The following is a 115343-nucleotide window of genomic DNA, read 5'->3' as shown; positions in this document are numbered from 1 at the left end:
ATAGCTGTCGTAGGCGCGGAAGCGCTCGACGCGGGTCTGGGCCTTGCCATTGACATATTCCGTGGTGACGGCCTCGGCCACCTTGCCCTTCCAGTCGGGGCCGGCCTTGATGCCGAACAGGTTGTGGCTGTTGCTGCCGTCGCGGCCCTTGATCTCGCGCTTGCCCCAGCCGCTCTCGAGCGCCGCCTGGCCCAGCATGAACTTGGCCGGGATGCCGGTGGCGCGGCTCGCTTCCTCGGCGTGCGCGCCCAGCCTGGCCTGGAAGCTGCGCACGTGGGACGGGGCGCCGCCCTTGGCCACGTCCGCCGTGCCATCGGTGCCGCTGGCACTGGCCGGCGCGCCGGCCCCGCCGGCGGCCGCGATGGCCCGCTGCAGCAGGGCCGGGTCGAAACGGCTGGTGGGCGCGGGCGCGGCCGTGGTGGAGCCGTCCGTGGCCGCGCCGTCGCCGCCGATGGCCAGCGCCTGGGTGTTGCTGGCTTGCTGCGACAGTTGACGGATCAGCACGTCGGCCAGGCCGATGCCTTTCTTGGCGATGCTCTGGCTGGTCTGCTGGTCCAGCATGGTGGTAAACATCTTGCTCTGCTGGCTGTCGAGCATGCCATCCTGGGGCGTGGCGTCGCGCATGCTCTTCATCATCATGTTGACGAACATGGCCTCGAACTGGGTGGCCGCGCTTTTCAGCGCCTCCGGCGAGCCGGCCTTGGCCGACTGGCGCAGCGCGCCCATGCCCTGCACGTCGAGCGCCAGCTTGCCGGTCAGGTCGTTCTGGGTGTTCATGGGCATGTCCTTAAATGATTTCCAGCTCGGCCCGCAGGGCGCCGGCCGCCTTCATCGCCTGCAGGATGGCCAGCAAGTCTTGCGGCGTGGCGCCGATCGCGTTGAGCGCCTTGACCACATCGGCCAGCGAGGCGCCGCCCTTGACCAGCATCACCTTGCCGCTGTCCTTCTTGATATCGACCTGGGTGTTCTGGGTCACGGTGGTGCGCCCGCCCGACAAGGCATTGGGCTGGCTCACCTGGGGCTCGGCCGTGACGGCGATCGACAGGTTGCCGTGCGAAATGGCGCAGGTGTCGAGCGTGACGGCCCGGTTCATCACCACCGAGCCCGTGCGGGCGTTCATGATCACCTTGGCCGGCTGCTCGGCCGGGTTCACCTGCATCTCCTGCAAGGTGCCGATGAAGCTCACGCGCTGGTCGCTGCTGCTGGGCGCCTGCACCCGGATCACGCGACCGTCGAGCGCGTAGGCGATGCCGGGGCCGTATTTATCGTTGATGGCCTCGACGATGCGGCTGGCCGTCGAGAAATCCGTGTTGTTGAGCTCGAGCTTGATCATGTTGTTCTCGCCCAGCGCCGAGGCCACGGCCCGCTCCACGGTGGCGCCACCGGAAATCTTGCCCACGCTCAGGTGGTTGACCTGCAGCGAATTGCCGCCGGCAGCCACGCCCACGCCGCCCACCAGCACATTGCCCTGGGCCATGCCGTAGACCTGGCCATCGGCGCCCTTGAGCGGCGTCATCAGCAAGGTGCCGCCGCGCAAGCTCTTGGCGTTGCCCATGGACGAGACCGTGATGTCCAGCGTCTGGCCCGGCTGGGCGAACGGCGGCAGCGAAGCCGTGACCATGACGGCCGCCACGTTCTTCAGTTGCAGGCTGGAGGCAGCCGGCAAGTTCACGCCCAGCTGCTGCAGCATGGAGACCACGCTTTGCACCGTGAACGGGGTTTGCGTGGTCTGGTCGCCGCTGCCGTCCAGGCCCACGACGAGGCCATAGCCGATCAGCTGGTTCTGGCGCACGCCGGCGATGCTGACCAGGTCCTTCAGGCGTTCGGCGCTGGCCAGCGGCGCGGCCAGCACGGCGGCGCACAAGCCCAGCACGGTGGCGGCGCGGCGAATAAGGGAGAAAGTGTTCATGATCAGAATGGCAGCAAGCTCTGGAAGAAGCGCGACGCCATCGACGTCATTTCAGCGCGGTCGATCTGGCTGTTGGTGCGGTACTCGACGCGCGCGTCGGCCACGGCCGTGGAGGCCACCGTGTTGCCGGTGGCGATGTTGTCGGGATTGACCATGCCGGAGAAGCGGATGAATTCCGTGCCCTTGTTCATGGCGATCTGCTTTTCGCCGGCCACGATCAGGTTGCCGTTGGCCAGCACTTCGACCACCGTCACGCCCATCGTGCCCGTGAAGGTATTGCTGGCCGACTGGTTGTCGCCGTCCGCATACTTGCTCGCGCTGTTGGCGGCCGCCGTGGCGCCGAAGGTGCCTTGCAGCGGGTGGGGAATGCTGGCGCTGACGCTGCCGGACTTGTTGCCCGAGCTGGCGCCGGCCTTGACGGCGGAGGTTTTTTCCGTGATGACCAGGGTCAGCACATCGCCCACGTGGCGCGCGCGGCGGTCCTCGAAGATGGGACGGAACGCGGCCGGCTGGTAGATGGCGCCGTTGTTGGCCACCGTTTGTTCGGCGGCCAGCGGACGCGAAGTCAGCGGCGTCTGCACGATGGTGGTGGGGATGGCGGTGCAGCCGGCCAGCGCGGCCGCGCTCAACATCACAGCCAGGGGAGCGTAGGTTTTCATGGCGCGTCCTTACATCTGCGTCAGTTTTTGCAGCATCTGGTCGGAAGTGGTGATGGCCTTGCTGTTGATCTCGTAGGCCCGCTGGGTCTGGATCATATTGACCATCTCCTCCACCACGCTCACGTTCGACGTTTCCACGTAGCCTTGCATGATGGAGCCGGTGCCGTTGGTGCCGGGCGTATTGGTCTGCGCGTTGCCCGAGGCGCCCGTCTCCACGTACAGGTTCTCGCCCTTCGATTCGAGCCCGGTGGGATTGATGAAGGTCGACAGCTGGATCGAGCCGATCTGCGACGGCGCCGTCTGGCCCGGCAGCGTGACGGACACGGTGCCGTCGCGGCCCACGGTGATGCTGGTGGCGTTGACGGGGATGGTGATGGCCGGCTGCAGCACATAGCCGCTGGAGGTGACCATCTGGCCATTGTTGTCGCGCTGGAAGGAACCGTCGCGGGTGTAGGCCGTGGTGCCGTCGGGCAGCAGCACGTTGAAGAAGCCGTTGCCGTTGACCATCAGGTCCTTGTCGTTGCCCGTCGATTGCGGATTGCCCTGGGTGAAGATGCGCTCCACGGCCACGGGCCGCACGCCGGTACCGATCTGCATGCCCGACGGCAAATTGGTCTGCTGGGACGACTGGGCGCCCGGCTGGCGCACATTCTGGTACAGCAAGTCCTCGAACACGGCGCGCGATTTCTTGAAACCGTTGGTGCTGACGTTGGCCAGATTATTGGACGTCACGTCCATCTGCGTCTGCTGCGCCTCCATGCCAGTCTTGGCAATCCAAAGTGAACGTATCATGTGCTTCTCCCAGTCGCTTGGCGCGCAGCGGCCGGTACGACCACTGCTTATCCCATGCCACCATTATGGAGGAGCAACACTCAACTCAAAGCGAGGATCTGGGTGGCTTTTGCGGCGTTATTCTCGGCGTTCTTCAGCAAGCTCATTTGCATCTCGAACTGGCGCGCCAGGCTGATCATGTTGACCATGGAATCGACGGCGTTGACATTGCTGCCTTCGAGCGCGCCATCGACCAGGCGCACGGACGGGTCGTTGTCGGCCGCCACGCCGCTGTTCAGGCGGAACAGGCCGTCGTCGCCGCGCACCAGGGCCTTGGGGTCGGGATTGACCAGCTTGATGCGACCCAGCACATTGGCCGGCCCCGGCTTGAATTCGGTCGAGATGGTGCTCACCGTGCCATCGCTGGCGATGGACACGGTGGTGTCGGGCGGCACGGCGATCGGGCCGCCGTCGCCCTGCAAGGTCTGGCCGCTGGACGTTTGCAGCAAGCCATTCTCGCTCACCTTCAGGCTGCCGTTGCGGGTGTAGGCTTCCGAACCGTCGGCCGATTGCACGGCGATCCAGCCCTCGCCGCGCAGCGCCACGTCGAGCGCGCGGCCGGTGGTCTGGATCGGGCCGGCGCGCATGTCGGCGCCGGCCGTCGTGTCGACCACGAAGGTGCGGGTGGGCAAGCCTTCCGACATCACGGGCACGGCCCGGAACGCGTCGAGCTGGGCCCGGAAGCCGGTGGTGGTGGCGTTGGCCAGGTTGTTCGACACGGTGGCCTGCTGGTCCAGCACGTGGCGCGCGCCAGTCATGGCGGTATAGACGAGACGGTCCATGGTGTTCGGTCACTCCGGTTAGGGGATGGGCGCGGCCGGCTGGCCGCGCCCTAGGCGTCAAGCCAGGCTTAGCGCAGGTTGACCAGGGTTTGCAGCACCGAGTCCTCGGTCTTGATGGTCTGGGCGTTGGCCTGGTAGACGCGCTGGGCCGTGATCATGTTGACCAGCTCGGCCGTCAGGTCCACGTTCGAGGTTTCCACCGAACTGGCGCGCAACTGGCCCAGGCTGCCCGTGCCCGGCACGCCGATCTGCGGCACGCCCGAGTTCGAGCTTTCGGCCCAGGCGTTGTTGCCCAGCGGCGTGAGGCCGTTGACGTTGGAGAAATTGGCCAGCACCACCTGCGCCAGCGGGCGCGACTTGCCGTTGCTGTACTGGCCCAGGATCACGCCGTCGGCGCCGGCCGCGAAGCGCTCCAGGTGGCCCGACGAATAACCATCCTGGGTCGAAGCCTTCTCGCTGGTGCTGCTGCCGTACTGCGTGGTGCCGACCCAGTTGGCCTTGATGGTCAGCGGCTGCAGCGAGCCCGTGTCCGGGAAGATGGGCAGGCTGATCGTCAGCGGCAGCGTTTGCGGGGTGGGCAGGTTGGCCATGGCGGCCGCGCTCAGCGCGCCGTTGTTGTTGAACACCAGGCTGCCCACCTTGACGGCCGGCACGCTGACGGCGGCCGCCAGCGCGGCGTCGATCTGGTCCAGGTTGGTGCCGGTCTTGGTGCCGGCGCCGTTGACGGGGTCGAAGGCGGCCGTCAGCGCGTCGATCTGGGCCTGGCTGGCGCCGGCGGCCGTGGCCGCCGCCACCATCACGGGACCGGCCGCCTGGGCGTAGGCCAGCGCGTCGGCGTCGATGGTGGCCTGCACGGGCGGCAAGGCGTTCACGTCGGTCTGGTATTGCAGGCGCGCCGCCTGCACGCCGGGGTCGGCCAGGATGGAGGTGGCCACGGCCTTGGCCGTAATCTCGGTGCCATCCACGCCCGCGTACACGTCCCAGTTGTTGGCGCCCGTCTTCACGTAGTAGGTCGACATGGTGTGGGCGTTGCCCAGGCTGTCGTACACGTCCAGCACGGTCTGCTTGTTGTAGGTGAGCGGATCGTTGGCGTCGAACGGTACCTTGGTGGGCGCCAGCGTGTTGGAATTGAGGTTGAGCGAGAAGTTGGCCTGGGTGGTGGCCACCGGCGTCAGGTCGGACGAATCGATGGTGATGGGCACGGGCGCGCCCTGCAGGATCACGCCCTGGGAATTGGTCAGGTAGCCCGTCACCTGGGCGCCCTGGGCATTGATCAGGGTGCCGTTCTTGTCCATCTGGAACTGGCCATTACGCGAATACTGGATCGCGCCATCGGTCGTGGTGGTACGGAAGAAGCCGCCACCATTGATGGAGATGTCGAGCGGGTTGTTGCTCGTCTCGATATTGCCTTGGGTGAACTGCTGGGCGATCTGGGACACGGACACACCGATACCGGCGTTGTTGCCGCTCACGCCGTTGAGCGAGTTGGCGTACAAGTCGGCGAACTGGGCCTGGGAACCTTTGAAGCCTACCGTACTGGCGTTGGCGATGTTGTTGCCGATCACGTCGAGCGATTTAGACGCGCCATTCAGGCCGCTGAGTCCTTGTTGGAACATGGTATTCCCCTATCTGATGAGGTGGCTTACAAAACCGGTTGAACGTTGAGGTTGTTTCAAAATGACCGTGGCGAGGCGTGGCGGCGAAGACAGTGCGCTGGCACGGCGAGGCGCCACAACGACGCCACGGGCTTGTTGAAACGACCTCCTTACAGTACTTGTTTGATGTCGGCCATGGTCAGCTGGCCGATCGCGGGCACGTTGAGCTTGACCCCGGCGCTGCCGGTGGACACGCTGGCCACCGTGCCGAAGGTGAGCGCGGTGGCATCCTTGAGCGGCTGGCCGCCCGTGGTGGCCGTGACGGAAAAGGTATAGTTGCCGTCCGGCGCGACCGTGGTGCCATCGTCGAGCTTGCCGTCCCACACCAGCGGCAAGGTACCCACGTCCACGCCTTTCATGGCGATGCTGTGCACCACGGCGCCGCGGCTGTTCTTGACGTCGATCTGCACCGTGTCGGCGGCCGTGGCCAGGTCCACGCCGAACACGGCCTTGCCGCCGGCCAGGGTAATCTGGCTGCCCGGCGCCAGCACGCCATGGTTGATCAGGCTGGTGGCCTGCATCGCCTCGCTGGACTGGTAGCTGGACTTGAGCGACTCGAGCGTCGTGTTGAGCTTGTTGACGCCCGTCACCGTCGACAACTGGGCCAGCTGGCTGGTCACTTGCGCGTTATCGAGCGGGTTCAGGGGATCCTGGTTTTTCAGCTGGGTCACCAGCAGGGTCATGAATTTGTCGGTGTCGGCCTGGGTGCTGTCAGTGGCCGTCGCCTTCTTGGGATTGACGGCGTTGAGCAAGGCGGACGACGGCGCGGCGCTGCTTTGTACGGTGGATGCGGTGGACATGGGAGCCTCGGTTCAAAATTGGCTTACTGGCCGATGGTCAGGGTTTTAAGCAACAGGGTCTTGGCCGCGTTCATGGTTTCCACGTTGGTCTGGTAGGAACGCGAGGCCGACAGCATGTTGACCATTTCATCGACCACGTTGACGTTGGGCATGGTCACATAGCCCTTCTCGTCGGCCAGCGGATTCTTGGGGTCGTACTTGAGTTTCATGGGCGAGGGATCCTCCACCACCTGGCGCACCCGCACGCCAGTGGAGGCGCCGCCATCGGTGGCCGGGGTGGCTTCGAACACCACCTGCTTGGCGCGGTAGGCCTCGCCGCTGGCGCTGGTGGCGCTGTCGGCGTTGGCCAGGTTGCTGGCCACCACGTTCAGGCGCTGGGCCTGGGCGCTCATGGCCGAACCGGAAACATTAAAAATACTGAACAGCGACGACATGATTAGTTACCTCCCTGAATGGCCGCCATCATTTCCTTGATCTGGGCGTTGATCATCGTGATGCCGGCCTCGTAGCGCAGGCCGTTGTCGGCGAACTGGTTGCGCTCCACATCCATGTCGACCGTGTTGCCGTCCACGGCGCCCTGCACCACGCCGCGGTACAGCAAGGGCGTGCCATCGGGCAAGGCCGAGCCATCCTTGGCCGGGGCCGGATAGTGGCGCGCGGCCGTGGTCCGCAACGGCGCCGGGGCGCTGGCGGCCAGGGCGTTTTGCAGCGCGCTGGAAAAGTCGATGTCGCGGGCCTTGTAGTTAGGGGTGTCGCCATTGGCGATGTTGGACGCGAGCACCGTCTGGCGCTGCGAGCGCAGGCTCAGCGCGGCTTCGTGAAAGCGCAGGTAATCGTCGAGTTTCCCTAACATGACAAGCTCCAAGGTGTGCGTCCGGCGCGACTGGCATGGACGAACGGGTGATGACAGGAGCCATCATACGACCGCTTGCCCGGCGGCAATCGCACGATCAGGCTGTGCTTTTCCGCCCTATTCCGGGCTTGCCCGCTGGCGGGCCGGACTATCATGGCACCATTCCAGGAAAGCCCACGCCATGAAACGACCGTTGATTACCTCCTTGTTGCTGACCTTACTCGCCGCGGGCGCCTGTGCCGCCGAGGCGAACGGGGGGCACCAGGACGCGGCCGCCATCCGCCAGAGCGTGGAACAGTTCCTGCAGACGCAAACGGCCGGCCTGCCAGGCCAGGCCAGGGTGACCGTGGGCGCGATCGACGCCCGCATGGCCCTGCCCGCCTGCCCCGCGCCGCAAGCGTTCCTGATGCCAGGCAGCCGGGCCTGGGGCAAGACCACGGTGGGCGTGCGCTGCGCGGCGCCGCAATGGACCATCTACGTACAGGCCAATGTGAGCGTGGTGGCCGACTACATCGCCAGCGCCGTGCCACTGGCCCAGGGCCAGACCATCGAAGCCGGCCAGCTGGTGGCCGTGCAGGGCGACCTGACAACCTTGCCGCCGGGCATAGCGACCGACATGGCCCAGGTGGTGGGCCGCTACGCCAACGTGTCGCTGCCATCGGGCACGCCGCTGCGGCTGGACACACTCAAGAGCCGGCCCGTGGTGCAGCAGGGCCAGCTGGTGCGGCTGGTATCGAGCGGCAATGGGTTTTCCGTCTCGGCCGAGGCGCGCGCCGTGAGCACGGCCGGCGATGGCCAGGTGGTGCAAGTGAGAACTGCCGGTGGGCAACAAATTAGCGGGATCGCCAGGGCGGGCGGTCTGGTGGAAGTCGCGTTCTGAAGAAATATGGGTTCTATGCGGCAAGACGCGCTAAAGTTTATTCAAGCGACGCCGTTATAGACTCATATCCCGGAGTCCTGGGCTCCGATCAGACGAGGATGATGCTGTGAAAATCAACGATACACTCAAGAGCACCCCCGGCCTGCCGACGTCGCCAGCGGGCGCGTCCAACGCCCGCGGTGCCGACAAGGCGGCCGCGACGCCGGCCGCGACGGACAATGTACGCCTGTCGCCGCAAGGCCAGGCATTGGCGGCCAGTGCGGCCGGCGGCGGCAGCGCCGTGTTCGACACCAAAAAGGTCGAACGCATCAAGCTGGCCATCGCCGACGGCCAGTTCCAGGTCAATTCGGAAAAAGTGGCGGACGGCCTGCTGGACACGGTCAAGGATCTGCTGCATTCAAGGAAACGTTAGGACTCACCATGCAAACCGTCGACCCGATGCCACTGCTGCGCGAAGAACAGCGCCTCATGACTTCCCTGCTGGACGTGCTCAAGCAGGAACAGCAGCATCTGGTGGCCGCCCATATCGACGGCTTGACGGCTTTGACGCCGGAAAAATCGGCCCTGGTCGCCCGCATGGCCAGCCTGGCCAACCAGCGCCACGGCGCGCTGGGCGCGGCCGGCTACGCGCCGCAGGAAGCGGGCATGACGCAATGGATCGCCGCCCGCGGCGACAGCGCCGACCACGCCCTGTGGCAAACCCTGCTGGAACAGACGCGCGAAGCGAAGGAACTGAACCGCATCAACGGCATGCTGATCAACAAGCACATGAGCCACACCCAGGGCGCGCTGCAAGCGCTGCGCCCGCGCGCGGCCGCCAGCAGCAGCTTCTACGGTCCCAGCGGCCACGCCACCACCTCCACCACCAGCCGCGGCTTCTTCGCCGGCTAAGCCAAAAAGAAAAAAGGGGACGGACCCCAATTTTCGCCATGCGAAATTGGGGTCCGTCCTCTTTTTGCGTTCCCGTTTTTTCCGCGTTTATTGCGGCTTGATGGCCGGCGTCGGCAATTCCGTCACCGTATCGGGCAAGCCGGACAGGATGGTCACGGCCACCCGGCGGTTGCGGGCCCGGCCCTCGGACGAGGCGTTGGACGCCACCGGATGATTGGCCGCGTGGCCGACGGCCGTCAGCCGCGTCGGCGCCACGCCGGCGTCGATGAACAGCCGCACCACGCTGGCCGCGCGCACGGATGACAGTTCCCAGTTCGAGGGATATAGGGTATTGCGGATGGGCTGGTTGTCCGTATGCCCTTCCACCTGCACGTCGTGGCCGTCATCCTTGAGCAGCACGGCCACGGCGCGCAGCGCTTCCGTCGATTCGGCCGTCAGGCGCGCGTCGCCCGGATCGAACAGCACGCTGGCGTTGATCTCCACGCTGACCCCGCGGCTGTTCTGCGTCACCCGCACCTTGCCTTCCTTGACCAGCGGCGCCAGCGTGGACAGCAGATCCTGGGCCAGCTTGGTCATGTGCTCCTTTTCCTTGCGCAGCAATTCGGTGCGCCGGCGCAGGCCGGGATTGGGGATGGGCAGGTTCTGCACCTGGGTGGTGATGGGCTTGGCCGCGCCGGCGCCGCCAAAAGCGTCGCCCAGCGCGTCCGAGAATACCTTGTACTTGCCGATATTGACCGAGGAGGCGGCATACATGACGACGAAGAACGCGAACAGCAGCGTGATGAAATCGGAATACGAGATCAGCCAGCGCTCCGGGTTCTCCACCTCCTCGTCGAACTTCCTGCGCGCGCGCCGGTACTGCATGTCAGTGTTCCCGCAGCAGCGTGGCCACGCGCTCGTCGATCACGCGCGTATGGTCGCCGGTGGCGATGTCGTGGAACACGGCCGCCGCGATCTCCTGCTGGTGCACGGCCTGGGTGACGATGGCCTTGAGCTTGTTGGCCACCGGGTACAGGAACAGGTTGGCCAGCCCCACGCCGTAGATGGTGGAGACGAAGGCGACGGCGATGCCCGAACCGAGCTTGCTGGGGTCGGTCAGGTTTTCCATCACGTGGATCAGGCCCAGCACGGCGCCCAGGATGCCGATGGTGGGCGCATAGCCGGCCGCCGATTCCCAGATCCGCACGGCTTGCCGCTGCTCCGTCTCGTAGGCCGTGATTTCCGTGTCCAGGATGTGGCGCAGCTTGTCGGGCGCGATGCCGTCCACGATCAGGCGCAAGCCCTTGGCGTTGAATTTGTCCTTGGAGGCGAGCATGTAGCGCTCCAGCGCCAGCAAGCCATCGCGCCGCGCCGCCAGGTTCCAGGCGTTGATCTCGCGCGCCAGGGCGGCGCGGTTGTCCGGCGGCGGCGAGAACACCAGGCGCAGCATGCGCAGCCCGCGCCAGAACGTGGGCGGCCGGGTCTGCAGCAGCACGGCGCCGAAGGTGCCGACGATGACGATGGCGAACGCGGCCGGCTGGACCAAAGACCCCAGCTTGCCCCCTTCCAGCCCCTGGCCGACGAGGATGCCGGCCAGCGCCAGCAACACCCCGGCTACGCTGGCCCAGTCCAAGACCGCTCCCGTAAGGTGGCGCGCAGCCGCGCGACGGCTTGCGTGTGCAACTGCGACACGCGCGATTCCGATACGCCCATGACGGCGCCGATTTCCTTCAAGTTCAATTCCTCTTCGTAGTACAGGCCCATCAGGATCTTCTCGCGCGGCGGCAAGGCGTCGATGGCGTCGATCACGGCCTGGCGGAAGTCGCCGTCGAGCAGCGAACGCAGCGGATCGCTGTCCTCGTCCGAGCAATAGCGGTCGAGGAAGCTGTCGTTGCCATCGTCGTCGTGGAAATCCTCGTAGTAGACCAGCTGGTGGCCGCCACCGTCGGACAGCATTTCCTGGTAGTCGGCCAGCGACATCTTGAGCATCTTGGCCACTTCCGATTCCGTGGGCGGGTGGCCCAGGCGCTGCTGCAACGTGCTCATGGCCGTTTCAATCTTGCGCATGTTCTGGCGCATGGAACGGGGCAGCCAGTCGCTGTTGCGCAACTCGTCGAGCATGGCGCCACGGATGCGCAGCACGGCATAGGTTTCGAACTGGGCGCCATGGGTTTCCTCATAACGGGTGATGGCGTCGAGCAAGCCTATCATGCCGGCCTGGACCAGGTCGTCCACCTCCACGCTGGGCGGCAGCTTGGCCTTCATCTGATGGGCCAGGCGCTTGACCAACGGCATGTGCTCCGTCAGCAAGCTGTCTTTGCTCGGTTTCCCTTTGACCGTGTACATAAATTCTTGTTATTCGTTAGGCGCTGATATGGTTATGGCTCCCCGCGCGGATGGAAGGCGAGCCGGCCAGCGCAAACCGCCGCGCCAGTTGACGAAACGCGACCGAGGCGCCGGCCAGCGGGAAGGCGTCGACCACGGCCCGCCCCAGGCGCGCAGCCCGCTGCAGGTATTCGTCGGCCGGCACCGAGCCCATGGAAACCAGGTTGACCGCCAGGTAACGGCTCGCCGCTTGCGCCATGTTATCGTATACCACCTTTGCTTCCGTTTCGGAAGCCCCGGTGACGAGAATTCCGAACGGACGCCGGCCCAGTTCATGGTTCAGGCGCTTGATCATGGCGTAGGCGGCCGTGATCGAGCGGGCGTTGTTGGACACTTGCACCACGATCTCGGCGCTGGCCATGACGGGCACGGGGAAGGCGCCACCGTCGCATTCGCCATCGACGATCACCATGTCTTTTTGCCTGACCAGCACGTCGAAGGCCTTGGCCAGCCGGCGTGCCTCGTCCGGGCCGCGGCGCGCTTCGCCGCGCGTCATCGAGGCCACCGTGAAGCCTTGCGGCGCCTCGTACAGCACCTGGTTCAGGGCGCACTCCTGGCGCGCCACATCGAGCAGGCTGGCGCCGCCGTCCAGTCCCAGGCGCGAGGCCACGCCATGGGCACTGGCGCAGGCATCCATCAGCAGCACGTCGTTGCCGGCCCGGGCCAGCGAGGCGCCCAGGTTGACCAGCATGGCGGCCTTGTCGTCCTGCGGCGTGGCCGACAGGAAGGTGACGATGCGTGGCGTGGGGCCGGCCAGCATCCGGCGCAGGCCTTCGGCCTGGTCGAAATCGAAGTTAGCCAAGGTGCACCTCGCGCAGCGAGCCGTCGGCGCCGGCGTTGGACATCAGCAGCGGCAATTCCGCGTCCAGGTACTGGCCGGGGATGGCGTCGCGTTTGAGCTTGAAGGCGCGGTCGATCAGCCAGGCCGGGTCGGCCAGGTGCAGGTCTTCCGGCACGCGCTGGCCGTTGGAGACGTAGAACAGGTTCAGTTTCTGGCGGATCACCACGTCGAGCACGTTGCCGATGGCGGCCGCCTCGTCGAGCTTGGTCATGATGCAGCCGGCCAGGCCGCTGCCCTGGTAGGCGCGCACCACTTCATTCAAGGTTTCCTGGGTGGCCGTGGCGTTCAGGCACAGCACGCGCTTGACGTCAGCGCCCGCGCCTTGCAGCATGGCCACCTGCTCCGTCACCATCTGGTCGCGCTGGCTCACGCCCACCGTGTCGATCAGCACCGTATGCTTGTTCTTCAATTCCTTCAGGGCGATGCGCAGGTCGGCTTCGTCCTTCACCGAGTGCACCATCACGCCGAGGATCTTGCCGTAGATGCGCAGTTGCTCGTGGGCGCCGATACGGTAGGCGTCCGTCGTGATCAGGGCCAGCTTGTCGGCGCCATGGCGCATCACGCAACGCGCGGCCAGCTTGGCCGTGCTGGTGGTCTTGCCCACGCCGGTGGGGCCCACCAGCGCGAACACGCCGCCCTGGGCGATCAGCGCGTCCTCGTTGGCCATGGTGCTCAGGTTACGGGTCAACACGGTCTTAATCCAGCGCATGCTGTCGGCCGCGTCGCGGCTGGCCGGCAGCTTTTCGATCAGGTAACGCGCCAGGCTGGCCGAGAAGCCGGCCGCCAGCATCTCGCGCAGCACGGCCGCCTTGTGCGGTTCGCGCTGCTGGGTCGAGCCCCAGGCGATCTCGGCCAACTGGGTTTCCATCATGCCGCGCATGGCGCGGATCTCGTTCATCATGCCACTCATTTCGGCGGCCGCGTTCTGCTTGGCGCTGGCGACGGCGGCGGCCACCATTTCCGAAATGCGTTCCATGTCGAGCGCGGCGGCGCGCGGCTGGGACGGGGCGGCGGCGGCGGCCGTGGCCGAGGCGTAGGACGAAGGCGAGGCCACCACGCGGCGCGCCGGTTGCGCCGGCATCATGGGCGCCGGCGCGGCCGGCGGCAGCTCCAGCTGCGGACGCGGTGCGGCCATCGGCGATTGCGGCGCGGGCGAGGCCAGCGAGGCGGCGTCGTCATTGGCCAGCGCCAGGATCTCCACCTCGCCATCAGCCTGGCGGTTGGACAGGATCACGGCGTCGGGGCCGAGCGCCTCGCGCACCTTGCGCAGCGCCTCGCGCGAGGTGGGCGCGGTGAATTTCTTGACGTTCATGGCCGGCTCCCCTGGGCAAGGGCAGCGCGTGGTTGGGAAAGTGGTTTGGCCATCATCATCGACTCCTGTTACTTGAGCGCCGCGCCTTCGACATGAGGCGCCTTTGCTCTGACAGTGTCATTATTGACGATGCACCAAGGAAACGATCCGATGAACAGGGGTGGAAATGGGCCGTATTTCAGCGTTGCCCGCGCGACGATGGGCGCGCAGCAGGATGGCCAGTGGCCAGTGATGTGGTCAGGCCCCGCCAAATACCTCGTCCAGGCTGGTGGCGCTGAACAGTTTCCTGGCCCAAGCGTCGAGCTCCCCGGTATCAGCGGCGGCGAGGCGCGCGCGGATGGCGGGCGGCACGCTGCCGAAACGGGTTTCGATGAGCAAGGCGAGCAATTCCGAGCGCCCTTCCTGCCGCCCTTCCTGCCGCCCTTCCTGCCGCCCTTCCTGCCGCCCTTCCTGCCGCCCCTCCTGCCGTCCTTCCCGCAAGCCTTCCTCGCGCCCCTTCTCCATGCCTATTCTCTCAACCGAACTCACATATCGCATGGCCTGCTCCCTTTCCAGCGTTTGAATGTCGCGCCACAAGACCAGCTCCAGTTCGGGAGGCAGGCGCATCACCCAGTCGATCAACACGTACAAGTCTATGATACGTTGTTTGTCCCAATCCCGCGCATACAGCAAGCGCGTCAGCCGCCATTTGGCTGCATGGCGGCGCGCCGCGTCGCCGCGGGTTTGGCGCGTGAGCAAATGGGCCGCCGCCACCAGTCCGAACGGATTCGATTGCCTGAGCAACTGCTCGATCCGTGGCGCGTAATCGCTCAGTTTGACCACGCTGAAGTCCAGCTGTATCTGGCAACCGAATAGCTGGTAGCAGAAGCGATGGGGCCGCCAGCGCGGACTGTCGTCGGTCAGCAGCACCAGGCTGGCGACGGGACGGCGGAAGCGGTCGTAAGTGCGGTAATGATAGGAAAATATCCGCTCCGCGAACGCACGCTCTCGCCTGCCCTGCACCTCGAGGTGGATCAGCACCCACCGCTGGCCGCCGTCATGCGTGTAGACCCGCACCAGCCGGTCGGCCAGCCGTTTGCCCAGTTCGCCGTCGCGCGCCAGTTGCGCCAATTCCTGATCCAGAAAATCGTGCGGCCGCCGCCAGTCGATTTGCCGGTGGGCTTGTGGGAAGAAGAACGCCATGAAGGCCGGAAAATAGCGCGTGACTGCGTCTTTCCATGGCGTGTCGTAGTCGTCCTGAGTGGGGGCCATGGGCCCAGTCTAGGCTGGCTGCGGCGCGGCCCCGTGCGCGCGCGCAAGGGACCGCGCGGGGGACGGTGCTGCATCAGGCCGGCTGGCCGCCCACCAGCGACGTCACGCGGATGGTCTTGGTTTCCGGAATCTCCGCATGCGACAGCACTTTCAGCTGCGGCAAGGCGCGGCGCAGGAAACGCGACAGCAAGGCGCGCAACGGCCCCGGCACCAGCAGCACCGGCGTCAATCCCAGCGCTTCCTGCTGGGTGGCGGCCGCCTGTGCCTGCTGGGCGATGGTGTCAGCCAGGCCCGGCTCGATGCCGGCGCCATCCGGGCCGCTGGCCGACAACGCCTGCATCAGCAAGCGCTCCAGGCGGTTATCGAGCGTCATCACGGACAGTTCGCCGGCACCGGGGAACAGTTGCTGTACGATGGCCCGGCCCAGCGCGATGCGCACCAGCGCCGTCAAGTCGTTCGGGTCTTGCGTGTGCACGGTGTGCTCGGCCAGCGTCTCGATGATGGTGCGCATGTCGCGGATGTGCACGCCTTCGACGAGCAGGTTCTGCAATACTTTCTGCAAGGTCGACAGCGACACCATCTTCGGCACCAGGTCCTCCACCAGCTTGGGCGCGTCCTTGCCCAGGTGATCGAGCAAGGCTTGCACCTCGGCCCGGCCCAGCAGTTCCGACGCATGGGTGGTGATCAGGTGGTTCAGGTGGGTGGCCACCACCGTGCCGGCGTCGACCACCGTGTAGCCCATGGTCTGGGCCTGGTCGCGCAGGCCGGCGTCGATCCAGGTGGCCGGCAGGCCGAACGCGGGATCGGTGGTCACCAGGCCCGGCAAGGTGCCGCTGGCCATGCCCGGATTGATGGCCAGGAACTGGCCGTTGAACGCTTCGCCCGTGCCCACTTCCACGCCCTTGAGCGTGATGCGGTAGGCCGATGGCTTCAGTTCCAGGTTGTCGCGGATATGCACCGGTGGCGCCAGGAAACCGACTTCCTGCGCGAACTTCTTGCGGATACCCTTGATGCGCTTGAGCAACTCGCCGCCCTGGGTCTTGTCGACCAGCGGAATCAGGCGGTAGCCCACTTCCAGGCCCAGCGTGTCGACCGGCATGATGTCCTGCCAGGTCGCCTCTTCCTGCTCGGGCGCGGCCGGCGGCGGCGCCTCCGGCGCGGCCTCGGCGGCCGTGGCGGCGCTGCTGGCGCGCCGCGTCAGCAGCCAGCCGGCGCCGACCAGGATGCTGGACAACAGCAGGAACACCAGGTTGGGCATGCCCGGAATCAGGCCCATGCCGCCGATGATGGCGCCCGTGATGTACAGCACCTGGGGCTTGGCGAACAGCTGGCCGATCACCTGGCCGCCAATGTCCTGCTCGCTGGCCACGCGCGAGACGACGATACCGGCCGCCGTCGAAATGACCAGCGAGGGAATCTGTGCCACCAGGCCGTCACCGATGGCCAGCAGCGTGTAGTTCTTGATCGCGTCGGCGAACGACATATCGTGCTGTAATAAGCCCACCAGCAAGCCGCCCACCACGTTGATGACCGTCACCAGGATGCCGGCCACGGCGTCGCCGCGCACATACTTACTGGCACCGTCCATGGCGCCGTAAAATTCCGCTTCCTGCGCCACTTCGCTGCGGCGCTTGCGCGCTTCCGCTTCGCCGATCAGGCCGGCGTTGAGGTCGGCGTCGATCGCCATCTGCTTGCCGGGCATGGCGTCCAGTGCGAAGCGGGCGCCCACCTCGGCGATACGGCCCGCGCCCTTGGTGACGACGGTGAAGTTGATGATGGTGAGGATGACGAACACGACGATACCGACCGCGTAGTTGCCACCGATCAGGAAGTGGCCGAACGCTTCGATCACCTTGCCGGCCGCGTCCGCGCCCGTGTGGCCTTCCGTCAGCACCACGCGGGTCGAGGCCACGTTCAGCGACAGGCGCAGCATGGTCGACACCAGCAGGATGGTGGGAAAGGCCATGAAGTCCAGCGGCTTGACCGTGTACAGGCTGGTCAGCAGCACGATGATGGCCAGCGCGATATTGAAGCTGAAGAACAGGTCGAGCACGAAGGCCGGCAGCGGCAGCACCATCATCGCCAGCAGCATGACGATCAGGATGGGCGCGGCCAGGCTCTTGTTGGCGCCTTTGGCCAGGCCCTGCATCCAGGCAGGCAGTTTCAGGTTGCTCAGGGCATTCATGCGGGTGCTCCGTTATTCGTATCGTTAAGCTTGCCACGGCCGGCGTAGGCGGGGTTGAGCGGGTCCAGTTCAGGTGGCACGTCCAGCCTGGTCGGGGTGTCGGGACGGTGACCGCCCTGCTTGCTGAACATGCGCAACTGGAACACATAGGCCAGCACTTCAGCCACGGCCGCGTACAGCGCCTCGGGGATCTCGTCGCCGATTTCCGTGTGCTTGTGCAGCGCACGGGCCAGCGGCGGCGCTTCCAGGATGGCGACCTTGTTTTCCCTGGCGATCTCGCGGATCTTGGCCGCCACCTCGTCCGTGCCCTTGGCCACCACGCGCGGCGCACCGCGCGAACCGTCGGCGTATTTCAGCGCCACGGCGTAGTGGGTCGGGTTGGTCACCACCACGTCGGCCGTCGGCACGTCGGCCATCATGCGGCGCTTGGCCATCTCGCGCTGCATCTGGCGGATCTTGGCCTTGATCTGGGGATTGCCGTCGGATTCCTTGGACTCCTGGATCATTTCCTGGCGCGTCATCTTGAGCTTGTTGGCGTAGTGCCACATCTGGTACGGACCATCGACGGCCGCGATCAGGCCCAGCGCGCCGACGATGAACAGGAAACTCATGGCGATCATGTCCAGCAAATGCACGCTGCCGAGCTTGAGCGGCTCCACGGCCAGGCCCAGCACGGCATCCTTTTGCTTCATCACCACCAGCCACGCCACCAGGCCCACCACCAGCGTCTTGGCGATGGCCTTGAGCAGCTCCACCAGCGCGTTGGCCGACACCAGGTTGCCCAGCCCCTTGAGCGGGTTGAGCTTGCCGAAGTTGGGGGTGATGGCCTTACCGCTGAACAGCCAGCCCCCCACCAGCAGCGGCGAAGCCAGCGCCACCACCATCACGGCCAGGCCCAATGGCAAACAGGCCAGCAGCACGCGGCCCACGTCCATGCCGATGCGGGTCAACAGCACGTCGGCGTGGAAAATCTGTTCCTGGTCCAGCGCCAGGCCCGACACCATGGCCGAACGCAGCTGGCGCACCAGCGAGGAACCGGTCAGCCACAGGCCGGCGCCGGCCACCATCAGCACGGTGAACGTCGCCACTTCCCGCGATCGGGGAACGTCGCCTTCTTCTCGCGCCTGCTCGAGGCGCTTCGCTGACGCCGGTTCGGTCTTTTCTGCGTCGCTTTCTTCAGCCATCGCCTGCTCCTGTGGATACGCTAGCCATCATAGGCGATATTGCCGTATGGCTATTTCACGAACAACGCGGGAAAGTCCCTGCAATTCATCCACCGGAAACGCCATCCCCATGCGACACCCCTTACAATATTGCAACTTCGAACTCACCTCGCCGACATGCCCATTTCACCGTTCCGCCTCACCTGGCCCGCCAAGGCGGCCGCCCGGCCATGACGGCCACCGTCCTCATCATCGGCGCTGGCTTTTCAGGCGCCATCACCGCCGTGCAACTGCTGCGTCAGGCCCGAGGGCGGCCCCTGCGCGTGATCCTGCTCAATCGCGGCGGCCGCATGGCCCGTGGCCTGGCTTATGGCACCCATAGCCCCGACCATACGCTGAACGTACCGGCCGGCAACATGAGCGCCTTCGACGACGCGCCCGAACACTTCCTCGACTACTGCCGCGCCCGCGACGCGGCGACGGCCGCGGCCACGTTCGTGTCGCGCCGCCGCTATGGCGACTACCTCGAACACTTGCTGACGCAGGCAGAGCGCAGCCCAGCCGGCGCGGCCCGGCTTGACCACCTGACCGGCGAGGTGACGCAACTGCAGGCCAGCGCCGGCCCGGCCGGCCTGCTGGCCACGCTGGCCGACGGCCGCACCTTGCGCGCCGACCGGGTCATCCTCGCGTTCGGGCATTTCCCGTCCGCCCACCCGCCGCTGGCCGACATGGGCTTCTACAACAGTGCGCGCTACGTGCGCGACCCGTGGACGCCGGACTGGCTGGCGCGGCTGCCGCCGGGCGCCCCGGTCCTGTTGCTGGGCACGGGACTGACGGCCGTCGACATCTGCATGAGCCTGCTCAACGACGATCCCGGCCGCCCCATCGTGGCCATCTCGCGCCGCGGCCTGCTGCCCCAGCACCACCGCCTATCCCACGCCATGCCGCCGGCCGGCGCCGGGCCGCTGGCCATCTGGGGCGGGGCCACCACCGTGCGGGCCCAGTTGCGCGCGTTGCGCCGCCACGTGGCGGCCGGACTCGCCCACGGGCGCGACTGGCGCGACGCGCTGGCCTCATTGCGCCCGCACACGGCCGCCATCTGGCAAGCGTGGCCGGAGCGCGAACGGCGCCGCTTCCTGCGCCATGTGCAGCCCTACTGGGACAGCCATCGCCACCGGCTGGCGCCGCAAGTGCACCAGCGCTTCGCCGCCGCCATCGCCAACGGCACGGTGCGCATCCAGGCGGCCCGGGTGCGCGCCATGACCGACGATGGCAGCCAGGTCGAGGTGGTGCTGAAGCCACGCGGCGCGACGGCGGAGACGACATTACGGGTGGCGGCCGTCATCAACTGCACCGGGCCCTGCTCCAGCCCGCGCGCCACCGCCAGCGCGCTGGTGGACCAGTTGCTGGCGCAAGGGATGTTACAGGCCGACACCTTGGGCCTGGGCGTGCGCGTGGCGCCGGATTGCGCCGTGCTCGACGCGGCCGGCCAGCCATCGTCCACCCTGTATTACATCGGCCCCTGGCTCAAGGCTGACCACTGGGAAGCGACGGCCGTGCCCGAACTGCGCCGCTACGCGGCCCGGCTGGCCGCCACCATCCTGGCGTCGCTGGACTGAGGCCGGGGCTCAGGCGCCGGCCCGGGTCACGGTCTGCTCGATGGCGCCGAAGATGGATTTGCCGTCGCCGTTGAGCATCTCGATACGGATGGTGTCGCCAAACGCCATGAACGGCGTGACAGGCGCGCCACCGGCGATGGTTTCCAGGCAACGCTGCTCGGCGATGCAGGAATAGCCGCGCTTGCTATCCTTGTTCGACACGGTGCCGGAGCCGACGATACTGCCGGCCCGGATATTGCGTGACTTGGCCAGGTGGGCCAGCAACTGGGGAAAGTTGAAGATCATGTCGACGCCGGCATGGGGCTGGCCCACCAGCTTGCCGTTCCACGTCGAGCGCAGCGGCAGGTGCACCTTGCCGCCCTTCCAGGCGTCGTCCAGCTCGTCGGGCGTGACGGCCACGGGCGAGAAGCTGGTGGCCGGCTTGCTCTGCAGGAAGCCGAAACCCTTGGCCAGTTCATCGGGAATCAGGTTGCGCAGCGACACGTCGTTGACCAGCGCCAGCAGCCGGATTTGCTGGTAGGCCTGGTCGGGCGTCGCCCCCATGGCGATATCGTCGGTGATCACGGCCACTTCCGCTTCGAAATCGATGCCCCATTCCTCATGGAACAGCGCGATATCGTCGCACGGACCGAGGAAATCATCGCTGCCACCCTGGTACATCAGCGGCTCCTCCCAGAACGAGGCGGGCAGTTCAGCGCCGCGCGCCTTGCGCACCAGCTCCACGTGGTTGACGTAGGCCGAACCATCGGCCCACTGGTAGGCGCGCGGCAGCGGCGCCATGCACTGCGCCGGGTCGAACGCGAACGTGCGGCGGCCCCGTCCATTGCTCAAGTCCTGGTACAGCTGCTGCAACTGGGGGGCGATGAAGGTCCAGTCATCGAGGGCGCGCTGCAGGGTGGGCGCGATGCCGTCGGCCAGCTGGGCCGTTTTCAGGTCGCGCGCGACGACGGCCAGCTGGCCGTCGCGGGTGCCGTCTTTAAGGGTGGCAAGTTTCATGGCGGTGCGTGCAATAGGATGCGTGCGCCCCGCGCGGCGGCGGCGCGCACGGCGTAGTGGTCGCTTATACGGGAGCCAGCAAGGCCAGCTGTTCAGGCGTCAGGTAGCACCATTCGCCCTCGGCGATGCCCAGCGTAGCGAGCTGCAGGGTGCCGATGGCCGAACGGTGCAGCGCGCTGCAATGGTTGCCGGCGGCCGCCAGCATGCGCTTGACCTGGTGATACTTGCCCTGCTCCAGCACGATTTCCAGCTGGTGCTCGCCGCGCTGTTCGCACACGAGGGCGGCCAGCGGCGCCGGCTCGTCATGCAACTGCACGCCGGCCAGTAACTGCGCCACCAGTTCCGGCGTCACCGGGTCCTGGGTGGTGGCCTGGTAGACCTTGGGCACATGGCGCTTGGGCGAGGACTGGGCGTGGATGAACGGACCGTCGTCCGACATCAGCAACATGCCCGTGGTGTCATGGTCGAGCCGGCCCACGGGCTGCACTTCGCGCCACGTGAACTGTTCGGGCAGCAGGGTCAGCACGCCCGGATGGTGGCTGGGCTTGCGCGAACATTCGAAATTGGCCGGCTTGTTGAGCGCGATGTACACGTGTTCGCGGACCACCCACTGCTCGTCGAACACGGTCAGCACCAGGCCGTCCGTCTCGACCGTGGTGCGGTAGTTGTCCTGCACCTGGCCGGCGATGCTCACTTCGCCGTCCTCGATGAGGGAGCGGCAATACTTACGGGTACCAAAACCCTGCGATTGCAGGATGCGGTCTAGGGATAATTTACTCATGGCGAGACTTTAACAGATGGCGCCGCGAGCGTGAAGGCGAGCGCCCCGCCGGCCCGACTGGCCGCCCACCCCGCACTTCATTGATGCAAATCAATAAGCCCCCGTTTGCCGTTGATACACTGAAACTTCATTAGGAATCGGCCTACCAACGATTGGGAATAACGGAAGAGGTTGTCAGAACGGAGCGGCTGTCCGCAAAAGGAAGCACCATGCTAAAAAACGCCCCCCCCCGCCCCCCCCCCCACCACGGTGACCAGGACATGGCCGACGATCCGCACCGGCGTGCGGCTGCCGAGGCGGCCGCCGCGCACCGCACGGCGCTGGCGCTGTCACGCTGGCGCAGCGGTGAGACGGCGTCCGCCCTGAAGACGGCCGCCACACTCCATCCCGGCCCCCAGGCCCAATGGCACGCGGCCTTGCAGCGCCAGTTCAACGCGTGGCTCGAAGCGGGCGGATTCGCGGCGCAAGAACGGGAACCGGCACCGGAAGCGGCGCCACTGGCGCCACCAATGAAAACAGCGGCATTGCGCCGCTGTTCTCAGCCCCATTGCGGGACTATTGACGAGGAATTGAAATTCTCTCTACTCCGCATCCGCGATGCGGTTCAGTAGTTCCATCAACTGCTTGGCAAGACAGTGCTGATCACAATCTGAACTGTTAATCTGGACTCCCTCGGAAAGAACTACAACACCACTATAGACCAAGGTGAGCGATATACAAGGCCATTCCAGAGCGGATTAATAATGTTAATCGTCCGGCCACTGCACTCAATGGAGCAGCGGACGCGCGCCGGCATAGACGGACTTGACGGCGCCGGCCCCCATGGCCGCCCCAAATTTCTTCAGCACCCGCTCCGGCAAGCCTTCATGCTGGGTATAGTCGATGATGTCCTCAGCCTTGACGATGTCGCGCGCCACGCTGTCGACCGTGCCCAGGCCGTCGGCCAGGCCCATGTCGATGGCCCGCGCACCACTCCAGAACAGGCCGGAGAACATGTCCGGCGTTTCCTTCAGGCGCTTGCCGCGGCCGGCGCGCACCACCTGGATGAATTGCTGGTGGATTTCGTTCAACATGGCCTGGGCGTACTGCCGGTGTTTTTCCGTCAGCGGGCTGAACGGGTCCATGAAGCCCTTGTTCTCGCCGGCCGTCAGCAGGCGCCGCTCCACGCCCGCCTTTTCCATGATGCCCGTGAAGCCGAAGCCATCCATCAAGACCCCGATCGAACCGACGATGGACGCCTTGTCCACGTAAATGCGGTCGGCCGCCGACGCGATGTAATAGCCACCCGAGGCGCAGATCTCATCGACCACCACGTACAGCGGCTTGTCCGGATAGCCCTTGCGCAGGCGCCGGATCTCATCGACGATCATGCCGGCCTGCACCGGACTGCCGCCGGGACTGTTGATGTGCAGGACGACGGCCACCGAGCCGCTGTCGGAAAACGCCTTGTTCAGGGCCGGGATCACGACGGCGGCCGAACCACTGCCTTCACTGTCGATCTCGCCATCGATCTCGATCAGGGCCGTGTGGCGGCCCAGCGCCTCGCCATCGCCGGGCCAGCTGAAATCGAAATACGCGGCCAGCCCCACCAGCACCACCAGCAGGAACAGGAACTTGAAGAAAATGCCCCAGCGGCGGTGCGCACGCTGCTCCTTCAACGTGGCGAACACCAGCTTTTCCAGCACGTCCCGTTCCCAGGTGGTGGGCGCGGCGGCCGGCTTGGCCGGCGCCGCCGGCGGGATGGGCGCGCGTTCGGACGCGCTATCGCTTGTGTTTTCGCTCATGGTTGCTGCCAGATGAAAGTCGTTGGGTGGGAAATGACAGCGGCTCAGGCACGGGCCGGGCGCACATAATCGTCAGGTTGCCAATAGATGTGCTGGTCGCGCTCGACCACGCGGATGGGCCGCAGCCGGCCGCCCCGGCACGGCCCGCCGGCGCAAAAGCCGCTTTCGGGGACATAGATGGCGCCGTGCGTGGAACACATCAGGTACAGGCCACTGGATTCGAAGAACTCGCCTTCAGCCCAGTCCAGCTCGATGGGCACGTGGGCACAGCGGTTCAGATAGCCATACACGGTGCCATGGTAGCGCACCACGAAGCCGGTGCCATCCTCGCCCCCGGCCGTGACGGGGAAGCGCACGCCCTTGCCGCCTTCAAGCACGGCGTCGGCCGCGCACACCAGGATCTCCGGCGCGCTGGAAGTGCTGACGTCGCTCATGATCAGGCGTGCTCGTTGAGCCAATGGTGCAGCTCGGCCACGGAGGCGGCCGAGAACAGCGGCTGGCAGGCGGCCAGCTGGTCGACCGGATGGGCGCCATACTGGACGGCGATGGCCGCCGCCCCCGCGTTGTTGGCCATCAGCAAGTCGTGGGTGGTGTCGCCTATCATCACCGTGCGCTTCATGTCCTGGCCCAGCTCGCGCGTCAGTTCCTGCAACATGGCCGGATGGGGCTTGGAAAATGTTTCGTCTGCGCAACGCGTGGCGTCGAACATGGACAGCAGGCCGGCATCGTTCAGGGCCCGGTTCAGGCCGACCCGGCTCTTGCCGGTGGCCACGGCCAGGAAATACGCCTGCTGCGACAATTCCTCGAGCATGTCGCGCGCGCCCTTGAACAGGGTCAGCTCGTGGTCGCGCGACAGGTAATGGTAGCGGTAGCGCTCCACCAGGCGCGGGTAGTATTTGGGATCGATGCCGGGCATGGCCGCCTGCATCGCTTCGGACAGGCCCAGGCCGATCACGTGCGCGGCCGCGTCGTCCTTGGGAATCGGCAAGCCGAGATCCTTGGCCGCCGCCTGTATGCATTTTACGATCGCCGATGTGGAATCCATCAGCGTGCCATCCCAATCGAATACGATTAAGTCAAATTGCTTTCTTGCCATGTCTCCCGGCGGCGGTCGCTGCCGGCTCCTTGATTCCATGCCCGGCGGCGGCGGATGGCCGTGCCCGACTTTATATTAGGTTGATGCGTTAAGCGGTTTACCCAAGCTTAACAAGAAACGCTCGCATTCGGCGGCCAATGGCGCATTTAATGTTAACAATTTGCCAGTTTCTGGATGGGTAAACGTGATCTGATGGGCGTGCAGGAACATGCGCTTGAGTGCGCCGCGCGTGGCGTCGGCTTTCAGCAAGGCGCGGTTGAGCGCGAAATCGCCGTACTTATCGTCACCTGCAATCGCGAAGCCCGACGATGCCAGATGAACGCGGATCTGGTGGGTACGCCCCGTTTTCAGCTCGGCCTCCAGCAGCGCGAAATCCTTGAATTTACGCAACAAGGTGAACACCGTGTGCGACGGCAAGCCGTCGGCCTGCACGGCCACCCGGCGTTCGCCTTCGGCCGTCGTGTACTTATGCAATGGCAACTTCACGTGCTGGCGCGCGTTCTTCCAGTCACCGGCCACCAGGGTCAGGTAACGTTTGTCCGTGTGGCCTTCGCGCATTTGCTCGTGCAGGTTGGTCAAGGCCGAACGTTTCTTGGCCAGCAACAACAAGCCGGACGTGTCGCGGTCCAGCCGGTGCACCAGCTCCAGGAATTTCGCTTGCGGACGGGCGGCCCGCAACTGCTCGATCACGCCGAACGACACGCCCGAGCCGCCATGCACGGCCACGCCGGCCGGCTTGTCGATCACCAGCAACTGGCTGTCTTCGTAGATGATGTCGAACTCGGCGGCCGGCACCACACTGGTGTCGGCCTTGTCGGCCACCCGCACCGGCGGGATGCGCACGATATCACCCTGTACCAATCGGTACAATTGATCGATGCGGCCCTTGTTGACCCGCACTTCCCCGGAGCGCAGGATGCGATAGATATGGCTTTTCGGCACGCCTTTGCATACACGCAACAGGTAGTTATCGATGCGCTGACCGGCCTCTTCTTCAGTGATTGTGACGAATTGTGCTTGCGGCGGAACCTGTGTTGAAGGGGGAACAACATCGTTTTGCATCTTCATTTGCTCTGTCTTCCCAGAAAATCTCTCTAAGTCCTTCATTTTGAATATATAATCATTTAGCGGCGGTTCTAGCTGCTGCAAGTGTAAGAAATAAAAGCACATTTTACACAGGGGCGTCTCCACTGGCCTCGCCAAATTGCAAATTCAGAGGAAAAAATGTATATGCACCACCCCTGCGCGGATCAAGGTTGCACCGTCGTTGTAATCGGATGGCGCGCAAGAGTGCTGAATTAGGATGGTTGGATAGTAAGGATAACGCCGGCAAGCATGATCAAGAGTTATGCTCGCTGGTTAATGAAGTTGATAACGCTTGCCGTTTTCGCCAGACCCCATGCTTAGTAGCAAGCTAATGACGGAAGGCTGACACAAGCCTAATGAAGTTGTAGTACTTGTCATGTAAGCAAGGCCAGGATCTGGCTCATCGACGCTGCCCACCGCCTGCGTTCTCTGCCCCCCGCCCACGCGGGCCGCATGGAAGAATCGCAGGTGACGCGGGTACTCGGCATGTCGATCGACTTCATGCGCCCAGTGGCGGCCGCAACCCACGTTGCTGCGCCGCCCCCCAGGGCATACCCACCGCAACCATGTTAATTCTCGCGTATATCCCTGTAGCTTCGCTGTTCCACGGAACAGCATTGAGATGGCCCATAGGGTCGCGGAGTTAATAAAAATGAAACGCATGTTGTTTAATGCTACGCAACAAGAGGAGCTGCGTGTCGCCATCGTTGACGGTCAGAAACTGATCGACATCGACATCGAGACGGCCGGACGTGAGCAACGCAAGTCCAACATCTACAAAGGCGTGATCACCCGCATCGAACCGTCGCTGGAAGCGTGCTTCGTCAGCTACGGCGAAGACCGCCACGGTTTCCTGCCGTTCAAGGAAGTGGCCCGTACCTACTTCCGCGAAGGGGTGGACGTGCGCAACGCTTCCGTCAAGGAAGCCCTGCGCGAAGGCCAGGAAATCATGGTGCAGGTCGAGAAGGAAGAGCGCGGCAACAAGGGCGCGGCCCTGACCTCGTTCGTGTCGCTGGCCGGCCGCTACCTGGTGTTGATGCCCAACAACCCGCGCGGCGGCGGCGTGTCGCGCCGCGTCGAAGGCGAGGAACGCCAGGAACTGCGCGAAACCATGGACAAGCTGGACTTGCCGCCAGGCATGTCCGTGATCGCCCGCACGGCCGGCATCGGCCGCAACGTGGAAGAGCTGCAGTGGGACTTGAATTACCTGATGCAACTGTGGCGCGCCATCGAAGGGGCCGGCAAGTCGGCCTCGGGCGCGTTCCTGATCTACCAGGAATCGTCGCTGGTGATCCGCGCCATCCGCGATTACTTCCAGCCCGACATCGGTGAAATCCTGATCGACACCGACGAGATCTACGAGCAAGCCCACCAGTTCATGAGCCACGTGATGCCCGACATGGTGCACCGCGTGAAACGCTACAGCGACGACGTGCCCCTGTTCTCGCGCTTCCAGATCGAACACCAGATCGAGACGGCCTACTCGCGCACCGTGCCGCTGCCCTCGGGCGGCGCCATCGTGATCGACCACACGGAAGCGCTGGTGTCGGTGGACGTCAACTCGGCGCGCGCCACCCGCGGCTCCGACATCGAGACGACGGCCTTCAACACCAACTGCGAAGCGGCCGAGGAAGTGGCGCGCCAGTTGCGCCTGCGCGACCTGGGCGGCCTGATCGTGATCGACTTCATCGACATGGAAGTGGCCAAGAACCAGCGCGAAGTGGAACAGCGCCTGAAGGACGCGCTGCACCACGACCGTGCACGCGTGCAGATGGGCAAGATCTCGCGCTTCGGCCTGATGGAACTGTCGCGCCAGCGCCTGCGCCCTTCGCTGTCGGAAGGCTCGCACGTGACGTGCCCGCGCTGCTCCGGTACCGGCCACATCCGCGATACGGAATCGTCGGCCCTGCAAGTGCTGCGCATCATCCAGGAAGAGGCCATGAAGGAAAACTCGGCCACCATCCACGTGCAAGTGCCGGTGGACGTGGCAGCCTTCCTGCTCAACGAAAAGCGCGGCGAAGTGCTGAAGATCGAGAACCGTCACCGCATCGCCGTGATCCTGATCCCCAACAAGCACCTCGACACCCCGCACTACAAGCTCGAGCGCATCAAGCACGACGACCCGCGCCTGGAAGACAGCCAGGCCAGCTACACGCTGGCCGAGCAGGCTGAAACCGACATGGCCTACAGCAAGCGCCAGAAGGAAGAAGCCAAGCCCCGCCAGGAAGCCGTGGTCAAGACCATCACTCCGGAGCAACCAGCGCCGATGGTCGAGCGCACCGCCAAGCCGGCCGAGCCGGTAAAGGCCGCCGCGCCAGCCCAGCCCGTGGCCGAACCCGGTTTCTTCGAGAAACTGTTGAGCTTCTTCCGCGCCAAGCCCGCAGCCCCCGTCATGCCCGTGGCCCCGACCATCGTCGTCAAGCCCGTGCCGACCGACCGCGGCGAGCGCAACGCCCGTGGCCCGCGCGGCCGCAGCCGTAACGGCAAGCCCGGCGCCCGCGAGCGCGACGAGCGCGAACCAGGCGCCCGTCCTGGCCAGGAGGAAGGCGCCAAGGCAACCGACAACGGCCGCCCGGCCCGTCCACCACGTCCACCGCGCGAAGGCCGTGAGCCACGCGAAAACCAGGCTGCCGAAGGCCAGCGCGAGCGCGGCGAACGTGGCGAGCGCGCCGAGCGTCCACCGCGTCCACCGCGTGAGCCACGCGGCGAGAAGCCACAGGTAACGGAAGCGAAAGCCGAGGAATTGGCGCTGACGGCCGCCGCCGCCCCTGTGGCAGCGGGCACCGGCCCCGTCGTGGAAGCGACGGCCATCCTGAAAACGGCACCGCAGACCGGTCCCGAAGGTGAGGAAGTGGACGCGGTGGAAGGCGAAGAGCCGCGCCGCCGCCGCCGTCGTGGCGGCCGCAACCGCAACCGCCGCGAACGCGAAGCGGGCGAAGGCATGGAAGCGGGCGCCAATGAAGGTGAGGCACCTGTCGTCACCTTCACCGTGGCACCGGAAGTGACCGCTGAGGCGGCCACCACCGCAGCGCCAGTGGCAGACACCGCGCCTGCCGTGCAAGCCGCCGCACCGGCTGCAGCCGAGCCGGCAGCGCCAGAGGCAGCCGTGGTGGAAACCGCAGCACCAGTGGCGCAAGCCACGCCTGTGGTCGAAGCCGCACCGGCCGCCGCGCCAGTGGCTGAAGTGGTTCCGGCAGCTGCCGCACCGGCCGCCGTGGTGGAAGCCGCCGTCGCTGTCGAGGTCGAGGCCGAGGCTGCCGCGCCCGTCGCCGCCGACGTGGCCGAAGTGGCTGCCGCCACCGCGGTCGAAGTGACGGCGCCTGCGGCAGTGGCACCGGCCGCGCCGGCCGAAGCCATCGTCGCCGCCCCAGCCGCCGAAGCCGTGGTTGCCGCGCCTGTCGCCCCCGCCGCCCCGGTCGCCGCCCCTGCCCCTGTGGCCGCTGCCCCCGCCGCGCCTATCGATCTGCAAGCCGTGCTCGGCTCCGCCGGTCTGACCCTGGCAGCGACGGACCCGGCCAAGCTGCGCGCCGCCCAGGAAGCCGCCGCCAAGGTGGTGGCCCCCGTGCGCGTGCCACGCGAGCGCAAGCCGCTGCCACCGCAAGTGGACGAGCCGCTGGTGCAAATCGACACCCGCCGCTGATGCAAGCGAAGTGAGCCGCGCGGGGCGTGCCCCGCCGGCTCCATGCGAAAAGGGAAGCCGCGTGCTTCCCTTTTTTTCGCCCTTCCCAAGCTGGCCAATTACAGGCAGACTGAGGGTCACATTGATTTCCTGCCAACCATACGCCCTGCTCCGATGAACTTGCCTGACCTGAACCGCCCCGCCCCCGTGAGCCTGCGCACCGCGTTCTGGTACTGGCTCAAGCTCGGCTTCATCAGTTTTGGCGGCCCGGCCGGCCAGATCGCCATGATGCATGCGGAGCTCGTGGAGCGGCGGCGCTGGATCTCCGAGCAACGCTTCCTGCACGCGCTCAATTACTGCATGCTGCTGCCCGGCCCGGAGGCGACCCAGCTGGCCATCTACATCGGCTGGCTGCTCCACAAGACCCGTGGCGGCATCATCGCCGGCGTCCTGTTCGTGCTGCCATCGCTGGCCTTCCTGATCACTTTGTCATGGATCTACATAGCCTATGGCAGCGTGCCGGCGGTCGCGGCGGTGCTGTATGGCATCAAGCCGGCCGTGGTCGCCATCGTGCTCGCTGCCGCCTGGCGCATCGGCAAACGGGCGCTGAAGAATGGCGCACTGATCACGCTGGCCGCCGCCGCGTTTGTCGCCATCACCGTCTTTCACCTTCCTTTTCCGCTCATCGTCGCCGCTGCCGCCCTGGTCGGCCTGCTGGGTGGCCGCTACTGGCCCGCCCTGTTTCAAATTGGCGGTGGCCATCCCGGTCAGGCAGCCTCCTACGGCCCGGCCCTGATCGACGATGACACCCCCACGCCCGATCACGCCCGCTTTTCCTGGCCCGGCCTGGTCCGCGTGGCCGTACTGGGCTGCACCTTGGGCATCCTGGCATGGTTGGCCCTGGCCCTGGCCACCGGCGTGCGCCAGCCACTGGCGCAAATGGGCTGGTTCTTCACCAAGGCCGCCATGCTGACCTTTGGCGGCGCCTACGCCGTGTTGCCGTACGTCTACCAAGGCGCCGTGTCCCATTACCACTGGCTGCTGCCGGCGCAAATGATCGACGGGCTGGCGCTGGGCGAGACGACACCGGGCCCGCTGATCATGGTGGTCGCCTTCGTCGGTTTCGTGGGCGCGTGGAGTCAGGCCGTGTTCGGCGCCAGCCTGCTGGCGGGCGGCGCGGCAGGCGCCACCGTGGCCACCTTCTTCACGTTCCTGCCGTCGTTCCTGTTCATCCTGGCCGGCGGCCCGCTGGTGGAGGCCACGCGCGACAACATCCGCATGACGGCGCCGCTGACGGCCATTTCCGCCGCCGTGGTGGGCGTGATCGTCAGCCTGGCCGTGTTTTTCGGCATGCATGTCTTCTGGCAAGAAACGCCCACGCCCCACCTCGACCTGCGCGCAGTATTGCTGGGCGGCATGGCCAGTATTGCCCTGCTGCGCTACCAGGTGGGCACGATCAAGCTGATACTGGCCTGTGCGATCGCCGGCCTCGTGCTATCGTATCTCGGTTAGCGCACCTCCTGATGCGCGTGTTCGCGCTGTGCCCGGTAGTAACTTGTATTCATCCATGACTGAAAAAATCATCTTCGTGGCGGACCAGCGCCAGCGTTTGCCGGCCATCCCCGCCGTGCCGGAAGCGCCCACCGGCCGCGTAACGGACCAGCTCGCCCGTCCCCTGCACGACCTGCGCATCTCCGTCACCGACCGCTGCAATTTCCGCTGCGTGTACTGCATGCCCAAGGCCGTGTTCGACCAGAACTACAGCTACCTGCCGCACAGTTCGCTGCTGTCGTTCGAGGAAATCACCCGCGTCGCCCGCCTGTTCGTGGCGCACGGGGTCGAGAAAATCCGCCTGACGGGCGGCGAACCGCTGCTGCGCAAGAATGTGGAACGGCTGGTTGGCATGCTCAGCGAAATCAAGACGGCCAGCGGCCGGCCGCTGGACTTGACGCTGACCACCAACGGCTCCTTGCTGGCCAAAAAGGCCCAGTCGCTCAAGGATGCCGGCCTGCAACGCGTCACCGTCTCGCTGGACGCGCTCGACGACGCCATCTTCAAGCGCATGAACGACGTCGATTTCGCCGTCGAGGACGTGCTCAAGGGCATGGACGTGGCGCACCAGGTGGGCCTCGGCCCGATCAAGGTCAACATGGTGGTCAAGGGCGGCATGAACGACAGCCAGATCCTGCCCATGGCGCGCCATTTCAAGGACACGCCCTATATCCTGCGCTTCATCGAATACATGGACGTGGGCGCCTCCAATGGCTGGAACCTCGATGAAGTGATCCCCTCGGCCGAAGTGCAGCGCCGCATCCACGCCGAACTGCCGCTGGTAGCGGCCGACGCCAACTACACGGGCGAAACGGCCGCCCGCTGGCGCTATGCCGATGGCGGCGGCGAGATCGGCCTGATCTCCAGCGTGAGCCAGGCATTTTGTCGCGATTGCACGCGGGCCCGTCTGTCCACCGAAGGCAAGCTGTATACTTGCTTGTTCGCCAGCCACGGCCACGACTTGCGCGCCCTGCTGCGCGGTGGCCACAGCGACGACGACATCGCCGGCGCCATCGCGCTGCTGTGGCGCGCGCGCGGCGACCGTTATTCGGAAACGCGCACCCAGCACACCAGCGGACTGGTCGAGCGGGCCAAGAAAGTTGAAATGTCTTATATCGGGGGGTAGTTTGTCTGCAAACAGCAAGGTAAGTGGCCTGATACTGGCCGGTGGCCGCGGCACCCGCATGGGCCGCGTGGACAAGGGCCTGCAGCCATTCCGGGGCACGACGCTGGTGGCCCACGTGCTGCAGCGGCTGGCGCCCCAGGTGGCCAGCGTGGCCATCAACGCCAACCGCAACCTGCCCCAGTATGCGGAATATGGCTGCCCCGTGCTGGGCGACGAGCTCGGTGGCTTCGAAGGCCCGCTGGCCGGCCTGCAGACAGGCTTGCGCCACTGTGGCACGGAACTGCTGCTGACGGCCCCCTGCGACTCACCGTTCCTGCCGCCCGACCTGGCCCAGCGCCTGCTGGCCGCCCTGCAATCGCAGGATGCCGACGTGGCCGTCGCCGTCACGCTGGAGGCGGACGAGCAAGGCGTCGTCCAGCGCCAGCCGCATCCCGTGTTCGCGCTGCTCAAGGCCAGCCTGCTGCCGCAACTGGACGCCTACCTGGCCACCGGCGCGCGCCGCCTGGAAGGCTGGTACAAATCGCTGCGCCTGGCCGAAGTGGTGTTCGAGGATGCGGCCGCCTTCCGCAACATCAACACGCTGGGCGAGCTGCAACAATTTGACCAGGCCAATGGCCAGCCTGGCCAGCCCGGCCAGCCGCTCACGCTGGCCGCCGTCGCCAGTTGCCTCGACGCCTACGACCCGGACGCCATGTCCGTGCGCGACGCCCAGCGCATCATCGGCGACTTCATCACACCGATCCAGTCGTTTGAAAAAGTGGCGCTGCGCAGCGCCCTCGACCGCGTGCTGGCGCAGGACGTGATCTCGCCCATCAACGTGCCGGCCTACGACAATTCGGCCATGGACGGCTACGCGCTGCGCGGCGCCGACCTGCCCAAGGAAGGCAGCGTCACGCTGGAAGTGATCGGCATCGTCTACGCTGGCCGTCCCACGGCACTGGCCTGCGGCCCCGGCCAGTGCGTGCGCATCATGACGGGCGGCGCCATGCCCGAAGGCTGCGACACCGTACTGCCACAGGAACTGGCGGCCGCCATCGGCGACGGCAGCGTCACCATCGCGGCCGGCGTGCTGAAGGCCGGCGACAACCGCCGTTTCAAGGGCGAGGACCTGGCCGAAGGCGGCGTCGCCATCGCGCGCGGCAAGGTGCTGCGGCCGGCCGACCTGGGCCTGATCGCCTCGCTCGGCCTGGCCGAAGTGGCCGTGCAACGCCGCCTGCGCGTGGCCTTCTTCTCCACCGGCGACGAACTGCGCTCGGTGGGCGAAACGCTGGACACGGGCTGCGTCTACGACAGCAACCGCTACACGCTGTTCGGCATGCTGCAGCGCCTGGGCTGCGACGTGATCGACATGGGCATCGTCAAGGACGACACGGTGGCGCTGGAAGCGGCACTGCGCAGCGGCTGCGAGAACGCGGACGCCATCATCACCTCCGGCGGCGTATCCGACGGCGCGGCCGACTACACGCGCGCCATGATGGCGCGCCTGGGCGACGTGGCGTTCTGGAAGCTCAACATGCGCCCCGGCCGCCCGCTCGCCTTCGGCAAGATCAATTCCAACGGCCGCAGCGCCTGGCTGTTCGGGCTGCCCGGTAATCCGGTGGCCGTGATGGTGTCGTTCTACTTCTTCGCCCGCGCGGCCCTGTTGCACATGATGGGCGCCAACGCCCCGCTGCCGCTGCTGCGCGCGCGCGCGCAAGCGAATATCCGCAAGCGCCCCGGCCGCAGCGAATTCCAGCGCGGTGTGCTCAGCACGGGCACGGACGGCGCGCCGCAAGTGCGGCTGACGGGCGCCCAGGGCTCCGGCATCCTGCGCTCCATGTCGGAAGCCAACTGCATGGTGGTGCTGCGCGACGAGCAGGGCAACGTGGCCGAAGGCGACATGGTCGATGTGCTGCCGTTCGAAGGCTTGCTGTAACGGACAGCGTTACTCATCCTTCTGCAATCGCGCCAGCGCCTCGGCCGGATCGGCGTACAGCGACGGTTCCGTCGCCGCGCGCCGGAACGCGCGACCCAGGCTGGCGCGCATGAAGGTGCTGTGGGCGAAGCGCGTCACCTTGCTGTAGTAGCGCTCGTGCAGGCCATTCACCATGGCCACGTAATCGTCCATCAGGTCCGGCGCGATCGAGAAATTGTCGTAGTTGATCACGGCAGGCACCTTGCGTCCCAATCCTTCCAGCCGCTGGGCCACCAACGCCCGTATGGCTTCGATGGTAGCCCGGTCGGCCACCTCGTAGCCTTCGAAATTGGCAAAGAACAGTTGCTGCTGCGGGTCGTAGACAAGGCGCTCCTCCAGCGGCCGCGCCAAAAAATCGGCGCGCCAGCCCATCGCCGGCGTGCCGAAGATGCGCGCGTCCATCGTCTTCAGGTGCGCGCTGATGGCGGGCCGGAAGCTCATGTGCGCCAGGATGTCGCGCTCCAGGTCGATGCCGGGCGCGATCTCGACCAGCTCCAATCCGTGCGGCTGCAAGCGGAACACGCAGCGTTCCGTCACGTACAACGCGCTTTGGCCGCGCCGCAGCGCGTATTCCCCGCTGTAGGTGCGGTGTTCAACCTCGTCGACAAATTTGCGCGCCTGCCCTTCGCGCAGGATGCATAACTGCCCGTCGCGCACGGCCACCTGCAGCGCACCGGCCGTGAACGTCCCCACGAATACCACCTTCTTGGCATTCTGGCTGATGTTGATGAAGCCTCCCGCGCCGGCCAGCCGGTCGCCGAATTTACTCACGTTCAGGTTGCCGTGGCGGTCAGCCTGGGCCAGTCCGAGGAAGGCCACATCGAGCCCGCCGCCATCGTAGAAGTCGAACTGGTAGGGCTGGTCGATAATGGCGTCGGCATTGGTGGCGGCGCCAAAATTGAGGCCGCCGGCCGGCAAGCCGCCGATCACGCCCGGCTCCGCCGTCAGCGTCACCAGGTCGAACACTTTTTCCTCGGCCGCCACGGCCGCCACGCCTTCGGGCATGCCAATGCCGAGGTTGACGACGTAGTTGGGCTTGAGCTCCATCAGCGCACGGCGCGCGATGATCTTGCGTTCGGACAGCGGCATGGTGGCCAGCGTCCCCAATGGCACGCGCAGCTCGCCCGCGAACGCTGCGCTGTAGGGTTCTGCGAAAGTCTGCATGTGGTACTCGGGCTTCTCGGCCACCACCACGCAATCGACCAGGATGCCGGGTATCTTGACCTCGCGCGGCGGCAGCGTGCCCCGCTCCGCGATGCGCTCCACCTGCACGATCACGATCCCGCCCGAATTATGGGCCGCCATGGCGATGGCCAGCGCTTCCAGCGTGAGCGCCTCGCGCTCCATGGTCACGTTGCCGTTGGCGTCGGCCGTGGTGCCGCGGATGATGCCCACGTGGATAGGCTGGGCCTTGTAGAACAAGTGCTCCTTGCCGCCCACCGCCAGCAGTTCCACCAGGTCTTCCGTGGTGCGTTCGTTGATCTTGCCGCCGCCGTGGCGCGGATCGACGAAAGTGCCCAGGCCTACGTGCGTGAGCAGACCGGGCTTGCCGGCGGCCGTGTCGCGGAACAGCTGGCTGATCACGCCCTGCGGCAGGTTGTACGCTTCGATCTTGTTGGATGTAGCCAGCTGCTGCAGCTTGGGCACCAGCCCCCAGTGCCCGCCCACCACGCGCTTGAGCATACCCTCGTGGGCCAGGTGATTGAGGCCGCGCTCCTTGCCGTCGCCCTGCCCGGCCGCGTACACCAGCGTCAGGTCGCGCGGATGGCCACCGCCGTCGGGCGACAGGAAACGGCGCTCCAGCGCCACCGCGATATTCTCCGCGAAGCCGACGCCGACAAAGCCACCGCTGGCGATGGTGTCGCCGTCGCGGATCAAACCGACGGCATCGGCTGCGCTCACGATCTTGTTGCGCCGCACGGCCGGCATGGCCAACGACGAGAAATCCGGGCTACGAACAGGCATGACAGTCTCCGTTCAGAATGACATCGGGGGATGCTTCCCCTCTGTTGATCCGTACTACTGTACTTCTACGCCACTTCCGATTCGTTCACATCCTGGTCCGGCCCCAGCAGCAGCTGGGCCGCTTCGCTGGGCAAGGCTTCCACCGACTTGAGCTTGCGCGCCATCTGACGGCTGCGCGTTTCGGCCGATTCGATATTCTTGGCGGCCCGTTCCAGCGTCAGCTTGGTGGCCGACAGCACGTCGCCGAACTTGGCGAACTCCGTCTTCACGGCGCCCAGCACCTGCCACACTTCCGACGAGCGCTTCTCCAGCGCCAGCGTGCGGAAGCCCATCTGCAGGCTATTGAGCAGCGCCGACAGCGTGGACGGTCCGGCGATGCTCACCCGGTTCACGCGCTGCAGTTCATCAGCCAGGCCGGGACGGCGCATCACTTCCGCGTACAAGCCCTCGGTAGGCAGGAACAGGATGGCGAAGTCCGTCGTCTGCGGCGGCGCCAGGTATTTGTCGGCGATGGTCTTCGCTTCGCCGCGCACGGCCCGTTCCAGCTCGCGCCCGGCCAGCGCGACGCCATCGGCGTCGGCCCGCTCGGCCGCGTCCAGCAGGCGTTCGTACTGCTCCTTGGGGAACTTGGCGTCGATCGGCATCCACACGGGTGGACCGCCCTCCACGTGGCCCGGCAGGCGCAACGCGAACTCCACGCGCGCGCCGCTGCCGGCGATGGTCTCCACATTGCGCGCGTACTGCTCGGACGTCAGCACCTGCTCCAGCAGCATTTCCAGTTGCACCTCGCCCCAGGTGCCGCGCGTCTTCACGTTGGTCAGCACCCGCTTCAAGTCGCCCACGCCCAGCGCCAGTTGCTGCATCTCGCCCAAGCCCTGGTGCACCCGCTCCAGCCGTTCCGACACTTGCTGGAACGAGGCCGACAGGCGCGACTCCAGGGTCGCGTGCAGCTTCTCGTCCACCGTCTTGCGCATCTCCTCGAGCCGGGCGCCGTTGTCGGCCTGCAGGTCGCGGATTTTTTCTTCCAGCGTGGCGCGCACTTCCAGCATGCGCTGCGCGTTCGATTCCGTCAGCCGGATCAGCGCCAGGTTCATGCTCTCGCCAAAGCGCTTCAGGCTTTGCGCCTGTTCCTCGCGCCCGCTGTGGCCCTGGCTGTCGATCTGGCGCCGCATCGCTTCCAGTTGCTGGGCGCTGGCGGCCTGCGCCTGCGCCAGCAACTGCGTCATGTCCTGGCGGCCGGCCTGGGCCGTGGCCTGCAACTGCATGCGCACTTCGCGCTCGACGCGCTCGATGCGCTCGGCCATCCCAGCCTCGCCCGTGCCCGCGCGCCCGCGCAGCAGCGCCAGCACCTGCAAGGCCAGCACGGCAAGGCCTAGGGCCAGCAGCACGAAGAATTCGATGGTGGTCATGGTCAATCCGGCTTGTTGCGCATCCAGTCGGCCGTCTGATAGAACGATTCCATCAAGCGCAGGCGCAGGTCTTCGGCGATGCCCACGTCCTCCATGGCCCACGCCATGGCGCGCAGCCACTGGTCGCGCTCCTGGGTGCCGATGGCGAACGGCATGTGGCGCGCCCGCAGGCGCGGGTGGCCGAAGCGCTCGATGTAGGCGTCCGGACCGCCCATCCAGCCGGACAGGAACCAGAACAGGCGGTCGCGCGCGTTGTCCAGCGATGGCGGATGCGTGGCGCGCAGCAGCGCGAACTCCGGCTCCAGTTCCATCAGGTCGTAAAACCGGTCGACCATCTCGCGCACGCGCGTTTCGCCGCCGATCACTTCGTAGAGAGTTTGAGGTTCAGTCATAGCCACCATGATAGCGCACACGGGACCGCCGTCACAGCACGGCGACCCCGTGTGCGCGATGGCTTACACCAGCGCCAGCCGGCGCGAACGGCGGCTGGACGACCAGCTCTCCAGCTCCACGTGCTCACGGATGGCGGCGCAGCCGGCCAGTATCCGCGCTTCCTGCGCCGCGTCCAGGCCGGCGTTCAGCGTCAGCCGCACCAGCGCCCGGTTCTTGGCCGTGGCCGGGGCGCAGAACATGGCGCCGTACACGCCCTGCCGTTCCAGCGCCTTGCGCAGCGCCAGCGTGCGCGGCTCGGTGCCCGGTTCGAGCGCGATGATCTGCTCGGTGCCGTCGCTCACGTTGTAGCCCAGCGCATCGAGCCCGGCACGCACGCGCGCGGCAATGCCGGCCAGCGCGGCGCGCCGCCCGTCGGCCGCCGCCACGAAGTCGATGGCCGCATCGAACCAGGCCAGCTCGTGCTCGAGCAGGCAGGAACTGAAGATGGCGGGGCGCGACTCGGACAGGAAATACCCCTTGAATTTGCTGGAGCACGTGATGATGCCGGCCCGGCCCGCGAACGCCTTGGCCAGCGACGCGGTACGGAAATGCACGCGCTCGGCCAGCCCCAGTTGCGCCACCAGGCCGGCGCCGCGCGGGCCATGCGTGCCCAGCGAGTGCGACTCGTCCACCAGCAGCAGGCAGCCGGTGCGTTCAGCCAGTTCCACCAGCTCAGCCAGCGGGGCCACGCTGCCGTTGGTGCTGTACAGCGCATCGACGGCGATGATGCCGGGCCCGCGCCGGCTCACCTGGCGCCGCAAGTGCTCCAGGTCGTTGTGCAGGAACGAGATGGCCTCGGCGCCCGCCGACTGCACGCCCTCCCACAACGAGGCATGGGCTTGCATATCCAGGAACACGGGCACGCCGGGACCGGCCAGGCATTGCACCAGCCCCACGTTGGCGGCCCAGCCGGACTGGGTCAGGATGCCGTCCTCGGCCCCCATCAGGCTGGCGAACTTGCGTTCCAGCCGGTGCTGGGGGCTCCCCTCCTGCAGGTAGACGGCCGACATCAACAACGCGGCGCCGCCGGCCAGCCGTTCGGCCTGGGCCCGGATCAGGGCGGACTCGCCCCCAAGGCACAGGTAGTCATTCCCGGCCAGGAAGATGGCGCCGGCCGGCGTCGGTTGCCAGGCGTGCGGGTGTTCTCCCCCCAGCAATTGTTCGATGCGGGTCACGTAATGGGCATCCATGCGGCACGTGACGTAGTCGGGTAAATGGTGTTCGGCGGCAGCCAGACGCGCGCGGGCGGGGGCGGAGGCCGGAGCGATAGCTTTGGACATATATGTTCCTCTTTTGAAAGGGTTGTTTTATTTGAACTACGTCCAAGACATTGCCGTTTTGATACAGGAAGGGGTTGATGCGGATCAACGGCGCGAGCAAAAGCACCAGTACCGTTGCAATTTCGGAGCAAGATAAAACTTTGATCAACATCAAAAAACGACATGACGCCGCCCCTTCAACCGCTCTGGAAGCAATGGCACCACCGCCTGCTGCTGAAGCTGCGGCGTTACCATTGCCACCAGGAACATGCCACCGCCCGTGTGCTGCTGCTGGCGGCCATGGGCACGGTCGGCATGCCGCTGTACTACGTGGTCTGGCACTATTTCTTTCCGCAGGAATATGACAGCCTGCCCCTGCGCGGCATCGGCCTCGTGCTGTGTGCGCTGGGCCTGTGGGCGCGCCACTTCAGCCGCCGCTGGCTGGAGCGCTACCTGCTGTTGACACTGACCTATGTGTTTTCCTTCTTCTTCAGTTACATGTTCCTGATGAACCATGCCTCGGGCGTATGGGGCGAATCGCTGCTGATCGCGCTGGTGGTGCTGTTCCACTTCGACACGGCCCTGGCCTGGCGCGCCTACGTGGCCGGCACCGTGGCCGCCTGCCTGGCCGTGCTGGTGCCCGGCCACGGCCACATCCTGCTGAGCCGCGCCGTGCTGCAGCAATTGCCGATCCACTGGTTCACCATCGCCGTGCTGTCCGCGGCCAAGGTCAGCCGCGACGTGCTGGAACAGGAGAGGCTGGCCGGCCTGGGCGCCGGCCTGGCGACCGTGGCGCACGAACTGCGCACGCCGCTGGCCAGCGTGGACGCCAATGTGCGCGGCCTGGGCCGGCTGGCCCGCGACGCGACCGACACGGATCGCGCCAACCGGCTCGATGCGCTGGGCCGCATCCAGTTCGAAGTACGCCACATGCACCACATGATCGACCTGTTCCTGCTCAGCGCCACGGCCGTCAACCGCAACCTGCGGCCCACGGAATCCGTTTGCATGGGCGAGGCGGTGGCAGCCGTGCTGGCGCGCTATCCATTCGCCAGTGCGGCCCAGCGCCAGGCCGTGGTGTGCGACCTGCGGCACGATTTCCACTTCGCCGGCCAGAACGAACTGGCCGTGGTGATCCTGCTCAATTTATTGCGCAATGCCCTCAAGGCCATCCACCGCGCCGGCAAGGGCCGGGTGCGCATCGTGATCGACGGCGCCCGGCCCACGCCGCGCCTGCTGTTCATCGACACGGCCTGCGGCGTGGCGCCGACCCAGCTGCCGCTGATCTTCCGCCGCTTCTATTCCTATCCCGCCCATCACGGTACCGGCATCGGGCTTGCGTTATGTAAAGAAATCATGGAGGCTTGGGATGCTACTATTCGTTGTGTCTCGCGGGAAACCGCCTACGCCATCTTCGTCCTGGAATTTCCAACGTCTCGTGCAGCAAACCTTAGGTGAACCATGCAACTGCCCGTCTATACTCATCCGACCCTGACAGTCCTGGTGGACGATAGCGACTCGTTCCTGAAAAGCCTGTCATTCCAGCTCGATCCCATGCTTGCCAGCAAGACCTTCCATGACACCAGCGTGGCGCTGGACTGGCTGACCCAGAGCCGCCAACGCGACGACGTGCCGCTGCACGTCAATTTCGACACGCAAAACCAGCCGCCCGACCAGTGCAACGTGGCGCTGGACCTGGAACGCATCTACCGCATCAGCGAGCAGCGCCAGCGCTTCGCCACGCCGTCCGTGCTGGTGGTCGATTATTCGATGCCGCAGATGAACGGGCTGGAATTCTGCCAGGCCGTGCAGCACCTGCCCTGCAAGAAGATCCTGTTCACCGGCGCGGCCGACGAGAAGATCGCCGTCACCGCCTTCAACCGCGGCCTGATCGACCGCTACATCAAGAAAAGCGACGACAACGCGCTCGACATCCTGGAAATCGAAATCGCGGCCCTGCAAAAAGCCTATTTCGCGGAGCAGTCGGAAACCCTGCGCGAGCTGGTGGTGCTGCACAACTACCAGTTCCTCGGCGATCCGGCGCTGGTGCAACTGGTGGAGGAACTGAGCCGCAGCAAGGGCTTCGTCGAGCACTACATCTTCCCCAACCCGACTGGCATCCTGTTCTTCGACAAGGCTGGCCAGCCCACGCTGATGATGATCGAGACGGAACAGGGCATGAGCGCCCAGTACGAGATCGCGCGCGACAGCGAAGCGCCGCCGTCGCTGCTGAACGCGCTCGAGGAGCGGCGCGTGATCCCGTTCTTCAGCGACGCCGACGGCGACGGCATGTATTCGAGCACCGTGGGCGAACACTGGCACCGCTACTGCCAGCCGGCCCAGGTCTGCCACGGCCGGGAAGCCTATTACTGGGCCCTGTTCCCGCTGCCCAAACACTACTTCGACGGCCCGCTGTTCTCCTACGCCCAGTTCCTGCAAGAGCAGCACGCGCCGGCCTGATGGCGGGCTGACGGCGTACCTGCCGGGGCGCCCTCACGCCGCCATCAAGCCACCTTCACGCCGCCCTCACGCCGCCTCGCGCAGCGTGAGCAAGGGCGGCCGGCGCAGCACCTGGCGCAGGCCCAGCCAGCCGCCCGCCACGGCGCACAGCGCGCCGGCCAGCAAGCCAGCGAGCCACACGGTGGGCGCGAAGGTCCAGTCGAACTTGAACTGGTAGGTGGCCAGGCCCCAGCCCATGACGGCCGCGCCACTGGCCGCCAGCAGGCCGGCCAATCCCCCCACCAGCGCGAACTCGATCAGCTGCGCCTGCGACAACTGGCGCCGCGTGGCGCCCAGCGCCCGCAGCAGGCCCGCCTCGCGGCTGCGCTCATCCTGTGATCCCATCAGCGCCGCGTACAGCACCAGCACGCCGGACGCCAGCGTGAACGCGAACAGGAATTCCACGGCCGCCACCACCTGGTCCAGCACGGCCTGCAACTGGCGCAGCAGGCCGCCCACGTCGACGATGGTCAGGTTCGGGTAATCGCGCGTGAAGGCGTTCATCAGCGCGCCCTGCCCCGGCGGCAGATGGAAGGCCGTGATCCAGCTTTGCGACGTGCCTTGCAGTGCATGCGGATTGAGGATGACGAAGAAGTTGACCCGCATCGAGCCCCATTCGAGCTTGCGCAGGCTGGTGATGGTGGCTTCCACGGGCGCGCCGGCGATCTCGAAGCGCAGCTTGTCACCCAGCTTCCAGCGCAGCGTCTTCGCGATGCCCTCCTCGACCGACGCTTCGGCCATGCCGGGCCGGTCGGCGAACCAGGCGCCGGCGCTGATGCGGTTGCCCTGCTGGAGCGCGGTCATGGTGGACAAATTGAATTCGCGGTCGGCCAGGCTTTTCGCACGGTCCTCCGTGTAGGTGTCGGCCGTTACGGGCTGGCCGTTCACGGCCGTCAGCCGGCCCCGTATCATGGGGAACTGCGGCGCCTCGCGCACACCGGCGCGCGTGAGCCGGGCCGCCAGCTCGTCGCGCTGCTCGGGCTGGATGTTGATGATGAAATGGTTGGGCGCGTCGGCCGGCGTGGCGTTGCGCCAGGCCGTCATCAGGTCGCCGCGCACCACCGTCAACAGCAGCAGCGCCATCAGGCCCAGCGCCAGCGACACGACCTGTACCAGCGTGGCCCCGGGCCGGCGCTGCAGCGAGGTGATGGCGAAGCGCCAGCTTTGATGGTTGATGGCGCCGCGCAGGGGCTTGAGCGCGGCCAGTCCCAGCCAGCCGGCCAGGCCGAACACGGCGAACGCGCCCACGAAACCAAGCGCCGTGTACAAGGCCAGCTGGGTATCGCCGGCCTGCCACAGCAGCAGCACGACGAAGCTGGCCAGCCCCAGGCCATAGGTGGCCAGCGCCAGCGGCTGCGGTGCGGCCTGCTCGCGCCGGATCACGCGGTTATGCGGCACATTGCGCAACTGGAGCACGGGCGGCAGCGCGAAGCCGACCAGCAGCAGCATGCCGGCCGCCAATCCCTGCAAGGCCGGCGCCCACGTGGGCGGAGGCAGCGCCACGGCCACCAGGCTGCCCAGCGCCTGCAGCAACACGTAGTGGGCCGCATAGCCCACGGCCACGCCCAGCGCGCTGCCGGCCAGGCCCACCAGCACAAATTCGATCAGGTACATCGCCGTCACCTGGTTCTGGGACAGGCCCAGGCAGCGCAGCATGGCGCAAGCGTCCAGGTGGCGCAGCATGAAGCGGCGCGCGGCCATCGCCACGGCCACGGCGGCCAGCAGCGCCGACAGCAGCCCCACCAGCGCCAGGAAGCGTTCGGCCCGGTCCAGCGTGGCCCGCATCTCGGGCCGGCCCGTTTCCAGCGATTCGATCCGCACGCCTTTCACGTTGCGGGCCTGGATCTGCTGCTGCAGCCACTGGCCGTAGGCGGCGGCCACGTCAGCCTGGGCCGGCGTGGGCGCGGCCACCAGCAGCCGGTAGGTAACGCGCGAGCCGGGCTGGATCAAGTGGGTGGCGTCCAGGTCGGACAGGGCCAGCATCACGCGCGGCGCAAAATTGAGGAAGCCGGCGCCACGGTCCGGTTCCGAGGCGATCAGGCGCGCCACCGTGAACGCGCGGTCGCCCAGGCGCAGCGTACCGCCCAGGCCCACGTTCAGTGCGCCCAGCAGGCCGGGATCGATCCACACGGTGCCGGCGGCGGGGATGCCGGCGGCAGGCTGGCCCATGCTTTGCTCGGCCTGGGCCGGATCATCACTGAGTTTGAGTTGGCCGCGCAGCGGGTAGCCGGGGCCGACGGCTTTGAGCGCCGCCAGCTGCGATTGCGACTGTTCGCCCGCCCCGGCCTGCGCCATGCTGGCAAAACCGACCGTGTCGGCCAGCGTCAGGCCACGGCGCAGCGCTTCGGCGCGCCAGGCCGGGTCCACCGGCAAGTCGGCGTTGATGACCACGTCCGCGCCCAGCAACTGGTGCGCGTCGCGCTCCATGCCCGTGCGCAGGCGGTCGACGAAAAAGCCGGACGCGGCCAGCGCCGCCACCGCCACCGTCAGCGCCACCAGCAGGAAGCGCAGCTGGCCGGCGCGCCAGTCGCGCGCCGTCATCTTCAGGGCCAGGGTCAGCATGCCGCGCCCGTCCGTGTTACAGCCTGGCGAAGAAGGCGTCCACTTCGTCCAGGTAGCGCTGCTTGACGTCGGCCGGCAGGAAGGCCGCCGCGAAGCTGTTGCGCGCCAGCCGCTGCGCGTGCGACAGGCCCAATGGCAGCGCCTCGAAGGTGGCTTCGAAATTGGCGTTCATGTAGCCGCCGAAATAGGCCGGGTCGTCCGAGTTGATGGTGGCCATCAGGCCCGCGTCCAGCAACTGCACCATGTTGTGCTGCTCCATGCGCTCGAACACGCACAGCTTGACGTTCGACAGCGGACACACCGTCAGCGGCACCTGCTCGCGCGCCAGCCGCGCCGTCAGGGCCGCGTCCTCCAGGCAGCGCACGCCATGGTCGATGCGCTCCACGTGCAGCACGTCGAGCGCCGTCTCGATGTAGGCTGGCGGGCCTTCCTCGCCCGCGTGGGCCACCAGGTGGAAACCCAGCTCGCGGCAGCGCGCGAACACGCGCGCGAACTTCTCGGGCGGATTGCCCACTTCGGACGAATCGAGGCCGATGCCGATGAACTTGTCGCGGAACGGCAGCGCCGCCTCCAGCGTGGCGAACGCATCCTCCTCGGACAGGTGGCGCAGGAAGGACAGGATCAGCGTGGCGCTGACGGGGCTGTCCTGGCAGGCGCGGTGGATGCCGGCTATCACGGCTTGCATGGGCACGCCGCGCGCCGTGTGGGTTTGCGGGTCGAAGAAGATTTCCGCGTGGCGCACGTTGTCGGCCTCGGCGCGGCGCAGGTAGGCGGCCGTCATGTCGTAGAAGTCCTGCTCCTTGAGCAGCACGCTGGCGCCGGCGTAGTAGATGTCGAGGAACGATTGCAGGTCCGTGAAGGCGTAGGCGGCGCGCAGCGCCTCCACGGAGGGATAGGCCAGCGCCACGCCGTTGCGCTCGGCCAGCGCGAAGATCAGTTCCGGCTCCAGCGAGCCTTCGATGTGGATGTGCAGTTCGGCCTTGGGCATTTGTTGCAGTGCGGCGCGCAATGAGTCGTTCATCATGTTTTGTTCCTTGTTCTGAGAGGGCTGACGCGGCGATGGTACAGCCATGGACAGCCATCTTAGCGCAAGCGCGCGGCGACGGTGGCGCGGAGGCGCTGTTGCGGCCCCATTTCACATTTTGCGGCGCGTGATGCACGCTCTCGGCAGCCGTGCTATGGTGATATCCAGAGGCCGGAAAATGCCGGAAAAGCCATTGAAATTACCGTAAAATAGTCATTTTTATCTTTTAAAATCAACGGCTTAGAAAGTATTTTTAAGAATGCGATGACATAGCGCTTGACATCCTGAACCAATAGAGCAATGATCAATTTCATCAACGTAAGATGCGTTACGACGAACTAACATAAAGCCGGCCAACATCCATCGCGCGGCGACAATAAACGTCAGCTCCAAGGCCCGGGCAATCCGGGCCGCCACAGGGAAGCGGACGAGAACAACAACAAAAACCATCAGGAGTAAGTAAAGACGACAATACCAGGCAGAGACCACGACACCGACTGCCGAGATACACGACTAGCAGGCTTACATTAAAGGACATTCAAATGACCATTTTTGACAACTACGCCGCACGGTACGAACGGACTCGCGAAGAGGAAATGTCGATGTCGGAATATCTTGCCCTGTGCAAGAAGGACCGCCTGACCTACGCCAGCGCCCCGGAGCGCATGCTCGCCGCGATCGGCGAGCCCACCCTGGTCGACACCCGTAACGATACCCGGCTGTCGCGCATCTTCGCCAACAAGGTCATCAAGATTTATCCCGCGTTCCGCGAGTTCTACGGCACCGAGGAAGTGATCGAGCAAGTGGTGTCCTACTTCCGCCACGCCGCGCAAGGCCTGGAGGAACGCAAGCAGATCCTGTATCTGCTCGGTCCCGTCGGCGGCGGCAAATCGTCGATCGCGGAAAAGCTCAAGTCGCTGATGGAACACGTGCCCTTCTATTGCCTGAAAGGCTCGCCCGTCAACGAATCGCCGCTGGGCCTGTTCAACGAGGAAGAGGACGGCACCATCCTGGAAGAGGATTACGGCATCCCGCGCCGCTACCTGCGCAGCATCCCCAGCCCGTGGGCCGTCAAGCGCCTGCACGAATTCAATGGCGACATCAACCAGTTCCGCGTCGTCAAGCGCTACCCGTCCGTGCTGAAACAAATCGCCATTTCCAAGACGGAACCGGGCGACGAGAACAACCAGGACATTTCCTCGCTGGTGGGCAAGGTCGATATCCGCAAGCTGGAAGACTATGCCCAGGACGATCCGGACGCCTACAGCTATTCGGGCGGCCTGTGCCTGGCCAACCAGGGCTTGATGGAATTCGTGGAAATGTTCAAGGCCCCGATCAAGGTGCTGCACCCCTTGCTGACGGCCACCCAGGAAGGCAACTACAAGGGCACGGAAGGCTTCGGCGCCATTCCGTTCGAAGGCATCATCCTGGCCCACTCGAACGAATCGGAATGGAAGTCGTTCAAGAACAACCGTAACAACGAAGCGTTCCTGGACCGGATCTACATCGTCAAGGTTCCGTACTGCCTGCGCGTGACAGACGAGATCAAGATCTACGACAAGCTGGTGGCCAATTCCTCGCTGTACCAGGCCCCATGCGCGCCCGGCACGCTGAAGATGATGGCCCAGTTCGCCATCCTGTCGCGCCTGAAGGAACCGGAGAACTCCAGTATCTACAGCAAGATGCTGGTGTACGACGGCGAGAACCTCAAGGACACCGATCCCAAGGCCAAGTCCATCCATGAATACATGGACTACGCGGGCGTGGACGAAGGCATGAGCGGCCTGTCGACCCGCTTCGCGTTCAAGATCCTGTCCAAGGTGTTCAACTTCGACACGACGGAAGTGGCGGCCAACCCGGTGCACCTGCTGTACGTGCTCGAGCAGCAAGTGGAACGCGAGCAGTTCCCGCCCGAGACGGAACAGAAATACTTCTCCTACATCAAGGAGTACCTGGCGCAGAAGTACGTGGAATTCATCGGCAAGGAAATCCAGACCGCCTACCTGGAGAGCTATTCCGAATATGGCCAGAACATCTTCGACCGTTATGTGACGTTCGCCGACTTCTGGATCCAGGACCAGGAATACCGCGATCCGGACACGGGCGAGAGCTTCGACCGCGAGTCGCTCAACAACGAGCTCGAGAAGATCGAGAAGCCGGCCGGCATTTCCAATCCGAAGGATTTCCGCAACGAAATCGTCAACTTCGGCTTGCGGGCGCGGGCCAACAATGGCGGCAAGAATCCGGCCTGGACCAGCTACGAGAAGTTCCGCACCGTGATCGAGAAGAAGATGTTCTCCAACACGGAGGAGTTGCTGCCCGTGATCTCCTTCAACGCCAAGGCCAGCGCCGAGGATGCCAACAAGCATGCCGACTTCGTGGCGCGCATGGTGGAGAAAGGCTACACGGCCAAGCAGGTGCGGCTGCTGTGCGAATGGTACTTGCGCGTGAGGAAGTCGTCTTAAGACGGTCGTGGGCTTAGCCGGCACGCACGCCAGGCGCGGGCGTGCCGCCCCGACCGCCGCATCAATAGCAGCAGGAGGCATCTTTTGACTTACCTCATCGACCGTCGTTTGCAGGGCAAGAACAAGTCCGCCGTCAACCGCGAGCGTTTCCTACGCCGTTACAAGGCCCAGATCAAGGACGCCGTCGGGCGCGCCATCAAGGGCCGTTCCATCACCGACATTGAAAACGGTGAAAAAGTCTCCATCCCCGTCAAGGACGTGGGCGAACCGTCGTTCGGCCACGCCCATGGCGGGGTATGGGAAACCATCAACCCCGGCAACGAGGAATACCAGAAGGGCGACCTGATCAACCGGCCCAAGGGTGGCGGCGGGGCCGGGCGCGGCAAGGCCGGCAACAGCGACCAGCTCACCGAGGATGACTTCATCTTCGAATTGTCGCGCGAAGAATTCATGAACTACTTCTTCGAAGACCTGGAATTGCCGCACATGGTCAAGACCCAGTTGACGGCCACCACGGAATTCAAGAACCAGCGGGCCGGCTACACGGTGTCGGGCACGCCGTCGAACATCCACGTGCTGCGGTCGCTGCGCGGCGCCCTGGGCCGGCGCATCGCCGTGGGCGGCAGCTCGCGCAAGCGCGTGATCGAGGCCGAGCGCGAACTCGAGGAATTGCTGCTGGCCGGCGCGCCGCTGGAAGACCCGCGCGTGGTGGAACTGAAGAAACTGATCCACCACCTGCACACCCGCCTGCTGGCCATTCCCTACATCGACCCGTTCGACCTGCGCTACAGCAACCGCATCAAGGTGCCCAAGCCCATGACCCAGGCCGTGATGTTCTGCATCATGGACGTGTCAGGCTCCATGGACGAGACGCGCAAGGACACGGCCAAGCGCTTCTTCATCCTGCTCTACCTGTTCCTCAAGCGGGTCTACGACAAGATCGACGTGGTCTTCATCCGCCATCACACGGCCGCGGCCGAAGTGGACGAGGATGAATTCTTCCACTCGCGCGAGTCGGGCGGCACGGTGGTGTCGTCGGCCCTGCACCTGCTCAACAAGATCATCGACGAGCGCTACGGCGGCGGCCAGTGGAACAGCTACGTGGCCCAGGCGTCCGACGGCGATAACTGGGACAACGATTCCGTGCTGTGCCGCCAGTTGTTGATCAACACCATCATGCCCAAGGTGCAGTACTACACCTACGTCGAGATCACGGACGGGCCGCCGCAAAACCTGTGGGAGCAATACGCCCAGGTGCCGGATCACCATCCCAACTTCGCCATGCAGAAAATTGTCACGCCGGCCGACATCTATCCGGTGTTCCGTGAACTCTTCAAGAAGCAGCCGAAATAATGAACCAGATGCTCAAGAAACCGCGCCACCCGAACGCCCTGCCCGAGCAATCGGAGTGGACGTTCGACCTGATCGAGCAGGCGCACGAGGAAATCCGCCGGGTGGCCGAGAATTTCGGGCTCGACACCTATCCCAACCAGCTCGAGATCATCACGGCCGAGCAGATGATGGACGCCTACACGTCCGTCGGCATGCCCGTGTCTTACAACCACTGGTCGTTCGGCAAGCACTTCCTGGCCACGGAGAAAGGCTACAAGCGCGGGCAGATGGGCCTGGCCTATGAAATCGTGATCAACTCCAATCCCTGCATCGCCTATCTGATGGAGGAAAACAGCCTGACCATGCAGGCGCTGGTGATCGCGCACGCCGCTTACGGCCACAATTCTTTCTTCAAGGGCAATTATCTGTTCCGCACCTGGACCGACGCGGAAGCCATCGTCGATTACATGGTGTTCGCCAAGAACTATATCGCCGAATGCGAACAGCGCCATGGCATCGACGCCGTGGAATTGCTGCTCGATTCCTGCCATGCGATCCAGAATTACGGCGTGGACCGCTACAAGCGCCCGGCCAAGCTGTCCATGGCCCAGGAATACGCGCGCCAGAAGGAGCGCGAAGCCTACGTGCAATCGCAGATCAACGAGCTGTGGCGCACCGTGCCGCGGCGCGAGGAGGAGGAAGTGGACAAGACGGTCCAGCGCTTCCCGCCCGAGCCCGAGGAAAACCTGCTGTACTTCATCGAGAAGTACGCCCCGCTGCTGGAACCGTGGCAGCGCGAGATGGTGCGCATCGTACGCAAGATTTCGCAGTATTTCTATCCGCAGCGCCAGACCCAGGTCATGAACGAGGGCTGGGCCACGTTCTGGCACTACACCATCCTCAACCAGCTGTACGACGAGGGTGTGGTGGGCGATGGCTTCATGATGGAGTTCCTCAAGAGCCATACCAACGTGGTCTACCAGCCGCCCGTCAACAGTCCTTATTACAGCGGCATCAACCCCTATGCGCTCGGTTTCGCCATGATGACGGACATCCGCCGCATCTGCGAGCACCCGACGGCCGAGGACCGCGAATGGTTCCCCGACATCGCCGGCAGCGACTGGCGCAAGACGCTGGACTTCGCGATGCGCAATTTCAAGGATGAAAGCTTCATCGCCCAGTACCTGTCGCCCAAGCTGATCCGGGAATTCCACTTCTTCGCCGTGCTCGACGACGATAACAACGAGAAGCTGGCCGTGTCGGCCATTCATGACGAGCTGGGCTACCGCTACGTGCGCCAGCAACTGGCCGAGCAATACAATCTGGGCAACCGCGAACCCAATATCCAGGTCTGGTCCGTCAACACCCGCGACGACCGCGCCCTCACCTTGCGCCATACCCAGTTCCAGCGCCGCCCCCTGAACCAGCAAGCGCACGAGGTGCTCAAGCATGTGGCCCGCCTGTGGGGTTTCGACGTGCACCTGGAAACGGTGGCCCCGAACGGCGAGGTGGTCAGTTCGCTGGAAGTCAAGCGCGAAAAACGGGCCCGCAACAGCTGACCCCGGCGGCCGCCCATCCCCGCGCGGCGGCCGCACTTCTCAACCCGGTTTGAATCGGCAATGCATGCTGCGGTGCGGAAGTCAAATTTTTTTTGATGGGATTTGTATCGCGCGTGCAGAACAAGTTTCAACGAAGCAACAGAAAGCACCAAACTTTCAATCGTCAAATCGAGATATCGACAGGCATAATTTCGCGTTATGTGAATTTGAAAAACATAGTAACGCTATCGATTATCTTGCATCAAAATCGCGCCGAAAATACTTGCTTTTTGTGCCAGAACGGTGCAGACGCACCGCAGCAGAGCACGCCCCTGAGGGGCTAAGCGCATGAAATTTAACCGGTTTTAGGCTTGAAAATTCTATGTAAAATCAAGAATTCGTATGTATAATTCGCCGACGTCCCGGATGCGACTGTTGTTTTGTGTCGCCATTTTGGGGTTTGGTAGCAACAAAAAGAGTTGGTATTGGAGAAAGCAGGCATGAATTTCACGCACAACGAGAAAAGCGCCGGGAAGAACGTAACAGGCATCACCATCGTGGTTCTTCTGCACATCCTGGTCGCTTACGGGATCGTGTCAGGCTTGGGCAAACGGATGGTCAGCAAGATGATCGAGCCCGTTGAAACCAAGATTATCGAGGAAGTGAAACCTCCTCCACCGAAAGAGCTCCCACCGCCGCCCCCGCCGCCGGAAATGAAAGCGCCACCGCCGCCTTTCATCCCGCCAGTTGAGGTGAACGTGCAGCAACCGCCACCGGTACAAAACACGATCGCCAACGCGACCAACGTGAAGCCGGCGACGAACGAGCTGCAGAAGGCGCCACCGGCCCCGCCGGCAGCGCCTCCTGGCCCGGCCAAGTCGGTGCACATTCCAGCAGTATACGATTTCAACGCTTGCGCAAAACCAGAATGGCCTAAGTCATCGCTGCGCAACGAAGAAACCGGTACGGTGACCTTGCAGTTCCTGGTGGGAACGGATGGTCACGTACTCGAATCCAAGATCCTGAAATCGAGTGGTTTCAGAGAACTGGACAAAGCAGCAGTGGCAGGGATTAGCAAATGCAAATTCAAGCCAGGCATGACCGACGGCAAGCCAGAACAGTCGTGGACGCAAGTGCAATACGTTTGGACGCTGGAGTAAACCGGGACTAGCCAGTCTCACCGAAGTTCGTTGTTAACCTACATTCAGCGATCTGATTATTTTATCAATTTGGAGGAAGCATGTTTAAGAATACCCGTTTGTCCGCTGTACTGGCCGCTGTGCTGTTCTCGGTGACCGCAGCTACCGCCCTGGTAAGCGCACCAGCCATGGCTGAAGACGCGCCAGCGTCGGCGGCCGCCTCGGCACCTGCAGCCGCGCCTGCAGCGGATGCGGCAGCAGCAGCACCGGAAGCGTCCGCTCCAGCCGCCAAGGTCACCAAGGAAGAAGTAGAAAACCCCTACGGCTTCGAAGCGGTGTGGAACGGCGGCTTCGTGTCGCGCGGCACCCTGATCATCCTGTCGCTGATGTCGATGGGCTCGTGGTACATCATCATCACCAAGCTGATCGACCAGATGAAGATCTTCAAGCAGTCGAAAGAGACCGCTGCCAAGTTCTGGAAAGCATCGTCGATCGCCGCTGGCTCGACCGCGCTGACCGATGGCTCGCCTTTCCGCTTCATCGCTGAAACCGGCACCAAGGCTACTGCCCACCACGACGGCGCCCTGCTGGAACAAATCGACCTGTCGACCTGGGTCACCATGTCGATCCAGCGCGCCGTGGACAAAGTCCAGTCGCGCCTGCAAGACGGCCTGTCGTTCCTGGCAACCGTGGGTTCGACCGCACCGTTCATCGGTCTGTTCGGTACCGTGTGGGGTATTTACAATGCACTGATCGCCATCGGCATGTCCGGTAACGCTTCGATCGACAAAGTGGCCGGTCCTGTGGGTGAAGCACTGATCATGACCGCCTTCGGTCTGTTCGTCGCCGTTCCTGCCGTGCTGGGCTACAACTGGCTGGTGCGTCGTAACAAGGCCGCCATGGAAGACGTGCGTTCCTTCAGCGCCGACGTGCACTCCGTGCTGATCTCGGGCGCCATGTCCACCAGCGAAGCTGGCCGTGCTGCCGGCGCTAAAAAGATCGGGTAATCATCATGTCGATGTCCGTAGGCTCCGATAGCGGAGATGAAGATCAAGTCATGTCGGAAATCAACACGACGCCCCTCGTGGACATCATGTTGGTTCTGCTGATTATCTTCCTGATTACGAGCCCGGTTGTGCTGAAGCTGATCAAGATCAAGCTGCCAGAAGAAGCCAACCAGGTGATTCAGACCAAGCCGGAAGATGTCAACATCGTAGTGAGCAAGGATGGCGACATCTACTGGAATCAGAAGAAAATGAAGGACACGAATGAGTTGTTCGATTTTCTGAAGCTGGAAGCAGTCAAGCTGCCGCAGCCGGAAGTACACGTACGTGGCGACCAGGAAACGCGCTACGAAGCGATCGGCAAGGTGATCTACACGACCCAGCGTGCTGGTATCCAGAAGGTCGGCTTCATCACCGAACCGCCTGATAAGGGTTAATGCCCTGCCCGCCCCGGACGGCCGCATCGCGCCGGGGCGGATCCAGCCCCCTTCTTAAAAGGAAACACCATGAGTATGAATGTCGGTTCGGGCGGCGCCAAGGGCGCGGATCCGGAACCAATGATGGAAATGAATATGACGCCCCTCATCGACGTGATGCTGGTGCTGATTATCATGATGATCATCACGATTCCTAAGGCTAACCACTCGGTGAACTTGAACATGCCGGTCGGCACCCCGCCGCCACCGACCAAGGAACCGGTTGTGGTCACCATCGACGTGGACTTCGACGGTACGATTCTGTGGGATAACGCGGTCATTCCGGACCGTCACTCCCTGGAAGCGAAACTGATGGATGTGGCGGCACAAGCCGACCAGCCGGAAGTGCACCTGCGGCCCAACAAGCTGGTGTCGTACAAGGTCGTGGCAGGCGTGATGGCTTCGGCCCAGCGTCTGGGCGTGACCAAGATTGGCCTGGTCGGCAACGAGCAGTTCCAGTAAGCAGTACGTCCCTTTACAGCAACGATAGGCAGGATTATCCTGCCTATTTCGCATTTTGAAGAAAGATTCCTCCCCATGACCAAGTTTCGTCTCGCTCATCTCGGCCTGGTAATGGCCGCCATCGGTTTCACCGCAGCAGCTCCTATCGTTGGTTTGAGCCCGGTCGCCTACGCGGCCGACACAGTGCGCGCTGAAGTCGGCAAGCCCCTGCAGGAAGCGCAGAAACTGGCACAGGCAGGCAAGAACAAGGAAGCGCTGGCCAAGCTGAAAGAGGCCGACGCCGTGGGCGGCAAGACCCCCAACGAAATCTACATGATCGAGCGCACCCGCGCCTCGGCCGCGGCCGCTGCCGGCGATAACGACGCCGCCGCCAAGGCCTTCGAAGCTGTGATCAATTCCGGCAAGCTGTCCGCTGCCGAAGCCCCAAAATTCACCCAGGCCCTGGCCGGCATCTACTACCGCGCCAAGGACTACCCGAAAGCCATCATCTGGATCCAGCGCTCGCTGAAAGACGGCGACAATCCGCAGATGCGCGAACTGCTGGTGCAGACCTACTACATCAGCGGCAAGTACGCCGAAGCGGCCAAGGAACTGCAATCGTCGCACGCCAACAGCGAAGCGTCGCTGCAAATGCTGGCCAACATCCAGCTGAAACAGAACGACAAGGCTGGCTATGTGCAGACCCTGGAAAAACTGGCCGGTTCCTATCCGAAGACCAGCTACTGGGCCGACCTGCTGAACCGCGTGTCGGGCAAGCCTGGCTTCTCCGGCACCCTGTCGCTGGACGTGCTGCGCCTGCGCCTGGCCAACGGCCTGCTGTCCAAGCCGGGCGAATACATGGAAATGAGCCAGTTGGCCCTGCAGGCCGGCAATCCGGCTGAAGCCCTGAAAGTGATCGACCAGGGTTACAAGAAGGGCGTGCTGGGTGTCGGCTCCGACGCGGCCCGCCACCAGCGCCTGAAGGACCTGGCCGTGAAGACGGCCGCCGACAGCGAGAAGACGGCCGCCGCCCAGGAAGCGGAACTGACCAAGAACAAGGATGCTGATGGCCTGAGCAACCTGGGCTTTGGCATGGTCACGGCCGGCAAGGTCGACAAGGGCCTGGACCTGATGACCAAGGCCGCCAAGATGGACGACGCCAAGCACCCTGAGGAACTGAAGCTGCACCTGGGTATCGCCCAGGCCCAGGCTGGCAAGAAGCCTGCCGCCCTGGCCACGCTCAAGACCGTCAAGGGCACGGACGGCGCCGCCGACCTGGCCCGCTACTGGACGCTGGTGATCAACCACCCGATGTAAGGTGGCAGGAACCGGCGCGTCCGGTTCCCGATCGGCTCCTCTAAAAAGCGCGGTTTATCCGCGCTTTTTGCGTTTACAGGGCCGAAATCGGTCCCTCACAGCCCCTGGCGGCTGTGCATAGTCCAAACAGTCCGTATAATCCCCCTTTTGGCGACAGTTTTTCCTCACATCCCATGAAGGTATTTCGCGGTCTCCCCAACGCGGCGGCGCGCGCGCCTTGCGCGTTGACCATCGGCAACTTCGACGGTGTCCACCGTGGCCACCAGGCCCTGCTGGCGCACGTGCGCACGGCGGCCGACCGGCTCGGCCTGGAAGCGGCCGTGATGACGTTCGAACCGCACCCGCGCGAATTCTTCGCCCACAAGGCCGGCGATATGTCCAAGGCCCCGCCCCGTATCGCCAACCTGCGCGACAAGCTGCAATCGCTCGAGCGCAATGGCATCGACCGCGTCATCGTCGAGCACTTCTCGGACCACTTCGCGGCCTTGACGCCGCAAGAGTTCACGGAAAAAGTGCTGGTCGAAGGCTTGCACGTCAAATGGCTGATGGTGGGGGACGACTTCTGCTACGGCGCCAAGCGCGCCGGCAACGTCGCCCTGCTGCAGGAAGCGGGCCGCCACTACGGCTTCCAGGTCGAGACCCTGCCCACGGTGATGAACGGTGAAACCCGCATTTCGTCGTCGGCCGTGCGGGCCGCGCTGCACGCGGGCGACTTCGTGCACGCCGAGCAGTTGCTGGGCCACCCGTATTCGATCTCCGGCCACGTGATCCACGGCCAGAAGCTGGGCCGCACGCTGGGCTTCCCCACCCTCAACCTGCGGGTGCCGCACCGGCCCGCGCTGGCCGGCATCTTCATCGTCCAGGTGCACGGCCTGGCCGACGCGCCGCTGCCGGCCGTGGCCAGCCTGGGCTGGCGCCCCACGGTGGAAGACAGCGGCCGCGTGCTGCTGGAAGTGCACGTGTTCGACTACAACCAGAGCTGCTACGGCCGCCAGGTGCGCGTCGAATTCCTGCACAAGCTGCGCGACGAGGAAAAATACGTGGACCTGCCCACGCTGACGGCCGCCATCGATCGCGACGCCGAGCAGGCGCGCGCCTTCTTCCGCGAGCGCGCCGGCGCGAGCAATGGCGCAACCGGCGCCACCGACCGAATTTGAGCGCGCAACGCGAAGCCAAACGCGCCGGCACTCCCAAGCAAATACGATAGACGTCACTTAGAAGATAAACATGTCCGACAACAAACCAGCCAATCCCAAGCAAGACAAGCAAGGCAAGAAGCCCGAGAGCAAATACCCCGTCAACATGACGGAAACCCCCTTCCCCATGCGCGGCGACATGGCCAAGCGCGAGCCGCAATGGGTCAAGGAATGGCAGGACAAGAAGATTTACCAGCGCATCCGCAAGGCCGCCGCCGGCCGGCCCAAGTTCGTGCTGCACGACGGCCCGCCGTACGCCAACGGCGACATCCACATCGGCCACGCCGTCAACAAGATCCTGAAAGACATGGTGGTCAAGTCGCGCACCCTGGCCGGCTACGACGCGCCCTACGTGCCGGGCTGGGACTGCCACGGCATGCCGATCGAGATCCAGATCGAAAAACTGTACGGCAAGAACCTGCCCACGGCCGACGTGCTGACCAAGGCCCGCGCCTACGCCCATGAACAGGTGGAACGCCAGCGCAAGGACTTCATCCGCCTGGGCGTGCTGGGCGAGTGGGAGAATCCCTACCTGACCATGAACTACTCGAACGAGGCCGACGAGCTGCGCGCCCTGGGCAAGCTGCTCGACAAGGGCTTCGTGTACCGCGGCCTGAAGCCCGTCAACTGGTGCTTCGATTGCGGCTCGGCCCTGGCCGAGGCGGAAGTGGAATACGCCGACAAGCGCGACCCGGCCATCGACGTGGGCTTCAAGTTCGCCGAGCATGACAAGCTGGCCGCCGCCTTCGGCCTCGATAAGCTGCCCACCGAAAACGGCTACATCGTGATCTGGACCACCACGCCGTGGACCATCCCGTCCAACCAGGCGCTGAACGTGCACGCCGAAGTCAAGTACGCGCTGGTGGAAACCGTGCGTGACGGCCAGCCGCTGCTGCTGATCCTGGCCCAGGACCTGGCCGTGTCGTGCCTGGCGCGCTACAAGCTCGATGGCACCACCATCGCCACCTGCGACGGCCAGGCCCTGGCCGGCATCGGCTTCCGCCACCCGCTGGCCGCGCGCGACGCGTTCTACGACCGCCTGTCGCCGATGTACATCGCCGACTACGTGACCACCGAAAGCGGTACCGGCGTGGTGCACTCGGCGCCCGCCTACGGCCTGGACGACTTCATCTCCTGCAAGGCGCACGGCATGAAGGATGACGCCATCCTGACCCCGGTGCTGGGCGACGGCAAGTACGCCGAATCGCTGCCCCTGTTCGGCGGCATGACGATCTGGGAAGCGTCCAAGCCGATCTGCGCGGCCCTGAAGGAAGAAGGCGCGCTGTTCGAAGTGAAGATGTTCGACCACAGCTACATGCACTGCTGGCGCCACAAGACCCCCATCATCTACCGCGCCACCTCGCAGTGGTTCGCCGGCATGGACATCCATCCCAAGGATGGCGGCCCGACGCTGCGCCAGACGGCCCTGAAAGGCATCGACGCCACCCGGTTCTTCCCGGACTGGGGCCAGGCGCGCCTGCACGGCATGATCGCCAACCGTCCCGACTGGACCCTGTCGCGCCAGCGCCAGTGGGGCGTGCCGATGGCCTTCGTGGTGCACAAGGAGACGGGCGAGCTGCACCCGCGCACCCCGGAACTGCTGGAACAGGTCGCCAAGCTGATCGAAAAGGATGGCATCGACGCCTGGCTCAAGCTGGACCTCAAAGACCTGATCGGCGACGAGGCGGCCCACTACGACAAGAACAAGGACACGCTGGACGTGTGGTTCGACTCGGGCACCACGCACCAGACGGTGCTGCGCGGCTCGCACCGGGAGCAGTCGCACTTCCCGGCCGACCTGTACCTGGAAGGCTCGGACCAGCACCGCGGCTGGTTCCACTCCTCGCTCCTGACCTCGTCCATGCTCAACGGCGCCCCGCCCTACAAGGCGCTGCTCACGCACGGCTTCGTGGTCGATGGCGAAGGCAAGAAGATGTCCAAGTCGGTCGGCAACACGGTATCGCCGCAGGACGTGTCCAACAAGCTGGGCGCCGACATCCTGCGCCTGTGGGTGGCCGCCACCGACTACACGGGCGAGCTGTCGATCTCCGACGAGATCCTCAAGCGCGTGACCGAATCGTACCGCCGCATCCGCAACACGCTGCGCTTCCTGCTGGCCAACACCTCCGACTTCGACCCGGCGCAGCACGCCGTGCCGGTGGCCGAACTGCTGGAGATCGACCGCTACGCCATCGCCAACATGGGCGCATTGCAGGCGCAGATCACGCAGCACTACGAACAGTTCGAGTTCCATCCCGTGGTGGCCAAGCTGCAGAACTTCTGCTCGGAAGACCTGGGCGGCTTCTACCTGGACATCCTCAAGGACCGCCTGTACACGTCCGGCCTGACCTCGCCGGCACGCCGCTCGGCGCAGACGGCCCTGTGGCACATCACGCAAAGCCTGCTGCGCCTGATGGCGCCGGCCCTGTCGTTCACGGCCGAGGAAGCATGGGCCATCTTCGCCGGCCCGGACTCCTACCAGGCCAGCGACGAAACCATCTTCACCCAGACCTGGTGGCAGCTGCCGGAACTGGCCGACGGCCCGGCCCTGCTGGCCAAGTACGAAGCGCTGCGCGCCGTGCGCGCCGACGTCACCAAGCAGCTGGAAGACTTGCGCACCTCGGGCGCCATCGGCTCGTCGCTGCAGGCGGAACTGAGCATCAAGGCGGCCGGCGACAAGTACGCGCTGCTGGCCAGCCTGGAAGATGACCTCAAGTTCGTGTTCATCACCTCGCAGGCCAAGGTGGCCCAGGTGGCGGGCGAAGCGGAGGAAGCGGTGGAAGTGGCCGCGTCGTCCGCCGACAAGTGCGAGCGCTGCTGGCACTACCGCGCCGACGTGGGCAGCCACGCCGACCATCCGACCCTGTGCGGCCGCTGCCACAGCAACCTGTTCGGCGCAGGCGAGCGCCGCAAGTTCGCTTAACTCTCCGTAGTAAGCCTGCAATATGCCTGCCTCCGCCGCCGTGCCCAGCCCCCCCTCCACGTGGCGGGGCACGGCGCGGCGGCGGCCACGAAACCAACCAACATTCCATGGCCACCAACAAATCCCGCTTCTCCGCCAAATCCTCCTCCAGCATCACACCGTGGCTCGGCATCGCCGCCGTCGTGATCCTGCTGGACCAGCTGTCCAAGATCACCATCACCAGGCTGTTTACGCTCGGTGAGGAAAAAATCGTCACCTCCTTCTTCAACCTGGTGCTGGCCTACAATTCCGGCGCCGCGTTCAGCTTCCTGCAACACGCGGGCGGCTGGCAGCGCTACTTCTTCACGGCCATCGCGCTGGGCGCGGCCGCCTACATCATCTACCTGCTCAAGAAGCATGGCGGCCAGCGCCTGTTCTGCTGGGCCCTGGCCCTGATCCTGGGCGGCGCCATCGGCAACGTGATCGACCGCCTGCTGTATGGCCATGTGATCGACTTCCTCGATTTCCACCACGCGGCATTCGGCCACTTCCCGGCGTTCAACCTCGCCGACTCGGCCATTTGTCTCGGCGCCGGCCTGTTCATCCTCGATGAACTGCGCCGCGTGAACCGCTAATCCCTGGAGCACCAGCATGGACCTCACCGGTAAGAAAATCGTCCTCGGCCTGTCCGGTGGCGTGGCCTGCTACAAGGCGGCCGAACTGTGCCGCCTGCTCACTGGCCAGGGCGCCAGCGTGCAGGTGGTGATGACGGACGCGGCCGCCCACTTCATCACCCCCGTGACGATGCAGGCCCTGTCGGGCCGGCCCGTGTTCTCCAGCCAGTGGGACCCGCGGGTGGACAACAACATGGCCCACATCGACGTCACCCGCGGCGCGGACGCCATCCTGATCGCGCCCTGCTCGGCCGACTTCATGGTCAAGCTGGCACACGGCGTGTGCGACGACCTGCTCTCGACCATGTGCCTGGCCCGTCCACGCCAGCTGCCGCTGCTGATCGCGCCGGCCATGAACGTGGAGATGTGGCAGAACCCGGCCACCCAGCGCAACGCGGCCCAGCTGCGCGATGATGGCATCGTCATCTTCGGCCCCGGCGCCGGCGAACAGGCCTGCGGCGAAGTGGGCCTGGGCCGCATGCTCGAACCGCAGCAGCTGCTGGAAGAAGTGATCGCCTCGTTCCAGCCCAAGACCATGGCCGGCAAACGCATCCTGGTCACGGCCGGCCCCACGTTCGAAGCCATCGACCCGGTGCGCGGCATCACCAATCTCTCCTCAGGCAAGATGGGTTACGCCGTCGCGCGCGCGGCGCGCGAAGCGGGCGCCGAAGTGCTGCTGATCTCCGGCCCCACCGCCCTGCCCACGCCGTACGGCGTGCAGCGCATCAACGTGCAAAGCGCGCAGCAGATGCACGACGCCGTCATGGCAGCCGTGGAAGGCCAGCACGTGTTCGTCGCCGTGGCGGCCGTGGCCGACTGGCGCGTGGCCAACACCAGCGCCCAGAAAATGAAGAAGAAGGGTGACGGCTCCGTGCCCGAACTCAAATTCGAGCAGAACCCGGACATCCTGGCCACGGTGGCCGCCCGCACTTCGCTGGCCGGCCATCCTTACTGCGTGGGCTTCGCCGCCGAATCGGAAAACCTGCTCGAATACGGCGCCGTCAAGCGCGAGAAGAAAGGCATCCCGCTCCTGGTCGGGAACATCGGCCACCATACCTTCGGCCAGGACGACAACACCATCATCCTGTTCGACGAAAACGGCCACACCATCCTGCCGCGCGCCGACAAGCTCACGCTGGCGCGCCAGCTGGTGTGCGAAATCTCCAAGCGGATCGACAAGTACTCGCTGTTCCAGTGACGCTGCGCTCCCCCATCCGAATCACCTGAAACACTGAAACCGCAACAATGAAAAATATCGACGTCAAGATCCTCGACCCGCGCATGAAGGACATGCTGCCCGCCTACGCCACGCCCGGCAGCGCCGGCCTGGACCTGCGCGCCTGCATCGACGCCCCCATGACCATCGAGGCCGGCCAGACCGTGCTCATTCCCACCGGCCTGGCGATCCACGTGGCCGATCCCGGCTACGCCGCCATGATCCTGCCGCGCAGCGGCATGGGCCACAAGAACGGCATCGTGCTGGGGAATCTGGTAGGCTTGATCGATTCCGACTACCAGGGCCAGTTGATGGTATCGACCTGGAACCGCGGCCACAGCGCGTTCACGCTGCAGCCCATGGAACGCCTGGCACAGTTGATCATCGTGCCGGTGCTGCAGGTCGGATTTAACATCGTCGAGGACTTCGACGCCAGCGAACGCGGTGCCGGCGGTTTCGGCAGCACCGGCAAACACTAAGGACAGGACAGGCCATGCCACAGACCGACCAGCAGCCAGGCGCACCGCGCCGCCAACTCGCCAAACCATGGGCCGCCATGACGGCGGCGCTGCTGCTGTCGGCCTGCTCCATGTTCAAGACGGCGCCACCGGCGCCCGCCCCCACCGCCACGCGCCCCGCACCGGCGCCCGAGCCGGTGGTGGTCACGGCCCGCATGCTGGAGGCGCGCGACGCGGTGAGCCGCATGGTGGCCACCCAGGAGCGCTTGTACCAGATCGTGGCGCCGCTGCTGATCAACAATGCGGACCTGTGCCGCACCCACGCCCACGAACTATTGGGCTTCACGGCCAAGAACAAGTACTCCTACCCGGGCGAATACGCGGACGCGGCCCAGGCCGCGCTGGGCTACGGCGAACAGCTGCAGGTGTCGGGCGTGCTGCCCGGCAGCGGCGCCGCCCGCGCCGGCCTGCGCAAGGGCGACGAACTGGTGTCGGTGGAGGCGCAGCCGCTGCCCACGGGGCCGAACGCGGAAACCCAGGCCGCGCGCATCCTCGGCCCGCTGGTGGGTCGCCATTCCGCGCTCAGCATCACCGTGCGCCGGGGCAGCGCCGTGCGGGCCATCACCGTGCCCGTCACGCGCGCCTGCGCCTTCAAGGTCGACCTGGGCAACTCGGACAATATCAATTCCTATGCGGACGGCCAGCGCGTGCTGATCACGCGCGGCATGGTCAACTTCGCCCAGAGCGACGAGGCGATCGCCTTCGTGCTGGCCAAGGACATCGCCCACAACGTGCTGGGCCACGCCAACACCACGCGCCAGGCTTACACCGTGGGCGGCATGATCGACAACCTGGTGACCGTGCGGCCTGACACCTCGCTCTTGATCGGCAGCGCCGGCATCAAGCCCGTGCCGCAGGAACTGGACGCGGCGGCCGACTACCTGGCGCTGTACCTGCTGGCCCGCGCCGGCTACAACATCGAACGCGCGCACGCGTTCTGGCAGCGCCTGGCCGCCCAGTACCCGCCCACGGTGCTCAATGGCTATACGGCCATCCATCCCGCCACCAGCTACCGGCTCGGCGTGATCGACAAGACGGTGGCCGAGATCAAGGCCAAGCAAGCCGCCCGCAAGCCGCTGCTGCCGTAAGCGGGAACACGCCATGCGCGCCCTGCTCCTGCCCTTGCTGCTGCTGATCTGCTGCGGCACGGCGCAGGCGGCCAAGGGCGCACATGAAAAACCGGCCCACCACCGCACACACTGGAGCCGCGTGGGCCGCGCCGCTGGCGCCACGCTGTACCTGGACCGGGCCAGCATCGTGCGCCAGGAACAGGGCCGCAGCGCGTGGACGCTGCGCAGCTTCCGCCGCCCCCAGACCACCCCCAACGGCAAGCTGTTCCGCTCCATCAAGGCCCAGCATGTGTACGCGTGCGGCGCGCACACGGCCATCCTGCGGGCGCAGATCTACTATCCCGAAGCGATGGGCCGCGGCGAGCCGGTGGAGAACTATCGGTTCGAACAATTCAGCCCGGAAGCCATCGCGCCCGGCAGCCCTTACGCGGCCGCGCTGGCCGCCGTGTGCCGGCGCCGCCGTTGAGCGGCCATTGCGCTGGAAATCTAGCGGAAGTTGGGGAAGTTGGGGAAGACCGCGCCCATCACCCACGTGAGGGCGACGCAGAACAGCACGGCGATGATCAGCACGATCAGCAGGCGCCCGAACTTGGGATTGCCATCGTCATCGTGGTTGTCGGGTTGGCGCATCAGGCGTTCCTGCAAGGATTGGAGAGCCATAGTATAGTCGAATGCCTGCAGCCGCAAGGAGCCCACCGCCATGGACAGCATCGACCTGGAAGTATTGAAGACTTGCGCCGCCTGGATCGCGGCCGGGCGCCGCTGCGAACTGGTCACCGTGATCCGCACCTGGGGTTCCAGCCCCCGGCCCGTGGGCGCCACGCTGGCCATCTGCGAGGACGGCAACGTGACCGGCTCCGTCTCGGGCGGCTGCATCGAGGACGACCTGATCGCCCGCGCCCGCGGCGATGGCTTGCGGCGCGTCAGCCCGGAACGGGTCAGCTACGGCATCACCGCCGACGAGGCGCACCGCTACGGCCTGCCCTGCGGCGGCACCATCGAACTGGCGATCGAGCCACTGTCGGCGCGCAGCCGCATCGCCGAGCTGCTGGAACGGATCGAGCGCCACGAACTGGTCGAACGGCGGCTGGACATGGCCAGCGGCGCCGTCACGCTGGCACCCGCGCCACCGGGCGCCGTCATGCGCGCGGATGAACACACACTGGTCACGCTGCACGGCCCCCGCTGGCGCTTGCTGATCATCGGCGCCGGCCAGCTGTCGCGCTTCCTGGCCCAGGTGGCCATGGCCATGGATTACCACGTGATCGTGTGCGACCCGCGCGAGGAATACCGGGCCGGCTGGAACGTGGACGGCGCGCGGCTGGTGCACGCCATGCCCGACGACCTGGTGCTGGAATTGAAGCTGGACCACCGCAGCGCCGTCGTGGCCCTGACCCACGATCCCAAGCTGGACGACCTGGCCCTGATGGAAGCGCTCAAGTCCGACGCGTTCTACGTGGGCGCCATCGGCTCGCGCGCCAACAATGCCAAGCGGCGCGAGCGGCTGCTGCAATTCGACGTCACGCCAGCGCAACTGGCGCGGCTGCATGGCCCCATCGGCCTGTACATTGGCAGCAAGACGCCGGCCGAAATCGCCATCTCCCTCCTGGCCCAGATGACGGCCATAAAAAACGGCGTGCCGCCCGCGCTGCAAGTGGGCCACGCGGCCACGCCGGAGGCTCCCGGCAGCCATGCCTGCGTGGCCTGAACAATTTAAAAGCAAGAAGTGGGTGGCGTGCGCGCCGCCCATGGCCGACAATCACGCTTTTTCCATGGGACGCCGTCCATGAGCACCGCCAACCTGTTCCGACTGATCCTGCTGGCCGCCATCTGGGGCGGCTCCTTCCTGTTCATGCGCATCGCCGCGCCGGTGCTGGGCGCCGCGCTGCTGATCCAGCACCGCGTGCTGTTCGCCGCCCTGTTCTTGGCCGTGGTGGCGCTGCTGCTGCGCAAGCCGCTGAACCTGCGCCGGCACTGGAAGCACTACCTGGTCCTGGGCCTGTTCAATTCCGCCCTGCCCTTCCTGCTGTTCGCGTTTGCCGCGCGCACGCTGTCGGCCTCGCTGATGGCCGTGCTGAACGCCAGCACGCCGCTGTGGGGCGCCGTGATCGGCGCCGCCTGGTCGCGCCGCATGGTGTCGCCCACGGTGGTGGCGGGCCTGCTGCTGGGCGCGGCCGGCGTGGCGCTGCTGGTCAGCTTCGACCATGTGAGCGCCGGCCCCGGCGCCGGCATCGCCATCGCGGCCGTGCTGTTCGCCTCGTTCAACTACGGCATCGCCAGCAACTACGCCAAGTCAGCCAAGGCGGCGCAGTCGGTGCCGCCGTTCGCCAACGCCCACGGCAGCATGTGGGGCGCCACCTTGCTGGTGCTGCCCGTGCTGCCGTGGTTCCCGGCGCCGGCCACGCCCACCATCGGCATCATGGGCGCCGTGCTGGCCCTGGGGGTGTTGTGCAGCGGCGTGGCCTACCTGATCTACTTCCGCCTGATCGAAGACGTGGGCCCGGCGTCCGCGCTCACCGTGACCTTCCTCAGTCCCGTGTTCGGCATCCTGTGGGGCGTGCTGTTCCTGGGCGAGACGACGGGCTGGTACACCTGGGCCGGCGCCGCCATCGTGCTACTGGGGACCGCGCTGGTGACGGGCTTCCGCCCCAGCCTGGGCGCGCCGCGCAAGGCCAGCGCCACATGACGCGGTCCGCCACATCGCAATTCACGCTGCCACTGCCATCAGGCTACCGGCTCGACGACGTGCTGACCTTCCACCGGCGCGATGCGGAAAGCGTGGCCGAACAGGTGAGCGAGCGGCACCTGCGCAAGGGCATGCTGCTCGACGGCGTGCCCGTGGTGCTCGACATCGCCCTCAACCTCGCGCCAGACGACACGCCCGGCAGCGCGCGGGCCAGCGCACACGAACAGGCGCACAACGGCGCACCGTCGGCGGCCAGCTGCACCATCCTGGCCGATGGCCCCTGCACGCCCGCCATCATGGCCTACGCCCGCGCCGCCGCCGACGCCATGCTGGGCCTGCGCATCGATCCCCAGCCGTTCGCCGACTGCACGGCCGGCGACCCGCTGTTCGGCCCCCTCACGCGCGCGCGGCCTGGCCTGCGCGTGGTGCAATCGGCCACCGTGTTCGAAGCGCTCACGTGGGCCATCATCGGCCAGCAGATCAACCTGCCGTTCGCCATCGCGCTGCGCCGCACTTTCATCCTGCAGGCGGGCCGCCAGCACCGCTCGGGCCTGTGGTGCTACCCGGACGCGAGCAGCGCGGCCCTGCTGGAGCCGGATGTCCTCACCACACGCAAATTCTCGCGCGCCAAGGCCGAGACGGTGCTGCGCCTGGCGCAACTGGTGGCCAGCGGTGAACTGCGCCTGGCGTTGGGGCCGCACTACGGCATCGAGGAAGTATCAGCCGCGCTGCTGGCCGTGAAAGGCATCGGCCCCTGGACCGTCAACTACGGTCTGCTGCGCGGCTATGGCTATGCCGATTGCTCGCTGCACGGCGACGTGGCCGTGCGCGCCGCGCTGCAGCACCTGCTGGGCGAACAAGCCAAGCCTGACATGGCGCGCACCGAACAATTCCTGGCCCGCTACCGTCCCCATCGCACGATGGCCGCCGCCCACCTGTGGGCCAGCCTCCATCCACCCGCCGTCGCCACCGATGGCGAACAAAGCGCTTGACCCTCACGCAACGTCAGGCCCTAGTCTGGCAGCACGCTTGAGGAAAGGAGCAACTCCATGCTGAAAGTAGGACAACTGGCCAGCCGCACCGGCCTCACCGTACGCACCTTGCACCACTACGACAGCATCGGCCTGCTCACGCCCTCGGCGCGCTCCGAGAGCGGCTACCGGCTTTACCAGCGCGACGACATCGCCCGCCTGTACCAGATCCAGGCCTTGCGTCGCCTTGGCATGTCGCTGGCCGACATCGGCGCTTTCCTGGCCCAGCCGGATGCGCCCTTTTCCACCATCGTCGCCCGGCAGATCGACGCGCTCGGGCAGCAGATCGCGCAAGCGACCGAGCTGCGCGCGCGACTGATGCGACTGCAGTGCCAACTGGAACAAGGCGACTCCCCCGCGCTGGCCGACTGGCTAACCACGTTGGAGTTAATGACCATGTACGACACATACTTTAGCAAGGAAGAACTGGCACAACTGCCGCAACTGGACGACGCCTCGCCGCGCGCCAGGGAATGGGCGCAACTGGTGGCCCGCATGCGCGCGCTGGGTGACGGCGGCACGCCCGCGGCCGATCCGCAGGCGCAACAGCTGGCCTGCCACTGGATGACGATGGTGGAACGGGACACGGCGGACAATCCCGATCTCGCCCGCCGGCTGGACCTGATGTTGACGCAGGAACCGGCGGCCCAGCAGCGCTCCGGCATCACGCCGGAGCTGAAGCGCTACGTGCTGGACGCCTTCTCCGAATACAAGCTGACGATCTACGCCAAGTATCTGGACGCCGACGAACTGCGCACCATGCGCGCCAACCGGGGCGGCCAGGTACCGGCGTGGCTGGCGCTGATCGCGGATGTGCGTGGCCAGATGGATGCCGGCGCGGCGCCCGCCAGCGCAGCGGCGCAGGCGCTGGCGCGCCGATGGCTGGAACTGTTTCGCAGCTACGCGGGCGATAACCCGGCCACGCGCGAGAAAATGCGGCTGGCGCACGAGAAGGAACCCGTACTGTTGACCGGCAGTTTCATGTCGGACGACGTGCTGGGCTTTATCCGGCAGTCCATTGCCACGCTGCCCGCCGCCTGAGGCGCAGCCGCCGGCCCCGTTCACAAGGTGCAAGCCGGCGCACGCGCCGGCGCAACAATCGTAGGTTCACGCCGCGCATGGTTCCACCTCTTGGACAAAGCGGCCGAACTGTTCGGCCGTCAGTGGCTTGCTGTAGTAATAGCCCTGGATTTCATCGCAACCGTGCTCGCGCAGGAAATCGAGCTGGGCCTGCGTTTCCACGCCTTCGGCGATGGTGCGCAAGCCCAGCCCGCGCGCCATGGCGATGATGGCCGTGACGATGGCCCGGTCTTCCGGATCGGCGCTGATGTCGCGCACGAACGACTGGTCGATCTTCAGCTTGTACACCTTGAACTTCTTCAGGTAGCTGAGCGAGGAATAGGCGATGCCGAAATCGTCGATGGCCATGCGCACGCCGTGCTCGTGCAACTGGTCCATCACGGCGATGGCCGCTGGCGGATCGTGCATGGCGCCGCTCTCGGTCAGTTCCAGCTCCAGGTACTGGGCCGGCAGCTGTTCCTCGGCCAGGATGGCGGCCACCATGGCCGGCAGGTTGGGATGGCGGAACTGCACGGTCGACAGGTTGACGGCCAACACGAACGGCGTCATGCCTTCGTCCAGCCAGGCCCGCATCTGGCGCACGGCGTGCCGCAACACCCATTCGCCGATCGGCACGATCAAGCCGCTGTCCTCGGCGGCCGGAATGAATTCCTCCGGCGACACCTGGCCCAGCGAGGGATGATGCCAGCGCAGCAGCGCTTCGGCGCCGATGATGCGGCCATCGCGCGCGCTGAACTGGGGCTGGTAGTGGATCGTCAACTGGTGCTGCTCCAGCGCGTGGCGCAGCGCGCTCACCACCTGCATGCGGCGCACCGCCAGCGCCTCGATCTCGGCGGTGAAGAAGCAATAGCGGTTGCGCCCGTTCTGCTTGGCGCGGTACATGGCCGCGTCGGCGCACTTGACCAGGCCTTCCAGGTCGCCGCTGTCGTCCGGGTACAGGGCGATGCCGATCGAACCGCTCACGGTCAATTCATGCTGCTCGATGGAGAAGGTCTCCTCCACCACGTCCAGGATGCGCTGCGCCGTCTGCGCCAGGCCGGCCACGTCCACGCCTTGCAGCAGGAAGACAAATTCGTCGCCGCCCAGGCGCGCCACCATGTCGTCGGCGCGCATGATGGCGCGCAGCCGGCGCGCCAGCGCCATCAGCAGCGCGTCGCCCACGCTGTGTCCCAGGCTGTCGTTGATGTCCTTGAAATGATCGAGGTCGAGGAACAGCAAGGCCAGTTTCTGGCCGCCCTCCGCCGCCTGCGCGATGGCATGCTGGATGCGCTCATCGAGCTGCACCCGGTTGGGCAAGCCCGTCAGCACGTCGTAATGGGCCAGGTACTGGATGCGCTCTTCGGCCAGCTTGCTCTTGGTGATGTCGCGCGAGACGCCGAACAAGCCCACCACGGCGCCGGACGCGTCGTACACGGGCCCCTTGGTGGACTGGAACAGGATGCGTTCGCCCGCCTCGTTGACCAGGAATTCCTCCTGGGTCTGGGTGCGGCCCGACGCGATGATGTCGCCATCCAGTTTTGTGATCGCCAGCGCCGTCTCAACGGGCAGCATGGCCAGGTCGTCGCGCCCCAGCACCTCGGCCTGGGAGCGGCCCAGGTAGCCGGCCGCCGCGCCATTGGCCAGCAGGTAGCGGCCGTCCAAATCCTTGACGTAGATGGCATCGGAAGTACCGCCGACGACGCTGGTAAGCAGGTTGCGGTCCACGTCGCCCCGGCGCAGGGCACGGCGCAGCACCTCGCTGAGCAAGCTGACAACAACGCCATTCAAAACCAGCAAGCTCCACACCAGCAAATCCGCCCCGCGTTCGAAGCGCATGCTGTACAACGGTTCGATGGCCAGCAGTTTGTCACCCAAGGTGCTCACGGCTGTGGCCAGCAAGCCCGGCCCGAGCCCGCCCAGCATGGCGCTCAGGATGATGGGCAGCATGAACAGGATCAGCCAGGGATGATGCGAGCCGACCGCCATCATGTGGAGTCGCGCGAACAGGGTGGCGCCGGACAGGGCGGCGGCCAGCACATAGCTCAGTGCGCCATTGCCGCGCGCGGGCGCCAGGCCGGTGGCCATCATCGCCAGCAGCGGTTGCGGCGTGCCATCGCCCCCGGCCACGGCGCGCAGCGCCAGGAAATAGCCGACGGCCGTGCTGACGACGAAGAACACGCCCTTGGCCGTCGATAGCCAGGCCGCGTCCCGCACATTGAGCATGCCGAGCAACATCTGGTCCGACAGGAAGATCCATGCCAGGGCCAGCACCGTGTAGCTGACGGTGACGAGAGTGATGAAACGATTGCGTGACGATGCCATTTCATCCCCCCTTTCAGGTAGCGGCAGCGATGAATCCACTAGGCGTCCGGGCAATAGCGGGACGGCGATACCGGGCGATCCCGGCGGGTTCAAACGGCTGGCACAAAGATTGGGGGCGCAGACTGGCGTTCCGGGAGCAGCAACCCGCGGGACAGAGGGGGATTGCCAGCTCGACGCTAATGCTTGGAGATTAGCATTGAAACTTCCACTACAGCCATGCGTCTTGCGCTGCATCAATCGGGAAGTTCCAATTCCATGATCTAAGTCAAATCATCGCCGGACAGTGTTGCCTGGTCGCAGCAATAAAAAAACCGTCACCAGCTTAACATGGATGACGGTTTTTTTGGAATCTGGTTGCGGGGACAGGATTTGAACCTGTGACCTTCGGGTTATGAGCCCGACGAGCTGCCAGACTGCTCCACCCCGCGTCTGATGTGTTCATTATAGGGCAAAGACTTGATTTAGGCAATATTTATCCCGAAATCGCTGGTGATAGCCCATATAAATGTCGAGCACGGGGCCGTCCGGCCCGGATTTCCCTCTGGCGTGGCCCCTGCGGACATGCCGCGACGGCTGCATTGGGTGTAAAGTAAGCACATCACGACTAGAGTAATCTCCATGAAATTTTGTTCCGAATGCGCCCACCCCGTGTCGCTGACCGTGCCGGCCGGCGACAACCGTCCGCGCTACGTGTGCACCCACTGCGCCACCATCCATTACCAGAACCCCAAGATGGTGCTGGGCTCGATTCCCGTGTGGGAGCGCGACGGCCAGACCCAGGTGCTGCTGTGCCGGCGCGCCATCGAACCGCGCTACGGCTACTGGACCCTGCCGGCCGGTTTCATGGAGAACAACGAGACGACGGCCCAGGCCGCCTTGCGCGAAACGGAGGAGGAAGCGGGCGCCAACGTGGAGCTGGGCCCGCTGTTCACGCTGCTCAACGTGGCGCGCGTGCACCAGGTCCATATGTTCTACCTGGCCACGCTGCGCGACCTCGATTTCGCGCCGGGCGAGGAAAGCCTGGAAGTAAAGATGTTCGCGGAAACGGACATCCCGTGGGATGACCTGGCCTTCCCCACCGTGCGCACCACGCTGGAACTGTTCTTCGCCGACCGCGCCCGCATGCGCGCAGGCGGCAGCCACGGCTTCTACACCCAGGACGTGGACCGTCCCATGCGCAGCGACGTCTGAGGCAACCGTGATCCCCTGGCTTGAAGCGCACAGCCCATTCCCGGACGTGGCCAACGCGCTCACGACGGACGCGCCCGGCCTGCTGGCGGCCGGCGCGGACCTGTCGCCGCAGCGCCTGCTGGCGGCCTACCAGCGCGGCATCTTCCCGTGGTTCTCGGAAGGCCAGCCCATCCTGTGGTGGAGCACGGACCCGCGCATGGTACTGATGACGGACCAGTTCCGCATCAGCGACAGCCTGAAAAAAACCTTGCGCAAGGTCGAACGCAGCCGCCACACGGATGGCCGCTGGCAGGTGCGCTTTGACAGCGCGTTCGAGCAAGTGATGCGGGCCTGTGCCGCGCCGCGCAAGGACGGTCCCGGCACCTGGATCTCGGAAGACATCATCGCCGGCTACACGGGCTTGCACCGGCTCGGCTACGCCCACTCATCCGAACTGTGGCTCGACGGCCAGCTGGTGGGCGGCGCCTACGGCGTGTGCATCGGCCGCATGTTTTATGGCGAATCCATGTTCGCCCGCGTCAGCGATGCGTCCAAGGTGGCGCTGGCTTACCTGGTGCAATTCCTGCGCAGGCACGGCGTGACCATGATCGACTGCCAGCAGGAAACGAACCACCTGGCCTCGCTGGGCGCCGCGCCCATCCCGCGCGCCCGCTTCCTGGCGCATCTGCGCAACAGTATCACCTTGCCGCCCATTTCCACATGGGAACCAATTGCGCCCTTGCCGGACGCCGGGTAAGCTGGACCTACGCCGGACCGGCATGCGCGCGCGCATGCCAGCGCCGCCGCGACGCGTTAAGATATGCCAGAAACCAGCCTGACCGCACCATCTGTTTTGCCATCGTACCGACAGGACATGCTCGATGACGCACCTGAACGACCTGCCTTTCGCCACGCTGCAGTTTTACACCACGGCGCCCTACCCTTGCAGCTACCTCGATGGCCGCCAGGCCCGCTCGCAGGTGGCCACCCCGTCGCACCTGATCAACGCCGACGTCTATTCGGAGCTGGTCAAGAACGGCTTTCGCCGCAGCGGCATCTTCACCTACCGGCCGTACTGCGACGGCTGCCAGGCCTGCATCCCCGTGCGCGTGGTGGCCGACCAGTTCACGCCCAGCCGCACCCAGCGCCGCGCCTGGGTGCGGCACGGCCAACTGCGGGCGGCCGTGGCCACGCTGTCGTTCTCGGACGAACACTACGCGCTCTACCTGCGCTACCAGAGCGCGCGCCACGCCGGCGGCGGCATGGACCAGGACAGCCGTGACCAGTATGCCCAGTTCCTGCTGCAAAGCCGGGTCAACACGCGGCTGGTCGAGTTCCGCGAGCCGGACGGCACGCTGCGCATGATCAGCATCATCGACATGCTGTCGGACGGCCTGTCGTCCGTGTACACCTTCTTCGACCCCGATGTGGAAGGCGCGTCCTACGGCACCTTCAACGTGCTGTGGCAGATCGAGCAGGCGCGCGAGCTGGGCCTGCCCTATGTCTATCTCGGCTACTGGATAGCGGACAGCCCCAAGATGAGCTACAAGATCAACTTCCGGCCGCTGGAAGCGCGCATCAAGGGCCAGTGGGGCGTGTTGCAGCCGGGGCGCTAGCGCGCAGTTGATGCTGGGGCTTGCCGGCCGGACACGGTAAAATACCGCACCTAATTCAGAGTGCCCCCATGTCCAACCATTTCCTGTATTCCCTGGCCCGCCCGCTGCTGTTCTCCATGGACCCCGAGTCGGCCCACCATTTCACCCTGCCTGCCCTGAAGCGCGCCGCCGCGCTGGGCCTGACCAAGTGCCTGCCCCAGCCGCAGCCCGATCCCCGCACCGTGATGGGCCTGACGTTCAAGAACCCGGTCGGCCTGGCCGCCGGCCTGGACAAGGATGGCGCCTACATCGACGCGCTGGCCGACCTCGGCTTCGGCTCGATCGAAGTGGGCACCGTGACCCCGCGCGCCCAGCCCGGCAACCCCAAGCCACGCATGTTCCGCCTGCCGGCCGCGCACGCCATCATCAACCGCATGGGCTTTAACAATGGCGGCGTGGATGCCTTCGTGGCCAATGTGCAGGCGTCGCGCTTCTTCCAGGACAAGGCCGGCGTGCTGGGCCTGAACATCGGCAAGAACGCCGACACCCCGATCGAACGGGCGGTGGACGACTACCTGCTGTGCCTGCAAAAAGTCTATCCGTATGCCAGTTACGTGACGGTCAACATTTCCTCGCCCAACACCAAGAACCTGCGCCAGTTGCAGGGTGGCTCGGAACTGGACGGCCTGCTGTCCCAGCTCAAGGACGCCCAGTCGCGCCTGGCCGACCAGCACAAGCGCTACGTGCCGCTGGCCCTGAAGATCGCGCCGGACATGGATGGCGAACAAGTCAAGAACATCGCCGACGCGCTGCTGCGCCACAAGATCGACGGCGTGATCGCCACCAACACCACGCTCAGCCGCACGGCCGTGCAAGGCATGCGCCATGGCGAGGAAGCGGGCGGCCTGTCGGGCGCGCCCGTGTTCGAGTTGTCGAACCAGGTGATCCGCCTGCTCAAGGCCGAGCTGGGCGACGCCCTGCCCATCATCGGCGTGGGCGGCATCATGAAGGGCGCCGACGCGCGCGCCAAGTTCGACGCCGGCGCCAGGCTGGTGCAGCTGTACAGCGGCCTGATCTACGCCGGTCCCGCCCTGGTGCGCGACTGCGCTGCCGCCCTGCGCGGCCGCTAAGCCATGCTGTACACGACCCTGGGCAAGACCGATGTGAAGGTCAGCCGTATCTGCCTCGGCACCATGACCTTCGGCGAGCAGAACACGGAAGCGGACGCGCACAGCCAGCTCGACCTGGCACTCGAACGTGGCATCAACTTCATCGACACGGCCGAGTTGTATCCCGTGATGCCGCGCGCCGCCACGCAAGGCAGCACGGAGCGCCACATCGGCAGCTGGCTGAAGAAGTCCGGCAAACGGTCCGAGGTAGTGCTGGCCACCAAGGTGGCGGGGCCGAATGCCACCATGCATTGGGTGCGCGGCGGCCGCAACAACCTGGACGCGGCCAACATCCGCGCCGCCATCGATGGCAGCCTGCAACGGCTGCAAACGGACTATATCGATTTATACCAATTGCACTGGCCAAGCCGCAACGTGCCCATCTTCGGCGCCCATGCATTCGACCCGGACAAGGAACGGCGCCACGTGGCCATTGAGGAAACGCTGGCCGTGCTGGGGCAGTTGCAGCAGGAAGGCAAGATCCGCCACATCGGCGTATCCAATGAATCGAGCTGGGGCGTTTGCGAGTTCATCAAGCAAGCTGAGCGCAAAGGCTTGCCGCGCATCGCCACCATCCAGAACCTGTACAACCTCACGGCGCGCCATTTCGAAACCAGCCTGCTGGACGAAACCTGCTACCGCGAGCAAGTCAGCCTGCTGGCCTACAGCCCGCTGGCGTTCGGCCAGCTCAGCGCCAAGTACCACGACAATCCCAAGGCGCACGGCCGCCTGACCATCTTCCCGCCCACCTGGAGCCCGCGCTACCTGCGTCCCGGCGTGCTGGCCGCCGTGGCGCAATACGCGGCGCTGGCGCGTGAGCACGGCATGACGCCCGCGCAGATGGCGCTGGCGTGGTGCTACACGCGCTGGTTCGTGGCCTCCACCATCATCGGCGCCACCACGCTGGCGCAGCTGGAGGAGAATATCGCCGCGCTGGGCGTGCAACTCACGCCGGACGTGATGGCGCGGATCGACGCGATCCACGCCAGCTTGCCCAATCCGGGGCAGTAAGCGGCCGGGGCCAGGCGCCTGCCCGCCTGCCCGCGCGACGCCCGAAACGGGGCGCGCCATTGCTGGCGCCGCGCGCCCTGTTTCGTTTCCACCACAAAACGCTCTCCCACCACCGCGTCATACCCGCGCAGCCTGCCCATGCCTGCAACTTATTTCATAAATGTATATGATTAGTTGAAACGATTCGTGGGCGGCAATTTTGCCCGCTGTTAAGCTTTTTTTTCCACTATTTTCTGGAGAGAGCCGCATGCGTTTCCGCCACCGCCCCACCCCGCCAGCCGTGCTGGCCAGCACCCTGATCGCCACCCTGGGCCTGCCTGCCGCCGCGCAGGAAGCCGCGCCACTGGAAGGCGAATTGCCATCCGTCGTGGTGGTCACGGGCACCTATGCCAAGAACCGCCGCACGGTCGATTCCGAATCGCCGATCGACATCATCGGCGCGCGCGAACTGCAAGCGACGGGATCGACGGAACTGGCCACGGTGCTGGGCCGCCTGCTACCTTCGGTCAACTTCCCGCGCCCGTCCGGCGCCGACGCCAGCGACGCCGTCCGGCCCGCCCAGTTGCGGGGCCTGTCGCCCGACCAGACCCTGGTGCTGGTGAACGGCAAGCGCCGCCACACGTCGGCCGTGGTCAACGTCAACGGCACCCAGGGCCGCGGCTCGGCGCCCGTGGACTTGAACGCGATCCCGCTGTCGGCCATCGACCACGTGGAAGTGCTGCGCGACGGCGCCGCCGCCCAGTACGGTTCGGACGCGATCGCCGGCGTGATCAACATCATCCTGAAAAAAGGGCCGAACGGCGGCGATGCTGAATTGGGCGTGGGCGAATATCAGAAGCGCGACGGCAAGCAAGTATCGCTCAAGGGCTCGACCGGCTTCGCGCTCGGTGACAGCGGCTGGCTGCGGCTGGCCGTGGAAGCGGCCGACCGCGACCCCACCAACCGCGCCGGCCCCGACCTGCGCAATCCCAAGGACCCACGCTACGGCCTGGTCAACCAGCGCTACGGCGACCCCGAGACGCGGCCGCGCACCGTGTTCGTCAACAGCCAGGCCACCATCAACGACGACCTCGAATGGTATGCCTTCGCGAACTACGGCCAGCGCGACACCTCGGCCGCCGCCACCTGGCGCACGTTCGGGCGCAGCCCCATTTATCCGGAAGGCTTCCTGCCACTGGAAATCAGCAGGTCCACCGACCAGGCGCTGGTGACGGGCTTGCGCGGCGAGGCCGGCGGTTGGCGCTGGGACGCCAGCCTGAATTACGGCAGCAATGCGTTCCAGCTCGACATGGACCACACGGTCAACCTGGACCTGGGCGCCAGCAGCCCCACCCATTTCCACGCCGGCAAACTGGAGAACACGCAAACGCTGCTCAACGTGGACGTGGCGCGCGAATTCCCCGTGGCCGCCTTCAGCGGTCCGCTGACGGTGGCGCTGGGCGCCGAAGCGCGGCATGAAAAATACACGATAGGCGCTGGCGATGCAGCGTCCTGGCAGGGCACGGGCTCGCAAGGCTTCTCGGGCTTCCGCCCCGTCAACGCCGGCAGCAACAGCCGCCACAATGCGTCGCTGTACCTGAACCTGGAAGCGGAAGTGAGCCGCCAGTTCTCCGGCTCGGCCGCGCTGCGCCACGAGCGCTACAGCGACTTCGGCAGCACCACCTCCGCCAAGGGTTCAGCCCGTTATGCGTTCAACGACGCCGTCTCGCTGCGCGGCACGGCCTCCTCCGGCTTCCGCGCGCCGTCGCTGGCGCAGCAGTTCTACACCATCACCACCACCAACTTCTCCGTCATCAACGGCGTCAACACGCCGATCGAGACGGGCACCTTCGCCGTCGGCAGCGCGGCCGCCACGGCGCTGGGCGCGACGCCACTGAAGGCCGAGAAAGCCCGTAACGTCAGCCTGGGCCTGCAGCTACAGCCGACCAGCAACTGGAATGCCACCATCGACGCCTACCGCATCGATGTGGACGACCGCATCGCGCTGTCGGCCAACATGACATTGTCGGACGCGCTCAAGCGGGAACTGGCCGCGCAAGGCATCCTGGTGGGCGCGGGCCGCTACTTCACCAACGCCATCGACACCCGTACCGCGGGCGTGGACGTGGTCAGCACCTATCGCTGGAACATGGCGCTGGTGGGCCGCTTCGATTTCACGCTGGCCTACAACCACAACAAGAACACGCTGGAACGGGTGGCGCCCAATCCCGCGCTGCTGACGGCCAACGGCCTGACCTTGATCGACCGCCAGACCATCAACCGCATGACGGTCGGCTCGCCGCGCGACAAGTTCAGCCTGGCCACCGAGTACACGGCCGGCCCATGGAACGGGCGCGCCACCGTGACCCGCTACGGCAGCTTCACCGTGCCGCAAAACAATCCGGCGCTGGACCAGGTGTATGACCCGCAATGGGTGCTGGACCTGGCCGCCAGCGTCAAGCTGGGCGCCAACTGGAAGCTGACGGCCGGTATCGACAACGCCACCAACCGCTATCCGGACCAGGTGACGTCGGCGGGCAACCTCAACAACAACGGCATCAATCCCTACAGCGGCTTCTCGCCGAACGGCTTCAACGGCCGCTACTACTACGCGAAAGCGGGCTACAGCTGGTAAGGATGGTCAGGCAACGGCGCCGCCCAATGCGGCGTCGATCTCGGCCCGGGTCAGCCCGGGCGCGAACTGCTGGATGAAGTCGTAGGCGTAGCAGCGCAGGTAGGCGCCGCGCCGCACGGCCAGCCGGGTGGTATTGGTGGCAAACAGGTGCGACGCTTCCACGGCCCGCAGCCCCTGGTCGCGGCCATGGTCGAACGCCATCGAGGCCACGATGCCCACCCCCAAGCCCAGCGACACGTACTGTTTGATCACGTCCGAATCCATGGCCGTGAGCACGATGTCCGGTTGCAGGCCGGCTTCGCGGAAGGCCGCGTCGATATGGCCGCGGCCCGTGAAGCCCTGATCGTAGGTGATCAGCGGCACCTCGGCCAGGTCTGCCAGCCGGATCGGCGTGCGCGTGAGCAGCGGGTGGCCTTCCGGCACCACGATCAGGTGGCTCCAGCGGTAGCACGGGAACGACACCAGTTCCGGGTACTGCGACAAGCCTTCGGTGGCGATGCCGATATCGGTCTTGCCCGACAACACCCATTCCGCGATATGTTCGGGCGCGCTTTGCTGCAAGCCGATGCGCACTTCCGGGTAGGCCGAGCGGAACGACTGCACCACGCGCGGCAAGGCATAGCGGGCCTGGGTGTGGGTGGCCGCCACGTTGAGCGTGCCGCTGCGCTGGCCCGCGTATTCGAGGCTGGCCTGCTGCAGGTTCTCCGCCTCCACCAGCAAGCGCTCGATGATCTTCAAGATGCCCTTGCCCGGCTCCGTCATGCCCGTCAGGCGCTTGCCGTTGCGCTCGAAGATGATCACGCCCAGCTCGTCCTCGAGCTCGCGGATCTGGCGGCTCACGCCCGGCTGCGACGTGAACAGCGCGTTGGCCACTTCCGTCAGGTTGTAGCCGCGCCGGGCCGCTTCGCGCACAGAGCGCAATTGTTGGAAATTCATGTCAAACTCCTTGATTCACAAAAACCTGCAAGCGCCGGGGCCGCACCACCAGCGCTTCGCCTTCCCGCAATTGCAACTGGCGATAATATTCATGCGGCAGCACGGCTTCGATCAGTTCAGCGTTGTCGCCCCGCTCCAGGTCCAGCTGGGCCAGCGGTCCCACCGCGTGCGCACGGCGCAGCGTGACGACGATGCCGGGCGCGCCCGGCGTGTAGCGTTCGATGTCGAGCTCGTGCGGGCGCACGTAAGCCGTGCCGTGCCCGTCGGCCCCGCCATGGCCGAGCACGGCCAGGTTCGCTTCACCCGTGGCCAGCACGCCATCCTGCACGCGCCCGTGGAAAGTGTTCACGTGGCCCAGGAAGCTGAACACAAATGGCGAGGCCGGATGGTTGTAGACCTGCTCCGGCGCGCCCGTCTGCTCGACCTGCCCCTTGTTCATCAGTACCACCTGGTCGGCCACTTCCAGCGCCTCCTCCTGGTCGTGGGTGACGAAGATGCTGGTCACGTGCAGCTCGTCGTGCAGGCGGCGCAGCCAGCGCCGCAACTCCTTGCGCACCTTGGCGTCGAGCGCGCCGAACGGTTCGTCGAGCAGCAGCACGCGCGGCTCCACGGCCAGTGCGCGGGCCAGCGCGATCCGCTGGCGCTGCCCGCCCGACAACTGGGGCGGGTAGCGGTCGGCTAGCCAGTCCAGCTGCACCAGTTCCAGCAAGGCCTTGACCTTGTTGCGAATCTGGTGCTCGGTGGGACGCTGGGCGCGCGGCTTGACGCGCAGCCCGAACGCCACGTTCTCGAACACCGTCATGTGCTTGAACAGCGCGTAATGCTGGAACACGAAGCCAACCTGGCGCTCGCGCACGTGACGGGCCGAGGCGTCCTCGCCATCCAGCAGCACCTGGCCGCTGTCGGGATGCTCGAGGCCAGCGATGATGCGCAGCAGCGTGGTCTTGCCGCAGCCGGACGGTCCCAGCAGGGCCGTCAGTTCGCCGGACGGGAAATCGAGCGAGACATCGTCCAGGGCGGTGAACGCGCCGAACTGTTTATGAATATGCTTGACTGCTATCGTCATGATCACTGCTCCAGGGTAGAGGTTGCGGCGCTTGCGCTGAGGCGCCAGCCGATGAACGATTTGAGGGCCAGCGTGACCAGCGCCAGCAAGGCCAGCAGCGACGCCACGGCGAAGGCGGCGGCGAAGTTGTACTCGTTATACAAAATCTCCACCTGCAAGGGCATGGTGTTGGTCTCGCCCCGGATGTGGCCGGACACGACGGACACGGCGCCGAACTCGCCCATGGCGCGGGCGTTGCACAGGATCACGCCGTACAGCAAGCCCCACCTGATGTTGGGCAAGGTCACGCGGCGGAACGTCTGCCAGCCCGACGCACCGAGCACGATGGCCGCTTCCTCCTCCTCGCTGCCCTGGGCCTGCATCAGCGGAATCAATTCGCGCGCCACGAACGGGAACGTGACGAAGATGGTGGCCAGCACGATGCCGGGCACGGCGAACAGCAACTTGATGCCATGCGCTTGCAGCCAGGGCCCGAACCAGCCCTGGGCGCCGAACAGCAGCACGTAGATCAGGCCGGAAATGACGGGCGAGACGGAGAACGGCAAATCAATCAGCGTCAGCAGCAGGCTCTTGCCCCGGAACGAAAACTTGGCGATGCACCACGACGCAGCCACGCCGAACACCACATTGAGCGGCACAGCGATAGCGGCCGTCAGCAAGGTCAGGCGGATGGCTGCCAGCGCATCGTCCTCGCTGATGGCCTCCAGGTAGGTCTGCCAGCCCTTGCTGAACGCTTCGGCGAACACAGCCGCCAGCGGCACGAACAGGAACAGCGTCAGGAAGGCCAGCGCCACGGCCAGCAACAAGGCGCGCACCCAGCGCGGTTCAAGCGTCGCCTCCGTGGCGCGCGCGACCGATGGCGACCACGGTGCCGACGGCACATCCGGCACATGCGCCACAGTTGGCACACGCGGCGCGCCTGGCGCGGCGGCCGGCAGGTCTGCGAACACGGTACTCATCGCACTTTCCCTCCTTCGCCGCGCGCCCAGGCTTGCAGCAGGTTAATCGACAGCAGCATCAAGAACGATGCCGCCAGCATCACGACGGCGATGGCGGTAGCGCCCGCGTAGTCGTATTGTTCGAGCTTGGTGATGATGAACAGCGGTGTGATTTCCGACACCATGGGCATATTGCCGGCGATGAAGATCACGGAACCGTACTCCCCCGTGGCGCGCGCGAACGCCAGTGCGAAGCCCGTCAACAGCGACGGCAACATGGCGGGAAACACCACCCGGCCGAACGTCTGCAGCGCAGTGGCGCCCAGGCTGGCCGCCGCTTCCTCCAGTTCGCGCTCGGCCTCCTCCAGCACCGGCTGCACGGTGCGCACCACGAACGGCAGGCCGATGAAGGTCAACGCCACCACCACGCCGAGCGGCGTGAACGCCACTTTCAGGCCCAACACACCTTCCAGCACGCGGCCAAACCAGCCGTTGGCCGAATACAGCGCCGTCAGCGTGATGCCGGCCACGGCCGTGGGCAATGCGAACGGCAGGTCGACCAGGGCGTCCACCAGGCGTTTGCCGGGAAAGTCGTAACGGACCAGCACCCAGGCCACGATGCCGCCGAACACCACGTTCAGCGCGCCCGCGACCAGCGCCGCGCCAAACGTGAGCCGGTAGGACGCCAGCACGCGCGGCGAACTGACGGCGGCCCAGAAACCGTCCCAGCTCAGCGTGAACGTCTTCAGGAACACGGCCGACAACGGGACCAGGACGATCAGCGTCAGATAGAAAACCGTAAAGCCCAGCGACAACCGGAAACCAGGCAGCACGCGGTATGGCGCGGCCGTGGCGGTGAATGTTGCAGACATGATGCGCCCCTTCATTACAAATTCATCTAAAGAGGCTCAATAATCTCATCAATCAAACATATAACAAACGAAGCATTTGGTATGTCGATACTTGTTTCCGCTATAAGGTGCAGCAGCCCACGCAGCCACAATGACAACGGCCCGGCGCCGCATGCAGCGTGCCGGGCCGGGGCGCCGGCGAACCGGCGACAACCACAAAATCAGGAAATCAGTTTGGCGGCCACGCTGACCAGGGTGAAGGCCAGCAAGCCGCGCAGCACGCGCTCGGGCACGGCGCGCGCCGCATAGGCGCCCAGCGTGATGCCGGGCACGGAACCGACCAGTAGCGTCAGCAGCAATTCCCAGTTGATGGAACCGAGCCACCAGTGGCCGACGGCGGCGATGGCCGTCAATGGCACGGCATAAGCGATGTCGGTGCCGGCCACTTCGGCCGCCGTCAGGCGTGGATACAGCATCACCAGCAAGGTGGCGCCGATGGCGCCGGCGCCGATCGAGGAAATCGTGACGAGCGTGCCCAGCAGCGCACCCGAGGCGATGGTGGCGGCCGTCAGCGCCCCGCCCTGCAACTGGTACTGGGGATGGGCGTTGATCCAGGCCAGCATCTTGCGCTTGAACAGCAATGCGACCACGGTCAGCATGACGGAGACCGCGATCACGTAGCGGATCAGCTGGCCGATCTCCTTGTCGAGCACGCCAAATTTTTTCAGGGCCAGGCTGGCCAGCACGGCGGCCGGCAAGGCGCCGATGCACAGGCGGCGCACGATGGGCCAGCGCACGGTGCCGCGCATGCGGTGCGTGAACGTGCCCACGCCCTTGGTCAGCGACGCGAACGCCAGGTCAGTGCCCACCGCGATCGAAGGCGAGACGCCGAACATCAGCGTCAGCAACGGCGTCATCAACGAACCGCCGCCCACGCCCGTCATCCCGACCAGCAGGCCCACCGCAAATCCCGAAACTACAAACGACAAGGTCATACCATCCCCCTAGAGTAAGCGTCAGGGTAATGACTCCAGCCGAAAATATAAAGGACGAAGTTCCTATTTGCTTATGCCATATCGGCATAGGCGGCACTTCGTCCCCGCGCGTTGCAGCGATTTCTTACTTGTTCGGCTGAGGCGTCATGCGCAGATAGGGGCGTTCGGCCTTGTAGCCCTTGGGATATTTTTGCTTGATCAGCTCGGGATCCTGCACCGTCAGCGGAATGATGACGTCGTCGCCATCCTTCCAGTTGCCCGGCGTGGCCACGGTGTGGCTGTCGGTCAGTTGCAGCGCGTCGATCACGCGCAGCACCTCGTCGAAATTGCGGCCCGTGCTCATCGGATAGGTGATGGACAAGCGCACTTTCTTGGCCGGGTCGATCACGAACAAGGTGCGCACGGTGGCCGTGGCCGAGGCGTTCGGGTGGATCATGTCGTACAGTTCGGCCACCTTGCGGTCCACGTCGGCGATGATGGGAAAGCCCACCACCGTGTGCTGGGTTTCCTCGATATCGGCGATCCATTCGCGGTGGGCATCGGCCGGATCGACCGACAAGGCGATCGCTTTCACGTTGCGCTTGTCGAATTCGGGCTTGAGCTTGGCCGTCAGGCCCAGTTCCGTGGTGCACACGGGGGTGAAGTCGGCCGGGTGGGAAAACAGCACCACCCAGGAATTGCCGGCCCACTCGTGGAAGCGGATCGGGCCAATGGTGGAGTCCTGCGTGAAGTCAGGCGCGGTGTCGCCCAGGCGTATGGTCATGGTGTACTCCTGTCAGGTGGGTAGCGGTGGCCAGCAGTGCATTTTGCGCCTGTTCTATTCAAATTCGCAACACAATTGCATCCCGCAAGCCGCGGTTTCGACCGCATTCGTGATTGATTCAAAGCAAAGAAAAGGCCGGCGGCCGCAGCGCGCCGGCACGCGCCGCTCACTTGCCGGGCTGGTAGATCTGGTCGAATACGCCGCCATCGGCGAAGTGGGTCTTGTGCGCCGAGGCCCAGTCGCCGGCCACCTGGGCCAACGTGAACAGCTTGATGGAGGGGAACTGCGCCGCGTATTTTTTTGACGCCTTGTCCTGCACGGGGCGATAGTAATGTTTGGCGATCAAATCCTGGCCTTCGTCCGTGTACAGGAATTGCAGGTAGGCTTGCGCCACCTTGCGCGTGCCGTGGCGCTCGGCCACCTTGTCGACCACGGCCACGGGCGGCTCGGCCAGGATGGACGACGATGGCGCCACCAGCTGCACCTTGTCCGGGCCCAGTTCCTTGATGGCCAGCAAGGCCTCGTTCTCCCACGCGATCAGCACATCGCCTATGCCGCGCTCCACAAACGTGGTGGTGGCGCCGCGGGCGCCGGAATCGAGCACGGGCACGTTCTGGTACAGCTTTTTCAGGAAGGCGCGGGCGCTGGCGTCATTGCCGCCCGGCTGGCGCAGGGCGTAGCCGTAGGCGGCCAGGTGGTTCCAGCGCGCGCCCCCCGACGTTTTGGGGTTGGGCGTGATGACGGCCACGCCTGGCTTGACGAGGTCGTTCCAGTCGTGGATGCCCTTGGGATTGCCCTTACGGACCAGGAACACGATGGTGGACGTGTAGGGCGCGCTGTTGTGGGGCAGGCGCTGCTGCCAATCCGGCGACAACAACTGGTGGCCGGCGATGGCGTCGATGTCGTAGGCCAGCGCCAGCGTCACCACGTCCGCCTCCAGGCCATCGATCACGGCCCGCCCCTGCTTGCCCGAACCGCCGTGCGACTGGCGGATCTTGACCGTGTCGCCACTGCTGGCTTTCCAGCTTTTGGCGAAGGCGGCGTTGATGTCCTGGTACAACTCGCGGGTGGGATCATAGGAGACGTTCAGCAAGGCAACGTCCGCGGCGGCAGCCGGCAGGATGGTGGTGGCGGCCAACAGGGCCGCGGCGAAGAAGTTCTTGTTCAGCATCAGGATTCCTTATGGTTGAAGCATCAGGAACACCAGCGTAAGACTCCCGGCTAATAAACAGAAGGAATCATTTCGACGTTTTATATGCCGAAAACGTATGTGACGCGATCAGGCAAAGCGGTCCAGCAGCACCACGGCCCAGGCGGCGGCGGCCAGCAGGCAGGCCAGCAGCACGGCGGCGCTGCCGAAATCCTTGGCGTTCTTGGACAGCGGATGGCGCTCCAGCGACACCCGGTCCACCACCGCTTCCAGCGCGGAATTGATCAATTCCACGATCAGGATCAGCACCAGCACGCCGATCAGCAACAGCTTTTCGAATGCGGAGATGCGCAGTGCCAGCGCGAGGATGGTGCCGGCGGCAAACAGGGCCAGTTCCTGGCGAAATGCATGCTCGTGGCGCCAGGCCGCCTTGAGCCCGTCGAGCGAGTAGAAAAAAGCCGACAGGATGCGTTTGAGACCGCTTTTGCTCTTGAATTCGCTGACTGGTTCCATGCGGGCGAGACTGAGTGACGAAAGGAACGATTATGCCCGTTCGTGACCGAGTGGTCACAATTTCAGCGCAATCACGCCAGAGATTTCCCAATATTTTCACATTATGGTATAAAGGAAGTATAACTTACCGCATCGCACCAACCACATCATGAAAATCGAAACCGTTCCCGAGCAAAAGACAACGATCCAGGTGATCGAGCGCATGGTCGCGCTGCTCGACGCGCTGGCCAAGTATCCCGATCCCGTGAGCCTGAAGGAATTATCGAAAGTATCGGGCCTGCACCCGTCGACGGCCCACCGCATCCTGAACGACATGGTGCTCACGCGCTTTGTCGACCGCATCGAACCGGGCACCTACCGGCTCGGCATGCGCCTGCTGGAACTGGGCAATATCGTCAAGAGCCGGCTGTCCGTGCGCGAAGCGGCGCTGGACTTCATGCGTGCACTGCACAAAAAGACCCAGCAGACCATCAACCTGTCCGTGCGCCAGGGCGACGAGATCGTCTACATCGACCGCGCCTTCTCCGAACGTTCCGGCATGCAGGTGGTGCGCGCCATCGGCGGGCGCGGCCCGCTGCACCTGACCTCGACGGGCAAGCTGTTCCTGTCGGTGGACGAACCCAAGGCCATCCGCGCCTACGCCACCCGCACCGGCCTGGCCGGCCACAACAAGAACTCGATCACGGACCTGGCCACGCTCGAGCGCGAGCTGAGCCTGGTACGGGCGCGCGGCTACGCGCGCGACAACGAGGAACTGGAACTGGGGGTGCGTTGCATGGCGGCCGGCATCCGCGACGATTCCGGCAAGCTGATTGCCGGCCTGTCGATCTCGGCCCCGGCCGACCGTCTGCAGGACGCGTGGCTGGACGACCTGGTGGCCACGGCCAACCAGATCTCGGCCACGCTCGGTTACATTCCGGCCGAGTAAGTGGGCGCGGTGGCCGCGCCGGTAGTCATGCCGGCCGGCTTGAGCGCCTCCAGCCATTTGCGCATGCGACCGGCATCGGCCGTGCGCGATTGCTTGCCCTTGGAATCGAGGAACACCATGATCACGGCGCGGCCTTCGATCACGGCCTGCATCAGCAGGCAGCGGCCAGCCTCGTTGATGAAGCCGGTCTTCTGCAGGCCGATCTCCCACGTGGGATTGGCCACCAGGTGGTTGGTATTGCCGAACTGCATGGGGTGGCCGCTCGCTTCCACGATGGCTTTCGGATCGGTCGAATACTGGCGCAGCAGCGGCTGCTGGTAGGCGGCCATGGCCAGCTTGGCCAAGTCGCGCGCACTGGCCACGTTCATCTTGGACAGGCCGTTGGAATCGACGTAATGCGTGTCGAGCATGCCCAGCTCGCGGGCCTTGGCGTTCATGGCCGCGACGAACGCGGCCCGCCCGCCCGGATAGTTGCGGCCCAGCGCGGACGCGGCCCGGTTCTCCGAACTCATCAGCGCGATGTGCAGCATGTTGGCGCGCGTCAACTGCGAACCCACTTTCAGGCGCGAGCTGCTGAACTTGATGCGGTCCACGTCGTCGTCCGTCACGGTCAGCACTTCATCCATGTCCTGGTGCGCCTCCACCACGACCAGGCCCGTCATGAGCTTGGTGATCGATGCGATCGGCAGCGCCACGTTGGAATTTTTCTCGAACAGCACTTCGTCATTGTTCTGGTCCAGCACCAGCGCCACGTTCGATTTCAGGTCGAATGGGTCATGGGTCTGGTTCAGCCCGGCCAGATCGCCCATGGTGGGCACGGCCGGTGCGGCGGCCAGCAGGCGCTCGTAGACGACCTTGCGGCGGCCATGCACCATCACCACGCGCTTGACCAGGTGTTCGCGCGGCGCGGCGGCCGCTTCATGCAGCTTGCCTTTGCGGACATGATGTTTCTTGTGGTGGATATCGGCCGCCTCGGCAGCGGCAGGTAGCGACACCAGCAGCGCTGCGATCAGCGCACCAGAGGCGAGCTTAAACATGAAATTCCCCGGTAAACGAACAGACGAGTGACCGTTGCAGTGTAGCAAAACCATGCGCGATCGCAAGCCAATTTAACATAGTCGGCATCATGGTTTTCCCCTGCGCAATGCACTCGCCATAAGCTTGTTCAAACGACTTGCGAATGTGGGTCGCACGGCATCCCATCAGTCAACAAATTTAACAAATTCCGCGACCGGCATGCGTTCCGTGACCAGGCTGTTCTCGACCTTGTCCATATCAGCGTAGCCCAAGGACATCCCACACACAACCGTTTCATTGTCTGGAATTGACAATATTTCCTCGATAATCTTGTGGTACTGGGTGAAGGCTGCCTGCGGGCAAGTATCGAGCCCCCGTCCACGGGCCGCCACCATGATGTTTTGCAGGAACATGCCGTAGTCCAGCCACGAGCCCTGCTCCATGATGCGGTCGATGGTGAAGATCAGCCCCACGGGTGCGCCAAAGAATTCATAGTTGCGGCCGTGCTGGGCCGCCATGCCGGCCTTGTTCTCGCGCGTCAGGCCCAGCAGCGCATACAGGTCCCAGCCCACCTTGCGGCGGCGCTCGATGAACGGCGACACCCACTCGCGCGGGTAGTAGGCATATTCCTCCGTATGCTGGCGCGACAGCGACGGATCGTTGTGGGCGGCCAGGATGGCGGCCGACAGCGCGTGCTTGCGCTCGCCCGTCAGCACATACACTTTCCATGGCTGGGTATTGGTGCCCGATGGCGCGCGCGCGGCCACCTGCAGCAATTGTTCGATGTCGGCCCGCGGCACAGGCGTGGGCAGATAGGCGCGGATCGAGCGGCGCGACGTGATGGCGTTGTCAACGGCTAACTGGTCAGATTTGCTGGGCATGCGTCCTCACTGATAGGAAAGGTCATAGACGGACTCTGCACGGGCGGCAGGGCCGATGCGCAGTCTAGCACGGGACGGCGGCGCGGCAGTCGCCCTACCCTGGCCAGCAACATTCAATTCTCGCAAGAAATCGTTCTCGGAGGCCAATGTCACTTCTTTGGTGCAACGCACAAAATTTCGCTTGACTTAATCATGGAAGGCCGTAAAATCGGGTTTGTTGCGTTGCACAATTTGTTTTTTGGTCTGAAGGCTGGATTCATCTGCTTCGTACCACTGGTAGAAACAGCAGCATTTATCGATGACTATTTTCTAATTTCTGGAGAGTTATATGTTTTCAATCCCTGAGCAATTTTCCAATGCGACTAAGGCCAATTTTGAAGCCCAGTTCGCCATCTTCTCCGCACTGACCAACAAGGCCTTCGAAGGCGTGGAAAAATTCGTCGACCTGAACCTGACCGCCGCCAAGGCATCGCTGGAAGAATCGTCGGTGACCACCAAACAACTGCTGGCTGCCAAGGATCCGCAAGAGTTCTTCTCGCTGACCGCTGCCCAGGCACAACCAACGGCTGAAAAAGTGGTGGCCTACGGCCGTCACCTGGCATCGATCGCTTCGGGCACCCAGGCCGAGTTCAGCAAAGCGGCTGAAACCCAGATCGCCGAAACCAACCGCAAGGTGATCTCGCTGGTGGAAGAAGTGAGCAAGAACGCCCCAGCCGGCACCGAAAACGCCGTCGCCCTGTTCAAGACCGCCATTGGCAACGCCAACGCCGGCTACGAGCAGTTCACCAAGACTGCCAAGCAAGCCGTGGAATCGATCGAATCGAACATGGCCACGGCCGTGAACCAGTTCTCGCAAGCCGCCGCCAAGGCCGCTCCTGCCAAGAAATAATGTAGGCCCTGCTGGCGCCCGCGGGCGCCAGCCCCGTTGTACAGACTCCTCGGCATCCGTGGTGTCCTTTCAAACGGGTGTCCTTATCAGCCCCGGCCCTGCCCGGGGCTTTTTTTATTTTCACCCCGCAAAATCGGGGACGTACTCCGGTTTTCCCCGGCGGGAAAACCGGAGTACGTCCCCGATTTTGCGGGTTGGAATTATTCGCCGAGGTAGGCTGCCTTCACGCGCGGATCGGCCAGCATGTCCTGGGCGTTGCCCGTCATGGTGATCAGGCCGGAATCCATCACGTAACCGCGGTGCGCGGCCTGCAGCGCCAGCTTGGCATTCTGCTCCACCAGCAAGATGGTGATGCCGTCGGCCGAGACGTTGCGGATCACCTCGAAAATCTTGTCCACCATGATCGGCGACAGGCCCATCGACGGTTCATCCAGCAACAGCAGCTTGGGGTGCGACATCAGCGCGCGCGCCATGGCCAGCATCTGCTGCTCGCCACCGGACAAGGTGCCGGCCATCTGCTGCGCCCGCTCCTTGAGGCGCGGGAACACGTCGTACCACTTGGCGATGTCGGCTTCGATACCGGCCTTGTCGCTGCGCGTGTAGGCGCCCATCATCAGGTTCTCGTGGATCGACATGCGCGTGAACACGCCGCGTCCCTCCGGCACCATGGCCAGCTTCTTCTCGACCAGGTGGAACGACTGGTCCCCCTTGAGCGAGGCGCCCATGTAGCTGACCGTGCCGTCCACCTTGCATGGCGGCAGCGTGCCCGTGATGGCTTTCAGCGTGGTGGTCTTGCCGGCGCCGTTGGCGCCGATCAGGGCCACCAGCTCGCCCCGGTTCACTTCCAGGTCAATGCCCTTGACGGCCTTGATGCCGCCGTAGGCCACCGTCAATCCCGCGACTTTCAGCACGTTTTCGCTCATCAGTGCGATCCTCCCAGATAGGCGTCGATGACGGCCTGGTTACTCTGTATTTCGGCCGGCAAGCCTTCCGCGATCGGTTTGCCGTATTCCAGCACCATCAAGCGGTCGCACATGCCCATCATCATCTTGACGTCGTGCTCGATCAGCAGCACCGTCTTGCCTTCATTCTTGATCTTGACCAGCAGCTCGCGCAGCGCCAGCTTTTCGGTCGCGTTCATGCCGGCCGCCGGTTCATCGAGCGCCAGCAATTGCGGGTCGGTGGCCAGCGCGCGCGCGATCTCCAGCCGGCGCTGGTCGCCGTAGGACAGGAAGCGCGAGGTGCGGCTGGCGAACTGGCCGATCCCCACGAAGTCCAGCAATTCCTGCGCGCGGCGGCGGATGGCCGCCTCCTCCTCACGCGCCGCCTTGTGGCGGAACACGGCGCCGAACACGCCCTGGTGGGTGCGCACGTGCCGGCCCACCATCACGTTCTCCAGCGCCGTCATGTCGCCAAACAGGCGGATGTTCTGGAAGGTGCGGGCGATGCCGGCCTTGGCCACCTCGTGCGGCGCGGATGGCGAATACGGCTTGCCGGCCAGCTCGAAGGTGCCCGTGTCAGGCTGGTACAGGCCGGTGATGACGTTGAAGAAGGTGGTCTTGCCGGCACCATTGGGGCCGATCAGGCCGTAGATCTGGCCTTTCAGGATCTTGATGCTGACGTCCGTCAGCGCCTGCAGGCCGCCGAAACGCTTGTTGACGCCGGCGATATTGAGTATCACTTGTTCGCTCATGGCTTTCCTCAGGCGCGCAGCACGGACGATGCCGGCTCGGGTTTGTCGGTATCGTGGTCGGGCCGGTCCTCGTGCTTGGGCGCGGGCCACAGGCCGGCCGGACGATTCAGCATGATCAGCACCATGGCCAGGCCGTACAGCAACTGGCGCAGCACTTCCGCTTCGATCACGACGTGGCCGAACAGTTTTTCCTGCAATGGTTCAACCACGTGGCGCAGCACTTCCGGCAGCGCCGCCAGCAGCGCGCCGCCCATGATCACGCCCGGCACGTGGCCGATGCCACCCAGCACCACCATGGCCAGCACGGCGATCGATTCCGTCAGCGAGAACGATTCGGGCGACACAAAGCCCTGGAACGAGGCGAACATGGCGCCGGCGATGCCGCCGAACGAGGCGCCCATCGAGAACGCCAGCAGCTTGACGTTGCGGGTGTTGATGCCCATGGCCTTGGCCGCGATCTCGTCCTCGCGAATGGCAACCCAGGCCCGGCCCAGCCGCGAATGCTGCAAGCGCGTGGTGACGAACACGACGGCGATGCACAGGAACAGGAACAGGAAGTAGTACGCGTTCACGGACGGCATGGAGAAGCCGCCGATGACGACGGTGGCACGCGAGCCAGCCTCGCCGGACAGGTTGACGCCGAACACCCGGATCGGGTCGATCAGGTTGATGCCCTGCGGGCCGTTGGTGAAGTTGATCGGCTCATTCAGGTTGTTCATGAAGATGCGGATGATCTCGCCGAATCCGAGCGTCACGATGGCCAGGTAGTCGCCGCGCAGCTTGAGCGTGGGGGCACCAAGGATGGCGCCGAACAGGCCGGCCAGCGCGGCCGCCAGCGGCACGATCAGCCACACGGACAGGTGGATGCCTTGCTCGCGGATCTCCGGGCCCAGCATGGCCACCAGCGAGTCGCCCAAGGCCGGATATTGGTTGATGATGGATTCCAGCAGCGTGGCGAACTGCGGCGAGGCCAGCAGCCCCGTCATGTAGGCGCCCACGGCGTAGAAGGCGATGTAGCCCAGGTCCAGCAGGCCGGCGAAGCCGACCACGATGTTCAGGCCCAGCGCCAGCATGATGTAGAGCAGCGCCATGTCGATGATGCGCACCCAGGAATTGCCGAACTGGGCGGCCACGAACGGGAACACCAGCAAACCGATCAGCACCAGCGCCATGCTGGCGTAGGCCTTGGCGGGGTTGCGGGCCGTGTCGAAATTGAGGAGAGCCATGATGATCCTTTCTGGCGGTCAGGCGCGGTCGGCCACGCGCTCGCCCATGATGCCGGACGGACGCACCGTCAGCACGAGGATGAGAACGACGAAGGCGAAGATGTCCTGGTAGTTACTGCCCAGGAAGCCGCCCGTGAGATCGCCGATGTAGCCGGCGCCCAGGCTTTCAATAATGCCCAGCAAAATGCCGCCTATCATGGCGCCGTAGATGTTGCCGATGCCGCCCAGCACCGCCGCCGAGAACGCCTTGAGGCCGGGCACGAAGCCCATCGCGAACTGGATCGACGCATAGTTGGCGCCCCACATCACGCCGGCCACGGCCGCCAGCGCGGCGCCGATGGCGAAGGTGGCGACGATGACTTTATTCGAATCCACGCCCATCAGGCCAGCCACACGGGGGTTTTCCGCCGTGGCCCGCATGGCGCGGCCCATGCGGGTCTTTTCCACCAGCATCACCAAGCCGAACATGGACGCGGCCGCCAGTACCAGCAGCAGCACCTGGGTTTGCGAAATGACGGCGCCGCCCACCATGATGGGGTCGGATGACAGCAATTGCGGGAACGGCAGCGGATTGCGACCCCAGATCATCATGGCGAACGTTTGCAGCAGGATGGACACGCCAATGGCCGTGATCAGCGGCGCCAGCCGGGGCGCGTTACGCAGGCGGCGATACGCCACCCGCTCGATGATGATGTTGACCAGCATGCAGACGGGAATGGCGCCCACGATGGCAATGCCCAGTTGCACGAAACCGGGCAGCCCTGGGGCCACGTTCTGCAACAGCTTGAGGATGGTCAGGCCGGCCATGGCGCCTATCATCAGCACGTCGCCGTGGGCGAAGTTGATCAGGTTGAGCACGCCATACACCATCGTGTAGCCGAGCGCGACCAGCGCGTACATGCTGCCCAGCACCAGGCCATTGATAATTTGTTGGATAAAAGTATCCATGGGTTCGATCGCCTTTGTTGAGAGTCACCGATACGTGCGGTGAGGCCACCTAACAAAAACGGCACCCGGGGAAGTCCCCGCAGTGCCGCCGTTGATGTGACGCCGCCATCCCGAAACAAGTACATTCGACAACTTTTTCGGGCGAGGCAATGATAGCGACTATTATGAAAAACTAATAGCGAAAAATATGGTGATGGGCCAAATAGAATTCAGTCCACCTTCCCTGCAGAGGGCGCGCACGGCCGTCAGGCCTGCTCCGCCTTGCCGCCATCGAGCCCCTTGGGCAAGGGGAAGGTGACCGCTTCCTGCACACCGTCCAGCGTGCGCACGCTGCGCGCACCGCACTGTTTCAGGCGGTCGATGACGGCCTGGACCAGCACCTCGGGCGCCGACGCGCCGGCCGTGACGCCCACGCGCAGCTTGCCTTCCAGCCATTGCGGATCGATTTGCGACGCGTTGTCGACCATGTAGGCCGGCGTGCCCTTCTTCTGCGCCACTTCGCGCAGGCGGTTGGAATTGGAGCTGTTCGGGCTGCCCACCACGATCACCACGTCCACCTGGGGCGCCATGAATTTCACGGCTTCCTGGCGGTTGGTGGTGGCATAGCAGATGTCGCCCTTCTTCGGCTCAATAATGCTGGGGAACTTGGCTTTCAGCGCCGCGATGATGTCGGCGGTGTCGTCCACCGACAACGTTGTCTGCGACACATAGGCCAGCATGTCGGGCTTGGCGACTTCCAGCTTGTCCACGTCGGCCACGGTTTCGACCAGGTACATGCCTTCCTCGGTCTGGCCCATCGTGCCTTCCACCTCGGGGTGGCCATCGTGGCCGATCATGATGATCTCGCACCCCTGGCGGCGCATCTTGGCCACTTCCACGTGCACCTTGGTCACCAGCGGGCAGGTGGCATCGTAGATGGTCAGGCCGCGCGCTTCCGCTTCGGCCCGCACCGCCTTGGACACACCGTGGGCCGAGAACACCAGCGTGTTACCGGCTGGCACGTCATCGAGTTCCTCGATGAAGATGGCGCCCTTGTTGCGCAAGTCATCGACCACGTAGGCGTTGTGCACGATTTCATGGCGCACGTAGATGGGCGCGCCGAACTGCTGCAGAGCGCGTTCGACGATCTCGATCGCACGGTCCACGCCGGCGCAAAAACCGCGCGGCTGGGCCAACAGAATTTCTTTTTCCATCAATTCCTCAATGTGTGGGCAAGCGGGCGCCGCAAGCGGGCGCCGCTTACAGCACCGAAATCAGGTTCACTTCAAAGCGCAGCGGCTGGCCGGCCAGCGGGTGGTTGAAGTCGAACAGGGCCGCATCGTCGCTGATTTCGCGCAGCACGCCGGCGAAGCGGCCGCCGCCGGGAGCGGCGAAGTCGATCAGATCGCCCACCTTGTACTCGGCTTCCGGGTCCGAGTTCTCGTCCAGCGTGGCGCGCGAGACGGAACGGATCAGTTCAGGATTGCGCTCGCCGAAACCCTGGGCCGGCGCCAGCTCGAACGTCTTGTGGGTGCCTTCAGGCAGGCCCAGCAGGCAATCTTCCAGGAACGGGGCCAGCTGGCCCTGGCCCAGCATCAGCGTGGCCGGGTTTCCGTTGAAGGTTGTGACTATATCAGTACCGTCCAGGGTGGCCAGACGATAATGCAGGGTGAGATAAGCCGACTTGGTGACGACGTTAGGTTGCGCGTTAGACATGACTTGGTACTCGGTAAGCTTGCAGGAAGCGATATTGTAAGCCACCTTGCCCGCCGCGCCCCCCGTTCCGGAACAATTGGGCCCATTTTCGAGGAGGAATGATGGCGATCAGCGACTGGCCGGCCCACCGCCGTCCCCGCGAGCGTTTGATACTGGAAGGGGCGCCAGCCCTGTCGGACGAGGAATTGCTGGCCGTGTTCCTGCGCGTGGGCGTACAAGGCAAGGATGCCGTCATGCTGGGCCGCGAACTGGTACACCATTTCGGTTCGCTGCACGCGCTGTTCAGCGCCAGCCTGGACGAATTCTGCGCCATCCACGGCCTGGGCGCGGCCAAGTTCGCCCAATTGCAGGCCGTGATGGAACTGGCCCGGCGCGCCATCGAGGAACAATTGAAAGCGGGACAGACGTTGAGTTCGCCCAAGGCCGTCAAGGAATACCTGCGCGTGATCCTGGGCGGCAAGACCCACGAATCGTTCCACGTACTGTTCCTGGACGTGAAGAACCGTTTGATCGATGCCAAGGAATTGTTTCGCGGCACCCTCACCCATACCAGCGTCTACCCCCGTGAAGTGGTCAAGGAAGCGCTGGCGCGCAACGCGGCCAGCGTGATGCTGGCCCACAACCATCCCTCCGGCACGCCTGAACCGAGCGAATCGGACCTGTTGCTCACGCGCGCGCTGATGCAGGCGCTGGCCCTGGTGGACGTGCGCATCCTCGACCATTTTGTGGTGGCCGGCCACCAGGTGCACTCGTTCGCCGAGCACGGCCAGCTGTAAAACAGGGCCGGCGCGCGATGGGGCGCCAGCCCCGTTTACCCTTGTTTACCAAGGGAAAATTGCCATTTCATGCAGGGCCACCAAATTGTTAAATTTTTTTGAAAATTAATGACACAATTGTTTTTCACAAGTCATTGAAAAAGCTGGGTTTTTTTGATATAGTCTTGTTTTTCCAATTGTGGAATGTCTTTAAGGAGTGCGCCATGGCACGTGTTTGCCAAGTCACTGGGAAGAAGCCGATGGTCGGCAACAACGTTTCCCATGCAAACAACAAAACCAAACGTCGTTTCCTGCCTAACCTGCAGAACCGTCGTATTTTTGTTGAATCTGAAAACCGCTGGGTCTCCCTGCGTCTGTCCAACGCCGGTCTGCGCGTGATCGACAAAGTCGGCATCGACGCCGTTCTGGCCGACATGCGCGCGCGTGGCGAAAAAGTCTAAATAGGGAGCTATCATGGCAAAATCTGGCCGCGACAAAATCAAGCTGGAATCGACCGCAGGTACGGGTCACTTCTACACCACTACCAAGAACAAGCGCACCATGCCTGCTAAGATGGAAATCATCAAGTTCGATCCTAAGGCACGTAAGCACGTTCAGTACAAAGAAACCAAGATCAAGTAATCCGATCCCAGCGTTTCGTGAAAAAGCCGTTCATCTGAACGGCTTTTTTGCTTTCCGGCCCCGCACGACGTCAGCGGCAACCATCTTCCTGCAGCACTTCCGCCAACGCGCCCGCGTACATGGCGGCCACCCGTCCCTGTTCCGTCTCGAAGCGGATCGCATACTGCCCCTCCCCCGCCCGAACTGTCAGGTAATGCCCATCCGGCCGGCGCGGATGCGCCACTGTGCGCACGGCCTCGCCGTAGTGGCGCCCCACCTTGCCTTCCGGGTCGTCCAGCGCGATCCCGCGTTCCGATTCGATGCCCGGTTGCGTCACATCGACCCGCTTCAGCACATCCTTCACGAACATCAGGACGATGCCTTCCTGTTCCGCAGGCGTGACCTGGAAGCAGGATGGCACCGTGCGCTGCCAGGCAGGCACGCGCTCCAGGTGCTCGCCGAGGATCTTGTTGACCGTGTCGAAACGCATGCCGACCTTGAGCGGGCCGGCGCCATCGACGCGCAAGGTCCAGTCGCGCGCCTGCGCGGCCGGCAGCAGCGCGCACAGGAGCAACGCGCCCCAGCAGCGCTTAGTGAGTTGCCAATTGCCATGCCGATTCATTAATCTGGCCCTCCAATGCAAAACGGCCCCGTTTCCGGAGCCGTTCATGTTTCAACTCAAGCTGATCATGCGTAGCTGCGCAGGCGCAGCGAGAAATCCTGCAGCGACTTGATGCCGGACGCTTCCGCGCGCGCGCACCAGTCCTGCAGCTTGTGCAGCAGCTGGTCGCGCGTGAAGTGCGAGCGCTCCCAGATCGCGCCCAGTTCCACGCGCATGTTGTGCATGGTTTCCAGCGCCTTGCTGTGCTGGAACAGCTCGCTCAACTGCTGTTGCTGCTGCTCGGCCAGCTTGCCCGGCTCGCGCTGCAACAGCTTGCGCGACGATTTCAGGAAACGCGCTTCCAGCTGCGCCTTGTCCTTCAGGTGGGCCAGCTCTTCCTTCCACGCGTGCTTGACGGACTTGGCATACTTGGCCATCACGTCGTAGCGGTTGGTGATCACCGATTGCAGCGTGTCGAAGTCCGCTTCCAGCTTGCCCGAGGCGAATTTCGGTGCCGGCGCCAGCTTCTTGACCTTGGCCAGGCCCATTTTTTCCAGCGTGCGGATGTACAGCCAGCCGATGTCAAGCTCGTACCACTTGGACGACAGCTTGGCCGAGGTGGCGAAGGTGTGGTGGTTGTTGTGCAGTTCCTCGCCGCCGATCAGGATGCCGAACGGGAAGATATTGGTCGCCGCGTCCGAGCACTCATAGTTGCGGTAGCCCCAGTAGTGGCCGATGCCGTTGATGACGCCAGCGGCCATCACGGGAATCCACATCATCTGCACGGCCCACACGGTAATGCCGATCACGCCGAACAGCATGAAGTTCAGCACCAGCAGCGCGGCCACGCCTTGCCAGCTGTACTTGGTGTACAGGTTGCGCTCGATCCAGTCGGTCGGCGTACCATGGCCATACTTCTCCATGGTTTCCATGTTCTTCGATTCAGCGCGATACAGCTCGGCGCCTTCCCAAAACACTTTCTTGATGCCACGGGTAACGGGGCTGTGCGGATCTTCCTCGGTGTCGCACTTGGCGTGGTGCTTGCGGTGGATGGCGGCCCATTCCTTGGTCACCTGGCCCGTCGTCAGCCACAGCCAGAAACGGAAGAAGTGGCTGGGGATGGCGTGCAATTCCAGCGCGCGGTGCGCCTGATGGCGGTGCAGATAAATGGTGACGCTGGCGATGGTGATGTGGGTGACAGCCAGGGTATAGAAAAACACTTGCCATGCGGTGAGTCGGGTGACGCCGTTAGCCAAAAAGTCCAGTACTGCGGGTAAGCTCAAATTCATTCCTGCTCCAAAGTGGGGATCGCTATCCGGTCGCTCCCGCGCGCGGGAGAGCCGATATTCTTGATTTTAATCACCATTGTACGATGAAACGCTGGTATTTTGCGGAACCATCGCCCCAAAGGCTGATTATTTTTTAGGCAGAGCAACGGATGCCGGCAGCGGCTTGTCGCCGAGGATACGCATTTCCCGTTGCGGGAACGGCACGGAGATATTGTTCTCTTTCAAGGCTTTCCAGATTGCCCGGTTGACATCGGAGATCACGCCGCCCCGGCCATTTTCCGGATCGTGGATCCAGAATCCCAGTTGCAGGTCCAGGCCGTCCGCGCCGAAGCTGAGCAATTGGGCCGACGGCAGCTTTTCCTTCGACACGCGGGCCACCGTGGACGCGGCCTCCTCCAGCAATTTCAACACGGGATCGAGGTCCGTGTCGTAGGCGACCGAGACCTTGGTCGACAGCCACAGCATATTGTTGGTCAGCGAGGAATTCTGCACGGCACCCGACACCAGCATTTCGTTCGGCACGATGGACTCCACCCCATCCAGCCCTTGCAGCACCGTGTAGCGCGTGTTGATCTGGGTCACGCGGCCACTGTATTTGTCCACCGTGATCATGTCACCGATGGTCAGGCTGCGGTCCAGCAGGATCACGAAACCCGATACGTAGTTGCTGGCGATCTTTTGCAAGCCCAGGCCCAGCCCCACGCCCAGCGCGCCGCTGAACACGGACAGCACCGTCAGGTCGATCCCCACCAGCGACAGGCTCACCAGCACGGCCACCACGAGCAGGATGGCGCGGCCCGTGCGCGACAGCACCACGCGCAAGTTGGTGTGCAGGCCGGGCACGTGCATCAGCCGCTCCTCCAGCGCCGCGCCGGCCCACAGCGCCAGCATCTGCAGCAACAGTACCGACACGGCCGCTTGCAAGATGGCCAGGATGGACACCTTGTGCTTACCGAGCGGCAGCACGGTATCGTCAAGGAAATCGAAGATATCGACCCACAGGCCCGTGATGTAGAGCACGAAAGCCAGCCAGACCAGCAACTGGAACACTTTCTCGAACATCAGCATGGCCGCGCCCACCTGCCCGCGGCGCGCGAACACGCGGCGCAGCAAGAAGAAGGTGAACCGGATCACCACCAGCGCGCCAAAGATGGCCATGCCCATCTTGAGCAGGTTCACATGGTGCGCGCGCGACAGCACGGCGCGCGACAGGCCCAGCAGGCAAATGGTCAACAGCGGCCCCAGCACGCGGCCAAAACTCTCCACTCCGAACTGCATCACCCCGGCCTGGCCGCTGCGCCCGAAGCGGCGCCGCAGCAGCGCGGCCAGCCCCCAGCCCAGGGCCACGGACAAGCCGATGGCACTCAATTGCCACAGCAGGCTGGGATCGGTCAGGTCGTCAGTCAGGCCGGCGATCAGGTTAGCGAGCGGTAATTGATTCATTGCAGGTCGAAAACAAGAAAAAATCGGGGACGTAACACGATATTCCCCGCCAGAAAAATCGGGGACGTAACACGATATTGCGACACTGCAACTCTCGCGCTACGTCCCCGTGCCATTATTGCCGCACAGATAAATCGGGGTACGTCCCCGATTTTGCTGCTGGTTATGCCTGGGCGTCGTCGGCTTCGGTTTCGGCGGGCTTGGCGACCTTGGCCATCGGCTTGCGCTCGAACACGGCGGCGAAGAAGCCATCGGTCTGGTGCTTGTGCGGCAACAGTTTCAGGTAGTCGCCCATTTCCAACGGAATTTTCTGTTCGGCCAGCACCTGGTTCATCGGCACCAGCTCAAAGTCGGGGTGGGCGGCCAGGAACTGTTGCGCGATGAAATCGTTTTCTTCATTGAGGAAACTGCAGGTGGCGTATACCAGCCGGCCACCGCCCTTGACCAGGCGCGCGGCGCCGTCCAGGATCGATGCCTGCTTGACCTGCAATTCCGCGATGGCACCGGGCTGCTGGCGCCACTTGACGTCCGGATTGCGGCGCAAGGTGCCCAGGCCCGAGCACGGCGCGTCCACCAGCACGCGGTCGATCTTGCCGGCCAGGCGCTTGATCTTGGCGTCACGCTCGTGCGCGATCTGCACCGGGTGCACGTTCGACAGGCCGCTGCGGGCCATGCGCGGCTTGAGCTTGGCCAGGCGCTTTTCGGACACGTCGAACGCATACAGGCGGCCCGTGTTGCGCATGATGGCGCCCAGCGCCAGCGTCTTGCCGCCCGCGCCGGCGCAGAAGTCCACCACCATCTCGCCACGCTTGGCGCCCACGATCTGCGACAGGATCTGGCTGCCCTCGTCCTGCACTTCGATGGCGCCGCTCTTGAACAACGGCAGGTTTTGCAGCGCGGGCTTTTGCACGATGCGCAGGCCCAGCGGCGCGTACGGCGTGGGCGTGCTGCGGATCGGCGCCTGGGCCAGCTCGGCCATCACGTCGTCGCGGTTGGCCTTGAGCGAGTTCACGCGCAAGTCCAGCGGGGCCGGGGTGTTCATGGCGTCGGCCAGTTGCAGGGTTTCTTCCTCGCCGCACTGCTCGACCAGCTTGTCGAACAGCCACTTGGGCATGTTGGAGCGCATGGACTTGTGCATCAGCTTGCGGTCGATCTGGGTCACGCGCTCGAGCCACTGCACTTCGTCTTCGGACAGGCCGCCCATCGAGGCGATGCCGACAGCGTCGGCCATGCCCAGCAGCGTCAAACGGCGCATGGTGGGGCCGCCGCCCGCTTCGGAGAAATCAGTGAAGAACGATTTGTTGCGCAGCACGTTGTACACGCATTCGGCGATGGCGCCGCGCTCGCGGCCGCCCAGGCGCGGGTGGTCCTTGAAGTAGCGCGACAGGGTGGTGTCGGCCGGCGCGGTAAAGCGCAAAATCTCGCGCAACACTTCTTCAGCATTGGCGAGTATCGCTGGTGGCAATCTCATGGAATTCCTTGGTTGTTATTCAGTACGTGGGGTGTGGTCGACCAGGACCTTGCCGTCTTCGATGGTGAGCCGGTCTTCGACGAACCAGCGTATCGCGCGTGGATACAGTTCATGTTCCTGTTTCAAGACGCGGGCCGACAAGGTGTCGACCGTGTCGTCGGGCAGCACGGGCACGGCGGCCTGCGCCACCATGGGGCCGTGGTCCAGTTCGGCCGTCACGAAATGCACCGTCGCGCCATGCTCGGGCACGCCGGCCGCCAGCGCCTGCGCGTGCGTGGCCAGGCCGGGGAAGGCTGGCAGCAGCGAAGGATGAATGTTGAGCATGCGCCCGGCGTAGTGCTCGACGAACGCCGGCGTAAGGATACGCATGAAGCCGGCCAGCACCACCAGGTCGGGCGCATAGCCATCGATCACGCTTTGCAGGGCCGCGTCGAACTCGGCGCGGGTGGCGTAGTCTTTATTGGGCACGACGGCGGTGGCGATGCCGTGGCTGGCCGCGAACACGAGGCCGGCCGCGTCGGCACGGTTGCTGATGACGGCGGCGATGCGGGCCGGCCATTGCTGGTCGCGGGCCGCCCGCACCACGGCTTCCATGTTGCTGCCGCGGCCAGAAATAAGGATGACGATGTTTTTCATAGGCAGCATTGTACCTGCTCGCGCGGGTCGGACCAAGAAAACGGCGGGCGACGGGGGTTCCGATGCTGCGGCGCAGCACGGCTCAAGGGGGCTCGCCCGGTCACAGCAACCGGGGGATGGCGGGCTTACTCGAACGAGTAGAAGACCCGGAATGGCACTTTCTTCTCGGCCCAGTAATCGGCCGCATCGCGGAATACGTCCAGCAACGTTTCACGCGCTTCCTTGTCGAATTTCTGCGTGTTGGGCAATTGCTCCAGCACCACCAGGAAGCCCGTCTGGGGACCGGCCTTGTGCATGGTGTCGGTCAGCGTTTCGCGCAGGCCATCGAAATTCTTGCCCACGCCTTTAGGAAACTGGAACGATTCTGCAATAATGCCGCAAACCTGTTGCTTGGTTTGGCCGGCCAGACAGTGCGCGTACAAAAAATGCTGCCCGAGACGGACGGCCTCGTCCTGCAGTTCCAGCACGCGAAACGCGCGGATGGACTGGACAAGGTTGGGCGGCACGGTCATTAACAAACTCATTTTTCCCTCAATTCGACCTGGTATGTAGGGTGCGTTCATGATGTCGTGCATATTGTTATATCCGGTCATAAATACCGTTACACAGCTCGCGGCAAACGGGTCAATGCGCTTGCCAGGAGAGATCCACGTTTCTATCCGTCAATCTAATCCCATACACATATTAGGGTAACGTGTTGTTCCGCGTGAATCAACACGAATGTGATGCCTAACGCAAGTTTTGTTAAAAGCAGAACATTTTTAAGCCATTTTATAGATGTTTTCAGCAAGATTCCCCTACTGACGGCCCCGTTTTTACTCCACGATCGCAACAGTTGTTGCTGTTACAAATTGTTGCCATAAGCGCGAGTGGGGCAGTTACACTGGGATTACCATACATCCATGCAATATCGGACCATTAGCCAAGCGCCGATATTCCTTATCCAAAACAGACACGAGGTATAACAATGAAACTGCCATCCAAACTGATCGCATCGGCACTTTGCCTGACCGCCCTGCCATTTGCCCAGGCCGCCGATTTTGAAGATTTCGGCCGTGTCGTGCGCGTCACGCCGCAAGTGGAACAAATCAACCGTCCGCGCCAGGAATGCCGCACGGAATATGTGCAAGTCCAGCAACCGGCACCCCAGCGCAGCGTGGGCGGTGCCATCATTGGCGGCCTGATCGGCGGCTTGGCCGGTAACCAGGTGGGCGGCGGCACGGGCCGCTCGGTGGCCACGGCCGCCGGCGCCATCGCTGGCGCCGTCACGGGCGACCGCATCGACAACGCCAACCAGCCCCAGAACGGCCCCGTCACGGAGCAGGCTGTCAAGCAATGCCGCACGGTGGACCATTGGGAATCGCGTACCAGCGGCTATGAAGTGACCTACGACTACCGCGGCCATACTTACACCAGCCAAATGTCGTACGACCCGGGCGAGCGCGTGCGTCTGCACGTGAACCTGGAGCCGGCCCAGCGCTGATCCGCGACTGCCCCGCCCTCCACTGCCGGCCCCACGTGGCCGGCAGTTTTGTTTTGGGCACCCGTCCTTGCCCCGCGCGCCGCTTGCCTTGCGGTAAGTCCTCGCGGGATAATGGCTGTTCACTTCCCGCCACACCCGCCCCATGCTGATCAAACGAAAATCCATCGAAAAAGAAGAATCCTCCCGCCCTGCCCGCAAGGTCAAATATGCGCCCGTCACCCTGTCGGAGCAGGATGGCGTGCGCTACCTGCACTTCGGCACGGAATGGGTGCAAGGGGCCATGCGCATCCGCAAGCCAGACTGGCCGGAACTGGAATATGCGCAGCAGATGATGAGCTGGATGTTGTGGCTGGCGCAGCCACGCGCCATCGCCCAGCTGGGCCTGGGCACCGGCGCGCTCACTAAATATTGTTACAAACAGTTTCCGGACGCCCAGGTGACGGCCGTGGAACTGAACCCGGCCGTGATCGCCATCTGCGCCTCCATGTTCAAGCTGCCGCCCAACGACGCGCGGCTGGCCGTGCTGGAAATGGACGCGCTCGACTTCGTGCACGACGCGCAGCGCCACGACACGCTGGACGTCCTGCAAGTGGACCTGTACGACGCCACAGCCAAGGGCCCGGTGCTCGACACGGCCGAGTTCTACCAGGCCTGCTGCGCCTGCCTGAACGAGGACGGCATCATGACCGTCAACCTGTTTGGCGACCATCCCAGCTACGCGCGCAATCTGAAAGCGATGAAATTCGCCTTTGAACAAGTGGTTTGCCTGCCCCAGGTGCATGATGGTAACGTGGTCGCGATCGCCTTCAAGCGCGCACGTGCCATCGACCTCGCCGCGCTGGCCGAGCGCGCCGCCCAGATCGTGGCCGCCACCAAGCTGCCGGCCAAGTCCTGGGTCAAGGGTCTGGCCGCAGCCAAATAATCCGCATCCCGCGCGGCGTGCCGCGTCTTTATGAAAGTGGCCGTGACGATGTCCGCAACTTCAGCAAGCCCCGCAAATCCAGCCGCGCCCATGCCCAGCCAGCGGGTGCTGGACCTGCAGCAGATCTTCACCTGGCTGCTGGCCGACGGCATGGTCGAGAAGGCCCACGTCAAGGCCAACTATGCGCAAGCCCAGGGCATCCTGAAGAACACGGCCGGCGCCATGCACCCGCTGTGCGCCGTGGCCCACTGCAAGCTGCTGTCGGCCACGGCGCCGCACAAGCTGATGACGCTGGACCTGCTCACGGAATGGCTGGCGCGCCGCGTGTCGCTGCCCTTCATCCGCATCGACCCGCTCAAGATCGATTTCACCAAGGTGGCCGACGTGATGTCGGCCAGCTACGCGGCGCGCTTCAACATCCTGCCTGTCGAGCTGACCCACGACACGCTGGTGGTGGCCACGGCCGACCCGTTCGCCCTGGAATGGGAACCGGAGATCGCCAAGGTGGCGCGCCGCACCGTGCGGCGCGTGATCGCCAATCCGCTCGACATCACCCAATACATTTCGCAGTTCTTCAGCCTGGCCAAGTCAATCAAGAAGGCCAATAAATCCACCGGCCAGGACCTGGCGCTGCGCAACAACTTCGAGCAGCTGGTCGAACTGGGCAAGATGAACAAGCAGGTCGACGCCAACGACCAGCACGTGATCAACATCGTCGACTGGCTGTGGCAATACGCCTTCGAGCAGCGCGCCTCCGACATCCACCTGGAACCCAAGCGCGACCTGGGCACGATACGGTTCCGCATCGATGGCGTGCTGCACCAGGTGTACCAGGTGCCGGCCGTGGTGATGATCGCCATGACGGCCCGCATCAAGCTGCTCGGGCGCATGGACGTGATCGAAAAGCGCCGCCCCCAGGATGGCCGCATCAAGACCCGCACGGCCGGCGGCCAGGAAATCGAGCTGCGCCTCTCGACGTTGCCCACGGCATTTGGCGAAAAGCTGGTGATGCGTATCTTCGACCCGGAAGTGGTGGTCAAGACTTTGCCCGAACTGGGCTTCCCGCCCGACGACGCGGCGCGCTGGGATGCGCTCACCAGCCGCCCGCACGGCATCATCCTCGTCACCGGCCCGACCGGGTCTGGCAAGACCACCACGCTGTACACCACGCTCAAGGCGCTGGCCACGTCCGAAGTGAACGTGTGCACGGTGGAAGACCCGATCGAGATGGTGGAGCCGTCGTTCAACCAGATGCAGGTGCAGCCCGGCATCGACCTGTCGTTCGCCGATGGCGTGCGGGCGCTGATGCGGCAAGACCCGGACATCATCATGGTGGGCGAGATCCGCGACCTGGCCACGGCCGAGATGGCGATCCAGGCCGCGCTGACGGGCCACCTGGTGCTGTCCACGCTGCACACCAACGACGCACCATCGGCCGTGATGCGCCTGCTGGAACTGGGCGTGCCCTACTATCTGCTGGAAGCGACGCTGATCGGCATCATGGCCCAGCGCCTGGTGCGCACCTTGTGCCCGGACTGCAAGGCGCCCGATGGCGAACTCAGTGATGAACTGTGGAACAGCATCGGCGGCGCGTGGAACCTGCCCAAGCCGGCCACCATCTACCGCCCGGTCGGCTGTCCCGAGTGCCGCCAGACGGGTTACCGGGGCCGCACCGGCATCTACGAGCTGCTGACGGTGACCGATGATTTCGGCAAGCTGGTGCGGGAGGAAACGGATATCCAGGCGCTGCGCCGCCAGAGCGTGGCCGACGGCATGAAGCCGCTGCGCATCGCCGGCGCCATGAAGATCCGGGAAGGCGTGACGAGCGCCGAGGAAGTGCTGAAAGTGACGTCGTCGCTGAGCTGAGCGCTGGGCATCGAGCGCGGCCATCGAATTATTGATTGAAGAAAAAACCCTTTGCAGTTTCCCGCCGGCTGTATATAATACGGCCTCTTTCGGGTCGTTAGCTCAGCTGGTAGAGCAGCGGACTTTTAATCCGTTGGTCGCAGGTTCGAATCCCGCACGGCCTACCACGAATGCATCAGAAAAGCCCACGAATTCCGGTTCGTGGGCTTTTTTGTTTGTTGGCGATCGCCGGCTTTGTTTAAGCAAAAGAAATGCCGCTCAGTCCTGGCTGAGCGGCGAGGCCATCGCCCGCCTTTGGATGGCTCTTACTTCACATTCACCGCAATCATCAAGGAATCGCCAGTGATATAGAGCACGCCATTGGCGGACAAGGCCAGCGTCCCCGATCGTACTCCCGGTCGCGACAGGTTCCACACCTCCTTGTGCGTGCTCAGATCCACCGCAACCGTACGATCGCTCATGCGCGCAAACAGCAGATTGTTGGTTAACAGGATTTCGTTGGCGTCGCCTGCCCCAAAATCGGACAATGGCGGTACCCAGCTCCACAGCAAGGCGCCATCGGCCTCCGCCCTCGCCTCCAGCTGGAACGGTTCGTGGTTGAACACATAAACCACGCCATGGGCATAGGCCGGGGTCGAGTCGTATCGGCCGTCCAACGCCCATTTGATTTTACCGCCGGCGACGTCGAAGTTGACCAGCTGGTTCCTATCGATTGAATTAGCTCCCCCCACGTTCACGGCGAATACCGAGCCTGGCGCGCCCAAGACCGGCGCACTCGACAACTGGTGGGCGAAGTCCCGGAAGCGGGCATCCTGGATGTTCTTGACGACATGCCCCGTCGCCGGATCCGTCACCAACAGCATGCCGAACTTGCCTGCGTAATCACTGCCGTAGGTATAGACATATTTGCCGTCCGATGCCGGCGACCAAAGTTCGGAAGTGCCAGGAAGCTTCCATGGCGAAGTACCGTTGATCGTGCTGAACGCCTGCAGCGCGCTCGTGCTCGCATTGCTCAACACCAAACCTCCGACGACGATGGGTGCATAGAGCCGGTCATCATACGAGCCGCTGGGGCCGGCCCACAACTGGCTGCCCGTCGCAGCGTCGAAACTGTACATCGTCGCGGTCGAAGTACGCTCTCCAAGCATGGCATACACCTGGCCGTTAGCTACCGCTGGCGCGCTCACGGTCAGGTATTCGGGTGTGGTGAAATCGCGCGACCAGAGCACCGAAGCGTCCCGCTCGCTGAGCGCATACAGTTTGCTGCCAGCGCCAACATATACCTTGCCGTTGGCAATCGTGGCGGCGGTCAGTTGCGAATTGCCGGCCGCGGACCAGCGCCAACGTTGGCTGAATTTGGTCACGTCCAACGTCACCGGCACGTAGCCGGTTTGCGCATTGTTTCCGTGGTAAGTGCCCCAGTCCGGCACACCGGGCCAAGCGCTGAGTGGCGTCAGGTTTTCGCCTTGGCGCACCTCGACATCGTAAGGCAGAAATACCGGCGATCCGGGATATTCCGAGCCGCAATTCGCGTCGCGGCACAGATGCAGCTCCACCTTGCCAGTATGATGGCCGACCGCCAGCCCAGGATCGATTTCCAGGCGGCCACCGTAGCCGCCATCGCCGTGATTGTATTGATTGCCGAATTCCATATGACCGAATGTTCTTCCTGCATCGACCATCTTGGTGTAGACAGCATCTGTAATCGACGGTGCCAGCGCCCCGTCCAGACCCACGAACGCGGTATCGCCGGGGTATACGCCCAGATTGATGCTACCGGGACTGACAACCATAGCCGGCGACGTCACCGCCCCAGTCGCCCCGGCGTTACCAGCACTGCCACCGCCACCACCGCCGCCGCACGCGGCCAGCAGCGAAACAATACATATTACGGGGAGATAACGCATTGAAATACCTGTAAGAGAGTCAAAAAAGCAAGTATCGCTGAAAATGCCTTGTAAAGTATACAAAAGCCGCTCAGTTTTCACTGAGCGGCTTGACAATGCACATGCTGACTAACGGTAGCGGCGACTTGCCGCTGGCGATCAGCCCTGTCGGCGGCGGCGCGCCACAGCGCCCGTCACCAGCAGGCCGGCCAGCATCATGGCGTAGGCTTCCGGTTCCGGCACGGCCGTCACCTGGTTGATCCAGCCGATGTGCGAATAGGTGGCAGTGGAACCGGACAGGTCGCCGAAGCTCGACGAATTCTGGTCGCTCGAATCGCAATTGCCCAGGCCGAAGTACGAGCAGGCGCTGCTGCCTTGCCAGCCCCACGAGTGCACGCCCGACAGCAGCCATTCCGTACCATTCCACACGAAGTCGCCGCCACCCGAATCGCCGCCGGCGATCAAGGCTTCATTGGCGCCGTGGCCCAGGCCACTGCTCCATTGATGGCCCGTCACGTCGGCGATGCGGCCCAGCGTGTTCTTGTCGGCCGTGCCGTCGTCGTAGTCGCTCATGTAGGTCGTGCCGGGTTTGTAGTAGTTGGGGTCATAGCCCCAGCCCGTGTACTGGTCGCCCACCTTGTTGAAGGTATCGCTGGTAACATCGAAGGTGTTGTAACCATAGTGACCATAATTATGGTCGCCCCAGTCCGGATCCTGGCTGGAACCGGCCACCGTGGTGGTGCCATAACCGGCCATCAGGTAGTCCTTACCCACGTCGTTGGTCGTGCTCAGGTGATAGCCTTTGATGTCCGTCACGGCGCTGTTCAGCTTCAGCAGGGCGACGTCGGAACCGGCGTCCAGCGAATTGCGCTCGCCGTGCCATTGCGGGTGCACGAACGCATCCGACACGGCCACCGTGCGCGACTCTTTCGCCTTGCCGCCGGCCCAGCCGAAGTCGACCTTCATGGTACGGAAATCATCGGCGCAGTGGGCCGCCGTCAGCACATACTGGCCGCCGGCCAGCAGCGAGCCGGAACAGGCCCAGTTGCCTTCGGCGTTACTGAAGCTCAAACGGGCCACGCCGTCGAGCGCACCGGCCACGCCGTTGAAGCTCTGGCCCGGCAAAAAACGCCAGTCGGCCGGCGACGAGGTATTGCCCGTCAGGGGCGTCAGGAGCGCGGCATTGTTGGCCTGCGCGCCCGTGGCGAACAGCGCGGCGGCCAGTACACCGGCCAGTTGCAAGGTTTTGGACTGAATCACGTTAAGACCTCTGTTTGTCGATTTATTGGTTGAAAAGTGCATCCCTGTCGTGTTCCACCCGCACGCCGCCGCCACCTGAGTGCATCCCGGACGACCTGCGTGATGTGAACATAAATATAACATTGCTGTTAAAAAAATACTTATATTTTCGTAATTTATGTTTAATTACTTCACTTGCCGAAGTGGAAGCCTTCGGACCGCTTTGGGAGTACACTGGCCCGCAAACGGTGCGGCCCGCCGCCAGCACCGCCCGCCCCTCTCACGGACTCGGCCACCATGACGACGTGCTTGCGCCTGCTGTGTTTGCTCCTGCCGCTGCTGTGCGGCGCCTGGCCCGGCGGCAAGGCCGCCGCCGTCACGTTGCGCGTGGCGGCCCAGGAAGGAACGGAACCGAAATTCGTCGCCCGCGGTGGCGCCGTGGTGGGGCTGTGCGTCGATATCCTGCGCGCCATCGAAAAGCTGGACCCCGGCCTCACGTTCAAGGGTGACCAACACTGGATGCCGCTGGTGCGCGTGTACACGGAACTGGCCCGGGGCGAGCAGGATGCGGCTTGCGGCGTGCAACGCACGGTGGAGCGGGAAAACAAATTCATCTTCCTGGAGCCGGCACTATTCCCCATCAACTACATGCTGATGGCGCGCGCCGACGATCCCGTCGTCATCAACAACTGGGACGATGTGCGTCACCTGGGGCCGGAGGCGGTGGTGCTGGCCAACCGTGGTTTCGCCAGCGTGCAGATCCTGGAAGAAGTGGGCGGACTGAACGTGGATGCGCGCTCGGCCAGCCCGCCCATGAACCTGCAAAAACTGATCGCTGGACGCGCCCGGCTGTTCCTGCACCGCACGCCGGGCCTGCAAGCGTTCCTGGCGCGGGCCGGCGCGGCCGACAAGGTCAGGATCTTGCCGGTGGTGTTGGCCAGCAACCACCTCTACCTGGTCCTGGGCAAGCACGTGGACCGTGACACAGTGGCCCGCGTGCAACACGCGCTGACACGGCTCGACAAGTCGGGCGAACTGGAACGCATGCTGCACCGCTGGGACGGCCCGGTCACGCCCTAGCCCTGCCCGCCGGGCGTTATCCGCACGCTCGTGCTGGAACTTGATTGACAGCAACGTAAGATTTGGCCACTATCAACGTTTGCCTGCCTTTCAAGTGACACCCATGCTGCCTTCCCGTTTCCGCCAGCCCCTACTGGCCCTGCTGCTGGCCGCAGCCTTCGCCGCCCCCGCCAGCGCCGCGCCCGGCGCGATTCCAGCCACCGCCAGGCACGCCATCACGCACGAAGATGTGTGGCTGATGAAACGGGTGGGCGCGCCCGTACCCAGCCCGGACGGCAAATGGGTCGTGTTCTCCGTCACCGACCCGGCCTACGACAGCAAGGAACAGTGGTCGGACCTGTGGATCAAATCGCTGACGGACGACACGCCAGCGCGCCGGCTCACGTTCAGCAAGGGCAGTGAAGGCGGCGTCAGCTGGTCGCCCGACAGCCGCCAGCTGGTGTTCACGGCCAAGCGCGACGGCGACGAAGCCAGCCAGCTCTACCGGCTGGACGTGGCGGCCGGCGGCGAAGCCCAGCGCCTGACCATGCTGACGCTGGGCGCGCGCCAGCCCAAGTGGAGCCCGGACGGCAAGCAATTGCTGTTCACCAGCGATATCTTCCCCGGCAACGCCAGCGAGGCCGACGTCAAGCAATCGGCCAAGGAACGCAAGGAACGCAAGAGCAGCGCGCGCGCCTACGAATCGTTCCCGCCCCGCTATTTCGACCGCTGGCTCGACGACAAGCAAGTGCGCCTGTTCGTGATGGATGCCCAGCCCGGCGCCGTGGCGCACGACCTGCTGGCCGGCAGCAAGCTGGCCGCCCTGCCCGGCTTCGGCGGCGCCCAGGGTGACGATGGCCAGTCGCTGGCCGCGCTGTGGACACCGGACGGCAAAGCCGTCGTGTTCGCGGCCGCCACCAACCGCCTGGACGCGGCCAGCACGCCCACCATCACCCAACTGTACGCCGTCGCCCTGGCCGGCGGCGAGCCGCAAGCGCTCACCTCGGACGCGCACAGCTACCACGCCATGCAGTTCGCACCGGACGGCAAGACCCTGTTCTGCCTGACGGAAGCGGAAACCAAGGGCAAGGTGTACGACCTGACGCGCCTGGCCAGCCTGCCCTGGCCCGTGGGCAAGGCCCAGCCCACCATCCTCACGGCTGGCCTGGACCGCTCCCTCTCGCGCTACGCCCTGCCCGACGGGGCCAAACGCATCTACTTCAGCTACGAACACGCGGGCCTGGAACAGCTGCACTCGATGGCCTACGACGGCGGCGCCGTGCGCGACGAACCGTCGCCAGCCACCGGCGCCATCAACGCGCTGGGCGCGGGCGGCAAGGCGCTGGTGGGGGTGTGGGAATCGTCCGTCAACCCGCCGGAAGTGGTGGCCTTCAATGGCGCCCAGCCCAAGCGCCTGACGGACTTCAACACGGCGCGCGCGGCCACCATCGACTGGCAGCCGCCCGAGCACTTCTGGTTCCAGGCCGCCGACGGGCGCCAGATCCACAACATGCTGGTCAAGCCGCCCGGCTTCGACCCGCACAAGAAATACCCGCTGTTCGCCGTCATCCACGGCGGCGCGGCCAATATGTGGCGCGACCAGTTCGTGCTGCGCTGGAACTACCACCTGCTGGCCCAGCCCGGCTACGTGGTGCTGCTGACGGACTACAAGGGCTCGACCGGCTACGGCGAGGAATTCGCGCGCGCCATCCAGTTCGACCCGCTCAAAGGGCCGGCCGACGAGTTGAACCAGGCGGTCGATGTGGCCATCCAACAATATGGCTATATCGATGGCGCCAAGCTGGCCGCCGGCGGCGCCAGCTACGGCGGCCACCTGGCCAACTGGCTGCAGGCTACCACCACGCGCTACAAGGCCATCGTATCGCACGCGGGCGAGATGGACCTGGTGATGCAGTGGGGCACCAGCGACAGCATCCACAACCGCGAAACCAACAGCGGCGGCCCCGTGTGGAGCGACTTGCCCGTATGGCGTGAGCAAAGCCCCATCATGCAAGCGGGCAATCACGACAAGGGCACGGGCTTTCTCACCCCCATCCTCATTTCCGTGGGCGAGCTCGACTACCGCGTGCCGGCCAACAACGCGCTGATGAACTTCGCCACCCAGCAACGACTGAACGTGCCCAGCAAGCTGCTGGTGTTCCCGGACGAGAACCACTGGATCATGAAAGGCGAAAACAGCCGCTACTTCTACAGCGAAGTACACGGCTGGCTGGCCAAATACCTGAAATAAGCGATAAAACGCGATAAACGATTTATTTCATTACCAAGCAAGGAGACAAAATGACTATTGCAAACTGGACGATCCTGGGCGCCTGCATGCTGCCGGTGGTGACGATGGGCCTGGCCAAGGCGGCCTCGCTGAGCCTGCCGGACCGCAAGGCCCGCTACGACAACAACCATCCGCGCGACTGGGAAGCCAAACTGACGGGCTGGCAGGCGCGCGCCTACGCGGCGCAGAACAACGGCTTCGAAGCGCTGCCCTTGTTCATCGCCGCCGTCATCCTGGCGCAGCAGGCACATGCCGACCAGGGCCGCATCGACCTGCTGGCATTGAGCTTCATCGGCATCCGCATCGCCTACGTGGCGGCCTACCTGGCCAACATCGGCACGCTGCGCAGCCTGATCTGGGGCGCCGGCCTGGTCACCAATATCGCGCTGCTGGCCATGGCCTGATCCGCCCCCCCCGCCAGCACCGGCGGTGCGGGCCACTTGCGACGGCCCGCCCGCTCCCGCCCCGCGTTTTACTTGCGCTCGTTCTTATCGATGCGCAGCGCGCTCTGCACCTGGGTCACGCCCTTCACATTGCGCGCCACTTCCACCGCCTTGTCCACTTCCGTCTGCGACGGCACGAAGCCGCTCAGGCTGACCACGCCCTGGTTGGTTTCCACGTGCACGTCCAGCGACTTCAGGTTCGGTTCCTTGAGTAGTTCAGCCTTGACCTTGGTGGTGATGACGGAATCGGCCACCGCCGTGCCGGCCATGTCGGACTTGGTGCGGGTCAGGCAGGACGCCTTGGCCGTGCCCGTCATGGTGTTGCAATCCTCACCCGTCTGCGCCACGTCGGCCGCATGCTTCTCGGCCTTGGCGTCGGCGATGGCCGCCGTCTGCGCGGCCTTGGCCGTGTTCACGCAATTGCGCTTTTCCGTGCCGGTCATGTCGGCGCACTTGGCCTTGGCCAGGTCATATTCCGCGTCGGCCACGGCGATCTCCGCCTTGCGCACGGAGCGCTTGTCGTTCTTGTACTGCACCACGGCGTCCGATTCGGAGTGCGCGCGCGTAGCCTTGGCTTGCTGGATGCAGATATCCTTGGCGTTGCCCGACTGCGCGTCGCATTGCGCCCTGGCCGTCTTGTAGTCGGCGGCCGCCTTGTCCATCATCTGCTTGTAGGCCACGTTATCCATGTGGGGCGTGGTGGCGGCGGGCGTGGCCGGCTCGGCGGCGAAACTGGCGCTGGCGAAACCCGCCAGCATGATGAAGATAAGCTTGTTCATGGTGTGTTCCTTATCAATGGTTGACATGCAGATTAAATCCTCGCGACAGCCGCTACTCTGTGCGAGAACGAACACAATCCGGGAATTCGCGGCAAATAGGCTAAGGAACAACGCGGCGTTTGTGGTGGATCAATCGCGACCCAGCAAACCTTTGCTCCACAGCATGGACACCTGCTCGAACATGGGAGCGGAGGAAGAAAACACGACACGGTCGGCCGCCAGTTGCAGCCAGGCCGTGGTGTCGTGGGAACCGCCGGCCGCCGGTTGGCGCACCTGGCGCATCCAGCGGTACACCTGCCCGTACTGGGCCGGATGGTTGCGCGCTGTCCAGGACAGGGCCAGCAGGTCGGCATAGCCCTCCTCGCGCTGCGTGGCACGCTGCACGCGGGCCTGTTCCAGCAGATCGGCCGAACTGGCGCGCTGCTGGCCCAGTTCGACGAAACCGGCCGGCAGCTCATGCCATTGATGATGGACATAGCGCCAGCAGTGGCCGATCTCGTGCGCCGTCATGGCTTCGATCAGGATGGCGCGCCGGCTGTCGGGCACGCCGTCGAGCACGCTCTCGGCGGCGGGGTTGCCGCGCAGGGACAAGACCAGCTTGCAACGGCCATCCTCGTAACCGAGCGCCAGCGGCACATCGTTCGGTCCGGCCTGCGGCTGCACGGTGATATCGAGCGGCAAGCCCAGCTCCTGCTTGGCGTAGCTGAGCACGGGCAGGCCAGCCGTCAGCCAGCGCGTTTCCAGCTCGGTCAGCTGGGCCGCGCCTGCCAGGCCTGGCAACAACAGCAACAGGGATAAGGGGGACTTGAACATGGCGAGATTCCTGAGTCGGACTCTAGCATGTCGGCCACGCGAAAATTTACCTTGCGAAAGGTATTTTTCTACGTAGAAAAATTGGAATGACTTTATGTCAGGGAAAGGCGTACCGGCAATCAAGCCGGTACGCTTGCGCGGTGATGCGCGCCAGGCTTACTTGCCCAGCAAGGCTTGCGCCGTCGGGAACGACGGCCGGATATCGTTGGGCACGGACTTCATCTTGTCGAGCGCCTTCTGCACGTCGGGGCGGATCACGACGTACTTGGTCATCATGGCCTGGGCGCGCGCATAGTCGCCCGTCGCTTCGATGGTGAGGAACTCGCGGTCAAGATCTGCCACCGCCTGTTTGATCTTCTTGAAGTCCACCGCGAACGTGCCGTCGCCATGCGACACGAAGCCGCCCTTGTCGAGCAGATAGTTGATCTGGATCGCCATGCCGCGCGCATGCGAATCGGTCAGGCCGAAATGCAGCGTGCGGAAGCCCGACGCCAGGAAGGTCGTGTACAGCTTGCGCTCGGCCGCCTCACCCTGCCCCAGCGCGCCGGCCAGCTGGCCCTTGTCCATCATGTAGGCCAGCGCGTACAGGCCGGTGATGTCGGCCTTCGCTTCCTCGATGGTGGAATAGGCAGCCTTCAAGTCCTGGCGCGGCGTGGACGCGACGCCGTTGACGTGGGTGATGTGCGGGCCCAGGCCGTGGGTGATCTCGTGCGCCAGGATGTGGGTGAAGAAGGAATCGAAATCCACGTCCTTCTGGTCGGCCGGCTTGAGCACCAGCTTCGAGATCGGCGTCAGCGTGGACTTGAATTTTGCTTCCTGCACGTTCTTCAGCATCACGCGCTTGGAGCCGCGCTGGCTGATGATGCGCTCGTCGTTGGGCAGGTTGTAGGCGGCCGTCTGCACGCCCATGTTACCGTCGCCGGCGCCATACACCTCGTTCACCACCACCATCGGCGCCAGCGCGCCGACCTTGGGGTTGCGGTATTGCGCGTCCAGCGGCAGGTTGTCCTCCAGTTCCTGCATGTGCTTGGCGAAGAAGTTCAGCTTCTGCGTTTCCTTCTGGTCGCGGATATTCACGTAGGCTTCAAACGCGGCCTTGTAGCCGAACAGTTCGTCGTTGTAGGTCTCGTAGGGGCCGATGGTCACATCCACCGGCGAATCGAGATCCATCCACGCGAAATCGGAGGCCAGGTAATCGTTCGACAGCAGCGCCGCAGCGCGCAGGCCGAGGAATTTTTTCAGCGACGCGTTATCGGTGGCGTCGGCCGCCTCCTTCAGCAGCATGGCCAGGCGGGTCAATTCCGGCTTGTATTCATCGGCGTACTTGACGGTCTTGAACTGCCCATCCGCGCCCTGGCGGATCACGGTGTAGAACCACTGGGCCTGCTCCTTGTCGGCGGCAGGCAGGCCGTTGATCCACGTTTCCAGCGCCTGCTTGCTGGCGCCGGCCGGATAGAAGTTGGCCGCCGCCGGCTTGGTGGCGGGAATGGAGACGCCAGCCAGTTGCGCCGGCAGGAACGCGGCGTTGCCGTCGATGATGGACCACGGGCCCTTGTTGAGCCAGAAGTAGTCCAGGCGCGCCTTGCCCAGCGCGCTGGTGTCCTTTTGCAGCGCGGCCCACAGCGCCTCGTTGGACGCCCAGCGCTGGCGCAGTTGCAGCACGTCGACGATCTTGGCCGCTTCGACCAGCTTGGCGATGGCCTTACGGTCGCCGGCCGACAGGGCCGACGTGTCAGCCTTCAGTTCAACCGGCGCGAAGCGGGCCGTCATTTTATTGAGTTCGGCGACGTTGGCCGGCGCGGCGGATACGGCCGATGCGGCAACTGCCAGTACCACAGGAAGCAGGATGGTTTTCATGTGACCTTGTTGAAGGGATGGTTGGCCGCGTATTGTAATGCGTCTCCCTTAAGTTTCACCCCTGCGTTTCATCCCTGCTTGCCGCCGGAAAAGGGAAACGCGGGGTCACCCATTAGCCAACCAGCGTCAAGTCGATAATACTGTCCCGGCGCCTCGATTTTATCGAGGCGCAATTTCTTGCCTGCCTTAGCCGCAAACGCTTGTCGCGCCCGTTTTCTCAGTACTTGGTTGCGAAGCATCGCACCAGTCACCCATCAGGATCAAGCAAGCCGGCGGCAGCGCCGGTTGCCCTGGCGGCATCGGCCGCCCCAGAAAAAC

The 115343-nt window shown here is 64.6% G+C and carries 105 protein-coding genes and 2 tRNA genes (1 of these 107 running past the window's edge); 48 read left to right on the top strand and 59 right to left on the bottom strand.

Annotated elements, in window-relative coordinates:
- The 9 genes from flgJ to flgB all read right to left on the bottom strand — a co-directional run.
- A protein-coding gene (flgJ, locus tag H3H36_RS09135; protein WP_182216519.1) for a flagellar assembly peptidoglycan hydrolase FlgJ crosses the window boundary here: on the bottom strand, positions 1-777 show its 5' portion. The gene continues 180 nt to the left of window position 1, outside the view; 777 of the gene's 957 nt are visible here — the first part of the coding sequence; it begins with the start codon at positions 775-777; the stop codon falls past the left edge of the window.
- Positions 778-787: 10 nt separating this feature from the next.
- Positions 788-1909 carry a flagellar basal body P-ring protein FlgI gene (locus tag H3H36_RS09130; RefSeq protein ID WP_229219826.1) on the bottom strand — a complete coding sequence of 374 codons (1122 nt, stop codon included), beginning with the start codon at positions 1907-1909 and terminating at the stop codon, positions 788-790.
- A 2-nt stretch (positions 1910-1911) separates the two neighbouring features.
- Positions 1912-2568: a flagellar basal body L-ring protein FlgH gene (locus H3H36_RS09125; RefSeq protein WP_182216517.1), complete on the bottom strand. Its 657-nt coding sequence runs from the start codon at positions 2566-2568 to the stop codon at positions 1912-1914.
- A 9-nt stretch (positions 2569-2577) separates the two neighbouring features.
- Positions 2578-3360: a flagellar basal-body rod protein FlgG gene (flgG, locus tag H3H36_RS09120; RefSeq protein WP_182216516.1), complete on the bottom strand. Its 783-nt coding sequence runs from the start codon at positions 3358-3360 to the stop codon at positions 2578-2580.
- A gap of 80 nt (positions 3361-3440) precedes the next feature.
- Positions 3441-4181, bottom strand: a complete 741-nt coding sequence (flgF, locus tag H3H36_RS09115; RefSeq protein WP_182216514.1) for a flagellar basal-body rod protein FlgF — start codon at positions 4179-4181, stop codon at positions 3441-3443.
- A 68-nt stretch (positions 4182-4249) separates the two neighbouring features.
- Positions 4250-5797, bottom strand: a complete 1548-nt coding sequence (locus tag H3H36_RS09110; protein ID WP_182216511.1) for a flagellar hook protein FlgE — start codon at positions 5795-5797, stop codon at positions 4250-4252.
- Between the two features lie 149 nt (positions 5798-5946).
- The gene (locus H3H36_RS09105) at positions 5947-6636 is read right to left on the bottom strand and encodes a flagellar hook assembly protein FlgD (protein ID WP_182216509.1); all 690 of its coding nucleotides are present in this window, start codon (positions 6634-6636) and stop codon (positions 5947-5949) included.
- A 23-nt stretch (positions 6637-6659) separates the two neighbouring features.
- The gene (gene flgC, locus H3H36_RS09100; protein ID WP_182216506.1) at positions 6660-7070 is read right to left on the bottom strand and encodes a flagellar basal body rod protein FlgC; all 411 of its coding nucleotides are present in this window, start codon (positions 7068-7070) and stop codon (positions 6660-6662) included.
- A gap of 2 nt (positions 7071-7072) precedes the next feature.
- Entirely contained in the window at positions 7073-7489 is a 417-nt protein-coding gene (gene flgB, locus H3H36_RS09095) for a flagellar basal body rod protein FlgB (protein WP_182216503.1), read from the bottom strand.
- A 181-nt stretch (positions 7490-7670) separates the two neighbouring features.
- Here flgB and flgA point away from each other — a divergent pair, with 181 nt between their 5' ends.
- The 3 genes from flgA (at position 7671) to H3H36_RS09080 (ending at position 9260) form a co-directional block, all read left to right on the top strand.
- Positions 7671-8369, top strand: a complete 699-nt coding sequence (gene flgA, locus H3H36_RS09090; protein ID WP_182216500.1) for a flagellar basal body P-ring formation chaperone FlgA — start codon at positions 7671-7673, stop codon at positions 8367-8369.
- Positions 8370-8475: 106 nt separating this feature from the next.
- On the top strand, positions 8476-8781 hold the full coding sequence (flgM, locus tag H3H36_RS09085; RefSeq protein WP_182216497.1) for a flagellar biosynthesis anti-sigma factor FlgM: 306 nt from the start codon (positions 8476-8478) through the stop codon (positions 8779-8781).
- Positions 8782-8789: 8 nt separating this feature from the next.
- Positions 8790-9260, top strand: coding sequence for a flagellar protein FlgN (locus H3H36_RS09080; RefSeq protein WP_182216494.1), 471 nt, complete (start codon positions 8790-8792; stop codon positions 9258-9260).
- Positions 9261-9347: 87 nt separating this feature from the next.
- Here the strand turns inward: H3H36_RS09080 and motD are convergent, their stop codons facing one another.
- The 8 genes from motD to flhB all read right to left on the bottom strand — a co-directional run bounded on the left by motD (position 9348) and on the right by flhB (position 18397).
- Complete coding sequence (gene motD, locus H3H36_RS09075) at positions 9348-10124, bottom strand: flagellar motor protein MotD (RefSeq protein WP_182216492.1); 777 nt, start codon at positions 10122-10124, stop codon at positions 9348-9350.
- Position 10125: 1 nt separating this feature from the next.
- Complete coding sequence (locus H3H36_RS09070) at positions 10126-10872, bottom strand: flagellar motor protein (protein WP_182216490.1); 747 nt, start codon at positions 10870-10872, stop codon at positions 10126-10128.
- The gene (locus H3H36_RS09065) at positions 10854-11585 is read right to left on the bottom strand and encodes an RNA polymerase sigma factor FliA (protein WP_182216487.1); all 732 of its coding nucleotides are present in this window, start codon (positions 11583-11585) and stop codon (positions 10854-10856) included. The genes H3H36_RS09070 and H3H36_RS09065 overlap by 19 nt, the downstream gene beginning before the upstream one ends.
- 16 nt (positions 11586-11601) lie before the next feature.
- On the bottom strand, positions 11602-12426 hold the full coding sequence (locus tag H3H36_RS09060; RefSeq protein WP_182216485.1) for a MinD/ParA family ATP-binding protein: 825 nt from the start codon (positions 12424-12426) through the stop codon (positions 11602-11604).
- On the bottom strand, positions 12419-13777 hold the full coding sequence (flhF, locus tag H3H36_RS09055; protein ID WP_182216482.1) for a flagellar biosynthesis GTPase FlhF: 1359 nt from the start codon (positions 13775-13777) through the stop codon (positions 12419-12421). Before flhF ends, H3H36_RS09060 begins: the two co-directional genes overlap by 8 nt.
- A 237-nt stretch (positions 13778-14014) precedes the next feature.
- On the bottom strand, positions 14015-15028 hold the full coding sequence (locus H3H36_RS09050) for a DUF4351 domain-containing protein (RefSeq protein WP_182216479.1): 1014 nt from the start codon (positions 15026-15028) through the stop codon (positions 14015-14017).
- Positions 15029-15101: 73 nt separating this feature from the next.
- A complete protein-coding gene (flhA, locus tag H3H36_RS09045; protein WP_311196613.1) occupies positions 15102-17213 on the bottom strand; it encodes a flagellar biosynthesis protein FlhA in 2112 nt (703 codons plus the stop codon).
- On the bottom strand, positions 17210-18397 hold the full coding sequence (gene flhB, locus H3H36_RS09040; protein ID WP_182216476.1) for a flagellar biosynthesis protein FlhB: 1188 nt from the start codon (positions 18395-18397) through the stop codon (positions 17210-17212). The genes flhA and flhB overlap by 4 nt, the downstream gene beginning before the upstream one ends.
- Positions 18398-18606: 209 nt before the next feature.
- Between flhB and H3H36_RS09035 the strand changes: the two genes are divergently transcribed.
- A complete protein-coding gene (locus tag H3H36_RS09035) occupies positions 18607-19995 on the top strand; it encodes an FAD/NAD(P)-binding protein (RefSeq protein WP_182216474.1) in 1389 nt (462 codons plus the stop codon).
- 9 nt (positions 19996-20004) lie between these two features.
- Here the strand turns inward: H3H36_RS09035 and H3H36_RS09030 are convergent, their stop codons facing one another.
- Positions 20005-20991 carry a fumarylacetoacetate hydrolase family protein gene (locus H3H36_RS09030; protein ID WP_182216472.1) on the bottom strand — a complete coding sequence of 329 codons (987 nt, stop codon included), beginning with the start codon at positions 20989-20991 and terminating at the stop codon, positions 20005-20007.
- A gap of 64 nt (positions 20992-21055) precedes the next feature.
- Entirely contained in the window at positions 21056-21772 is a 717-nt protein-coding gene (locus H3H36_RS09025; protein ID WP_182216469.1) for a pseudouridine synthase, read from the bottom strand.
- A gap of 260 nt (positions 21773-22032) precedes the next feature.
- On the opposite strand from H3H36_RS09025, the gene H3H36_RS09020 reads away from it, so the two are divergent.
- Positions 22033-22383 carry a hypothetical protein gene (locus H3H36_RS09020; protein ID WP_229219825.1) on the top strand — a complete coding sequence of 117 codons (351 nt, stop codon included), beginning with the start codon at positions 22033-22035 and terminating at the stop codon, positions 22381-22383.
- Positions 22384-22539: 156 nt separating this feature from the next.
- On the opposite strand, the gene H3H36_RS09015 is transcribed toward H3H36_RS09020, so the two are convergent.
- The 4 genes from H3H36_RS09015 to H3H36_RS09000 all read right to left on the bottom strand — a co-directional run bounded on the left by H3H36_RS09015 (position 22540) and on the right by H3H36_RS09000 (position 25720).
- A complete protein-coding gene (locus H3H36_RS09015) occupies positions 22540-23556 on the bottom strand; it encodes a S49 family peptidase (RefSeq protein ID WP_182216466.1) in 1017 nt (338 codons plus the stop codon).
- 44 nt (positions 23557-23600) lie between these two features.
- Positions 23601-23990, bottom strand: a complete 390-nt coding sequence (locus H3H36_RS09010; RefSeq protein ID WP_182216464.1) for a Rieske (2Fe-2S) protein — start codon at positions 23988-23990, stop codon at positions 23601-23603.
- Positions 23991-23992: 2 nt separating this feature from the next.
- Positions 23993-24652 carry an HAD-IIIA family hydrolase gene (locus tag H3H36_RS09005; protein ID WP_182163549.1) on the bottom strand — a complete coding sequence of 220 codons (660 nt, stop codon included), beginning with the start codon at positions 24650-24652 and terminating at the stop codon, positions 23993-23995.
- Between the two features lie 75 nt (positions 24653-24727).
- Positions 24728-25720, bottom strand: a complete 993-nt coding sequence (locus H3H36_RS09000) for an RluA family pseudouridine synthase (protein WP_182216732.1) — start codon at positions 25718-25720, stop codon at positions 24728-24730.
- A 670-nt stretch (positions 25721-26390) separates the two neighbouring features.
- Between H3H36_RS09000 and H3H36_RS08995 the strand changes: the two genes are divergently transcribed.
- The 4 genes from H3H36_RS08995 to moeA all read left to right on the top strand — a co-directional run bounded on the left by H3H36_RS08995 (position 26391) and on the right by moeA (position 33949).
- Positions 26391-29378: an Rne/Rng family ribonuclease gene (locus H3H36_RS08995; RefSeq protein WP_182216462.1), complete on the top strand. Its 2988-nt coding sequence runs from the start codon at positions 26391-26393 to the stop codon at positions 29376-29378.
- 153 nt (positions 29379-29531) lie between these two features.
- Positions 29532-30869 (top strand): chromate efflux transporter, encoded by a 1338-nt coding sequence (chrA, locus tag H3H36_RS08990; protein ID WP_182216460.1) that lies wholly within the window; start codon positions 29532-29534, stop codon positions 30867-30869.
- A 55-nt stretch (positions 30870-30924) separates the two neighbouring features.
- Positions 30925-32034 (top strand): GTP 3',8-cyclase MoaA, encoded by a 1110-nt coding sequence (moaA, locus tag H3H36_RS08985; protein ID WP_182216458.1) that lies wholly within the window; start codon positions 30925-30927, stop codon positions 32032-32034.
- A 1-nt stretch (position 32035) separates the two neighbouring features.
- Positions 32036-33949 carry a molybdopterin molybdotransferase MoeA gene (gene moeA / locus H3H36_RS08980; RefSeq protein WP_182216456.1) on the top strand — a complete coding sequence of 638 codons (1914 nt, stop codon included), beginning with the start codon at positions 32036-32038 and terminating at the stop codon, positions 33947-33949.
- Positions 33950-33958: 9 nt separating this feature from the next.
- Here the strand turns inward: moeA and H3H36_RS08975 are convergent, their stop codons facing one another.
- The 4 genes from H3H36_RS08975 to cqsA all read right to left on the bottom strand — a co-directional run bounded on the left by H3H36_RS08975 (position 33959) and on the right by cqsA (position 39074).
- Positions 33959-35953 (bottom strand): acyl CoA:acetate/3-ketoacid CoA transferase, encoded by a 1995-nt coding sequence (locus tag H3H36_RS08975; protein WP_182216453.1) that lies wholly within the window; start codon positions 35951-35953, stop codon positions 33959-33961.
- Between the two features lie 65 nt (positions 35954-36018).
- On the bottom strand, positions 36019-37362 hold the full coding sequence (locus H3H36_RS08970) for a DNA recombination protein RmuC (RefSeq protein WP_182216451.1): 1344 nt from the start codon (positions 37360-37362) through the stop codon (positions 36019-36021).
- Positions 37363-37364: 2 nt separating this feature from the next.
- The gene (locus H3H36_RS08965; protein ID WP_182216449.1) at positions 37365-37763 is read right to left on the bottom strand and encodes a group II truncated hemoglobin; all 399 of its coding nucleotides are present in this window, start codon (positions 37761-37763) and stop codon (positions 37365-37367) included.
- A 54-nt stretch (positions 37764-37817) separates the two neighbouring features.
- Complete coding sequence (cqsA, locus tag H3H36_RS08960) at positions 37818-39074, bottom strand: alpha-hydroxyketone-type quorum-sensing autoinducer synthase (protein ID WP_182216447.1); 1257 nt, start codon at positions 39072-39074, stop codon at positions 37818-37820.
- A gap of 162 nt (positions 39075-39236) precedes the next feature.
- Here cqsA and H3H36_RS08955 point away from each other — a divergent pair, with 162 nt between their 5' ends.
- A complete protein-coding gene (locus H3H36_RS08955) occupies positions 39237-40511 on the top strand; it encodes a sensor histidine kinase (protein ID WP_182216445.1) in 1275 nt (424 codons plus the stop codon).
- Positions 40512-40514: 3 nt separating this feature from the next.
- A complete protein-coding gene (locus H3H36_RS08950; protein ID WP_182216443.1) occupies positions 40515-41513 on the top strand; it encodes a response regulator in 999 nt (332 codons plus the stop codon).
- 66 nt (positions 41514-41579) lie between these two features.
- On the opposite strand, the gene H3H36_RS08945 is transcribed toward H3H36_RS08950, so the two are convergent.
- Both H3H36_RS08945 and H3H36_RS08940 read right to left on the bottom strand, forming a co-directional pair.
- A complete protein-coding gene (locus H3H36_RS08945; protein WP_182216441.1) occupies positions 41580-44114 on the bottom strand; it encodes an ABC transporter permease in 2535 nt (844 codons plus the stop codon).
- 16 nt (positions 44115-44130) lie between these two features.
- Positions 44131-45138 (bottom strand): adenosine deaminase, encoded by a 1008-nt coding sequence (locus H3H36_RS08940; RefSeq protein ID WP_182216439.1) that lies wholly within the window; start codon positions 45136-45138, stop codon positions 44131-44133.
- A 542-nt stretch (positions 45139-45680) separates the two neighbouring features.
- On the opposite strand from H3H36_RS08940, the gene H3H36_RS08935 reads away from it, so the two are divergent.
- From H3H36_RS08935 to H3H36_RS08865, 15 genes are all read left to right on the top strand, one after another.
- On the top strand, positions 45681-47603 hold the full coding sequence (locus H3H36_RS08935; RefSeq protein WP_182216437.1) for a PrkA family serine protein kinase: 1923 nt from the start codon (positions 45681-45683) through the stop codon (positions 47601-47603).
- An 84-nt stretch (positions 47604-47687) separates the two neighbouring features.
- A complete protein-coding gene (locus H3H36_RS08930) occupies positions 47688-48956 on the top strand; it encodes a YeaH/YhbH family protein (protein WP_182216434.1) in 1269 nt (422 codons plus the stop codon).
- Entirely contained in the window at positions 48956-50494 is a 1539-nt protein-coding gene (locus tag H3H36_RS08925) for a SpoVR family protein (RefSeq protein WP_375539583.1), read from the top strand. Before H3H36_RS08930 ends, H3H36_RS08925 begins: the two co-directional genes overlap by 1 nt.
- Positions 50495-50973: 479 nt before the next feature.
- Positions 50974-51633: an energy transducer TonB gene (locus H3H36_RS08920; RefSeq protein WP_182163520.1), complete on the top strand. Its 660-nt coding sequence runs from the start codon at positions 50974-50976 to the stop codon at positions 51631-51633.
- An 80-nt stretch (positions 51634-51713) separates the two neighbouring features.
- On the top strand, positions 51714-52619 hold the full coding sequence (locus H3H36_RS08915; protein WP_220459700.1) for a MotA/TolQ/ExbB proton channel family protein: 906 nt from the start codon (positions 51714-51716) through the stop codon (positions 52617-52619).
- A 5-nt stretch (positions 52620-52624) separates the two neighbouring features.
- The gene (locus H3H36_RS08910) at positions 52625-53053 is read left to right on the top strand and encodes an ExbD/TolR family protein (protein WP_182152276.1); all 429 of its coding nucleotides are present in this window, start codon (positions 52625-52627) and stop codon (positions 53051-53053) included.
- 69 nt (positions 53054-53122) lie between these two features.
- Positions 53123-53554 (top strand): ExbD/TolR family protein, encoded by a 432-nt coding sequence (locus H3H36_RS08905; RefSeq protein WP_182163516.1) that lies wholly within the window; start codon positions 53123-53125, stop codon positions 53552-53554.
- A gap of 75 nt (positions 53555-53629) precedes the next feature.
- Positions 53630-54850 carry a tetratricopeptide repeat protein gene (locus H3H36_RS08900; protein ID WP_229219824.1) on the top strand — a complete coding sequence of 407 codons (1221 nt, stop codon included), beginning with the start codon at positions 53630-53632 and terminating at the stop codon, positions 54848-54850.
- A gap of 173 nt (positions 54851-55023) precedes the next feature.
- Positions 55024-56007: a bifunctional riboflavin kinase/FAD synthetase gene (locus H3H36_RS08895; protein WP_182216432.1), complete on the top strand. Its 984-nt coding sequence runs from the start codon at positions 55024-55026 to the stop codon at positions 56005-56007.
- A 70-nt stretch (positions 56008-56077) separates the two neighbouring features.
- Entirely contained in the window at positions 56078-58969 is a 2892-nt protein-coding gene (ileS, locus tag H3H36_RS08890; RefSeq protein ID WP_182216430.1) for an isoleucine--tRNA ligase, read from the top strand.
- A 107-nt stretch (positions 58970-59076) separates the two neighbouring features.
- On the top strand, positions 59077-59583 hold the full coding sequence (gene lspA / locus H3H36_RS08885; RefSeq protein ID WP_182216427.1) for a signal peptidase II: 507 nt from the start codon (positions 59077-59079) through the stop codon (positions 59581-59583).
- Positions 59584-59599: 16 nt separating this feature from the next.
- Positions 59600-60820 (top strand): bifunctional phosphopantothenoylcysteine decarboxylase/phosphopantothenate--cysteine ligase CoaBC, encoded by a 1221-nt coding sequence (coaBC, locus tag H3H36_RS08880; RefSeq protein ID WP_182216425.1) that lies wholly within the window; start codon positions 59600-59602, stop codon positions 60818-60820.
- 47 nt (positions 60821-60867) lie between these two features.
- Complete coding sequence (gene dut, locus H3H36_RS08875) at positions 60868-61317, top strand: dUTP diphosphatase (protein WP_182216422.1); 450 nt, start codon at positions 60868-60870, stop codon at positions 61315-61317.
- Positions 61318-61331: 14 nt separating this feature from the next.
- A complete protein-coding gene (locus tag H3H36_RS08870) occupies positions 61332-62444 on the top strand; it encodes a M48 family metallopeptidase (protein ID WP_182216420.1) in 1113 nt (370 codons plus the stop codon).
- A 13-nt stretch (positions 62445-62457) separates the two neighbouring features.
- Complete coding sequence (locus H3H36_RS08865) at positions 62458-62892, top strand: surface-adhesin E family protein (protein WP_182216417.1); 435 nt, start codon at positions 62458-62460, stop codon at positions 62890-62892.
- A gap of 20 nt (positions 62893-62912) precedes the next feature.
- Here H3H36_RS08865 and H3H36_RS08860 read toward each other — a convergent pair whose 3' ends face one another.
- Positions 62913-63056: a hypothetical protein gene (locus H3H36_RS08860; protein WP_182216415.1), complete on the bottom strand. Its 144-nt coding sequence runs from the start codon at positions 63054-63056 to the stop codon at positions 62913-62915.
- Between the two features lie 70 nt (positions 63057-63126).
- On the opposite strand from H3H36_RS08860, the gene H3H36_RS08855 reads away from it, so the two are divergent.
- The 4 genes from H3H36_RS08855 to H3H36_RS08840 all read left to right on the top strand — a co-directional run bounded on the left by H3H36_RS08855 (position 63127) and on the right by H3H36_RS08840 (position 67184).
- The gene (locus H3H36_RS08855) at positions 63127-64134 is read left to right on the top strand and encodes an XdhC family protein (RefSeq protein WP_182216412.1); all 1008 of its coding nucleotides are present in this window, start codon (positions 63127-63129) and stop codon (positions 64132-64134) included.
- Between the two features lie 78 nt (positions 64135-64212).
- The gene (locus tag H3H36_RS08850) at positions 64213-65112 is read left to right on the top strand and encodes a DMT family transporter (protein WP_182216410.1); all 900 of its coding nucleotides are present in this window, start codon (positions 64213-64215) and stop codon (positions 65110-65112) included.
- Positions 65109-66104: a DNA-3-methyladenine glycosylase 2 gene (locus H3H36_RS08845; protein ID WP_182216408.1), complete on the top strand. Its 996-nt coding sequence runs from the start codon at positions 65109-65111 to the stop codon at positions 66102-66104. Before H3H36_RS08850 ends, H3H36_RS08845 begins: the two co-directional genes overlap by 4 nt.
- A 57-nt stretch (positions 66105-66161) precedes the next feature.
- Complete coding sequence (locus tag H3H36_RS08840) at positions 66162-67184, top strand: MerR family transcriptional regulator (protein ID WP_182216405.1); 1023 nt, start codon at positions 66162-66164, stop codon at positions 67182-67184.
- 66 nt (positions 67185-67250) lie between these two features.
- Here the strand turns inward: H3H36_RS08840 and H3H36_RS08835 are convergent, their stop codons facing one another.
- Together H3H36_RS08835 and H3H36_RS08830 are read right to left on the bottom strand one after the other, a co-directional pair.
- Entirely contained in the window at positions 67251-69524 is a 2274-nt protein-coding gene (locus H3H36_RS08835; RefSeq protein WP_220459699.1) for a putative bifunctional diguanylate cyclase/phosphodiesterase, read from the bottom strand.
- Positions 69525-69875: 351 nt separating this feature from the next.
- A tRNA-Met gene (locus H3H36_RS08830) sits at positions 69876-69952 on the bottom strand.
- A gap of 190 nt (positions 69953-70142) precedes the next feature.
- Here H3H36_RS08830 and H3H36_RS08825 point away from each other — a divergent pair.
- From H3H36_RS08825 to H3H36_RS08800, 6 genes are all read left to right on the top strand, one after another.
- Entirely contained in the window at positions 70143-70715 is a 573-nt protein-coding gene (locus H3H36_RS08825) for an NUDIX hydrolase (protein WP_182216402.1), read from the top strand.
- A 7-nt stretch (positions 70716-70722) separates the two neighbouring features.
- Positions 70723-71451, top strand: a complete 729-nt coding sequence (aat, locus tag H3H36_RS08820) for a leucyl/phenylalanyl-tRNA--protein transferase (protein WP_182216400.1) — start codon at positions 70723-70725, stop codon at positions 71449-71451.
- A 124-nt stretch (positions 71452-71575) separates the two neighbouring features.
- On the top strand, positions 71576-72310 hold the full coding sequence (locus tag H3H36_RS08815) for an arginyltransferase (protein WP_182216397.1): 735 nt from the start codon (positions 71576-71578) through the stop codon (positions 72308-72310).
- A 68-nt stretch (positions 72311-72378) separates the two neighbouring features.
- Complete coding sequence (locus tag H3H36_RS08810) at positions 72379-73419, top strand: quinone-dependent dihydroorotate dehydrogenase (protein ID WP_182216395.1); 1041 nt, start codon at positions 72379-72381, stop codon at positions 73417-73419.
- Between the two features lie 3 nt (positions 73420-73422).
- Positions 73423-74469, top strand: a complete 1047-nt coding sequence (locus H3H36_RS08805) for an aldo/keto reductase (protein WP_182216393.1) — start codon at positions 73423-73425, stop codon at positions 74467-74469.
- 247 nt (positions 74470-74716) lie between these two features.
- Entirely contained in the window at positions 74717-77083 is a 2367-nt protein-coding gene (locus tag H3H36_RS08800) for a TonB-dependent receptor plug domain-containing protein (RefSeq protein WP_182216390.1), read from the top strand.
- A gap of 6 nt (positions 77084-77089) precedes the next feature.
- On the opposite strand, the gene H3H36_RS08795 is transcribed toward H3H36_RS08800, so the two are convergent.
- The 8 genes from H3H36_RS08795 to H3H36_RS08760 form a co-directional block, all read right to left on the bottom strand.
- Entirely contained in the window at positions 77090-78019 is a 930-nt protein-coding gene (locus H3H36_RS08795; RefSeq protein ID WP_182216388.1) for a CysB family HTH-type transcriptional regulator, read from the bottom strand.
- A gap of 1 nt (position 78020) precedes the next feature.
- Entirely contained in the window at positions 78021-79085 is a 1065-nt protein-coding gene (locus H3H36_RS08790; protein ID WP_182216385.1) for a sulfate/molybdate ABC transporter ATP-binding protein, read from the bottom strand.
- A 2-nt stretch (positions 79086-79087) separates the two neighbouring features.
- Positions 79088-80044, bottom strand: coding sequence for a sulfate ABC transporter permease subunit CysW (cysW, locus tag H3H36_RS08785; RefSeq protein ID WP_182216383.1), 957 nt, complete (start codon positions 80042-80044; stop codon positions 79088-79090).
- On the bottom strand, positions 80041-80895 hold the full coding sequence (cysT, locus tag H3H36_RS08780) for a sulfate ABC transporter permease subunit CysT (protein ID WP_182216381.1): 855 nt from the start codon (positions 80893-80895) through the stop codon (positions 80041-80043). The genes cysW and cysT overlap by 4 nt, the downstream gene beginning before the upstream one ends.
- Before the next feature lie 200 nt (positions 80896-81095).
- On the bottom strand, positions 81096-81869 hold the full coding sequence (locus tag H3H36_RS08775) for a sulfite exporter TauE/SafE family protein (protein WP_182163476.1): 774 nt from the start codon (positions 81867-81869) through the stop codon (positions 81096-81098).
- Between the two features lie 124 nt (positions 81870-81993).
- Positions 81994-82632 (bottom strand): peroxiredoxin, encoded by a 639-nt coding sequence (locus tag H3H36_RS08770; protein WP_182216378.1) that lies wholly within the window; start codon positions 82630-82632, stop codon positions 81994-81996.
- Positions 82633-82798: 166 nt separating this feature from the next.
- A complete protein-coding gene (locus H3H36_RS08765; protein WP_182216375.1) occupies positions 82799-83803 on the bottom strand; it encodes a sulfate ABC transporter substrate-binding protein in 1005 nt (334 codons plus the stop codon).
- A gap of 108 nt (positions 83804-83911) precedes the next feature.
- On the bottom strand, positions 83912-84295 hold the full coding sequence (locus tag H3H36_RS08760; RefSeq protein WP_182216372.1) for a diacylglycerol kinase: 384 nt from the start codon (positions 84293-84295) through the stop codon (positions 83912-83914).
- A gap of 148 nt (positions 84296-84443) precedes the next feature.
- Between H3H36_RS08760 and H3H36_RS08755 the strand changes: the two genes are divergently transcribed.
- Complete coding sequence (locus H3H36_RS08755; RefSeq protein ID WP_182216369.1) at positions 84444-85223, top strand: IclR family transcriptional regulator; 780 nt, start codon at positions 84444-84446, stop codon at positions 85221-85223.
- Here the strand turns inward: H3H36_RS08755 and pbpG are convergent.
- Both pbpG and H3H36_RS08745 read right to left on the bottom strand, forming a co-directional pair.
- A complete protein-coding gene (gene pbpG, locus H3H36_RS08750; protein ID WP_182216367.1) occupies positions 85205-86260 on the bottom strand; it encodes a D-alanyl-D-alanine endopeptidase in 1056 nt (351 codons plus the stop codon). The two genes, H3H36_RS08755 and pbpG, sit on opposite strands and share 19 nt — an antisense overlap.
- Before the next feature lie 165 nt (positions 86261-86425).
- Entirely contained in the window at positions 86426-87121 is a 696-nt protein-coding gene (locus H3H36_RS08745) for a nitroreductase (RefSeq protein ID WP_182216365.1), read from the bottom strand.
- A gap of 328 nt (positions 87122-87449) precedes the next feature.
- Here H3H36_RS08745 and H3H36_RS08740 point away from each other — a divergent pair, with 328 nt between their 5' ends.
- The gene (locus H3H36_RS08740) at positions 87450-88010 is read left to right on the top strand and encodes a phasin family protein (protein ID WP_182216362.1); all 561 of its coding nucleotides are present in this window, start codon (positions 87450-87452) and stop codon (positions 88008-88010) included.
- A gap of 200 nt (positions 88011-88210) precedes the next feature.
- Here the strand turns inward: H3H36_RS08740 and H3H36_RS08735 are convergent, their stop codons facing one another.
- The 6 genes from H3H36_RS08735 to H3H36_RS08710 all read right to left on the bottom strand — a co-directional run bounded on the left by H3H36_RS08735 (position 88211) and on the right by H3H36_RS08710 (position 93572).
- On the bottom strand, positions 88211-88933 hold the full coding sequence (locus H3H36_RS08735; RefSeq protein ID WP_182216359.1) for an ABC transporter ATP-binding protein: 723 nt from the start codon (positions 88931-88933) through the stop codon (positions 88211-88213).
- On the bottom strand, positions 88933-89703 hold the full coding sequence (locus tag H3H36_RS08730) for an ABC transporter ATP-binding protein (protein ID WP_182163458.1): 771 nt from the start codon (positions 89701-89703) through the stop codon (positions 88933-88935). Before H3H36_RS08730 ends, H3H36_RS08735 begins: the two co-directional genes overlap by 1 nt.
- 8 nt (positions 89704-89711) lie before the next feature.
- Complete coding sequence (locus H3H36_RS08725) at positions 89712-90929, bottom strand: ABC transporter permease subunit (protein WP_182216357.1); 1218 nt, start codon at positions 90927-90929, stop codon at positions 89712-89714.
- An 18-nt stretch (positions 90930-90947) separates the two neighbouring features.
- The gene (locus tag H3H36_RS08720; RefSeq protein ID WP_182216354.1) at positions 90948-91877 is read right to left on the bottom strand and encodes a branched-chain amino acid ABC transporter permease; all 930 of its coding nucleotides are present in this window, start codon (positions 91875-91877) and stop codon (positions 90948-90950) included.
- A 245-nt stretch (positions 91878-92122) separates the two neighbouring features.
- A complete protein-coding gene (gene ispH / locus H3H36_RS08715) occupies positions 92123-93070 on the bottom strand; it encodes a 4-hydroxy-3-methylbut-2-enyl diphosphate reductase (RefSeq protein WP_182216353.1) in 948 nt (315 codons plus the stop codon).
- 46 nt (positions 93071-93116) lie between these two features.
- Positions 93117-93572 carry an FKBP-type peptidyl-prolyl cis-trans isomerase gene (locus H3H36_RS08710; RefSeq protein WP_182216350.1) on the bottom strand — a complete coding sequence of 152 codons (456 nt, stop codon included), beginning with the start codon at positions 93570-93572 and terminating at the stop codon, positions 93117-93119.
- Between the two features lie 101 nt (positions 93573-93673).
- Here H3H36_RS08710 and radC point away from each other — a divergent pair, with 101 nt between their 5' ends.
- From radC to rpmG, 3 genes are all read left to right on the top strand, one after another.
- Positions 93674-94348, top strand: coding sequence for a RadC family protein (gene radC / locus H3H36_RS08705; RefSeq protein WP_182216721.1), 675 nt, complete (start codon positions 93674-93676; stop codon positions 94346-94348).
- A 203-nt stretch (positions 94349-94551) separates the two neighbouring features.
- The gene (rpmB, locus tag H3H36_RS08700; RefSeq protein ID WP_008451488.1) at positions 94552-94788 is read left to right on the top strand and encodes a 50S ribosomal protein L28; all 237 of its coding nucleotides are present in this window, start codon (positions 94552-94554) and stop codon (positions 94786-94788) included.
- Between the two features lie 13 nt (positions 94789-94801).
- Positions 94802-94969, top strand: a complete 168-nt coding sequence (rpmG, locus tag H3H36_RS08695; RefSeq protein WP_220456434.1) for a 50S ribosomal protein L33 — start codon at positions 94802-94804, stop codon at positions 94967-94969.
- Positions 94970-95039: 70 nt separating this feature from the next.
- Here rpmG and H3H36_RS08690 read toward each other — a convergent pair whose 3' ends face one another.
- From H3H36_RS08690 to H3H36_RS08665, 6 genes are all read right to left on the bottom strand, one after another.
- Complete coding sequence (locus H3H36_RS08690; protein ID WP_229219823.1) at positions 95040-95570, bottom strand: hypothetical protein; 531 nt, start codon at positions 95568-95570, stop codon at positions 95040-95042.
- Positions 95571-95635: 65 nt separating this feature from the next.
- Positions 95636-96838: a DesA family fatty acid desaturase gene (locus H3H36_RS08685; RefSeq protein WP_182216348.1), complete on the bottom strand. Its 1203-nt coding sequence runs from the start codon at positions 96836-96838 to the stop codon at positions 95636-95638.
- A 126-nt stretch (positions 96839-96964) separates the two neighbouring features.
- On the bottom strand, positions 96965-98281 hold the full coding sequence (locus tag H3H36_RS08680; protein ID WP_182216346.1) for a mechanosensitive ion channel family protein: 1317 nt from the start codon (positions 98279-98281) through the stop codon (positions 96965-96967).
- A 163-nt stretch (positions 98282-98444) separates the two neighbouring features.
- Positions 98445-99752 (bottom strand): RsmB/NOP family class I SAM-dependent RNA methyltransferase, encoded by a 1308-nt coding sequence (locus H3H36_RS08675; protein ID WP_182216344.1) that lies wholly within the window; start codon positions 99750-99752, stop codon positions 98445-98447.
- Between the two features lie 15 nt (positions 99753-99767).
- The gene (purN, locus tag H3H36_RS08670; RefSeq protein ID WP_182216715.1) at positions 99768-100388 is read right to left on the bottom strand and encodes a phosphoribosylglycinamide formyltransferase; all 621 of its coding nucleotides are present in this window, start codon (positions 100386-100388) and stop codon (positions 99768-99770) included.
- A gap of 125 nt (positions 100389-100513) precedes the next feature.
- Positions 100514-100912, bottom strand: a complete 399-nt coding sequence (locus H3H36_RS08665) for a barstar family protein (RefSeq protein WP_182216713.1) — start codon at positions 100910-100912, stop codon at positions 100514-100516.
- A gap of 443 nt (positions 100913-101355) precedes the next feature.
- On the opposite strand from H3H36_RS08665, the gene H3H36_RS08660 reads away from it, so the two are divergent.
- The 4 genes from H3H36_RS08660 (at position 101356) to H3H36_RS08645 (ending at position 104826) form a co-directional block, all read left to right on the top strand.
- Complete coding sequence (locus H3H36_RS08660) at positions 101356-101871, top strand: glycine zipper 2TM domain-containing protein (protein WP_182216341.1); 516 nt, start codon at positions 101356-101358, stop codon at positions 101869-101871.
- Positions 101872-102013: 142 nt separating this feature from the next.
- Entirely contained in the window at positions 102014-102793 is a 780-nt protein-coding gene (locus H3H36_RS08655; protein WP_182216339.1) for a spermine/spermidine synthase domain-containing protein, read from the top strand.
- Between the two features lie 48 nt (positions 102794-102841).
- Positions 102842-104659: a type IV pilus assembly ATPase TfpB gene (gene tfpB, locus H3H36_RS08650; protein WP_182216710.1), complete on the top strand. Its 1818-nt coding sequence runs from the start codon at positions 102842-102844 to the stop codon at positions 104657-104659.
- Positions 104660-104750: 91 nt separating this feature from the next.
- Positions 104751-104826, top strand: a tRNA-Lys gene (locus H3H36_RS08645).
- A 138-nt stretch (positions 104827-104964) separates the two neighbouring features.
- On the opposite strand, the gene H3H36_RS08640 is transcribed toward H3H36_RS08645, so the two are convergent.
- Both H3H36_RS08640 and H3H36_RS08635 read right to left on the bottom strand, forming a co-directional pair.
- Entirely contained in the window at positions 104965-106566 is a 1602-nt protein-coding gene (locus tag H3H36_RS08640) for a PQQ-binding-like beta-propeller repeat protein (RefSeq protein WP_182216337.1), read from the bottom strand.
- 138 nt (positions 106567-106704) lie between these two features.
- Positions 106705-107805 (bottom strand): trypsin-like serine protease, encoded by a 1101-nt coding sequence (locus H3H36_RS08635; protein WP_311196612.1) that lies wholly within the window; start codon positions 107803-107805, stop codon positions 106705-106707.
- 276 nt (positions 107806-108081) lie between these two features.
- Between H3H36_RS08635 and H3H36_RS08630 the strand changes: the two genes are divergently transcribed.
- The 3 genes from H3H36_RS08630 to H3H36_RS08620 all read left to right on the top strand — a co-directional run bounded on the left by H3H36_RS08630 (position 108082) and on the right by H3H36_RS08620 (position 111537).
- A complete protein-coding gene (locus H3H36_RS08630; RefSeq protein WP_182216332.1) occupies positions 108082-108864 on the top strand; it encodes a substrate-binding periplasmic protein in 783 nt (260 codons plus the stop codon).
- A 103-nt stretch (positions 108865-108967) separates the two neighbouring features.
- Positions 108968-111094 carry an alpha/beta hydrolase family protein gene (locus H3H36_RS08625; RefSeq protein WP_182216329.1) on the top strand — a complete coding sequence of 709 codons (2127 nt, stop codon included), beginning with the start codon at positions 108968-108970 and terminating at the stop codon, positions 111092-111094.
- A 50-nt stretch (positions 111095-111144) separates the two neighbouring features.
- A complete protein-coding gene (locus tag H3H36_RS08620) occupies positions 111145-111537 on the top strand; it encodes an MAPEG family protein (RefSeq protein WP_182216327.1) in 393 nt (130 codons plus the stop codon).
- Positions 111538-111605: 68 nt separating this feature from the next.
- On the opposite strand, the gene H3H36_RS08615 is transcribed toward H3H36_RS08620, so the two are convergent.
- From H3H36_RS08615 to H3H36_RS08605, 3 genes are all read right to left on the bottom strand, one after another.
- Complete coding sequence (locus H3H36_RS08615) at positions 111606-112355, bottom strand: BON domain-containing protein (RefSeq protein ID WP_182216325.1); 750 nt, start codon at positions 112353-112355, stop codon at positions 111606-111608.
- Positions 112356-112484: 129 nt separating this feature from the next.
- Positions 112485-113168, bottom strand: coding sequence for a hypothetical protein (locus tag H3H36_RS08610; RefSeq protein ID WP_182216323.1), 684 nt, complete (start codon positions 113166-113168; stop codon positions 112485-112487).
- Positions 113169-113324: 156 nt separating this feature from the next.
- A complete protein-coding gene (locus H3H36_RS08605) occupies positions 113325-115025 on the bottom strand; it encodes a DUF8614 domain-containing protein (protein WP_182216321.1) in 1701 nt (566 codons plus the stop codon).
- Positions 115026-115343: the final 318 nt, after the last annotated feature.

Origin of the sequence: Rugamonas fusca (assembly GCF_014042365.1) — a bacterium.
In the GTDB taxonomy this organism is placed as follows: Bacteria; Pseudomonadota; Gammaproteobacteria; order Burkholderiales; family Burkholderiaceae_D; genus Rugamonas; species Rugamonas fusca.
Note: the sequence above shows the minus strand (reverse complement) of the source record. Positions and strands in the feature narration are given on the sequence as shown.

Coding starts and splice junctions, on each gene's coding strand:
- chrA (WP_182216460.1), top strand. CDS start 29,532: ATGAACTTGCCTGACCTGAACCGCCCCGCCCCCGTGAGCCTGCGCACC.
- H3H36_RS08735 (WP_182216359.1), bottom strand. CDS start 88,933: ATGAGCGAAAACGTGCTGAAAGTCGCGGGATTGACGGTGGCCTACGGC.
- H3H36_RS08760 (WP_182216372.1), bottom strand. CDS start 84,295: ATGGAACCAGTCAGCGAATTCAAGAGCAAAAGCGGTCTCAAACGCATC.
- rpmG (WP_220456434.1), top strand. CDS start 94,802: ATGGCAAAATCTGGCCGCGACAAAATCAAGCTGGAATCGACCGCAGGT.
- H3H36_RS08935 (WP_182216437.1), top strand. CDS start 45,681: ATGACCATTTTTGACAACTACGCCGCACGGTACGAACGGACTCGCGAA.
- coaBC (WP_182216425.1), top strand. CDS start 59,600: ATGGACCTCACCGGTAAGAAAATCGTCCTCGGCCTGTCCGGTGGCGTG.
- H3H36_RS09035 (WP_182216474.1), top strand. CDS start 18,607: ATGACGGCCACCGTCCTCATCATCGGCGCTGGCTTTTCAGGCGCCATC.
- H3H36_RS08940 (WP_182216439.1), bottom strand. CDS start 45,138: ATGATGAACGACTCATTGCGCGCCGCACTGCAACAAATGCCCAAGGCC.
- H3H36_RS08660 (WP_182216341.1), top strand. CDS start 101,356: ATGAAACTGCCATCCAAACTGATCGCATCGGCACTTTGCCTGACCGCC.
- H3H36_RS08995 (WP_182216462.1), top strand. CDS start 26,391: ATGAAACGCATGTTGTTTAATGCTACGCAACAAGAGGAGCTGCGTGTC.
- H3H36_RS08845 (WP_182216408.1), top strand. CDS start 65,109: ATGACGCGGTCCGCCACATCGCAATTCACGCTGCCACTGCCATCAGGC.
- H3H36_RS08710 (WP_182216350.1), bottom strand. CDS start 93,572: ATGTCTAACGCGCAACCTAACGTCGTCACCAAGTCGGCTTATCTCACC.
- H3H36_RS09005 (WP_182163549.1), bottom strand. CDS start 24,652: ATGGCAAGAAAGCAATTTGACTTAATCGTATTCGATTGGGATGGCACG.
- flgA (WP_182216500.1), top strand. CDS start 7,671: ATGAAACGACCGTTGATTACCTCCTTGTTGCTGACCTTACTCGCCGCG.
- H3H36_RS08655 (WP_182216339.1), top strand. CDS start 102,014: ATGCTGATCAAACGAAAATCCATCGAAAAAGAAGAATCCTCCCGCCCT.
- rpmB (WP_008451488.1), top strand. CDS start 94,552: ATGGCACGTGTTTGCCAAGTCACTGGGAAGAAGCCGATGGTCGGCAAC.
- tfpB (WP_182216710.1), top strand. CDS start 102,842: ATGTCCGCAACTTCAGCAAGCCCCGCAAATCCAGCCGCGCCCATGCCC.
- cqsA (WP_182216447.1), bottom strand. CDS start 39,074: ATGTCCAAAGCTATCGCTCCGGCCTCCGCCCCCGCCCGCGCGCGTCTG.
- H3H36_RS09050 (WP_182216479.1), bottom strand. CDS start 15,028: ATGGCCCCCACTCAGGACGACTACGACACGCCATGGAAAGACGCAGTC.
- H3H36_RS08730 (WP_182163458.1), bottom strand. CDS start 89,703: ATGAGCGAACAAGTGATACTCAATATCGCCGGCGTCAACAAGCGTTTC.
- H3H36_RS09010 (WP_182216464.1), bottom strand. CDS start 23,990: ATGAGCGACGTCAGCACTTCCAGCGCGCCGGAGATCCTGGTGTGCGCG.
- H3H36_RS08680 (WP_182216346.1), bottom strand. CDS start 98,281: ATGAATCAATTACCGCTCGCTAACCTGATCGCCGGCCTGACTGACGAC.
- H3H36_RS08910 (WP_182152276.1), top strand. CDS start 52,625: ATGTCGATGTCCGTAGGCTCCGATAGCGGAGATGAAGATCAAGTCATG.
- H3H36_RS08945 (WP_182216441.1), bottom strand. CDS start 44,114: ATGCTGACCCTGGCCCTGAAGATGACGGCGCGCGACTGGCGCGCCGGC.
- H3H36_RS08630 (WP_182216332.1), top strand. CDS start 108,082: ATGACGACGTGCTTGCGCCTGCTGTGTTTGCTCCTGCCGCTGCTGTGC.
- H3H36_RS08895 (WP_182216432.1), top strand. CDS start 55,024: ATGAAGGTATTTCGCGGTCTCCCCAACGCGGCGGCGCGCGCGCCTTGC.
- H3H36_RS08825 (WP_182216402.1), top strand. CDS start 70,143: ATGAAATTTTGTTCCGAATGCGCCCACCCCGTGTCGCTGACCGTGCCG.
- H3H36_RS08745 (WP_182216365.1), bottom strand. CDS start 87,121: ATGCCCAGCAAATCTGACCAGTTAGCCGTTGACAACGCCATCACGTCG.
- H3H36_RS08775 (WP_182163476.1), bottom strand. CDS start 81,869: ATGACCTTGTCGTTTGTAGTTTCGGGATTTGCGGTGGGCCTGCTGGTC.
- H3H36_RS08725 (WP_182216357.1), bottom strand. CDS start 90,929: ATGGCTCTCCTCAATTTCGACACGGCCCGCAACCCCGCCAAGGCCTAC.
- H3H36_RS08805 (WP_182216393.1), top strand. CDS start 73,423: ATGCTGTACACGACCCTGGGCAAGACCGATGTGAAGGTCAGCCGTATC.
- H3H36_RS08605 (WP_182216321.1), bottom strand. CDS start 115,025: ATGAAAACCATCCTGCTTCCTGTGGTACTGGCAGTTGCCGCATCGGCC.
- ileS (WP_182216430.1), top strand. CDS start 56,078: ATGTCCGACAACAAACCAGCCAATCCCAAGCAAGACAAGCAAGGCAAG.
- H3H36_RS08790 (WP_182216385.1), bottom strand. CDS start 79,085: ATGACGATAGCAGTCAAGCATATTCATAAACAGTTCGGCGCGTTCACC.
- H3H36_RS08850 (WP_182216410.1), top strand. CDS start 64,213: ATGAGCACCGCCAACCTGTTCCGACTGATCCTGCTGGCCGCCATCTGG.
- cysT (WP_182216381.1), bottom strand. CDS start 80,895: ATGTCTGCAACATTCACCGCCACGGCCGCGCCATACCGCGTGCTGCCT.
- H3H36_RS09000 (WP_182216732.1), bottom strand. CDS start 25,720: ATGAAGATGCAAAACGATGTTGTTCCCCCTTCAACACAGGTTCCGCCG.
- H3H36_RS08610 (WP_182216323.1), bottom strand. CDS start 113,168: ATGTTCAAGTCCCCCTTATCCCTGTTGCTGTTGTTGCCAGGCCTGGCA.
- H3H36_RS08810 (WP_182216395.1), top strand. CDS start 72,379: ATGTCCAACCATTTCCTGTATTCCCTGGCCCGCCCGCTGCTGTTCTCC.
- H3H36_RS08675 (WP_182216344.1), bottom strand. CDS start 99,752: ATGAGATTGCCACCAGCGATACTCGCCAATGCTGAAGAAGTGTTGCGC.
- H3H36_RS09065 (WP_182216487.1), bottom strand. CDS start 11,585: ATGTACACGGTCAAAGGGAAACCGAGCAAAGACAGCTTGCTGACGGAG.
- H3H36_RS08955 (WP_182216445.1), top strand. CDS start 39,237: ATGACGCCGCCCCTTCAACCGCTCTGGAAGCAATGGCACCACCGCCTG.
- flgC (WP_182216506.1), bottom strand. CDS start 7,070: ATGTCGTCGCTGTTCAGTATTTTTAATGTTTCCGGTTCGGCCATGAGC.
- H3H36_RS08920 (WP_182163520.1), top strand. CDS start 50,974: ATGAATTTCACGCACAACGAGAAAAGCGCCGGGAAGAACGTAACAGGC.
- H3H36_RS08835 (WP_220459699.1), bottom strand. CDS start 69,524: ATGGCATCGTCACGCAATCGTTTCATCACTCTCGTCACCGTCAGCTAC.
- H3H36_RS08950 (WP_182216443.1), top strand. CDS start 40,515: ATGCAACTGCCCGTCTATACTCATCCGACCCTGACAGTCCTGGTGGAC.
- flgG (WP_182216516.1), bottom strand. CDS start 3,360: ATGATACGTTCACTTTGGATTGCCAAGACTGGCATGGAGGCGCAGCAG.
- radC (WP_182216721.1), top strand. CDS start 93,674: ATGGCGATCAGCGACTGGCCGGCCCACCGCCGTCCCCGCGAGCGTTTG.
- ispH (WP_182216353.1), bottom strand. CDS start 93,070: ATGGAAAAAGAAATTCTGTTGGCCCAGCCGCGCGGTTTTTGCGCCGGC.
- H3H36_RS08970 (WP_182216451.1), bottom strand. CDS start 37,362: ATGACCACCATCGAATTCTTCGTGCTGCTGGCCCTAGGCCTTGCCGTG.
- H3H36_RS08640 (WP_182216337.1), bottom strand. CDS start 106,566: ATGCGTTATCTCCCCGTAATATGTATTGTTTCGCTGCTGGCCGCGTGC.
- H3H36_RS08615 (WP_182216325.1), bottom strand. CDS start 112,355: ATGAACAAGCTTATCTTCATCATGCTGGCGGGTTTCGCCAGCGCCAGT.
- H3H36_RS09130 (WP_229219826.1), bottom strand. CDS start 1,909: ATGAACACTTTCTCCCTTATTCGCCGCGCCGCCACCGTGCTGGGCTTG.
- H3H36_RS08665 (WP_182216713.1), bottom strand. CDS start 100,912: ATGAGTTTGTTAATGACCGTGCCGCCCAACCTTGTCCAGTCCATCCGC.
- H3H36_RS08740 (WP_182216362.1), top strand. CDS start 87,450: ATGTTTTCAATCCCTGAGCAATTTTCCAATGCGACTAAGGCCAATTTT.
- flhA (WP_311196613.1), bottom strand. CDS start 17,213: ATGAATGCCCTGAGCAACCTGAAACTGCCTGCCTGGATGCAGGGCCTG.
- H3H36_RS08900 (WP_229219824.1), top strand. CDS start 53,630: ATGACCAAGTTTCGTCTCGCTCATCTCGGCCTGGTAATGGCCGCCATC.
- H3H36_RS08870 (WP_182216420.1), top strand. CDS start 61,332: ATGCCACAGACCGACCAGCAGCCAGGCGCACCGCGCCGCCAACTCGCC.
- H3H36_RS08770 (WP_182216378.1), bottom strand. CDS start 82,632: ATGACCATACGCCTGGGCGACACCGCGCCTGACTTCACGCAGGACTCC.
- H3H36_RS08720 (WP_182216354.1), bottom strand. CDS start 91,877: ATGGATACTTTTATCCAACAAATTATCAATGGCCTGGTGCTGGGCAGC.
- H3H36_RS08755 (WP_182216369.1), top strand. CDS start 84,444: ATGAAAATCGAAACCGTTCCCGAGCAAAAGACAACGATCCAGGTGATC.
- H3H36_RS08860 (WP_182216415.1), bottom strand. CDS start 63,056: ATGCGCCAACCCGACAACCACGATGACGATGGCAATCCCAAGTTCGGG.
- cysW (WP_182216383.1), bottom strand. CDS start 80,044: ATGAGTACCGTGTTCGCAGACCTGCCGGCCGCCGCGCCAGGCGCGCCG.
- flgB (WP_182216503.1), bottom strand. CDS start 7,489: ATGTTAGGGAAACTCGACGATTACCTGCGCTTTCACGAAGCCGCGCTG.
- H3H36_RS08915 (WP_220459700.1), top strand. CDS start 51,714: ATGTTTAAGAATACCCGTTTGTCCGCTGTACTGGCCGCTGTGCTGTTC.
- flgF (WP_182216514.1), bottom strand. CDS start 4,181: ATGGACCGTCTCGTCTATACCGCCATGACTGGCGCGCGCCACGTGCTG.
- H3H36_RS09015 (WP_182216466.1), bottom strand. CDS start 23,556: ATGAGCGAAAACACAAGCGATAGCGCGTCCGAACGCGCGCCCATCCCG.
- H3H36_RS09110 (WP_182216511.1), bottom strand. CDS start 5,797: ATGTTCCAACAAGGACTCAGCGGCCTGAATGGCGCGTCTAAATCGCTC.
- H3H36_RS08855 (WP_182216412.1), top strand. CDS start 63,127: ATGGACAGCATCGACCTGGAAGTATTGAAGACTTGCGCCGCCTGGATC.
- H3H36_RS08975 (WP_182216453.1), bottom strand. CDS start 35,953: ATGCCTGTTCGTAGCCCGGATTTCTCGTCGTTGGCCATGCCGGCCGTG.
- purN (WP_182216715.1), bottom strand. CDS start 100,388: ATGAAAAACATCGTCATCCTTATTTCTGGCCGCGGCAGCAACATGGAA.
- H3H36_RS08690 (WP_229219823.1), bottom strand. CDS start 95,570: ATGAATCGGCATGGCAATTGGCAACTCACTAAGCGCTGCTGGGGCGCG.
- motD (WP_182216492.1), bottom strand. CDS start 10,124: ATGCAGTACCGGCGCGCGCGCAGGAAGTTCGACGAGGAGGTGGAGAAC.
- H3H36_RS08800 (WP_182216390.1), top strand. CDS start 74,717: ATGCGTTTCCGCCACCGCCCCACCCCGCCAGCCGTGCTGGCCAGCACC.
- H3H36_RS08625 (WP_182216329.1), top strand. CDS start 108,968: ATGCTGCCTTCCCGTTTCCGCCAGCCCCTACTGGCCCTGCTGCTGGCC.
- flhF (WP_182216482.1), bottom strand. CDS start 13,777: ATGAACGTCAAGAAATTCACCGCGCCCACCTCGCGCGAGGCGCTGCGC.
- H3H36_RS09030 (WP_182216472.1), bottom strand. CDS start 20,991: ATGAAACTTGCCACCCTTAAAGACGGCACCCGCGACGGCCAGCTGGCC.
- H3H36_RS08840 (WP_182216405.1), top strand. CDS start 66,162: ATGCTGAAAGTAGGACAACTGGCCAGCCGCACCGGCCTCACCGTACGC.
- H3H36_RS09020 (WP_229219825.1), top strand. CDS start 22,033: ATGGCCGACGATCCGCACCGGCGTGCGGCTGCCGAGGCGGCCGCCGCG.
- moaA (WP_182216458.1), top strand. CDS start 30,925: ATGACTGAAAAAATCATCTTCGTGGCGGACCAGCGCCAGCGTTTGCCG.
- H3H36_RS08795 (WP_182216388.1), bottom strand. CDS start 78,019: ATGAATTTCCAACAATTGCGCTCTGTGCGCGAAGCGGCCCGGCGCGGC.
- H3H36_RS09125 (WP_182216517.1), bottom strand. CDS start 2,568: ATGAAAACCTACGCTCCCCTGGCTGTGATGTTGAGCGCGGCCGCGCTG.
- H3H36_RS08965 (WP_182216449.1), bottom strand. CDS start 37,763: ATGGTGGCTATGACTGAACCTCAAACTCTCTACGAAGTGATCGGCGGC.
- pbpG (WP_182216367.1), bottom strand. CDS start 86,260: ATGTTTAAGCTCGCCTCTGGTGCGCTGATCGCAGCGCTGCTGGTGTCG.
- H3H36_RS09080 (WP_182216494.1), top strand. CDS start 8,790: ATGCAAACCGTCGACCCGATGCCACTGCTGCGCGAAGAACAGCGCCTC.
- flhB (WP_182216476.1), bottom strand. CDS start 18,397: ATGGCTGAAGAAAGCGACGCAGAAAAGACCGAACCGGCGTCAGCGAAG.
- H3H36_RS08685 (WP_182216348.1), bottom strand. CDS start 96,838: ATGAATTTGAGCTTACCCGCAGTACTGGACTTTTTGGCTAACGGCGTC.
- H3H36_RS08765 (WP_182216375.1), bottom strand. CDS start 83,803: ATGCTGAACAAGAACTTCTTCGCCGCGGCCCTGTTGGCCGCCACCACC.
- H3H36_RS08620 (WP_182216327.1), top strand. CDS start 111,145: ATGACTATTGCAAACTGGACGATCCTGGGCGCCTGCATGCTGCCGGTG.
- H3H36_RS08865 (WP_182216417.1), top strand. CDS start 62,458: ATGCGCGCCCTGCTCCTGCCCTTGCTGCTGCTGATCTGCTGCGGCACG.
- H3H36_RS08905 (WP_182163516.1), top strand. CDS start 53,123: ATGAGTATGAATGTCGGTTCGGGCGGCGCCAAGGGCGCGGATCCGGAA.
- dut (WP_182216422.1), top strand. CDS start 60,868: ATGAAAAATATCGACGTCAAGATCCTCGACCCGCGCATGAAGGACATG.
- H3H36_RS08815 (WP_182216397.1), top strand. CDS start 71,576: ATGACGCACCTGAACGACCTGCCTTTCGCCACGCTGCAGTTTTACACC.
- H3H36_RS09105 (WP_182216509.1), bottom strand. CDS start 6,636: ATGTCCACCGCATCCACCGTACAAAGCAGCGCCGCGCCGTCGTCCGCC.
- H3H36_RS09025 (WP_182216469.1), bottom strand. CDS start 21,772: ATGAGTAAATTATCCCTAGACCGCATCCTGCAATCGCAGGGTTTTGGT.
- lspA (WP_182216427.1), top strand. CDS start 59,077: ATGGCCACCAACAAATCCCGCTTCTCCGCCAAATCCTCCTCCAGCATC.
- H3H36_RS08925 (WP_375539583.1), top strand. CDS start 48,956: ATGAACCAGATGCTCAAGAAACCGCGCCACCCGAACGCCCTGCCCGAG.